The following is a 113392-nucleotide window of genomic DNA, read 5'->3' on the forward strand; positions in this document are numbered from 1 at the left end:
GCGAATTCTACAGCGTTACACGCTGCTGTCAACACCTCTTTTTCTCCGCTTTCGACCGAGAAGATCGAATCGTTAATAGCGCCAAACAGCACGACTCTATCAACGCCTTCTGGGCTTCGATGAACTGAAGCAATTCGCCGTCTAATCCTGCATAACTCTTTGTTTACCAAGGAGTTTTAAGTTTCGACTGCGCCGGAAGTGGGGCGAATTATAGACTTCCAGAATCTGCCGTCAACACTTAATTTGGTTTTCCTATCAACTTACCGAAATTGATTAAAAAACCACCAAAAACGCCCTCTATATATAGGAGCACCGCTAGATAACTCCCGCTTCTTTTAAAGCCTTCACACTCGCCGAGCCCAACCCCAACACATCCTGCAGCACCTGAGCCGTGTGCTGCCCCAACAAAGGAGGCGCAGTACGGTACTCCACAGGCGTCTTGGATAACCGCATCGGACTGGCCACCAGCGGCACCATCCCTGCCAACGCATGCGGCAACTGTATCGCCAGCCCCCGCGCCTTCACCTGAGGATCGGCAAACACCTGGGCCACGTCATTGATCGGCCCACAAGGCACACCAACCCGCCCCAGCTGTGACACCCACTCAGCCGTTGTCTTGAAGACTGTAGCCTGGCGTATCAATGGAATCAGCTCAGCGCGGTTGGCTACCCGCACCTTATTAGTAGAGAACCGCGGGTCATACGCCCACTGCGGCTGTCCAGCCACTTCGGCGAACTTACGAAATTGCCCGTCATTACCCACCGTCAGGATGAAATCGCCATCGGCCGTAGGGAAATCCTGATAAGGCACGATATTCGGATGAGCATTACCCAGTCGCTTTGGCGCCACCCCCGTCGTCAGGTAGTTCATCGCCTGGTTCGCCAGGCAGGCCACCTGCACATCAAGCAACGCCATATCGATATGCTGCCCACCACCGTCATGATCCCGATGCGCCAGTGCAGCAAGGATCGCCACCGTCGAGTAGAGCCCAGTGAGAATGTCAGTCAACGCCACCCCCACCTTCACCGGCCCGGCCCCCTCATCACCTTCCGGCCGGCCGGTAAGACTCATCAGCCCACCCAACCCCTGGATCATGAAGTCATACCCCGCGCGAGCGGCATACGGGCCCGTCTGACCGAAGCCAGTGATCGAGCAGTAGATCAACTCCGGATTCACCTTCTTGAGCGACTCGTAGTCCAACCCATACGCCGCCAGGCCGCCCACCTTGAAGTTCTCGATCAAGATGTCGGACTTGGCCGCCAGATCTCGCACCAGTTGCTGTCCCTCCGGGCGCGTAAAGTCGATAGTCACCGACTCTTTGTTGCGATTAGCAGACAAGTAGTACGCCGCCTCACTCGTGTTCTCGCCATCAGCGTCCTTAAGGAAGGGGGGGCCCCAGGCGCGTGTGTCGTCACCGCTACCAGGTCGCTCGACCTTGATCACCTCAGCCCCAAGGTCCGCAAGGATCTGCCCGGACCAGGGGCCTGCCAACACTCGCGATAAATCCAATACCCGCAGATGCGAAAGCGCGCCCATGCCGTTCTCCTATTAATAGAACGCCTGAAGACCGGTTTGCGCGCGCCCCAGAATCAAGGCGTGCACGTCATGAGTCCCCTCATAAGTGTTAACCACCTCCAGGTTCACCAAATGACGTGCCACCCCGAACTCATCGGAGATACCGTTGCCACCCAACATGTCCCGCGCCATACGCGCAATGTCCAAGGACTTGCCGCAGGAGTTGCGCTTCATGATCGATGTGATCTCAACCGCCGCCGTTCCCTCGTCTTTCATACGCCCCAGACGCAGGCAGCCCTGCAGCGCCAGCGTGATCTCGGTCTGCATATCGGCCAGCTTCTTCTGGATCAATTGAGTTGCTGCCAATGGACGGCCGAACTGATGGCGATCCAGGGTGTACTGGCGTGCGGTGTGCCAACAGAACTCGGCAGCACCCAAAGCCCCCCAGGAGATGCCATAGCGCGCCGAGTTAAGGCAGGTGAAAGGGCCCTTCAAGCCGCGCACATCCGGAAAAATGTTCTCTTCCGGCACAAACACGTTATCCATCACGATCTCCCCGGTGATGGAGGCGCGCAGGCCGACCTTGCCGTGAATCGCCGGCGCACTCAGGCCTTTCCAGCCTTTCTCCAGGACAAACCCACGAATATCGCCAGCGTCGTCCTTGGCCCACACCACAAACACGTCAGCAATCGGGCTATTGGTTATCCACATTTTTGCGCCCGTCAGACTGTAGCCGCCATCCACTTTGCGTGCACGAGTGATCATCGCGCCGGGATCGGAACCGTGGTCAGGCTCGGTCAAACCAAAACAGCCAATCCATTCACCCGAGGCCAATTTCGGCAAGTACTTCTGCTTTTGCGCTTCGGTACCGAACTCATTGATAGGCACCATCACCAGTGACGACTGCACACTCATCATCGAGCGATAACCGGAGTCAACGCGCTCAACCTCACGTGCAATCAAGCCGTAGCTCACGTAGCTCAAACCACTGCCGCCGTACTGCTCAGGAATCATTGCCCCCAGCAAACCGGTCTCACCCATTTCGCGAAAAATCGCCGGGTCGGTCTTTTCATGACGAAAGGCTTCGAGCACACGCGGCGCCAGCTTGTCCTGGGCGAATTGCTCGGCGCTGTCGCGCACCATGCGCTCCTCTTCGGTGAGCTGTTGATCCAGCAGCAGCGGATCGATCCAGTTGAAGCTTGCCTTGCCAGCCATGAATAAGTCCTCGCAAAGAAAAATCAGAAGTCGTGGATGGAGCCTAGGCCCGCCAGGCGGGGAGAGCAAACGAGGTTTTTGCATAGGCTTGTGCTAATTTCTCACTTCGTAACACAAGAAAATGGCACATCAGCACTTTTTATGTGAGGACAAGGTACATGCGCAGAAAAATCCCCAGCACCACCGCTCTTGTCAGTTTTGAAGCGGCAGCCCGCCACGAGAGCTTTACCAAAGCGGCGCATGAGCTTTCCATCACCCAAGGCGCCATTTGCCGACAGATCGCCAGCCTGGAGGAATTTTTAAGTGTCGAGCTGTTTCGGCGCTCACGGCGCGGCGTAAAGCTGACGGAGGCGGGGCTTTCGTACAGCCGCCGCGTCGCCACCCAGCTGGACGCCGTGGAGCGCGACACCCTGTCCGTCATGGGGCAGCAGGGCGCAAATACCATTGAGCTGGCCGTAGTTCCCACTTTTGGTACGCAATGGTTGATCCCTCGCCTCAAGGACTTTCAACTACAGCATCCGGAGGTGACGGTAAACCTGACTAACCGCACACGCCCTTTTCTGTTTGCGGATACGGAATTCGACGCGGCAATTTACTTCGGCGACGCAGATTGGTCCGGGACCGAATCCCACAGGCTTATGGGAGAAAATCCTGTCCCCGTGTGCAGCCCGCGACTATTGGGCGAACTTGAGCGATTCACCCCCCAGAAGATTGCAGAACTGCCATTGCTGCAGCAGACCACCCGCCCTTACGCCTGGCGCCAATGGTTCAACGCCCAACAACTGAACGTGCCCCGCGACATGACAGGCCCACGTTACGAGCTATTCTCGATGTTGTCTCAAGCCGCCATGCACGACATGGGTATTGCGCTGATCCCGCCGTTCCTTATCCAGCGAGAACTGGACGAACATCGACTGGTGATCGCAAGCCCAGAGGCGCTGCCCAGCTCAAAGGCTTATTACCTGATGATTCCTGACAGAAAAGTCGAATCAGCCTCACTGCACGCGTTCAGAGACTGGTTGATCGACCAATCGCAGCGCTACAGCCCCAGCATTTAAAGGACAAACCCCACATACTGACTTTGTAGTCAGCTAAATTTAAAGCCTACAGATGTACGTATATGTCGCATTTAAACAGACTGTACCTGTCAATCTGAAAAAAGGCCTAAGGCCATGATTTTCATGGCTTGTAGCGACTCCTATCGGTCAATTCCCGACTATTCACACCAACGATGGAAAAACACATACGAATCAGCTGTAGCCTTTTAAACATCTGTATTTAAAGAGGTTATTTCAAACTATTGCGACAATCAGTCACAGGGTGACTTGTAGTTAATTTTTCGTCACCCGTCATAATCCCTTGAAGGCCGTAAAGTTCGCCTGCAAAATGCCGCGCCCCGCTGTCATTTCAGCGGGATCGTGCTGATCGGCCGCCCCAGCTGCGCCACTCACGGTGCACTGGCCTTTTTACAAAAAGATCAAAAGCAAAAAGATCATGCAGGAGATTTGACGTGCACATTGGTGTTCCTCTCGAAACCCAGACCGGTGAAACGCGGGTGGCTGCCACCCCGGAAACCATCAAGAAGCTGATCGGCCAGGGCCATAAGGTCACTGTTCAAAGCGGCGCAGGCATCAATGCCAGCATCGTCGACAGTGCCTATGAGGCGGCAGGCGCGACCATTGGCAGCGCCGGCGATGCGTTAGGCGCCGAGCTGATTCTCAAGGTGGTCGCCCCGAGCGACAGCGAGCTGGCGCTGATCAAAAGCGGCACCGTGTTGGTGGGCATGCTCAATCCGTTCAGCAATGAAACCATTGCCAAGCTGGCCGAGCAGGGCATCACCGCCTTTGCGCTGGAAGCTGCGCCACGCACCTCGCGGGCCCAGAGCCTCGACGTGCTGTCTTCCCAGGCCAACATTGCCGGCTATAAAGCCGTGCTGCTCGCCGCCCACCATTATCCGCGCTTCATGCCGATGCTGATGACCGCCGCCGGCACGGTGAAGGCCGCACGTGTGCTGATCCTCGGCGCCGGCGTCGCGGGCTTGCAGGCAATCGCCACGGCGAAACGCTTGGGTGCAGTGATCGAAGCATCTGATGTGCGTCCAGCCGTAAAAGAGCAAATTGAATCCCTTGGCGCCAAGTTCGTCGACGTGCCCTACGAAACCGACGAAGAACGTGAATGCGCCGTCGGCGTCGGCGGTTACGCGCGTCCGATGCCCACCAGCTGGATGCAGCGCCAGGCCCTGGCCGTGCACGAACGTGCGAAGCAGGCCGACATTGTCATCACCACCGCCCTGATCCCCGGCCGCAAGGCACCGACCTTGCTCAGCGCCGATACCGTCGCGCAGATGAAGCCCGGCTCGGTGGTCATCGACCTCGCGGCCGCTCAGGGTGGCAACTGCCCGCTGACCGTCGCCGACCAGGTGGTGGTGGAGAACGGCGTGATCATCTGCGGCCCGACCAACCTTGCCGGTGCAGTCGCCGCCGATGCCTCGGCCTTGTATGCGCGCAACCTGCTGGACTTCCTGAAGCTGGTCTTCAACAAGGAAGGGCAGTTTGAAATCAACCTCGAAGACGACATCGTCGCCGCGTGCCTCATGTGCCGCGACGGCCAAGTCATCCGCAAAAACGCCTAAGCAGGGATTCAGACGATGGAAGAGCTTATCTCCCCCGGTATCTACAACCTGATCATCTTTGTGCTGGCGATTTATGTCGGTTACCACGTGGTCTGGAACGTCACGCCCGCACTGCACACACCGTTGATGGCAGTGACCAACGCCATTTCGGCGATTGTGATTGTCGGCGCAATGCTCGCCGCAGCACTGACTGTTACTCCACTGGGTAAGACCATGGGTACCCTGGCCGTGGCCCTGGCGGCGGTCAACGTGTTCGGCGGCTTCCTGGTAACGCGCCGAATGCTTGAGATGTTCAAGAAGAAAGCCCCGAAAGCAAAAGAAGAGGCGCCGAAGTAATGAGCATGAATCTCGTGACGACGCTCTACCTGATCGCGTCGATCTGCTTTATCCAGGCCCTTAAAGGCCTGTCACACCCAACCACGTCGCGGCGCGGCAACCTGTTCGGCATGCTCGGCATGGCGCTGGCGGTACTCACTACGGTGGGCCTCATCTATAAGCTCGGCGCTGAACTGGCCACTGCCGGCATCGGCTATGTGATCGTTGGCCTGCTGGTTGGCGGCACCGCCGGTTCGGTCATGGCCAAGCGCGTAGAAATGACCAAGATGCCGGAGCTTGTGGCATTCATGCACAGCATGATCGGCCTGGCCGCGGTGTTTATCGCCATTGCCGCCGTGGTCGAGCCGCAGTCCCTCGGCATCGTCAAACACCTGGGCGACGCGATCCCGGCGGGCAACCGCCTGGAGCTGTTCCTCGGCGCAGCCATTGGTGCGATTACCTTCTCCGGTTCGGTGATCGCGTTCGGCAAGCTGTCAGGCAAGTACAAGTTCCGCCTGTTCCAAGGCGCACCGGTACAGTTCGGCGGCCAGCACAAGCTGAATCTGGTGCTCGGCCTGCTGACGCTGGGCCTGGGCCTGGCCTTCATGTTCACCGGCAACCTCAGCGCCTTCGCGCTGATGCTGGCCCTGGCGTTCGTGCTGGGCGTGCTGATCATCATCCCGATTGGCGGCGCCGATATGCCGGTCGTCGTTTCGATGCTCAACAGCTACTCCGGCTGGGCAGCGGCAGGGATCGGCTTCTCGCTGAACAACTCGATGCTGATCATCGCCGGCTCCCTGGTGGGCTCCAGCGGCGCGATCCTGTCGTACATCATGTGCAAGGCGATGAACCGTTCCTTCTTTAATGTACTGCTCGGCGGTTTCGGCAATGCGCCGGATGCCGGTGCTGCAGCGGGTTCTAAAGAAGCACGCCCAGTGAAGTCCGGTTCGGCCGACGACGCCACCTTCCTGCTGACCAACGCCGACACCGTGATCATCGTTCCAGGCTATGGCTTGGCAGTGGCACGGGCACAGCATGCGCTGAAGGAACTGACCGAAAAGCTGACCCACCGTGGCGTGACCGTGAAATACGCGATCCACCCAGTGGCCGGCCGTATGCCTGGGCATATGAACGTCCTACTCGCCGAGGCGGAAGTGCCTTACGACCAGGTGTTCGAGATGGAGGACATCAACTCCGAATTCGGCCAGGCCGACGTGGTACTGGTGCTGGGCGCGAACGACGTGGTCAACCCGGCCGCGAAGAACGACCCCAACTCGCCGATTGCCGGCATGCCGATCCTGGAAGCGTTCAAGGCCAAGACCATCATCGTCAACAAGCGCTCAATGGCCAGTGGTTATGCCGGGCTGGATAACGAACTGTTCTACCTGGACAAGACCATGATGGTCTTTGGTGACGCGAAGAAGGTCATTGAAGACATGGTCAAGGCCGTCGAGTAACACTGCTTCAGCGCAATACTCCAAACCCCGGCCTCCTGTAGGCTGGGGTTTTTTATTACCCCATGAAACCCGACCAAAGGCTCTAAATCGCTGCCCCGCATTCGACCATGGTAGCGGGCCGAAATTTTTTGAAATCACTACACTGCCCACCTTGCTTCCGTAGCCTGAGATAACAATTCATGTACCGTGATCGTATCCGCTTGCCTTCGTTGTTGAACAAGGTCATGAGCGCGGCAGACGCCGCCGCACTGATCGAGGACGGCATGACCGTCGGCATGAGCGGCTTCACCCGAGCCGGTGAAGCCAAGGCCGTCCCCCACGCCCTGGCCGAGCGCGCCAAGACGTCCCCGCTGAAAATCACCCTGATGACCGGTGCCAGCCTGGGTAACGACCTGGACAAGCAACTGACCGAAGCCGGCGTGCTGTCCCGACGCATGCCGTTCCAGGTCGATAGCACCTTGCGCAAGGCAATCAACGCCGGCGAAGTGATGTTTATCGATCAGCACCTGTCGGAAACCGTCGAGCAACTGCGCAACAACCAGCTCAAGCTGCCAGACATCGCGGTGATTGAAGCGGTCGCGATCACTGAACAAGGGCACATCGTGCCCACCACGTCCGTGGGCAACTCGGCCAGTTTCGCGATTTTCGCCAAGCAAGTGATCGTCGAGATCAACCTGGCGCACAACCCGAACCTGGAAGGGCTGCACGACATCTATATCCCGACGTACCGGCCAACCCGGACGCCGATCCCGCTGGTAAAGGTCGACGACCGTATCGGCAGCACTGCGATTCCGATCCCGCCGGAGAAGATCGTCGCCATCGTGATCACCAATCAGGCCGACTCAGCCTCCACCGTGACGCCACCCGACAGCGACACCCAGGGCATCGCCAACCACCTGATCAACTTCCTCAAGCAGGAAGTGGACGCCGGGCGCATGACCAACAAGCTCGGCCCGCTGCAGGCCGGGATCGGCAACATTGCCAACGCAGTGATGTGCGGCCTGATCGATTCGCCGTTCGAAGACCTGACCATGTATTCGGAAGTGTTGCAGGACTCGACGTTCGACCTGATCGACGCCGGCAAGCTGAGCTTCGCCTCGGGCAGCTCGATCACCTTGTCGGAGCGGCGCAATGCCGACGTGTTCGGCAACCTGGAGCACTACAAAGACAAGCTGGTGCTGCGCCCGCAGGAAATCTCCAATCACCCTGAAGTGGTGCGTCGCCTGGGCATTATCGGCATCAACACCGCGCTGGAATTCGACATCTACGGCAACGTCAACTCCACCCACATCTGCGGCACGCGGATGATGAACGGTATTGGCGGTTCCGGCGACTTCGCGCGCAACGCGCACCTGGCGATCTTCGTCACCAAGTCGATTGCCAAGGGCGGCGCGATTTCCAGCGTGGTGCCGATGGTCAGCCATGTGGACCACACTGAGCATGACGTCGACATCCTGGTCACCGAAGTAGGCCTCGCCGACTTGCGTGGCCTGGCGCCGCGGGAGCGAGCCCGGGTGATCATCGACAACTGTGTGCACCCGGCGTACCGCGATGCGCTGAACAATTACTTCAATGCTGCCTGCGCCATCGGCGGACACACCCCACACATCCTGCGCGAAGCACTGAGTTGGCACATTAACCTGGAAGAAACCGGGCATATGCTCAAGGCTTGATTGGTACAGATTCGAGCTGATGCAAACACAGTTTCGTCAGCTCGATTGCACAACCCTCGCTTCTTGAAAAAACTGTACTGCTGTACCGGTCATTTCCTACCGAAAATTCCCACACCAGCGTTGTAAAATGCCTATTTCGCACCATTTAAGTGCAGACAGGTACAGTTGCCCCATTTCCGTACAGTACAGCACCTTTAAACAGTTAACTGGCCCCTCACAATACAGGTGAACTGTATCTAGAGAGTCTTGCGCCGGAAGAGGATCATTGGCATCAGTTAAACCACTACCTAATCCCGCCACAAGCGGAAGGATGTCATCATGGAACGTACACTCAGTTCCGAACTGTTCTTCGAAGAAAAAGCTGTAAACACCCAGGCTTCCCTGCCTTTGCGCGTTCTCGCCAACCTGATGCTGTGGCAGCGCCGCATCTCCAGCCGCCATCAACTGGCTCGTCTGGATTCGCGTCTGCTGGCTGACGCCGGTATCAGCGAAGCTCAACGCTACGAAGAGCTGAGCAAGCCGTTCTGGCGCTAATTGGCGCCCGCTGGCCCTGACCCACCGGGTCCACTGCCAGCACTGATTTGTCAAAACAAAGCCCGCCCCGGGAAACCGGAGGCGGGCTTTGTTGTTTCCGAACCTGCCTTTTTCCAGGCCAAACAGAAGCCGTTAGTCCGGACAGGTACAGTTTAAAAAATATAACAGTTAAGCAGTACAATTAAGCATTGGTGTATCTGTAACGGTCAAAGCAACTCGCCCACCATGGTGTTCCAGGACCTCATGAAAGGCGCTCACCATGGACACCCAACCCTCTCTCTCTAAACGGCTGTTACGCCGGACCTTTTCCACGCTGGCCAAATGGGTACGCCACGCCTACGAACGACGCCAACTGGCGCAGCTTGATCTTCGAGAACTCTCCGATGTCGGCATCAGCCCGGGAGACCGAATGGCCGAGCTGTCAAAGCCGTTCTGGCGAGACTAGGCAGTCAATAAGCTTTCCGAACGGATAAACAGCGGCTTAATATCCAGCCACAACGTGGCGAACCGTTAGAACAGGCGTCTGATCCCCAATGGCTGCCCTGCGCCACCTTATTCGTTCACCTACAGGAGTCACCCCATGTCCCTTATTCGCCTGCTGAGTGCTGCAGCCCTGTTGGCCCTGGCCACCAACGCCAGCGCGACCAGCTTCATCGTGACCACCGACTCCATCGTCGGCGCATTGAAGGCTACTTCCGACGCCACCTCCGATGCCACTTCGTCCCTGCGGGATAACAAAGTCGTGCGCGCCGCCCGTGACGACGCAGCCAGCTTCGTCGCCAGCGAAGGTGCCATTCGTGGTGTGAAGCTGGAAAGCGCCTTGGCCCAGATCCGCCAACAAGCACCGCAACTGAACACCGCGACTGACGCACAACTGGCCCAAGCCATCCTGGCTATTTGAGGGAGCTGACAAAGGGAGCGCCCGTCGCTCCCTGATGCCGCCGCACTGGCTCTCTCCCGGGCATTACGCTAGCCTTGGCGCTCGCTTTCAGTTGTCGAGTCCCATGGCTTTTTCATACCGTCTGCTAATAGTCCCTGTGTTGTTGTGTGCCAGTTGGTCGCCATTGGCTTCGGCCTTTGACCTGACCATCCAAGGTACCGTCGCGAGTGCGTATGCCACCAGCAAGGTGACTTCCGCGCCTTTCGACCGGAAAGTGGTCGTGGCTGCCCAGGATGATGCCGCTGCATTTATCGCCACTGACGGCCAATGGCGGGGCGCACGGCTGGAGTCCGCGCTGGATTATCTGCGCCGCACCCAACCAAAACTTAACGCCAGCGACCTTGAACTGGCGCAAGCAATTCTCGTCCAATAATCATCTTTGTATTTCGGAGTCATTCCATGCGTAGCCCGCTGATCGCCGCCACCCTTGGCCTGCTGTTGTTGGCCGACGTTGCCCAGGCACAAACCCTGGTGGCCACCAGTAACATCATTGTTCGCGCCTCTGGCCGCACCATTGATTTCACCTCGGACACCACCACCTCCATCCGCGACTCCAAAGTCGTGCGCGAAGCCCACGATGACGCGGCCAGTTTCGTCGCCACCAACGGCGAGATTCGTGGCGCACAGTTGGAAGCGGCCTTCGACACCCTGCGCACCCGCCTGCCGGAAGCGCGCGACGCCAGTGACCAGACCCTCGCCGAAGCTATCCTCGCTCTGTGAGGCGCCTTGTCGCCTGGCTCCTGGCCGGGACTGTGCTGCTGTGTGCCAGCGCAGCCCAGGCCAGCCTGCAACTGCGGCTCAAGCCAGAAGGCTTGAGCCCGGCCGAACAGCAGGCCAGCCAGGCATTGCTTGATGAGGCGATGCACGCATTGCCGCCACGCTTTATCGAGCAGCTGGACCGTCGCATCGATGTCGGCTGGACCGACAAGATGCCCCAAAACGCTTACGGCCAGGCCTCCCTGGTGTCCGAACTGGACCTCAACCGCAACCTCCTGACCAGCCTGACCGACGGCAGCGCCGCCACCCAGAAAACCAATCGTCCCCACGGCACCGTGCGCCGGGAAATGCTCGCCACCGTGCTGCATGAATTGACCCACATCTATGACCGCGCACGCCTGTGGTCCAAAGACGAACGCGCGCTGATACAGCGTTGCAGCCGCCAGAACAACATCACCGGCCTGATCGGCCTGCCTGATCAGTGCCGTGGCCAGAATGACCGACGCTTCACCCTCAGCGATGACCCGCGCCTGCTGGACCTGGCGGGCTGGCCGCAATATGTCGGCCGTCGCGGTGAACGCGAACAACATAACCGTCAGGTCGCGCGCAGCCCGGACATCTACGAAACCACCAGCCCGCTGGAGTTCGTAGCGGTTAATATGGAGTACTTCCTCCTCGACCCAAGCTATGCCTGCCGACGCCCCGCGCTGTTCCGCTATTACAAGGAACACTTCGGCTGGGCACCACCGGAACAAGACACCTGCGCCAAGACCTACGCGTTCCTCAACGCCGGCAATGATTTCGCCAAGACACCGTTGGGCCACGTCGACCCGGAGCGGGTCTACGAAATCGACTACCTGCTGGCCGAAGCCAACCAGAACCTGGTCAGCCGCTGGGGCCACAGCATGTTGCGCCTGGTGATCTGCGCGCCGGGCCGCCCCCGTGGGCCGGACTGCCGGCTCGATTTGGACCAGCACCTGGTGCTGTCCTATCGGGCGTTCGTCGGTGACGTGCAGTTGTCCAGTTGGGATGGCCTGGTGGGCAAGTACCCGTCACGGCTGTTCGTGTTGCCATTGGCTCAGGTGATCGACGAATACACCAAGACCGAACTGCGCGGCCTGGCGTCCGTGCCCCTGAAACTGTCACGCCAAGAGATCAACGACACCGTCGAGCACGCTGCTGAAATGCACTGGAGCTATGACGGCAACTATTATTTCCTTTCCAACAACTGCGCGGTCGAAAGCCTGAAGCTTCTGCGCAGCGGCAGCGCCAACCCGCAGCTGACCGGCCTGGACAACATCACGCCTAATGGCCTGCTGGAAGTGCTGCAAGCCCGTGGCCTGGCGGATACCAGCGTACTCAACGACAAACGCGAGGCCATGCGTCTGGGGTATCACTTCGACTCCTTCCGCGAACGCTACCAGGCCATGTTCGACGTTCTGCGCAAACACCTGCCGATCAAGCAGACCCAGGTTGAAGACTGGCTGTCCCTCAGCGCCGAAGAGCGCCGCCAGTGGTTCGACCAGGCAGACCTGCGCACCAGCGCCGCACTGCTGCTGCTGGAACAGGCGAGCTTTCGCAAACAGCTGATGCTGGCCCAAGACGAAGTCAAGCAACGCTACCTCGGCGCCCGTGAACTGAAGAACGGCGGCATGGAAAAAGCCAACGCCACACTGCAGCAGATCCTCGCCAACAGTGGCTTCCTCAGCCGCCCGGCGGAACTGCTCGGCAGCGGTGGCTATGGCCTGCCGCAACCGTCGGAAGCAAAGCGCCTGGAGTCGGAAAGCGCCGAGCGCCAGAAGCAGTTGCAATCACTCACCGGTGAGCTGGATAAAGAGGTGAGGGCGCTGCTGGACCCGTCCCGCGCCGCCGAGATTGCCGCGTGTGAAGCCAACCTCAAGCAGGTGGGTGAACACCTGCGCAAACTGCACAAAGCAGCGGGCGGCCTCGAGCTGCCCTGAAGTACCTGAGATAAACACATTCCAATGTGGGAGGGGGCTTGCCCCGGATTACGGTGTCTCCGCAGCAAATAAGCTGACTGACACGCCGCTATCGGGAGCAAGCCCCACCACATTTGAAATGTGTACGTCTGAAGACCGTGCATCTTCCCACCACCAACTGTTTTGCCAACGAAAGCTGGCTGAAAGCTTACGCGTCTAGGATCGCCCCCAACTGCCGGCAACAGACCGGCTGTACACAACAACAATGGTGATCCCCGATGTCCGTCCGTACCCGCCTGTTCGCCCCAACTCCACACGTAAGCCTCGTGCCCTTCGTTCTGCGCTGACCCCACCCCGGTTCGCCATTCCCTAGCCGCGCTACGCCTGGAGTATTCCTATGCTGACTTTCCTTGGCTTTGCCATGGTCATCACGTTCATGTTCCTGATCATGACCAAGCGCCTGTCCGCGCTGATCGCCCTGATCATCGTGCCTATCCTGTTCGCGCTGTTCGGCGGTTTCGCACCGAAGATCGGCCCGATGATGCTCGAAGGCATCACCAAGCTCGCGCCGACCGGCGTGATGCTGATGTTCGCCATCCTCTACTTTGCCCTGATGATCGACTCCGGCCTGTTCGACCCGGCCGTGCGCAAGATCCTCAAGATGGTCAAGGGCGACCCGCTGAAGGTATCGGTCGGCACCGCCGTGCTGGCCCTGGTGGTGTCCCTCGACGGTGATGGCGCCACCACTTACATGATCTGCGTGGCCGCCATGCTGCCGCTGTACCAGCGCATCGGCATGAGCCCGCGGATCATGGCCGGCCTGATCATCCTCGCCGGTGGCGTGATGAACATGACGCCTTGGGGTGGCCCGACCGCCCGTGCCGCCAGTGCGCTGCACGTGGACCCCTCGGATATTTTCGTACCGATGATCCCGGCAATGGCCGCCGGTGTAGTCGCGATCCTGGTGATTGCCTACATGTACGGCAAGCGCGAACGTGCGCGCCTGGGTGAACTGCACCTGCAAGTCGACGAGATCGACCACAGCGAGATCAGCGTGTCGCAATACCCGGATGCCCGCCGTCCGAAGCTGATCTGGTTCAACGGCGCCCTGACCCTGGCTCTGATGTGCACCCTGATCGCCGGCCTGTTGCCGCTGCCGGTGCTGTTCATGGTGGCGTTCAGTATCGCGATGATCGTCAACTACCCGTGCCTGCAACAGCAGAAAGACCGCGTCGCCGCCCACGCCGGCAGCGTATTGGCCGTGGTGGGACTGATCTTCGCCGCTGGGATCTTCACCGGCATCCTGTCGGGCACCGGCATGGTCGATGCCATGTCCAAGAGCCTGCTGGCCGTGATTCCGGAAGCCATGGGCCCTTACCTGGCGGTGATCACCGCGCTGGTGAGCATGCCGTTCACTTTCTTCATGTCCAACGATGCGTTCTACTACGGCGTACTGCCGGTACTGGCTGAAGCCGCCAGCCACTACGGCATCACCGCCGTGGAAATGGCCCGCGCTTCCATCGTTGGCCAGCCCGTGCACTTGCTCAGCCCCCTGGTACCGTCGACCTACCTGCTGGTGGCCTTGGCCGGTATCGAATTTGGCGATCACCAGCGCTTCACCCTGAAGTGGGCAGTACTGGTATGCCTGTGCATAATGTTCGCCGCATTGCTGATGGGGATTTTTCCGCTGTTCAGCACTCTATAATCGTACAACCCACTGCGCCGGCCCCACTGCTGGCGCGGTTTAACACTTGCTCAAAGGAATACACATGGAATGGCTGACCAATCCGGAAATCTGGATTGCCTTCTTCACCCTGACGGCCCTCGAGATCGTCCTGGGCATCGATAACATCATCATGATTTCGATCCTGGTCAGCCGCATGCCCAAGCATATGCAGGCACGCACCCGGATCTTCGGCCTGGCCCTGGCCATGGTCACGCGTATTCTGCTGCTGTTGTCGATCACCTGGGTCATGCGCTTGACCGACGACCTGTTCGTGGTCTTCGGCGAGGGTATTTCGGGTCGCGACCTGATCCTGTTCTTCGGTGGCCTGTTCCTGCTGTGGAAAAGCTCCCAGGAGATGTACCACGCCCTGGAAGGTGAAGACGAAACCCACGACGAACCCAAGGGCGCCGGTGGCAAGTTCATCTACACCATCATCCAGATCGCGATCATCGACATCGTGTTCTCCCTGGACTCGGTGATCACCGCCGTGGGCATGGTCTCCCATGTACCCGTCATGGTTGCCGCGATCATCGTTGCGGTATTGGTGATGATGCTGGCTGCCGGCACCATCAGCGACTTCATCGACAAGCACCCGTCGCTGAAGATGCTGGCGCTGTCATTCCTGCTGGTGGTGGGTACCGTGCTGATCGCCGAATCCTTCGACGTGCACGTGCCAAAAGGCTACGTCTACTTCGCCATGGCGTTCTCGCTGGCGGTGGAAGCGGTCAATATCAAGATGCGTACCGCGATCGCGAAAAAGAAGAAACAGCAGGATCCTGTGAAACTGCGCAAGGACATTCCGGGTCAATAAACCCGAGCCAGACAAAAAAGGGGCTTTTATAAGCCCCTTTTTTTCATCCATAAAAAGCTGATTTCATGACAGTTTTGTTTCAATCCCAACTTTAGCTATGCGATGCTGGCGCCGAGCCCATTCGCCAACTACAGCTTAACTACAAGACGTAGAACGGCACGCGGCAATTCTCATTTGCGCCAAATGGCGCACACCCACACGGGGGGCCGAGCATGCTGACCTTGCTCAATCTGCTTTCCGCCGTGACCCTGCTTATCTGGGGCACGCACATCGTCCGTACCGGCATCTTGCGAGTCTACGGCTCCAACCTGCGTCAAGTCATCGGGCAGAACATGTCCAAGCGCTGGCTGGCATTTGTCGCCGGTATCCTGGTGACCGCCATGGTGCAGAGCAGCAACGCCACGGCGATGCTGGTGACGTCCTTTGTCGGCCAAGGCCTGATGGGGTTGGTGCCCGCCCTGGCGACCATGCTCGGGGCCGACGTCGGTACCGCACTGATGGCACGGGTGCTGACGTTCGACCTGTCCTGGCTGTCGCCGTTGCTGATCTTTCTCGGGGTGATTTTCTTCCTGTCGCGCAAACAGACGCGGGCAGGGCAGTTGGGTCGGGTCGGAATAGGCCTCGGGCTGATCATCCTCGCGCTGCAATTGATCGTCGAAGCCGCCGGGCCGATTACCCACGCCCAGGGTGTGAAGGTGCTGTTCGCCTCACTGACCGGCGATATTTTGCTCGATGCACTGATCGGCGCGTTGTTCGCGATGATTTCCTACTCCAGCCTCGCCGCCGTCCTACTGACCGCCACCCTGGCCGGCGCCGGGGTGATCGGCTTGCACGTGGCCATCGGCCTGGTGATCGGGGCGAACATCGGCAGCGGCGTGCTGGCCTTCCTCAGCACCAGCATGCAGAACGCTGCCGGTCGCCAGGTCGCGTTGGGCAGCTTGCTGTACAAACTGATCGGCCTGCTGCTGATTATCCCGGTGCTCGACCCGCTGGTGCTGTGGATGGACGGCCTGGACTACAGCGCACAAGGCATGGTCATCACCTTCCACCTGCTCTACAACGTCAGCCGCTGCCTGATCCTGCTGCCCACCATCGGTCCGATGGCCAAGCTGTGCGCCGGGTTGCTGCCGGAGCGGGACGAGGTCAACGGCAAGGCCAAACCGCGCCACCTGGACCCCACAGCCCTGGCCACGCCGAGCCTGGCGCTGGCCAATGCCGCGCGCGAAACCCTGCGCCTGGGCGACCTGATCGACAACATGCTCACCGCCATGCAGGAAGTACTGCGCGGCAAACAGACTGCCATTACCCAGGAAATACGCAGCCTCAGCGATGACGTTGAGGCACTCTACAGCGCGATCAAGCTCTACCTGGCGCAGATGCCCCGCGAAGACCTCAGCGAGCAAGACAGTCGGCGCTGGGCGGAAATCATCGAGCTGTCGATCAACCTGAAACTGGCCGGTGACCTGATCGAACGCATGCTGCGTAAAGTCCAGCAGCAGAAAACCTCGCAGCGTCGCCAATTCTCCGAAGTGGGCCTGGAAGAACTCACCGGCCTGCACAGCCAGTTGATCGCCAACCTGCGCCTGGGGCTGTCGGTATTCCTCAGTGCCGACCCGGAAAGCGCCCGCCAACTGCTGCGTGAAAAGCGCCGCTTCCGCGCCCAGGAGCGCCGCCTGGCCCACGCTCACGTCAGCCGCCTGCAACGCAAGATCGTGCAGAGCCTGGAGACCAGCTCCCTGCACTTGGAGCTGATTGCCGACATGAAGCGCTTGAACTCGTTGTTTTGCAGCAGTGCTTATGTAGTCTTGGAAACGTCCGACACCGGCGCACTCTCCGCCGAAGATATTGCCGACATCACACATTCGCCCTGAACGTACGATGGCCCGTGAAGTCAGTTAAAGCTGACCTCACTCGCCAGGAAGCTTGTTATGCGTCGCCTGTTGTTCGCTTGCCTGCTCATGGGTTCTGCCCACGTCTTCGCCTTTGACCGCCTGCAGGTCGAGGGTTACACCTTGCCCAACGGCCTGCAATTGTTGCTTAAACCGGGCACCGAGCGTGGCCATGTGGCGATTCGCCTGGTGGTCGGCGTGGGCCTGGACGATTTCAGCTGCGAAGACAAGGAACTGCCGCACCTGCTCGAACACTTGCTGTTCAGCGGCATCGACGGTGGCGGCGAAGGCGAGCTGGAAGACCGCATGCAAGCCCTGGGCGGTGAGTGGAACGCCTACACCAGCAACGCCGACACCACTTTTGTGATCGAGGCGCCAGCACAAAACCAGCGCAAGGTGCTGGACCTGCTGCTGGCGATCATCACCCGAACCGAGTTGACCGACGCCAATATCAACGCGGCCAAGCAGGTGGTCGAGCGCGAAGACGGCGGTCATTACTCCCACCTGCAACGCCTGCTTGACCGCCAGGACCTGGGCCACACCGCCAGCAATCAGTTGGCGGTTGAGCTGGGGCTCAAATGCGCCGAACGCGCCCAGGTCGATCACCTGACCCGCGATCAACTGCAGACGCTGCGCAAAAATTGGTACGCCCCCAACAACATGACCTTGATCATCGTCGGTGACCTCGACAAACTGCTGCCCGCCTATCTGGAACGCACCTACGGCCGACTGGACCCGGTCGAACCCAGCGAGCACCCGGCGCTGCCGCAAATCCAGCACGCCGCCGCCAGCCACCGCGACCTGATCCACGGCTGGGTGGGTGACAGTGCCAAACTGCACTGGCTGTTCCCCGAGCCGGTGCTGGACGACCAGCATGATGAAACCTACGACCTGCTCAAGGATTACCTGGACTGGGCGCTGTACCGCCAACTGCGCCTCAAGCATGGGTTGTCCTACGGCCCCTGGAGCGAGCGCGAAGTGCTCGGTGGCGTTAGCTTCCTCAGCCTGAATGCCGACCTCGAGCGGGACAACCTCCCCGAGGCCGAGCAGGTGCTACAGGATCTCAAGACTCAACTGCTCAAGGATGGCCTTGACCCGACGGTATTCGCGCGCCTCAAACAGGCCGCCATCGCCCGCCAGGCCTGGGCCGTGCAGGGCAACAGCGCGCTGGCCGACTATTATTGGAGCGCCTCGGGCGATTATGACAACGGCCACTTCAGCGACCCGGTCAAACGCATCAAGGCCGTGAACCTGGAGCAGACCAGCCAGGCCATGCGCGAGTTGCTCAAGCAACCAGGTTACTGGCGCATCGAAAAGCCGCTGCTGAGTTACGACATGCTCAACTGGATCGGCGCCGGCGTCCTCGTGCTGATTGCCATTGTGTTGATCGGCGTGCGCCGTTATCGCAAACGGATCACGTAATGAGGCACCGAACCCTGGCCTAAGACGTTATTCTGTCTGGGATTTTTTCCTACAAAGACTGCGAACCGCCGAATGCAAAACCTGACCCGCTTAATCACCCGCATCCTCGAACTGATGAAGCGCTACCCAGGGGTGATTGCACTCGGCGGTTTTGTCTCGGGTGTGTGCAGCTTCATCCTGGTGGATCGCCAGCAGGGCATGGCCAGTTGGATCGCGGTGATCATGCTGGTGAGCTGGCTGTGGCTGATGTTGGAAAACAGCTTTACCCAGCTGTTCACCAAGGTCTTCAAGCGCGAAATCCCCGAACCCCTGCTGCGCTACGCGACCCAGATGATCCATCAGGAGAGTCTGTTCTTCGTATTGCCGTTCTTTTTCGTCACCACGGCCTGGAACAGCGGCCAATCCGTGTTCACCGGCCTGCTCGGCGCGGCCGCTTTGGTGTCGATCGTCGACCCGCTGTACTACAAGTGGCTGGCGCCCAAGCGCTCGTTGTTCCTCGCGCTGCACACCCTGACCTTGTTCGCCGCACTGCTTACTGCGCTGCCGATCATTTTGCACCTGACCACCGCCGAAAGTTACAAACTCGCCCTCGGCGTGGCCATGGCCTTGTCGATTCCAAGCCTGGCGGTCAGCCTGCCGCTGCGCAGCCTCAAAGGCTGGGCGATGTTGCTCGGAGTGACGGCCGCCATTGGCTGTGCGGGTTGGTTCCTGCGCAGTTGGGTGCCGCCGGCCACGTTGTGGATGACCGAAGTGGCGATCAGTACCCAATTGCAGGACCGCACGCCCGGCGACGACCTCAAGGAAGTCAACGCCAGCCAACTGCGCGGCACCGGGCTCTACGCCTACACCGCGATCAACGCGCCGCGCGGCCTGGATGAGCGCATCTACCACGTGTGGAAATTCAACGGCAAAGAGGTCGACCGCATCGCCCTGGACATCCACGGCGGACGCAAGGAGGGCTACCGCGCCTGGACCCACAAGCAGAACTTCCCGCCCGAAGCGGTAGGGCGCTGGCAAGTCCAGGTGTTGACGGAGGACGGTCAGGTGATCGGCGTGCTGCGTTTTAAAGTGACGGACACAGCACAAACCGACAACCCAAAGTAGGCAGGATCGTGCTATTACGTAGGAATTGTGGATAGCCAGACAAGCTCGGAGCTTATGACCAGTAGTACCACGGCCGGCGCAGCCCACCTCGATACGTCCACCGCTCCCCCCTTACTGCGGATTACAGGGGACTGGACGCTTGCCCACTACGCAAACCTGAAGAAGCTGTCGGACAAGCTCGACGGCCAATACGACGCCGGCGCGCGCATCGACCTCAATGGCCTTGGCGCCCTGGATACCGCGGGTGCCTCGCTGCTGGTGGAGCTGCTGGGGCCCACCCGTATCGAGCAATCCGCCGAACAGACCGACTGCAACCTGTCCGCCGCCGACCGCGCGCTGCTCAAGACCGTCTACCGCTCCCTCAACGATTTTTGCGTGCCGGACAAAGCGCCGGAAGAAGCCACCGGCATTCAGGTGCTGGCGCGTATCGGCGGCGCCGTGGACAAGGTCTGGCAAGACAGCAAGCAACTGCTGGGCTTTATCGGCCTGATCCTCGAAACCTTCGCCCGGGGTATTTTCCGGCCCAAGCGCTGGCGCCTGACGCCGATGGTCGCCCATCTTGAGCAGGTCGGCCTCGACGCCGCGCCCATCGTCGCGTTGCTGACCTTTCTGGTGGGCGCCGTGGTGGCGTTCCTCGGCGCTACAGTGCTCAAGAGCTTCGGCGCGACTATTTTTACCGTGGACCTGGTGGCGTTCTCTTTCCTGCGGGAGTTCGGCGTATTGCTCACCGCCATCCTGATTGCCGGTCGCACCGCCAGCGCCTTTACCGCGCAAATCGGCTCAATGAAGGCCAATGAAGAAATCGACGCCATCCGCACCTTGGGCCTGGACCCGATGGAGTTGCTGGTGTTGCCGCGCGTGCTGGCGTTGCTGGTTGCACTGCCGATGCTGACATTTATGGCAATGCTGGCGGGGATCGTCGGCGGCGGCGTGGTGTGCGCCGTGGCTCTGGACATCTCGCCAGCGATGTTCCTCTCGCTGCTGCAATCGGACATTGGCGTACAGCACTTCCTGGTCGGCATGGTAAAAGCCCCGTTCTTCGCCTTTCTGATCGCCGCCATCGGCTGCCTGGAAGGCTTCAAGGTCAGCGGCAGCGCCGAATCGGTCGGCGCCCACACCACCTCCAGCGTGGTGCAATCGATCTTTGTGGTGATCGTGCTGGATGCGGTTGCCGCGTTGTTCTTCATGGAGATGGGCTGGTGAGTCGTCTACACCGTGCGCCCACCGAGGCGGTGATTGAAGTGCGTGGCCTGTGCAATCGCTTTGGCAGCCAGAGCGTGCACGAGGATCTCGACCTGGATTTGTACAAGGGCGAGATCCTTGCGGTGGTCGGCGGCTCAGGCAGCGGCAAGTCGGTGCTGTTGCGCAGCATCGTCGGCCTGCGCCGGCCCAGTGAAGGCGAAGTGCGGGTGTTCGGTAAGAACCTGCCGAGCTTGCCGGAACATGAACGCTCGCTGGTGGAACGGCGCTTTGGCGTACTGTTCCAGAAGGGCGCGCTGTTTTCCTCGCTGACGGTGACCGAGAACGTGGCGCTGCCGCTGATCGAACATGCCGGGCTCAGCCGCCGTGATGCCGAGCACTTGGCTGCGGTCAAGCTGGCCTTGGCCGGGCTGCCGCTGTCGGCGGCCGATAAATACCCCGCGTCGCTGTCCGGCGGCATGATCAAGCGCGCTGCCCTGGCGCGGGCGTTGGCGCTGGACCCGGACATCCTGTTTCTCGACGAGCCCACCGCCGGCCTCGACCCGATCGGCGCGGCGCAATTCGATCAACTGATCCTCACCCTGCGCGATGCGTTGGGCCTGAGCGTGTTCCTGGTCACCCATGACCTGGACACGCTCTACACCATCACCGACCGCGTGGCGGTGCTGGCGCAGAAGAAGGTGCTGGTGGCCGATGCCATCGATATCGTCTCGGAAACGAACGACGCCTGGATTCACGAATACTTCCACGGCCCCCGAGGCCGCGCGGCATTGGATGCCGCTCAACCGCTCAACGAGGTATGACATGGAAACCCGAGCCCATCATGTGATGATCGGTCTGTTCAGCGTGATCGTGGTGGTCGGCGCGATGCTGTTTGGCCTGTGGCTGGCCAAATCCAGCGTCGACAGCGCCTTTCAGGATTACGAAGTGATCTTCAACGAAGCGGTCAGCGGCCTGTCCCAGGGCAGCTCAGTGCAATACAGCGGGATCAAGGTGGGCGACGTCATCAGCCTGCGCCTGGACCCCAAGGACCCGCGCCGCGTACTCGCGCGCATTCGCCTGGCCGGCCAGACACCGATCAAGGAAGACACCCAGGCCAAACTCGCACTGACCGGCATCACCGGCACCTCGATCATCCAACTCAGCGGCGGCACGCCGCAAAGCCCGGAGCTCAAGGGCAAGGACGGCAACCTGCCGGAAATCATCGCCTCGCCATCGCCGATCGCGCGGTTGCTGAATAACAGCAACGACCTGATGACCAGCATCAACCTGCTGCTGCACAACGCCAACGACATGTTCTCTGCGCAGAATGTCGAGCGCCTCAGCAACACCTTGGACCATCTGGAACAAACCACCGGCGCGATTGCCGATCAGCGTGGAGATATCAAGGTAGTGATGCAGCAATTGATGCAGGTGAGCAAACAGGCCGGGGCCGCCCTGGAGCAGACTACCGCGCTGATGCGCAACGCCAACGGCCTGCTCAGCGATCAAGGCAAACAGGTGTTCGGCAGCGCCGAACAGGCCATGAAATCCCTTGAACAAAGCACCGCCACCATCAACACCTTGCTGACCAACAACAAGGACTCGGTGAACAGTGGCATGCAGGGCCTCAACGAACTGGCGCCGGCCGTACGTGAACTACGCGAAACCCTCGGTTCACTGCGCGCCATTTCCCGCCGCCTGGAAGCCAACCCCAGCGGTTACCTGCTGGGCAGCGACAAGAACAAGGAGTTCACGCCATGAAGCGTGCTTACCAAATGATCGCCCCTGTGGCCTTGGCGCTGATCAGCGCGTGCTCGATCCTGCCCAAGGCTGATCCGTCGGACGTCTACCGACTGCCTGCGGCTCAGGGCACGGCCCAAGGCACGCCGGTCAGCTGGTCGCTGCGCCTGGCCAAGCCGCAGACCAGTGAGTTTCTCGACAGCTCGCGCATCGCTGTGGTGCCCAATGGCGATTTAATCAGCAGCTATGCGAACTCACGCTGGAGCGACCCGGCGCCCGTGCTCTTGCGTAATCGCTTGATGGACGGGTTCCAGCGCGATGGGCGAGTGACGCTGTTGAGCACCGACGACACCAACCTGCAGGCCGACTATGAGCTGGGCGGGCAGTTGCAGGCGTTTCAGAGTGAGTACCGGGGGAGTGCGGTGGAGGTAGTGATCCGCCTCGACGCACGCCTGGTGCGTGGGAGTGATCAGCGGATTATTGCCAGCCGGCGGTTTGAAGTGCACCAGGCGGTGACCGACACCAAAGTGCCGGCCGTGGTGGCCGGGTTTGGGTTGGCGGGAGATCAGTTGAACAGGCAGGTGATGGAGTGGGTTGTTCAGCAGGGCAACGGGGCGGTGAAACGCTGAGGGCCTCGTCGGGGGCAAGCCCCTCCCACAGGTTGATCTGCGAACACATTCAAATGTGGGAGGGGGCTTGCTCCCGATAGCTATTTAAGCCTCAGCCAAAGAACCAGTAGCACACCGCAATCGCCGCCACCACACCGGCAAACTCAGCCAGCAACGCGCACCCTACGGCATGCCGCGCCCGCTGGATGCCCACCGAACCGAAGTACACCGCCAACACATAAAAGGTGGTTTCCGTACTGCCCTGAATCGTCGCCGCCACCAACGCCGGGAAGCTGTCCACCCCCTGGGTCTGCATGGTCTCGATCAACATCGCCCGCGCCGCGCTGCCGGAGAATGGCTTGACCATCGCGGTCGGCAAGGCGTCGACAAAGCGTGTGTCCATACCCGTCCAGGCCACCACATGGCGAATACCTTCGAGGCCCAGATCCAGCGCGCCGGAGGCCCGTAACACGCCCACCGCACACAGCATCGCCACCAGGTAGGGCAACAGGTTCTTGGCGACATCGAAGCCTTCCTTGGCCCCTTCGACAAACGCCTCGTACACCTTCACCTTGCGCAACGCGCCGATCAGCAGGAACAGCATGATCAGGCCGAACAACGTCAGGTTGCCGAGGATCGACGACAGCCCGGCCAATGCGGTGGCCGAGAGGGTCGCCAGCAGGGCCATGAACCCACCCAGTACCAACGCGCCTGGAATCAGATAGGCCAGCACCACCGGGTCCCACAGCCGCAGTCGCTGCATCACCGCTACCGACAGCAGGCCGACCAATGTGGATGCACTGGTGGCCAGCAGGATCGGCAGGAATACCAGTGTCGGATCTGGCGCACCTTGCTGGGCGCGATACATGAAGATCGTCACCGGCAACAGGGTCAGGGAGGATGCATTGAGCACCAGGAACAGGATCTGCGCGTTAGTCGCCGTGTTAGGGATGGGATTGAGCTCTTGCAGCGCCTTCATGGCCTTCAGGCCGATAGGTGTTGCTGCGTTATCCAGGCCCAAGCCGTTGGCGGCAAAGTTGAGGGTGATCAGGCCAATGGCCGGGTGACCGGCCGGCACTTCCGGCATCAAGCGCAGGAACAGCGGGCCAAGGGCCTTGGCCAGCCATTCGACAATCCCGGCTTTTTCGGCGATACGCAAAAAGCCCAGCCATAACGTCAGGGTGCCGAACAACAGCACCATCACTTCCACCGACAATTTGGCCATGGCGAAAATGCTTTCGACCATCGCCGCAAAAATCCCGGCGTTACCGCCGACCAGCCATTGCGCCAGTGCTGACACCATTGCCACGACAAAGAAGCCAAGCCACAGGCCATTGAGCATCAGTTGAATCCCCCGAAAGATGGGGCGAATGATAGCGGGGCTGACAGAAACGACAAACCCCGGATTTCCCGGGGTTTGTTTTGTTCAGCGGGTTATCAGCCGCGGCTGACCTCACCGACCGGCAGCGCCTGCTTGGTGCGCCAGTGCGGCAGGGAGTTCCAGTAGCGCTCGCCCTTGGCGTCGTCGTACATGCCTTCCCAACGGGAGATGACCAGCACGGCCAGGGCGTTACCGATCACGTTCAGTGCGGTACGGGCCATGTCCATGACGCGGTCGACACCGGCGATGAACGCCAGGCCTTCCAGCGGAATGCCAACGCTGCCCAAGGTGGCCAGCAGCACCACGAAGGACACGCCCGGCACACCGGCGATGCCTTTGGAGGTGACCATCAGGGTCAATACCAGCATCAGTTGCTGGCCGATGGACAGGTCGATGCCGTAAAGCTGGGCGATAAAGATCGCCGCGATGCTCTGGTACAGGGTCGAACCGTCAAGGTTGAACGAGTAGCCGGTCGGTACCACGAAGCTGCAGATGGCCTTCGGCGCGCCGTAGGCTTCCATCTTCTCGATCACGCGCGGCAGCACGGTTTCGGAACTGGCAGTGGAGTAGGCCAGCACCAACTCGTCCTTGAAGATGCGCATCAGCTTGATCACCGAGAAGCCAAACAGGCGCGCGATCAGCCCCAGGATCACAAAGGCGAAGAACAGGATGGCGACGTAAACCAGGATCACCAGCTTGGCCAGTGGCAGCAACGAAGCGAAGCCGAAGTTGGCGACGGTCACCGCGATCAGCGCGAATACACCAATGGGGGCGTACTTCATGATCATGTGGGTGACTTTGAACATGCTCTCGGACACGCCCTGGAACATGGTCACCAACGGCTCGCGCAGTTCAGGCTTGAGGCTCGACAAGCCCAGGCCGAACAGCACCGAGAAGAAGATGATCGGCAGCATCTCGCCACGGGCGACTGCGGCGAAGATGTTCGATGGGATCAGGTTGAGGATGGTCTGGATGAACGCATGCTCATGCTGCACCTCGGCGGCGGTCGCCTGGTACTTGGAAATATCGACGGTACCCAAGGTACTCATGTCGATGCCTGCACCTGGGTGGAACAGGTTGGCCAGCAGCAGCCCGACCACGATGGCGATGGTGGTGACCACTTCAAAGTAAAGGATGGTTTTGACGCCGATGCGCCCGAGTTTTTTCGCGTCACCGACACCGGCAATGCCGACGATCAGTGAGGAAATCACAATCGGGATCACGATCATCTTGATCAGGCGGATAAAGATATCGCCCGCAGGCTGCAGCACATTGCTGATCCACCAGGCCTTTTCAGCACTGAAATGGTTGAGCACTGCACCGATTGCAATCCCCAGCACCAAACCGATGAGGATCTGCCAGGCGAGGCTTAGCTTTGCCTTCTTCATGTCATTACCCTTACTTCAAGTGAACTTAAGGCAAATGCGCCAGCTGCAACGCTCGAGAGCGAAAAAGTGTGTGCATCTGCCTCCATGAAAGGTCACCGCAGCGTGGCCGAAATGGCTTACTGGCAGGCGAAAAAAGGCGCAACTATTCCCATGCAAGGGGACGACGTCTAATGCCGTAAACGCCTACCCTATGCCGAATCGGCATGACTTTTTTTCATAATAACTGTCCGAACGGTCAGTTCAAATGTGACATTTTGTCCAGTGAATATGCCGTGAACCGGCCAGTTCAGGCTCGCGCAGAGATTCTGCACGTCATGACGAGGTTGGCAGAAATGCCCGAGAAGTCTGCCGTCGAACGTCGGAAACGTCCTATAGCGCGAGCAAAACTTTCTCGATAGATGGTCGCCCCGACACATCAAGTAATGGTTGGTAAAAACAGAACCAAGATTTGCGGCTATGGGCGGCATATGAGGCGGGAATGAGGGTCACAAGCCCGCCGCAAGTTCAGCAAGCCGTGGGCTTGTGAACCTGCGTCGCAGCTTTTCGCCTGACCCGGCCCTTGCGCAGGCACTCCCTGTGCCCGTAGGTCACGCCGATCCCAATTGATCAGAACAACCCGGCCCCCTGGTCATGCATCGCCCTTGGCGGGCGATGCAAACAGAAAGAAGCGGGGGGCTTCTTTCTATGGACGCTGATTGCGCAGACGACAGACGCGTCAGACGCAACCTAGTACCAATTCGGATCTTTCTTCAGTTGCTCCATCAGCAGCTTCTGCATGCCTTCGTCCGGCTTACCGATAAAACGGTAATCGGCGTGCCGCGTCGGGGACTTATCAGCCGGCAAACCCGCCGGGACTTCCACCAACATGGCGTAGGCATCTTCCTTGTCGAGGCTGAAGGCGACGATCAGCCGCTTATTAAGGCATGTGTCCGCGGTTTCGCAGAGCGGCCCCACAAGATACTTGTCACCATCTTCTTCCACGGCATTCATTTGCTCGGCCGTGCCGGACAAGTTCAACACCCATTCCGGCAGGCGCTCTTCTTTCTTCACTACGTCTTGCCAGGTCTCGCGGTACTGCGGATCCGCACTGAGCAATTCGTTGGCCCGGGATTGGCCATCATTGGCGGCCATCGCCAAGCCACTGCCGCCCAAGAGCAAGGCGGCAGCAATAGCTTTGAGGGACAAAGTGGTCATATTCAGCCTCGGCCGCGACGACCAAAGAAGAACGAAGCAATGAACATCACCAGGAAGACGACAAAGAGAATCTTGGCGATACCCGTGGCGGTGCCCGCGATACCACCGAAGCCCAGGACTGCAGCCACAATGGCGATGATCAGAAATGTGATTGCCCAACTCAACATGGTGATTCTCCTTACGCTTCTTTAAGAGGTAACAGCGGTAGTGCCGGACGGTCGCTCGACATCAAGCGACCGACTTTGTTGCCTAAAACACCCAACGCTCTTGGGTCGGCAGCTCGCCCAGGGTGGAATCCTGATCGGCCACACGCAGTTGCGGGGCGGTTACATCAGCGGTACGGCTGCCAATGGAACTGAAATGGGTCTGGGCCGTTACCGGACGGTCGAACGACGGGACTTGCTGCGGACTCTGCTGCCATTGCTGCAACTGCTGGCCTGCGATCAGCGTGACCATCAGGGCCAGGCTGGCAAACAGCCCTTGTTGCAAGCGCAGCGGCGATACACGCAGTTGGCTGAGGCTTTGGCGAGTCATGCTGCTGTTCTCCCGCATTCTGATTATTCGTTGGGATAGCTATTGCAGAGCGCATGCCAGCTTTTTTACAAAATAAAATTCAATAAAATCAATAGGTTAAATATACGTGCTAGGGCTATCGCCCAGCATCCTGCACGATGCCCCCCCGTACGCCGTGCGAAATGCACGATGGTCAATGGTCGGGTGAAAGGATAGAAAGCGGATGGGATGTTGCCGAACTGGCAAGACAGCATGAAAACGCCATCAGGCGGGGCTTTGTAGGAAGCAATGCAGATACCCGCACGACGCTGCCTTTTATCGATCAGAATAAACCATGCAACTTGCCCGATTATTCCGGGACTAAACACCATCATTCATAGTTTAAGGAGCGCGGGACAGATGGAATCAGCCAAGGAACTTCAAGGCCGCATTCTTTTAGTGGATGACGAGTCCGCGATCCTCCGCACCTTCCGTTATTGCCTGGAAGATGAAGGCTACACCGTCGCCACCGCCAACAGCGCCGCCCAGGCCGATGCCCTGATGCAACGCCAGGTGTTCGATCTGTGCTTCCTGGACCTGCGCCTGGGTGAAGACAATGGCCTGGATGTGCTGGCCCAGATGCGGGTCCAGGCGCCGTGGATGCGTGTGGTGATCGTCACCGCCCATTCCGCCGTCGATACCGCCGTGGATGCGATCCAGGCCGGTGCTGCCGACTACCTGGTCAAGCCTTGCAGCCCCGATCAGTTGCGCCTGGCTACAGCCAAGCAGTTGGAAGTGCGCCAGCTTTCCGCACGCCTGGAAGCATTGGAAGGCGCCGTACGCCAGCAGAAAGACGGCCTCGACTCCCACAGCCCGTCGATGATGGTGGTGCTGGAAACCGCACGCCAGGTAGCCGGGACGGATGCCAACATCCTGATCCTCGGCGAATCCGGTACCGGTAAAGGCGAGCTGGCCCGGGCCATTCACGGCTGGAGCAAGCGCTCGAAAAAATCCTGCGTGACCATCAACTGTCCGTCGCTGACGGCAGAGCTGATGGAGAGCGAACTGTTCGGCCATAGCCGTGGCGCTTTTACCGGTGCCAGTGAGAGCACGTTGGGCCGGGTCAACCAGGCGGACGGCGGTACGCTGTTTCTCGACGAGATCGGCGACTTTCCCCTCACGCTGCAACCCAAGTTGCTGCGATTTATCCAGGATAAGGAATATGAGCGCGTGGGCGACCCGGTCACCCGGCGCGCCGATGTGCGCATCCTTGCCGCCACCAACCTGAACCTGGAAGACATGGTGCGCGACGGTCGTTTCCGCGAAGACTTGTTGTATCGCCTCAATGTCATCACCTTGCACCTGCCACCGCTGCGCGAGCGCAGTGAAGACATCCTCACCCTCGCAGACCGCTTCCTGGCGCGCTTCGTCAAGGAGTATGCCCGCCCGGCGCGAGGCTTCAGTGATCAGGCACGCGAAGCCCTGCTCAACTATCGCTGGCCCGGCAATATCCGTGAGCTGCGCAACGTGGTGGAGCGCGCCAGCATTATCTGCCCGCAGGAGAAGGTCGAAATCATCCACCTCGGCATGGCTGAGCAACCCACCAATAACGCCCCACGGATTGGCGCGGCGCTGAGCCTGGACGAGCTGGAGAAAGCGCATATCGGCGCCGTGCTCGCCACCAGCGACACCCTGGACCAGGCGGCCCGTACCCTCGGCATCGACGCGTCGACCCTGTACCGCAAACGCAAACAGTACAACCTGTGAGCTGCACCCTATGAAGCTCGCGATGACACTGCGCACTCGGTTGTTCCTGAGTATCTCAGCGCTGATCACCGTCGCCCTGTTGGGTCTGATCCTGGGTCTGGTCAGCGTCATGCAAATGGCCAAGACCCAGGAGTCCCTGATTCGCAGCAACTTCGTCACGCTGGACCTGGGGCTCAAACTGCGCCAAAGCCTTGGCGACCAATTGATCATGATGCTGGAACATCGTCCCGATCCGCAGGCATTGCAACGCGCCAAGCAGCGGTACTTCGACCTGCTGGACCAAGGCATCGCCCATGAGCAACGCGACGGTCATAGCCACGGTTTCAGCCAGGCGCGAACCCAATACCAGAACCTGCTGGACGCATTCGAGCAATCCCAGCAAGCGTCGCCACCGCCGGGCAGCAAGGAAAAACTCACCGAAGCCTTCAATGCGCTGCGCAATGGGCTGATTGATCAACATAAGCAGGCCCTGCAAAACATCAGCAACAGCGAGCACAAATCCCGCGCGCGCGCCTTGCTGATCGCCGGCTTGCTGGGGTTGGTGGGCCTTGCAGTGCTGATCATCGGATTTGTCACGGCCCATGGCATCGCCCGGCGATTTGGCGCGCCGATCGAAGCGCTGGCAAAAGCGGCGGACAAGATCGGTCAGGGCGATTTTGAAGTGACGCTACCGATCTCTTCGGCAGCGGAAATGAACCTGTTGACCCGTCGCTTCGGCCTTATGGCCGAGGCGGTGCGCCAGCATCAGGCGACGAATGTTGACGAACTGCTGGCGGGCCAGCAGCGCCTGCAAGCAGTGCTCGACAGCATCGACGACGGCCTGCTGATGATTGACCGCCAAGGCCGTCTGGAGCATCTCAACCCCGTTGCGCAACGCCAATTGGGCTGGGACGAGGAGCGGCTCGGCCAAGGCCTTGGCGAAGCGCTGGTGCGCCCGGAGCTGGATGAACAACTGCAACTGGTGTTGCGCGGCGGCAATCTGGAGCGCGCGCCGGAAGATCTGGAAGTCGAAGTCGAGGGCGAACTGCGTCTGCTGACCTACAGCCTCACCCCTGTCAGCCATACCCAGGGACACATTCTTGGGGCGGTGATGGTGCTGCACGACGTCACCGAACAGCGCGCCTTCGAACGGGTACGCAGCGAATTCGTCTTGCGCGCCTCCCATGAACTGCGCACGCCGGTGACCGGCATGCATATGGCGTTCGGCCTGTTCCGTGAACGCGCGAAGTTCCCGCCGGAATCCCGTGAAGCGGACCTGCTGGATACGGTCAATGAAGAAATGCAGCGCCTGATGCAGTTGATCAACGACCTGCTCAACTTTTCGCGCTACCAGAACGGCCTGCAGAAACTCACCTTGGGACCGTGCGACGTGACCGATCTGCTCGAACACGCGCGGGCGCGTTTTGTGGAGCCCGCCAATGCGCAACACATCGAGCTGCTGGTCGAAGTCCAATCAGATCTGCCACGGCTGTATGCCGACCAGGCGCAGCTGGAAAGGGTACTCGACAACCTGCTGGGCAATGCCCTGCGCCATACCGCCGACGCTGGGCAGATTCGCCTGCAGGCGAGACGACATGGCGAACGGGTGATTATCAGCGTCGAAGACAACGGCGAAGGTATCGCTTATGGCCAACAAGGGCGCATCTTCGAACCCTTTGTCCAGGTTGGCCGCAAGAAGGGTGGCGCCGGCCTGGGGCTGGCGCTGTGCAAGGAGATCGTGCAATTGCACGGCGGCCGCATGGGTGTGTATTCGCGACCGGGGCAGGGCACCCAGTTCTATATGGCGCTGCCCTTGTAGAAGGGAGCTTAACGCCGGTTCAGGGCACGCAGGATGGCAGCACTTTCGGCGTCCGGCATGCCATCGAACAGCGATGGCCGGAACCGCATCTGGAACGCCGCGATCACATGGCGCGTGGCGACATCCAACTCCCCCGTCTGGGGTGTCGGGTAACCGAGGAGCGCCAATTCTTCCTGGAACCAGGTGATGCTCGGCAATTCAGCGGCGTACTGCACCTGGAAGCGGGCGACGGCCTGGGCATCCGGCCACACACTCAGGCCTTCATCGGCCAGGCGCTTCCAGGGGAACAGCGGCCCCGGATCGAGCTTGCGCAGGGGCGCGATATCGCTATGGCCAATGATGTTCCTGGGGTCGATGCCATTGCGCTTGCTGATGTCCTTGAGCAACACCACCAGCGATTTCACTTGGGCCTCGGAATACGGGTACCACAAACGGCCTGTGGGTGTGTCCTTGTAGCCGGGGTTTACGATCTCGATACCGATGGAACTGGAATTGAGCCAGGTACGCCCCATCCACTCGCTTTCCCCGGCATGCCAGGCACGCTGGCTTTCATCCACCAGCTTGTAGATGGTGGCGCCGGCGTCGTCGCCGATCAGGTAATGAGCACTGACCTGGCCGTGGGTCAACAGGGCAAGGGAACGTTCAAGATTGGTGGAGGTGTAGTGGACGACCACGAACTGCACGCGGTTGTCGTGGTTCGCCGAGGGATGGCTGGTGTCCAGGCGCGGACCACTGGCGCAGCCGGCGAGCAGAAGAAATACACAGGCAAAGTACAAGGATTTCATGGCGGAAGACGGTACGCTGAAGACGATAATGCAACAGTGTAACGTACCGTTTGTGGCCCGGCGGTCAAATTACACAATGGAACATCTTTTACGCCGCCTGCACCTGATTACGCCCAGCCGCCTTGGCCCGATACAACGCCTCGTCGGCCCGCTTGAGTGCCAGCTCGCTGCGCTCACTCGGCTGCAACTGCGCCACGCCCATGGACACGGTAATCGTCACCGGTTCGCCCTTGAAGTGAAACGGGCAGGCCGCAATCGCGGCACGCAGTACTTCACCCACCGCCAGGGCATCCGACAGGGATGAGTCGGGCATCAGCAACACAAACTCCTCACCGCCAAACCGCGCGATAAAGTCGTTGGGCCGCAGGCGCTTGCGCAGGACGTTGGCGATGATTTTCAGCACCTTGTCGCCCGCCAGATGGCCATAGCCATCGTTGATGCGCTTGAAGTGATCCAGGTCCAGCATCGCGAGCGACAGGCTATTGCCACGCTGGTGCCAGATATTGACCTCGTGGTCCAGGCGCTCGCTCCAGGCCGCGCGGTTAGGCAAGCCGGTGAGCGGATCGATCAGGGCCTTCTGGCGCTGCACCTCGAGGTGCTCACGGTATCCTTGGGCTTCCTGCTCCATATTGGCGACCCGCTCGGCCAGCCCTTTCAGGCGCGCCGCCACTTCCTGCTCGCGCTGGTCACGTTGTTGCTGGTGCTCGTCCATGGTACCGAGCAAACCCTCAAGGTGGCTTTCCAGCACCTGCTTGAGGCTGTCCAGGTCGGCCGCGTCCTGGACGCTGCTTTGCAGGCCGTCGACCTGTTCACGAATCTGCGTGTCCAGCTCCCTGGCAGCGGAGCGGCTGTCAGCATGACCGTCGCTGGCCACTTGCAGATGGCCCTGGAAGGCTTCGAGGCGTTCGTTGAGCTGTTTGAGGTAAGCCTCAAACTCGTGCTGGCCGCTGTCGGTGATCGCCAGCATCAGCACCGCCAGGTCATCGAGGATCGGCAGCAATTCGTACCAGTTCAAACCGTGGGCCAGGCGCTCGCGCATGGCTTCGGCCTGGGGACGATGGCGCTCGGGTAGGGCCAGCTCCTCCAACAGGCCGATCAGGGTATCTTCGATATGCTTGGCCACGGAGCTGTAGGACGGCTCCGGTGAATCCGGCAAGGAGTAGAGGCCATCCGATTGAAGTTCATCGGGGTCCAGTTCTTCGGCGTCAAGAACCGGAGGGAGCGAGAGGCTGCCGATCACCGTCTCCTCCGGCGCCTCGACAGCAACCTGCGGCGTTTCGATAAAGGCAGCGAGAGCGCTTTCGGAGGCGGGCTCTTCCACCTGAGGCTCAGGCTCCCTTAGCTCGTCAGGCGCTGGAGATACGTCGACAGGCGCAGCCACTGTGACCCTTTGAGCAGGCGCCTCGTACACAAACTTTTCACTGGCGATATCGACAGCCTTGGCGGGCGCTGTGGCTTCAGGCTGCGCGGCAACCGGCGCCTGAGGCGCCTGAGGCGGCGACGCAAAGGCCCGCAACGCTTGCGTCAACGCGTCGGACTGTTCGGGCTCCTGAGGCTCGGCGGCGGGCTTGGGCGCAACAGGCGCAGCAGGTACCGGGGGCGGGCTGGGGACAGGCTCGCTGGGCGCGGCCTCGTTCGAAACGTCCTTGGCACCAAACAGACGTTGCAGCAAACCCGGCCCAGGACGCACGGTTTCACCGTCCGGCTCCAGGTTATTCAGTGCCTGCCCTTGCAGGCTGCTCAACTCGCTGAGCAACAAGGGAATCTCACGTGCCTGGCTGACGCGGCCATCCAACTGCTTGGCGAAGGTTTTCAGCGGTCGGGCTACTTCACGGGGCAGCGGCAGCTTTTGCAACTGCGTAACCAGGGACGTCAGTGCGGTGCTCATCTGGTCGATCCGGGTTTCGCGGCGCTGCTCCGAATCCAGTACCGCCTTTTCCAGGCGCGGCAGCAAGGCGGCGAGGGCGGCGTCCATGTCGTCGGTACGCACAACGTCGCGCATTTCCTTCATGCATTGGTCAACTGCGCGGTCGGTGCCTTCCGCCGCCAGCGTGCTGCGCACCAGCCCACGACGCAGCAGGTCGAGGCGGGCGGCCCAGCGGCGTTCGAGCTTTTCTTGTTGCTCAATGCTTAAGAGGTATTTTTCTTTCCAGCGCTGTGCGTCGTCGCTCATGCAAGGGGTCCGCGAGGGCCGGGGCTCAACGCGGGCAATGCATCAGCCGTGAGCGAACCCGGCAGACGAATCTCTACCGCGACCGGCAGGTGATCGGAGATGGGCTGCGCCAGCACCTGCACACTCTCAAGTGTGAGAGTCGGACTGAGCAGAATATGGTCAAGACAGCGTTGCGGGCGCCAGCTGGGGAACGTGGCTTCGACTTGCGGCGCCAGTAACCCGAGGTCACGCAACGGGGAATTCAGCAGGAGGTCGTTCGCATGGGTGTTCATGTCACCCATCAACACTTGATGCTTGTAGTTGCCAATCAGGTCACGCACGTAGGCCAGCTGCAGGTTGCGCGTACGTCCCCCGAGCGCCAGGTGCATCATCACCACCACCAAGGCCTCAGGCCCTTCGCCAAAACGCACGAGAATCGCCCCGCGCCCCTTGGGGCCCGGTAACGGATGATCTTCGATGGCCGTTGGCTTCAAGCGGCTGAGCACACCATTACTGTGCTGCGCCAGGCGCCCGAGGTTGCGATTGAGCTGCTGATACCAGTAGGGGAACGCCCCGAGGTGCGCCAGGTGTTCTACCTGGTTGATATAGCCGGAACGCATGCTGCCGCCGTCGGCTTCCTGCAGGGCGACCAGGTCGAAATCATTCAACAGGTCGCCGATCTTCTGCAGGTTACCGGCCCGGCCGTTGTGGGGCAGCAAGTGCTGCCAGCCACGGGTGAGGTAGTGCCGGTACTTCTCGGTACTGATGCCCACTTGGATATTGAAGCTGAGCAGGCGCAGGCGGCTATCAGCCGGCAGGCCCGTGGAATCCAGGTGATGTTCGTTGACCTGCGGTTCATGCAGGCCAACCACACGTTGAGTACCCCAGCGGCGCATGAGGAGCCCCTTACTTGGCTGCGCGTTCTTTGGCGATCAACTGGTCGGCAACATTGAGGGTCGCTTCAGGACCACCGGTGGTGCCCAGGTCGAAACGGTACTTGCCGTTGACGATCATGGTCGGTACGCCTTGCACGCCGTACTTCTGCGCCAGTTCCTTGGCCTGTTTGATCTGGCCCTGGATGGCGAAGGAGTTGAAGGTGGCCAGGAACTTGTCCTTGTCGACACCTTGGGTGGCAACGAAGTCAGCCATTTCGTCAGGCTTGGTCAGGCGCTTGCCTTGTTTCTGGATTGCGTCGAATACTGCATTGTGAACTTTGTGCTCCACACCCATGGCTTCCAGAGTCAGGAACAGTTGGCCGTGGGCATCCCATGGGCCGCCGAACATGGCGGGGATGCGCTTGAAATTCACGTCCTTAGGCAGCTTCTCGACCCAAGGGTTGATGACCGGCTCAAAAGCGTAGCAATGCGGGCAGCCGTACCAGAACAACTCCACCACTTCGATCTTGCCCGGTACCGAAACCGGCACTGGGTTGGCCAATTCAACGTAGGTTTTACCGGCTTCAAGCGGCACATCGGCAGCTTGCGCGGTCATGCCGAAGAGGCTGGCAGTGACGAGAGCGGCGCTGAGGATCAGATTACGCATGCTTTACTCCTGGACAAATAAAGTCGCCTCACGCGACCTTTGTTGTGACAGGTCTACGCGGACATGAGTTCGTTAGTGTAACGGCAGCGGCCACAAAAAAGGGCGGCCTAAGCCACCCTTTTTATGCTTGCATCGATGGATTAATCGAGCGTTAACGTTGCGTGCACCTTAGTGCAGGCCCTGGATGTAGCTGGAGACGGCGGCGATGTCTTCATCACTCAGCTTGCGAGCGATGGTGCGCATGATTGCCGCGTCGCCATCATTGGCTCGCCCTGCCTCTTCCTTACGGAAATCGGTCAGCTGCTTGGCAATGTAGGTAGCGTGCTGGCCGCTCAGGTGCGGGAAGCCGGCGGCGGCTATGCCCGCGCCATTGGGCGAGTGGCAACCCGTGCAGGCAGGCAGGCCTTTATCCAAGTCTCCGCCGCGGAACAGTTTTTCGCCACGAGCCACCAGTTTCGGATCAGCAGCTCCCACACTGCCCTTCTGGCTGGCAAAATACGCCGCGATATCCGCCAAGTCCTGATCACTGAGGTTGGTCAGCAAGCCGGTCATTTCCAGGACCGTGCGCTTGCCGTCCTTGATGTCGTGCATCTGCTTGGTCAGGTAACGTTCACCCTGGCCGGCCAATTTGGGGAAGTTCGGCGCCGGACTGTTACCATCCGGCCCATGGCAGGCACCACATACGGCGGCTTTCGCTTGGCCGGCAGTGGCAACACCTTTAGGGGGGCCCTCTGCAGCAAAGGCAACACCGGTGATGCCCAAGGTCAACAGCAGACTCACGATCAGTTTGTTCATCAGCTAATCCAACTACGGCTAAGGGTTTAAGAGTTATCTACCGGGTTTACTCACCATCAACTCAATGATGGCCTGGTAATCCTCGGTACTGCAGTCCATGCACAAACCACGCGGCGGCATTGCCTTGAAACCCTGGGTCACGTGTTGCACCAGCGTGTCCATGCCCTGCGCCAGTCTTGGCGCCCAGGCTGCCTGGTCACCCCGCCTCGGGGCATTCGGCAGTTGGCCAGCATGGCAAGCCACGCAAACTCGGTTGTACACCACTTCCGGATCCTGTGTAGCCTGAGCGCCAGAAAGCGGAATCAGGGCACCGAAAGCGAGCAACCATCGGGTCATACATCGACCTTTTCAGGGTTTGAGAGCGTTTTGCGTTCTAATGCGCAATAAAGGTCTATCGCTCCCGTGAACTTCATCCTTCGCTGGGACAAAGCACACACAAAATCTGCGGCATTATATACTGGCGCTACTGAAACGGAAACGACACCGCTTGCCGCACCCTTTTTCGGCACCGCCCACATCGGAAATCTCATGCAACTCAAGAACCCCATCCTCGGCCTGTGCCAACAGTCCACCTTCATGCTCAGCGCCGCCAAAGTTGACCAATGCCCCGATGACGAAGGCTTTGAAGTCGCCTTTGCCGGTCGCTCCAACGCCGGTAAATCCAGCGCACTGAACACACTGACCCACGCCAGCCTGGCGCGCACCTCGAAAACACCAGGCCGCACGCAGTTACTCAACTTCTTCAAGCTAGACGATGATCGGCGTCTGGTCGACCTGCCGGGCTACGGTTATGCAAAAGTACCTATCCCGCTGAAGCTGCACTGGCAGCGTCACCTGGAGGCTTACCTGGGCGGCCGGGAGAGTTTGAAGGGGTTGATCCTGATGATGGACATCCGTCATCCAATGACCGACTTCGACCTGCTGATGCTCGACTGGGCCGTCGCCAGCGGCATGCCGATGCATATCCTGCTGACCAAGGCCGACAAGCTCACCTACGGCGCCGCCAAGAACACCCTGCTCAAAGTGCAGTCCGAAATTCGTAAGGGCTGGGGCGACACAATCACTATCCAGCTGTTCTCGGCCCCCAAGCGCATGGGCCTGGAAGATGCCTATACCGTACTGGCCAGCTGGATGGAACTGGCAGACAAAGGTGCGGAACTCGCCGAATAACTTTTCTGCGGGCAAAAAAAACCCCGGACTTCGTATGGGGAGGGGAAGTTCGGGGTTCAAGTACCGGACCGCTAGGGCGGGGTCCGGATATCTGCCAACACTTAACACAACATAGGAGCATTGAAGGGCTTCACCACCCATTCAGTAACTCTGAGTAGCAATTCACGGGTTAAGTTCCGGCAGGTTCAAAAAACTATTGGTAATAACTGAAACGGATTTCCGGTCTAAAGCACTCCGCCATCACGCCCGGTGATGGCGGCGCCGCGAAATCAGTGCGCTTCGTCCCAGTTATCGCCTACACCAACGTCCACCACCAACGGCACATCCAACTGCGCGGCCGCACTCATGTGCTCGCGAATCTTCTCGCTGACCTCTGCCACCAGATCCTCACGCACTTCCAGCACCAGTTCATCGTGTACCTGCAGGATCACCTTGGCATCCAGGCCCGACGCGGTCAGCCAGTTATCCACCAGCACCATGGCTTTCTTGATGATATCCGCCGCCGTGCCCTGCATCGGCGCATTGATCGCCGTGCGTTCTGCGGCCGCGCGCTCCTGAGGTTTGTTGGAATTGATGTCCGGCAAATACAGCCGACGCCCGAAGAACGTTTCCACGTAGCCTTGATCGGCAGCCTGGGCGCGGGTGCGCTCCATGTACTCGCGAACCCCTGGGTAGCGGGCGAAGTACACATCGATGTAAGCCTTTGCGGTCTTGGTATCGACACCGATGTCCTTGCCGAGCTTCTGTGCCCCCATACCGTAGATCAGGCCAAAGTTGATCGCCTTGGCACTGCGACGCTGATTGGACGTGACCTCAGCCAATTCAACCTTGAACACCTCGGCCGCCGTGGCGGTGTGCACGTCCAGGTCGTTGCGGAACGCATTCATCAGCCCCTCGTCCTTGGACAGGTGCGCCATGATTCGCAGTTCGATCTGCGAATAGTCCGCCGCCAGCAGTTTGTAGCCCTTCGGCGCCACGAATGCCTGGCGGATGCGCCGCCCTTCGGCGGTGCGCACCGGGATGTTCTGCAGGTTCGGGTCGCTGGAAGACAGTCGCCCGGTCGCCGCCACCGCCTGATGGTAAGAGGTGTGAACACGCCCGGTACGCGGGTTGATCTGCTCCGGCAAGCGGTCGGTGTAAGTGCTTTTCAGCTTGCTCATGCTGCGGTACTGCATCAGTACCTTGGGCAGCGGATAGTCATCTTCGGCCAGCTTGGCCAGCACTTCCTCTGCCGTGGACGCCTGTCCCTTGCCCGTCTTTTTCAGCACCGGCAGGCCGAGTTTCTCGTAGAGAATCGCCCCGAGCTGCTTGGGCGAACCCAGGTTGAATGCTTCGCCGGCGATCTCGAACGCCTGGCGCTCCAGCTCAACCATCTTATTGCCCAGCTCGATGCTCTGGACACCGAGCAGCTGCGCATCCACCAGGGCGCCCTGGCGTTCGATACGTGCCAGCACCGGTACCAAGGGAATTTCGATGTCCGTCAGCACACTCGCCAGGCTTGGTATGGCCGTGAGTTGTGCGTGCAATGCCTGATGCAGGCGCAGCGTCACGTCGGCATCCTCGGCGGCATAAGGGCCAGCCTGTTCGAGCGGGATCTGGTCGAACGTCAGCTGCTTGGCGCCTCTGCCGGCGATGTCCTGGAAACTGACGGTGTCGTAGTCCAGGTACTTCTTGGCCAGGCTGTCCATGTCATGGCGGGTCGCAGTGGAATTCAACACATAGGATTCAAGCATGGTGTCGAAAGCGATGCCGCGCACGCTGATGCCATTCGCCGGGTCGCCGCCGATGGCACAGTTGACCAGGATATTCATGTCGAACTTGGCGTGCTGGCCGACCTTGAGCTTGCTCGGGTCTTCCAGCAATGGCTTCAAGGCCAGCAACACGGTGTCGCGATCCAACTGCGGCGGCGCACCGATGTAGGAGTGGGTCAGCGGGATGTAGGCAGCTTCATGGGGCTTCACGGCAAAGGACACCCCGACCAACTGCGCCTGCTGGGCGTCGATCCCGGTGGTTTCGGTGTCGAAAGCGAACAACGTCGCGTCGTTGAGCTTCTTCATCCAGACATCGAATGTGCCTTGGTCGAGAATGGTGGTGTAGATCGTCTCTGCGGGTGCTGCGGGGGCAACCTCAACAATGTCCTCGGCAACAGGCGCGGCCTTGAGCTCCACGCGCTTGGCATCACGCTGAATCTCATCAAACCAGCTCTTGAACTCCAGCAGGGTATACAGCTCCAGGAGTTTCTCGCGGTCCGGTTCGATCAAGTGCAAGTCATCCAGGCCCACATCCAGCGGCACATCGATCTTGATCGTCGCCAACTGATACGAGAGGAACGCCATCTCCCGGTGCTCTTCGAGCTTGGCGGGTAACGTTTTGGCACCCCTGATCGGCAAGGTCGGCACGATATCCAACTGCTCATAAAGCTCTTTCAGACCGCCATTCACACCTACCAGCAAGCCGGAAGCCGTCTTAGGACCAATGCCCGGGACGCCAGGGATGTTGTCGGACGAATCCCCCATCAACGCCAGATAGTCGATGATCTGCTCCGGAGCGACACCAAATTTCTCCTTTACGCCCTCAATGTCCATTGAGCTACCGGTCATGGTGTTGACCAAGGTAATGTGCCCGTCGACCAACTGCGCCATGTCCTTGTCGCCGGTGGAGATCACCACCGGACGGTCAGCGGCCGCACTGCTGCGGGCCAGGGTGCCGATCACGTCATCGGCCTCGACGCCTTCGACGCACAGCAACGGGAAACCGAGGGCTATCACGCTCTGGTGCAGTGGCTCGATCTGCAGACGCATGTCATCGGGCATGCTCGGGCGATTGGCCTTGTATTCGGCGTACATGTCATCGCGAAAGGTTCCACCCTTTGCGTCGAACACGACTGCGAACGGGCTGTCCGGATACTGTTTGCGCAAGCTTTTGAGCATGTTCAACACGCCCTTGACCGCACCGGTCGGCAGGCCTTTGGAGGTGGTCAGCGGTGGCAGCGCGTGGAAGGCGCGGTACAGATATGAAGAACCGTCCACCAGGACGAGGGGTGCTTGGCTCATGAGCAGGATCAACCTTTTCGGCGGGTCAGGCGCTAGAATAGCCGGACCAATGAAAACAAAGGGACAAGGTTATCATGCGTACATTCAATCGCCTGCTGTTGACCGGCCTGATTGCACTCGCTCCGATGGTTGCCATCGCAGCAGACAGTGCCCCTTCGGGTGATCCGGAAGTTACCATTCGCACGGAGGGCGACAGAACCATTCAGGAGTACCGCCAAAACGGTTTCCTGTACGCAATCAAGATAACGAAGAAAGGCTTTCCGCCGTATTTCCTCGTGCGCGCGGACGGAACCGACGCGAACTTCATCCGCTCTGACCAGCCGGATATGCTGATTCCGTCATGGAAGATCTTCGAATGGAAATGATTTCTTAACTTCAATTGGCGCCGCGCACCGCGGCGCCCGTACTGGCAGTTTTAACCATGTCTGTGTTCACCCCCCTGGCTCGGCCCGAGCTGGAAACCTTTCTTGCCCCCTACGGGCTCGGCCGCCTGCTTGACTTCCAGGGGATTGCCGCTGGTAGCGAAAACACCAATTTCTTTATCAGCCTGGAACAGGGCGAATTCGTCCTGACCCTGGTTGAGCGCGGCCCCGTCGCGGAAATGCCGTTCTTCATCGAACTGCTCGACGTGCTCCACGACGCCGACCTGCCGGTGCCCTATGCCCTGCGCACCACCGATGGCGTGGCATTGCGCGAACTGAAAGGCAAACCGGCCCTGCTGCAACCACGCCTGGCCGGCAAACACATCAAGGACGCCAACGCACAGCATTGCGCCCAGGTAGGCGACCTTCTCGGTCATCTGCACCTGGCGACGCAAGGCGAGAAAGTGCTGGAGCGCAAGACCGATCGCGGCCTGGACTGGATGCTCAACGAGGGTGCGCAGCTGATTTCGCACTTGAACGATGCACAGCAAAGCCTGCTGCACGCTGCATTGACCGAAATCGAGGCCCACAAGGCCGACATCCTCGCTCTGCCACGCGCGAACGTTCACGCCGACCTGTTCCGCGACAATGCGATGTTCGAAGGCACGCACCTGACCGGCCTGATCGACTTCTACAACGCCTGCTCGGGTCCGATGCTCTACGACGTGGCAATCGCCCTGAATGACTGGTGTTCGGACGCCGATGGCGTCATCGATGGCCCGCGCGCCCGTGCGCTGCTGGGTGCCTACGCCGGGCTGCGTCCGTTTACCGCCAAGGAGGCCGAGTTGTGGCCGATCATGTTGCGGGTGGCGTGCGTGCGGTTCTGGTTGTCGCGCCTGATCGCTGCCGAGTCGTTTGCCGGGCAGGATGTGCTGATTCACGATCCCGCCGAGTTCGAGCATCGGTTGACGCAGCGTCAGCAGGTCACCGTCCACCTGCCATTCGCGCTCTAAGGACCAACCCGGTCAAAATGTGGGAGGGGGCTTGCTCCCGATGGCGGTGGACCAGTCAACTTATCATCGACTGAAACGCCGTCATCGGGAGCAAGCCCCCTCCTACATTTGATCTGCGCTGCGGCTTATAACGACTCCAGGCACCCTGCCAAGTCGTTCCCCAATTTCTCCAGCACCTGTTCGTAACCCTGGGCTGTGGCCGGGGTGTAGCCGCCCAGCGCATCCAATTCCGCCAACTTCACCGGAAGGCCAGCCACCAGGGTTTCAGCCAGGCGCGGACGCAAAGGCGGCTCGCTGAACACGCAGGTCTTGCCCACTTCCTCCAAACGCGTACGCATCGCCGCCACATGCTGGGCGCCAGGCTGCACTTCGGCAGCAACACTGAACACACCGGTGTGCTTGAGCCCGTAAGCGTCTTCGAAGTAATCAAAGGCTTCGTGGAACACGAAGTAAGGTTTGTCACCGATGCTCGCCATGCGCTTTTTAAGGCGCGCATCAAGGGCATCCAGGCGCTCGTCGAATGCCTTCACGTTGCTCTGGTAACGCGCGGCATTGCTCGGGTCGGCAGCGCTGAGGTCAGACGCCATGCGCGCGGCGATCACACGAGCATTGACCGTCGACAACCATAAGTGCGCATCCACGCTGCCTGGGCGATGATCATGGTCATGTTCGTCGGCATCGTCGGCGTGGGAATGGCTATCTTCGGCGAAGCGGCGGAGCTTCATGCCTGGCAGGTCTTGGACAGCAACGGTCGCGGCTGTACGACCTTTGAGCACGCGAGGAAGGAAGCTCTCCATATCCGGCCCGATCCAATACAGCAGATCGACTGACTGCACGCGCCGTACGTCGGATGGGCGCAACGCATAGTTATGCGGCGACGCACCCGGCGGCAACAACACCTCCGGAACGGCCACACCGTCTTGCACAGCAGCGGCAATCAACTGCAACGGCTTGATGCTGGTCAGCACCTTGACCTCAGCCTGAGCGGCGCCAGTCATGAACAAACTGGTGACAAATACGACAAAAACGGGAAAAAGTCGGGACACGATGACCACTCAATGGCGTAGGAACGGGTAACATAATAACGTCTCTATCAAATATCTGTCGCCGCTCATGCCTAAAACACCGCTTGCCAGCCGTCCACACGACCACTCTCACTGCGTGCATACCGCGCTGTCGGAGGCCGACACCCTCTGCGCACAGAAGGGCTTGCGCCTGACTGCTCTGCGCCGCCGGGTGCTGGAACTGGTCTGGCAGAGCCACAAACCCCTGGGCGCCTACGACATCCTGGGTGTGCTCAGCGAGCAGGACGGCCGCCGCGCCGCGCCGCCTACGGTGTATCGCGCGCTGGATTTCCTGCTGGAAAATGGCCTGGTGCACCGCATTGCCTCGCTCAACGCGTTTGTCGGCTGCAACCACCCGGAACACGCGCATCAGGGCCAGTTCCTGATCTGCCGCGAGTGCCACGCCGCCATCGAACTTGAACAAAAAAGCATCAGCGACGCCATCATCAAGAGCTCCGCCGACGTGGGCTTCCGGGTCGAAGGGCAAACGGTCGAAGTGGTCGGCCTGTGCTCGGGCTGCCAGGGGGCTTGATGAGCAACGCGTTAATCCGCCTGGAGCAGGTCGGCGTCACGTTCGCCGGGCAAAACGTGCTGGATAACATCGCATTGAGCGTCGAGCCGGGGCAGATCGTCACCCTGATCGGCCCCAATGGCGCCGGCAAGACCACCCTGGTGCGCGCCGTACTTGGCCTGCTCAAACCCGACACCGGCAGCGTGTGGCGCAAGCCCAGGCTGCGCGTGGGCTATATGCCGCAAAAGCTGCACGTTGATCCGACTCTGCCCTTATCCGTACTGCGTTTTTTGCGCCTGGTGCCCGGTGTGGACCGCGCCCGCGCACAGGCCGCCCTCAAGGAAGTCGGGGCCGAACAGGTCATCGACAGCCCGGTGCAAAGCATCTCCGGCGGCGAAATGCAGCGCGTGCTGCTGGCCCGCGCCCTGTTGCGCGAACCCGAGTTGCTGGTGCTGGATGAACCCGTGCAGGGCGTCGACGTCGCCGGCCAGGCTGAGTTGTACAGCCTGATCACCCGTCTGCGCGACCGCCATGGCTGCGGCGTGCTGATGGTCTCCCATGATTTGCACTTGGTGATGAGCACCACCGACCAGGTGGTATGCCTCAATCGCCACGTGTGCTGCTCCGGCCACCCGGAACAAGTCAGCAGCGACCCGGCGTTCGTCGAGCTGTTCGGCAAGAACGCCCAGAGCCTGGCGATCTATCACCATCATCACGACCATGCCCATGACCTGCATGGCGCTGTCGTTGACGATCCCGCGACGCCCCACACCCACGTTCATGGAGATAGCTGCAAGCATGGCTGATTTTCTGCTTTACGCCCTGCTGGCAGGCTTGGCTCTGGCGTTGGTGGCGGGCCCACTGGGCTCGTTCGTGGTCTGGCGACGCATGGCGTACTTTGGCGACACGTTGTCCCACGCCGCGCTGCTGGGGGTGGCCCTGGGCTTCCTGCTGGATGTCAGCCCGACCATCGCGGTAACCGTGGGCTGCCTGCTCCTGGCGGTATTGCTGGTGACCCTGCAGCAACGCCAACCGCTGGCCTCCGACACCCTGCTCGGCATCCTGGCGCCGAGCACGCTGTCCCTGGGCCTGGTGGTGCTGAGCTTTATGCATGAAGTGCGCATCGACTTGATGGCCTACCTGTTTGGCGACCTGTTGGCGATCAGTCCCACCGACCTCGCATGGATCCTCGGCGGCAGCGCTGCCGTACTGGCGCTGCTGGTGACCCTGTGGCGCCCATTGCTGGCAATCACCGCGCATGAAGAACTGGCAACCGTAGAAGGCTTGCCGGTGCCCGCCCTGCGCATGGCGCTCATGTTGTTGATCGCGGTGGTGATCGCTGTCGCGATGAAGATTGTCGGCGTATTGTTGATCACGTCGCTGTTGATCATCCCCGCCGCCGCCGCCCAGCGCCATGCCCGCTCACCGGAGCAGATGGCGATCGGTGCCAGCCTGTTGGGCATGCTGGCAGTGTGCGGCGGCCTGGCGTTGTCGTGGTTCAAGGACACACCGGCAGGGCCGTCCATTGTGGTGACGGCCGCCGCCCTGTTTCTGCTGAGTTTTGTCCTGCCCCGTCGAGGGGTGTAGACTTGCTCGCTTTTTGCGCAAATAGAGAGTCGCAGGAATGAAGCTGTTCACCTCCCGTTATCTGCTCCTTGCCGCGTTTTCCCTGCTGCTGGGCGCCTGTCAAAGCACACCGCCCGCCGCCCCAGAGGCTACGGATCCGCGTGCTGCGGCCATCGCGCAGCTGGAGCAAAACCTGGCCAGCAGTGAGCTGGCCACCGCCGAAGACCAACTGGCCGCGCTGCAGGCCCAGTCGCCCAATGACCCGACGCTGGAACCCTACCAACGTCAATTGGCCGAGGCTTACCTGCAGCGCAGCCAGATCGTGCTGCAAAAAGGCGACGTAAACGCCGCCGCCACCGCCCTGAGCCGTGCCCGCGCGCTGATGCCCAAGGCGCCGGCGCTGACCGGCGGCGTAAACAGCGCCATCACCCACGCCCGCAAGGCCGAGTTGGATAAGGCCGAAGAGGCCCTCAAGGCCGCCGAAGCCAAGCCTGCAGCCAAGGTCATCGACCCGGCGGCGCCAAGCACCACCGTGGCGCTGAACCTCACCGACATCGAAGAGCTGCGCCATCAACTGGATGCAATCGCCACCGATGTGGTGAATTACCAGTGTGATGTGACGATCCAGGCGCCGCGTACCCAGGATTACCCATGGCTGGCCACGTTGCTGACCAAACGGGTGAAGCGCATTGATTCGGGGTATGAGCTGAAGATTCACCGGCAGATTTTGAAACATATTCCGGCGCAGGTGGTTTTGATTCCGCGCAAGGCGGAATAACGCATCGGGGGCAAGCCCCTCCCACAATTGAATGTATTCACAATTCAAATGTGGGAGGGGCTTGCCCCCGATAGCGGTCTAACAAGCAACCAATAACTTAAGCTGGAATCGCCTTAGCCTTCGGCTCACGATCCCAAACCCGATGTTGTGCAATCGCGGCAAAAAACGCCTTGAACGCTTTCGCATCCGCGCCAACGATCAGCCCCGCATCCGCCTCTAGCTTCAGCAGATCCAGCAGTGGCTTCACGTCACTGGCAACTGCAATCGCCTTCAGGTGTTTGTAGGCTTCCAGAACGTAATGCAACGCCACACCATCGCCGCTCAGTGCTTTCACCGACTCTTTTCCACCCGGGATAAACACGGCATCAAACGCAATGGACGGCATGCCTTCCATCGACGCATCTACCGGCAGGCTCTTGCCATCGGCCGTCTTCACCGGCGCCGAGGTCGGCCCAAGCAACTTCGCATGGGCACCTTCTGCCTCCAGTGCTTTTTTCAGCGCATCAATCGCCGCGCCATCCACACCGTCAGCCGCAAGAATCGCGACTTTGCGCGTCTTGATATCACCCGACAGCAAGTTCACCTGGCTCAACGCCGGCGACTCTTTCAGCGAAGTCTCACGCGGCGCAACCGTGCCTTTGGTCGGTGCAGGCAAACCGAGGTTCTGCGCAACGCGCTTGGCCAGTTCCAGATCGATATTGGCCAGAATCTCGTTGACCTGACGTGCGCGAATGAACTCACGCTCCACCTTGCCCAACTCGAAGCTGTAGGCCGCGATGATGTGCTCTTTCTCGTGATGGCTCATGCTGTGGAAAAACAGCGCGGCTTGCGAGAAGTGATCGCCAAACGACTCACTGCGCTCACGCACCTTATTGGCGTCGACGCGCTCGTAATAGGTCTCGAAACCGCCATCCTGGGCAGCCGGTGGCGTTTCTTTCGGCCAACCACCATCAATAGAATTCGGCTCGTACGCCGCACGGCCCTTGTCGATCACGGTGCGATGCTGGGCGTCGCGCTGACCGTTGTGGAAAGGCACCACAGGTCGGTTGATCGGCAGCTCATGGAAGTTCGGCCCACCGAGACGGCTGATCTGCGTATCCGTGTAGGAAAACAGACGGCCTTGCAGCAAAGGGTCGTTGGTGAAGTCGATGCCCGGCACGATATGACCCGGGCAAAACGCGACCTGCTCGACTTCGGCAAAGAAGTTATCCGGGTTGCGGTTAAGCACCATCTTGCCCAGCGGCGTGATCGGCACCAGTTCCTCGGGGATGATCTTGGTCGGGTCGAGCAGGTCGAAGTCGAACTTATGCTCGTCTTCCTCCGCAACGATCTGCACACCCAGCTCCCACTCAGGGTAGTCGCCGCTTTCAATCGCTTCCCACAGGTCACGACGGTGGTAATCGGTATCTTTACCGGCAAGCTTTTGCGCTTCGTCCCACACCAGGGAGCAGGTGCCGACCTTCGGGTGCCAATGAAACTTCACAAAGCTCGACTTACCTTCGGTATTGATGAAGCGGAAGGTGTGAATGCCAAAACCCTGCATGGCACGCAGGCTTTTTGGAATGGCACGGTCAGACATCGCCCAAATCACCATGTGCGCCGATTCCGGCTGCAACGAAACAAAATCCCAGAACGTATCGTGGGCCGAGCCGCCTGTAGGAATTTCGTTGTGCGGCTCAGGTTTTACCGCGTGCACGAAGTCGGGAAACTTGATCGCATCCTGAATGAAAAACACCGGCATGTTGTTGCCGACCAAGTCGAAGTTGCCTTCATCGGTGAAGAACTTCACCGCGAAACCGCGCACGTCACGCACCGTATCGCCGGAACCACGCGGGCCCTGCACCGTGGAGAAACGCACGAACACCGGGGTTTTATGGCCGGGGTCGCGCAGGAAACCCGCCTTGCTCAGCGCAGAATGGTTTTCATAGGTCTGGAAATAGCCATGAGCGCCAGTGCCCCGGGCATGCACGATGCGCTCGGGGATGCGCTCATGGTCAAAGTGCGTGATTTTTTCACGCATGATGAAGTCTTCCAGCAGCGAAGGGCCGCGGGCACCGACTTTCAAGGTGTTCTGGTTGTCGGAAATCTTCACGCCTTGGTTGGTACGCAGGGCCTGGCCGGTCGCATCGGAACGGAATTCCTCCAGAGCCTGCAGCTTGGCGTTGGTGTTGCCACGGTCCAGGGTATCGGTGCCCGCGAGCTCACTCTTCGACGGGGTGGCTGGCTTCTTGGTACTCATCAGTCAAAACTCCTTATTCAAAGTGGCCAGAGCGGTCCCCGGCTCGTTTGAGCAAAACCCCAGGCACGGCACCTGGGAAATCGAGTTGCTTAAGTAGTGACTGACACGGTTTTGCACCGTTCCTTTTTTGTGACCTTTGATCGCGTTATTGCCAAATCACTGGTTGAATGCGAAATAAATGCTAAGAAACGCTATTCGGACAGGCTAAAATGCGCGCCCGGCTAACCGCTGATCCCTTTTCAATGCGCCCCACAAGGTTCGCTACGTGATCGAGTTTCAAAACGTCCATAAAACCTACCGCGTCGCCGGTAAGGATATTCCCGCGCTGCACCCCACCAGCCTGCGCGTCGAGAACGGCCAGGTGTTTGGCTTGATCGGCCACTCGGGTGCAGGTAAAAGCACACTGCTGCGCCTGATCAACCGCCTGGAAGAGCCCAGCGGCGGCCAGATCACGGTGGACGGCGAAGAAGTCACCGCCCTGGATGCCAACGGCCTGCGCCGTTTCCGTCAACAGGTCGGGATGATCTTCCAGCACTTCAACCTCCTGGCGTCGAAGACCGTTGCCGACAATGTGGCGCTGCCACTGACCCTGGCCGGCGAATTGTCGCGCAAGGAGATCGACCAACGTGTCGCCGAGCTACTCGCCCGCGTCGGCCTGTCGGACCACGCCAAGAAGTACCCGGCGCAGTTGTCTGGCGGCCAGAAGCAACGCGTCGGTATTGCCCGCGCCCTGGCGACCAAGCCGAAAATCCTGCTGTGCGACGAAGCCACCAGCGCCCTCGACCCGCAAACCACCGCCTCGGTCCTGCAACTGCTGGCCGAGATCAATCGCGAGTTGAAACTGACCATCGTGCTGATCACTCATGAAATGGATGTGATCCGCCGCGTGTGTGACCAGGTAGCCGTGATGGATGCCGGCGTGATCGTCGAGCAAGGCTCGGTGGCCGACGTGTTCCTGCACCCCAAGCACCCGACCACCAAGCGCTTCGTACAGGAAGCCGAGCAGGTCGACGAAGGCGAACAGCGCGATGACTTCGCCCACGTACCGGGCCGCATCGTGCGGCTCACGTTCCAAGGCGAAGCGACCTACGCGCCATTGCTGGGTACCGTCGCCCGCGAAACGGGGGTGGACTACAGCATCCTCGCCGGCCGCATCGACCGCATCAAAGACATCCCCTACGGGCAACTGACCCTGGCGGTCACCGGTGGTGACATGGAAGCGGCCTTTGCCCGCTTCACCGCCGCAGACGTCCACATGGAGGTGCTGCGCTGATGGAAGTGTTCCTGAGTTTCTTCGCCAATATCGACTGGTCCGAAATCTGGCTCGCCACCGGCGACACCATGATCATGCTGTTCGGTTCGCTGTTCTTCACCGTAGTACTTGGCCTGCCCTTGGGCGTGCTGCTGTTCCTGACCAGCCCACGCCAGCTGTTCGAGCAAAAAGGCCTGTACGCACTGCTGTCGCTGGTCGTGAACATCCTGCGCTCGCTGCCGTTCATCATCCTGTTGATCGTGATGATCCCGTTCACCGTACTGATCACCGGCACCTCCCTGGGCGTTGCGGGCGCGATCCCGCCACTGGTGGTGGGTGCCACGCCATTCTTCGCGCGCCTGGTGGAAACCGCCCTGCGTGAAGTGGACCGCGGCATCATCGAAGCCACCCAGTCCATGGGCGCCAGCACCCGCCAGATCATCATCAACGCGCTGCTGCCCGAGGCACGCCCCGGCATCTTCGCAGCGATAACGGTGACGGCGATTACACTGGTGTCCTACACGGCCATGGCCGGCGTGGTCGGTGCCGGCGGCCTGGGTGACCTGGCGATCCGTTTCGGTTACCAGCGTTTCCAGACCGATGTGATGGTGGTCACCGTGGTGATGCTGTTGATCCTGGTGCAAATTCTGCAAACCGTCGGCGACAAGCTGGTGGTGCATTTTTCTCGAAAATAACGGCCATTGCCGGTCACAAGCCGGCACATGCCCGAACAAGGAGCTTGTTGGATGAAAAAACTACTGGTTGCTTTCGCCGCCGTTGCCGCGTTTTCCGCCCACGCCGCCGAGACCCTGAAAGTCGCAGCCTCGCCAGTGCCCCACGCGGAAATCCTGGAATTCGTGAAGCCTGCCCTCGCCAAAGAAGGCGTGGACCTGCAAGTCAAAGTGTTCACTGACTACGTACAGCCCAACGTCCAAGTCGCGGAAAAGCGCCTGGACGCGAACTTCTTCCAGCACCAGCCATACCTGGATGAATTCAACAAAGCCAAAGGCACTCAGCTGGTAAGCGTCGGCGCTGTGCACCTGGAGCCCCTGGGGGCTTACTCCAGCAAGTACAAGAAGCTGGAAGACCTGCCAAACGGTGCCAACGTGGTGATCCCGAACGACGCCACCAACGGCGGCCGTGCCCTGTTGCTGCTGGCCAACAACGGCCTGATCACCCTGAAGGACCCGACCAACATCCTGTCGACCATCAAGGACATCACCGCAAACCCGAAAAACCTGAAATTCCGCGAACTCGAAGCCGCCACCCTGCCGCGCGTGCTGACCCAGGTCGACCTGGCGCTGATCAACACCAACTATGCGCTGGAAGCCAAGCTGGACCCGTCCAAGGACGCCCTGGTGATCGAAGGCAATGACTCGCCTTACGTGAACATCCTGGTGAGCCGCGAAGACAACAAGGATTCGGACGCGATGAAGAAGCTGATTGCAGCCCTGCACACCCCTGAGGTGAAGCAATTCATCCAAGAGAAGTACAAAGGCGCGATCCTGCCGGCGTTCTGATCCGACTCGGTCTCCAACACGCTGGAGATCAAAAAATGTGGGAGGGGGCTTGCCCCCGATTGCGGAGTATCAGTCGCTGCATGAGCTGTCTGATCTGCCGCCATCGGGGGCAAGCCCCCTCCCACATGTGTTTTGCGTTGCCTGTTACTTGCGCTGCAACAACCCTGGCAGTTGCGCCACCAGCTTCTGGTTGTTCAACGGCGCACGGATAAACCCGCGCTGGGTACCATCCGGGCCGATCAGCGCGAGGTTGCCGCTGTGGTCGACGGTGTAGTTGGGCTTGCTGGTGTCTGCCGGGATGAATGGGATGCTCACGGCATTCGAGACCTTCTGCACATCCTCCACGTTCGCGCCGGTGATGCCTTGGAATTGCGGGTCGAAGTAGCCCAGGTACTGCTTGAGCTGAGTCGGGGTGTCGCGATTCGGGTCGACGCTGACCAGAATCACCTGCAACTTATCCACAGCCTCTTTAGGCAACTCGCTCTTGATCTGGCGCAGTTGGGCGAGGGTGGTCGGGCAGATGTCGGGGCAGAAGGTGTAGCCGAAGAACAGCAGGCTCCACTTGCCTTTCAACTCGTTGACCAGCACCGGCTGGCCGTCCTGGTTGGTCATGGTCACTGGCGGCAGCTGACGGCTTTGCGGCAGCAGGATGATGCCGGCGTCGATCAACGCGGTAGGGTCGCCCTGGCCCTTGCCCGACAGCACTTTGTTAACGGTCAGGCCCATGATCAACGCGACGATGGCCACCAGGATAAAGACGGTTTTTTGAGTTCGAGTCATAGGTTCAACAGTAAGTAGTGGTCTACGAGCAGGGCGATAAACAGCAGGAACAGGTACCAGATAGAGTACTTGAAGGTGTTGATCGCCGCGTGCGGCTGAGCGCCACGGTACAGCACCCAGGCCCATTGCAGAAAGCGTCCGCCCAACAACAGTGCGCATGCCAGGTACAGCGGGCCGCTCATGTGGATCACGTAGGGCATCAGGCTCACCGCCAGCAGCGCAAAGGTATAGAGCAGGATATGCACCTTGGTGTAATGCTCGCCGTGGGTAACCGGCAGCATCGGGATATCGGCCTTGGCGTATTCCTCCTTGCGGTGAATGGCCAGCGCCCAGAAGTGCGGCGGGGTCCAGGCGAAGATGATCAGCACCAGCAACAAGGGCTCGGCGCTGACGTGGCCGGTGACGGCGACCCAGCCCAACAGCGGTGGCGCGGCACCGGCCAGGCCTCCGATGACAATATTTTGTGGCGTCGCACGCTTGAGAAAACCGGTGTAGACCACCGCGTAACCGAGCAGCGAAGCCAGCGTCAGCCATGCCGCCAGGGGGTTGGTGAACGCCAGCAACAAGGCCAATCCTGCAACGGCTAGAAACAAAGCAAAGGCCAGCGCCGCCACCGGCGACACACGCCCCTCCGCCAACGGCCGCTTATGGGTGCGAGCCATCACCGCATCAATCCGCCGGTCCACCACATGGTTCACCGCCGCCGCGCCGCCCGCACACAGGGCAATGCCCAGATTGCCGAACACCAGCACCGTCCACGGCACGCCTGCGCGTGTGGCGAGGAACATACCCACCAGGGAAGTGATGAGCATCAGCACCACCACTTTCGGCTTGGTCAGCTCCAGGTAATCGCGCCAGACCGCCTGGCCTTGACGCGCGCCGATCAAGGTCGCCATGGCATCTCTCCTTTAAGGGTGATGAGGCCCGATACGTGTTTGCGCGGGCTGAAGCGCCAACCGAAGAGCAACTGATCACGCACCCGGACCAGGCTGGTGCGGGCGTGGTAATTAACCAGCACCAACGTCAGCAGCAGCGCAGCACCGCCGGCGTTATGAGCGACCGCCACCGGCAGCGGCAAGCCGAAATACACATTGCTCAGGCCCAGGCTGATTTGCGCGAACAGGGCGATCAACAGCAGGCCTGCAAGCCGCGTCATGCCTACGGCGCGCAACTGCCAGGCCAGGCCGAGCAGCACCAGGGTGACCAGCACCGCGCCCATGCGGTGAGTCAGGTGAATGGCGGTACGCGCTTCGCTGTCGAGTTGGCCGCCAAGGTAATTGGGCCCGATGTGCTGGGTCAGGTGAAAGCCGTTGGCGAAGTCAGCCGCCGGCCACCACGCGCCATGGCAGGTGGGCAAGTCGACGCAGGCCACGGCGGCGTAGTTAGAACTCACCCAACCGCCCAACGCGATTTGCCCGATCACCAGCACCAGTCCCGCCGTCGCCCAATATTGCAGGCGCTTGGGCACGATCAACGCGGGCAACACCCCAGACAAGCGCAGGGTCAGCAAGAACAACAGGCTCAAGGTCGCAAAACCACCCAGCAGGTGGCCCGTCACCACCTGGGGCCAGAGCTTCAACGTCACTGTCCACATGCCAAATGCCGCCTGGGCGAACACCACCGCCAGCAGAAACAATGGCAACTTCACCGGCTGGCCCGGATCACGCCGATGGCTCCACGAACGCGCCGCCAACAGCACAATGAGCAAGCCCAGGGTGCCGGCGAAATAGCGATGAGTCATCTCGGCCCAGCCCTTGTCAGCCTCCACCGGCGTATCGGGAAAATGCAATTGGGCATGGGCCAGCTGGGCCTCGCTTTGCGGCACGCTGATAAACCCATAGCAGCCCGGCCAGTCCGGGCAACCAAGACCGGCATGGGTCAGGCGGGTGTAGGCGCCGAGCAGCACGACGATCAGCGCCAGCAGGGTGGCAAACAACGCGAGGCGAAATCCAGGTTTGGCCATGACGATGCCCTTATCCGATGTTCGACAGTTTCAACAGGTGGCGCAGGTCATTGAGCAAGTCCTTGCCCTTGATCTTGGCGTCGTAGCGCAGCACCAGGTTGCCGTGGGGGTCGACGATCCACAGTTGCGCATCGCCCGGCGCTGCGGCGTTTTTGGTGAAGGTCGACAGGTCCAGCGAGTAGCGTTGCAGTTGCGGGTACTCGGCCTTGAGCTTGGCCTCGTAGTCCGCTGCAACCGGCTGCGTGCTGGCCAGGGCATGGCTGGCGCGGGAGGCATCGCGCCCGAGGCCGATCTGCAATTGGCGCGCGAGGTACACCAGTTGCTGGCAATCCGCCGCGCACGCCGCAGGCGCGGTGACCAGCAACTGCCAGCGCTGTTCATCGGCCTGCACGCCGATATCGGCGCGGGTCTGGCCGTTGCCGATCATTTCTCCGTGGTAGCTGCGACTGTCGGGCACCCAGAACTGCAGCTTGTACATAAAGGTGGCCAGCGCCATCGGGCCGACCACCATCAGCAGGATCAGCATCAGCTGCCAGCGGCCTTTGCGCCGATCAGCTACCTCAGACATGTTGAGTGGATTCGTGGCCGTTCCCATGGGGCTTCTCCTTTGTGGTGTGCCATCCGAGGTAGAGGTAAAGAGCCAGTAGCGCTAGGGACATGGCGAACCACTGCACCGCGTAGGCCAGGTGTTTTTCCGGGCCCATCGCAACGATGGGCCAGGTGGTTTCGTACGTACCGGGGCCGGCTTCGGTACGCAGTTCGTAGGCAAAACCGTTGCGACCCAGCTCAGCCCATAGCGCAGCGGGGTGCAGCGCGGTCAACAGGCGCGGCCATTGCGCGGTCGTGGGGTCCGCATGCAGCTGGAAGGTTTCGCCGGGCGCGACATACACCCAGGCGTCAAGATTCAAAGGCTGGTCCGGAGTGGTGAAGACGGGCGGGGTGCGCCGATCCGGCCACGGCAACCAGCCCCGATTGAGCAATAGCCACAGGCCGCTGGCCTGGTCATGAAAGGGTTGCAGTAACTCGACGCCCGCCTTGCCGTCACGCATGCGGTTATCCAGCAATACGCTGTGCTCGGCATCGAATTGCCCGCGCAGATGTACGCGGCGGAAGGCCGGGTCCGCCATGTCGCTGAGCTGCACACTACTGATCGGCTCAGCGGCGCGGCGTTCGGCATAGCTGTCCACCAGCAGCTGCTTCTCATGGCCGCGCGACAGTTGCCAGACGCCCAAGCCCACCATCAAAGGCAGCAGAATCATCACCACCAACGTCGGTGCGATACCTGGACGAAAGCGTTTCATGGCGCTGGCTATACTTGTTTTCATTGCCCGCCCATCCCCTCAATGCCCACCAAAGCCAGGAACCAGACCATGCTCAAAGCAGCCATTGCCCTGATGCTGATCGCGACCGTCGTGAGCCTGTTCAGTGGCTTGTTCTTTCTGGTCAAGGACGAGGGCAACTCCAACCGCCTCGTCACTGCCTTGACCGTGCGTGTCGTACTGGCCGTGATCACCGTGGCCTTGATTGCCTGGGGCTTTTTCAGCGGCCAGCTGGTATCTCACGCGCCCTGGTAAGTCGCCTCACAGCACGTATACGAAGAAAAACAGCCCGATCCACACCACATCCACGAAGTGCCAATACCAACTGGCCGCCTCGAAGCCGAACTGGTGCTCGGCGTTGAAATGCCCGCGCAGGATGCGCATCAGCATCACAAACAAAATGATGGTGCCGATGGTCACGTGGGCGCCGTGAAAGCCCGTAAGCATGAAGAAGGTTGCGCCATACACACCTGAGCCAAGGGTCAGGCCCAGCTCTTTGTAGGCGTGGATGTATTCCTCGGCCTGGAACCCGAGGAATGCAAGGCCCAGCAAGACGGTGATCGCCAGCCAGATCTTCAGCGCGCCGCGATGCCCCTTGCGCAAGGCGTGGTGGGCAATGGTGATGGTCACGCTGGAACTCACCAGCAGGATGGTGTTGACCAACGGCAAGCCCCACGGGCTGATAGTGCCCTCCGGCGCGGGATAAAGTTTCGGGTCCGGGTTGTTGAGCAACGGCCAGGCAAACTCGAAGTTCGGCCACAGCATGTGCGCAATGCCTTTGGGGCCTTCGCCGCCCAACGCGGGACCGGACAGGTGGCGCACGTAGAACAGCGCACCGAAGAACGCGATAAAGAACATCACCTCGGAAAAAATGAACCAGGTCATGCCCCAGCGAAACGAGCGGTCCATCTGCGCGCTGTATAAACCGGCACGGCTTTCCTTGATCACCGCACCGAACCAGCCGAACAGCATGTAGGCCAGCAACAGCCCACCGACGAAAAAGATCCACGGCCCGTGGGATTCCGGGCGTGCCGCCTTCAGGTCGTTGAACCACACGGCCAGGCCATACACGGTGACCAGCATGCCAATCGTGGCAATTATCGGCCATTTGCTTTGCGCTGGTACGTAGTACGTATCATGAGTCGACATGTATTCGCTCTCCTGATTGAGCGGGCAAACAGTAGCTAGCCCCCGGTACGGACAGCCACCGGCGGTTGGCGCGCAGTGATATCAAACAGCGTGTACGCCAGGGTCAAATGCTTCACATCCTTGGGCATGTCGCGGTCGACAATAAAACGCACCGGCATCTCAATGCGCTGGCCTGGCTGCAGCACTTGCTGGGTGAAGCAAAAGCATTCGGTCTTGTGGAAATACATCGCCGCCTCTGCGGGGGAAATGCTCGGCACCGCTTGGGCGGTCATCGGTTTGTCGGTGGGGTTGTAGGCCACGAACAGCATCTCGGTGACTGCGCCGGGGTTGACCACCACCTCGTCAGCCTTGGAATGAAACTCCCAGACCATGTCGATGGCATTGGTGGAGAGGAACTGCACCCGTACCTGCCGCATGAGGTCGACGACCTGCTCGCCCTCGTACTGCCCGGCCGTCTTGCCGTTGATGCCGAACGCCTTGCACATCACGTCGTAGATCGGCACCAGGGCAAAGCCGAAGGCGAACATCGCCACCACCAGGATCAGCAGGCGGGTGACCAGGCGCTTGAGGGGCACGGAGTCAGCCATGACATCCCCCTGAAGCGAATGCAATCAGCGTGTTCACTTGACCTCCGGTGGCGTGGTGAAGGTGTGGTACGGCGCGGGCGAAGGCACGCTCCACTCCAGCCCCTCGGCGCCGTCCCACGGCTTTGCCGGCGCCGGCGGGCCGCCACGGATGCACTTGATCACGATAAACAGGAAGAAAATCTGCGTGGCGCCAAACATGAAGGCACCAATGGAGGAGACCATGTTGAAGTCGGCGAACTGCAGGTTGTAGTCCGGCACCCGGCGCGGCATGCCGGCCAGCCCCACGAAGTGCATCGGGAAGAACGCCATGTTCATGCCCACGAAAGACAACCAGAAATGCAGCTTGCCCAGGGTTTCGTCGTACATGTGGCCGGTCCATTTCGGCAGCCAGTAGTAGGCCGAGGCGAAGATGCCGAAGATCGCACCAGGCACCAGTACGTAATGGAAGTGCGCCACCACAAAGTAGGTGTCGTGGTACTGGAAGTCCGCAGGGGCAATCGCCAGCATCAATCCGGAGAAACCGCCGATGGTGAACAGGATCACGAAGGCCACGGCAAACAGCATCGGCGTCTCGAAGGTCAGCGAGCCTTGCCACATGGTGCTGACCCAGTTGAACACCTTCACGCCGGTCGGCACCGCAATTAGCAACGTGGCGTACATGAAGAACAACTCGCCGACCAACGGAATGCCCACCACAAACATGTGGTGCGCCCACACGATAAACGACAGGAACGCGATGCTCGCCGTGGCGTACACCATCGACGTATAGCCGAACAACGGCTTGCGCGAGAAGGTCGGGATAATCGAACTGACGGCGCCAAACGCCGGCAGGATCATGATGTACACCTCGGGGTGGCCGAAGAACCAGAACACATGCTGGAACAGCACCGGATCACCGCCACCGGCCGCACTGAAGAAGCTGGTGCCGAAGTGGATATCCATCAGCATCATGGTCACGCAGCCGGCCAGCACCGGCATCACCGCGATCAGCAGGAAGGCGGTAATCAGCCAGGTCCAGACGAACAGCGGCATCTTCATCAAGGTCATGCCGGGCGCACGCAGGTTGAGGATGGTGGCGACCACGTTGATCGCGCCCATGATCGAGCTGATGCCCATCAAGTGGATGGCGAAGATGAAGAACGTCACGCTTTCCGGCGCGTAGGTGGTGGAGAGCGGGGCGTAGAACGTCCAGCCGAAATTCGGACCGCCACCGGGCGAGAACAGGGTCGAGACCAGCAGCAGGAACGCCGCCGGCAACAGCCAGAAGCTGAAGTTATTCATGCGCGGCAAGGCCATGTCCGGTGCGCCGATCATCAGCGGGATCATCCAGTTGGCCAGGCCGACAAACGCCGGCATCACCGCACCGAACACCATGATCAGGCCGTGCATGGTGGTCATTTGGTTGAAAAACGCCGGCTCGACGATCTGCAGGCCAGGCTGGAACAGTTCGGCACGGATCACCATGGCGAACGAGCCGCCGAGCAGGAACATGATGAACGCGAACCACAGGTACATCGTGCCGATGTCTTTATGGTTGGTGGTCAGCACCCAGCGCATCAAACCCTTGGCGGGGCCGTGGGCATGGTCACCGGCGTGGCCATGGTCATCGATCACAGTGCTCATGGCCGTTCTCCTGCAAGCGAGTGGGCGGGGCGGGTCGAGGTAAAAGCGATGAAGTCGGTCATTTGCTTTCCGCCTGCTTGATGGCCAGCACGTCTTTAGGCGTGACCATGTCGCCTTTGTTGTTGCCCCACGCGTTGCGCTCGTAGGTCACCACTGCGGCGATATCGACTTCCGAGAGCTGTTTGCCGAAGGCCGCCATCGCGGTACCGGGCTTGCCGTGATAGACGATGCTCAAGTGGTCTGCAGCGGGCCCGGTGACGATCTTCGAGCCCTTGAGCGCCGGGAACATCGGTGGCAGGCCCTGGCCTTCGGCCTGGTGACAGGCGACGCAGGTGGTGTGGTAGACCTTGTCGCCGCGCGCAACCAGCTCTTGCAGCGTCCACTCCTTGGAGGTCAACTCCTTGAGCTTGGCGGCCTCTGCCTTGCGCTCGCCGAGCCAGGTGTCGTAGTCGGCCTTGGACTTGACCTCGACCACGATGGGCATGAAACCGTGGTCCTTGCCACACAGTTCGGCGCACTGGCCACGGTAGATGCCGGGCTTCTCGACGCGGGTCCAGGCCTCGTTGACGAACCCTGGAATGGCGTCACGCTTGACCGCAAAAGCCGGCACCCACCAGGAGTGGATCACGTCGGCGGCGGTCACCAGGAAGCGCACCTTGGCGCCCACCGGCAACACCAGCGGCTGGTCGACTTCCAGCAGGTAATGTTCGCCCTTGGTGGCCTGGTTATGGATCTGCTCGGCAGGCGTGGCCAGGTTGCTGAAGAACTCCACATCCTGGCCCAGGTATTTGTAATGCCACTTCCACTGATAGCCGGTGACCTGGATATCGATATCCGACTCGGTGCTGTCGTAGATATTGATCAAGGTCTTGGTCGCCGGAATGGCCATCGCGACCAGAATCAGCAAGGGCACCACGGTCCAGAGGATTTCCACGGTGGTGCTCTCGTGGAATTTGGCCGCAACCTGGCCCGTGGAGCGGCGGTGGACGATCATCGACCAGAACATCGCGCCAAACACGACAATGCCGATTACCACACAGATCCAGAAAATGGTCATGTGCAGGTCGAACACAGCGTGACTGACTTCAGTTGCCCCTGGCGCCATATTCGTTGTCCAGGCGGCGTGCGCCTGGCCGAATACTGACCACAACAGGAGGCCCATCCAAACATGTGGATGTCGCGTCATTGCGGGTTCCCCTTATCGTTCTTGTTATCCCGCCGGTTTGCACCTGCGTCGAAGGGAGCGGCTTCCATACTGCTTACAACCGCTTAGCCTTACCTGCTTATGCAGTCTGGCGTCATCAGCTAATCGCGTACAAACCCGAGTATAGACACGCACTGCAACCCCGCAATGTGTAGGGGCAAATGAGCAAAAATGAGTGGCCAGGCCCAATAAAACCGGGTGCGGAATCGTTTATCCGACGAACGATGGCAATTCGATATAACGCGTATGCATAACCATGAAATAATTATGACAAATGCGTCTTAGGCGCTCGTATAAACGAGCTACCTTATGCTGTCCCTATTCCTACGCCTGCTTCACTGGAGCCTTCATGAACACCGCCGCATTGCGCGAGCAGATTTCCCGTGCCTATCAACACGAAGCCAGCACTGGCCAGCTAGCCAAGCAGCTGGAAGAGCAATTGCCGCACCTGCATTCGGCCATTTCTTTGGCTGATGGTGATAGCACCCAAGTCATGACCCGCTTTGTGACCGCCTACATCGAACTCGTCCCGGACTTGTTGGAGGCCGCCAATGACGTGGCCCGCGAAGCGGGGATCGAAAGCCAGATAAAGCCTGTGCTGAAAATCGCCGAGCATTTCTTCCTGCAACCGCCCGCGATCCTGGCTGGCCACGAAGGGCTCGACGGCCTGCTGGACGAGGCTTACCTGGCCCATCGCCTGGTGGAAGAGGTCAACGATTTGTATATCAAACACTTTGGCCAGCCGTTGATTCCGGCAGATACCACCGTGGCCAACGTGATTGCCCATCAGTTGATCGGCGAAGCATTCGCCAACCAGCTGGATGAAGCCGTACACCACGCGGTAGACGAGATGCTCAACGAAGACAGCTTTGCGCTGGAGTCGGTCGAGGCGTATCGCGAACAGCTGAAAAGCCCGCACACGGAAGCCGCGTGGAAGCGCTGGCCGTGCCTTTCCCGCAAGCTGGGAGTGGAGTTGGCGCTGGATCAGCCGGCTTAAATCTTAAATTAGACACAGAACAAATGTGGGAGGGAGCCAGCCCCTCCCACATTTTGATCCGGTTCTGTCAGCCGATTGAGGGCGCCGAGCCGATCCCTGTCGTCATCCTGACCCGGCCTTCGAGTCTGCGCTTCAACCCACGCGCCTCGATCACCAGCTTCGAGCCCTTGGCCGCATTCGCCCGGCCCCATTCCTCCAGCAACTCAAGGCAGGAATGGTCGATATAACTCAGGTTACTCAGCGGTACGTGCACAGTCGCGCCCGGAGGCACCGTCGCCAGCACCTGGGTCAACGCCGGCACTTTCAGGAAGGTCGCCGCACCGGTCAAACGCAGCTCCATTTCCCCCTCTTGGGGCAGGTCGATCAGACTGACTTTCAGGCGCGAGGCCTTGAGCGCCAACTTGACCAATGTGAGCCCGAAGCCCACCAGCACGCCGGTCAGCAGGTCGGTGAAAATGATCGCCAACGCCGTGGCCGCGTAGGTAAACATCGGCATACGCCCATAACGACCTAGGGCCTTGAAGGCCTTGATATCCACCAGCTTGATCCCGGTGTACACCAACACACCCGCCAGGCTCGCCACGGGAATGCTTTGCAGCACGCTCGACAACAACAGTACGAACCCCAACAGCCATACGCCATGGAACATCGCTGACAACCGCGTGGTGGCCCCGGCCTGCACGTTGGCCGAGCTGCGCACGATCACACCGGTCATCGGCAGGGCACCCACCAGGCCGCACAGCATGTTGCCCACACCTTGGGCGGACAATTCCTTATCGAAATCAGAACGCTGACCACTGTGCATGCGGTCTACCGCTGCAGCAGAGAGCAGGGTTTCGGCACTGGCGATAAACGCCACTGCAAACGCGGCGATCAGCAACTGAGGGTCAGCCAGGTTCAACAGGTCGCTGGGACGCAGCCAATCGATGGCGTCGGCGAGGTTCTCCGGCACTTCCACACGCTTGACCTGCAACGCCAGCACCAGGCTGGTCACCGTTGCCAGGCCCACGCCCAACAGAGCTCCGGGCACGAAACGCAGGGTTTGCGGACGGAATTTATCCCACAGGTACATCACCAGCATCGTCGACAAACCGAGCAATCCGGCCTGCCAACCCAGGCCGCCGCCCAAGGTTGGAATCGCCTCCACCAGCGCGGCGGGGAAGCCCGCCAGGTTATCCAGCCCTGAGGGCTTGGGCGCACCGTCGAGCATCACATGGATCTGCGATAGCACAATCAATACGCCGATCCCCGCCAGCATCCCGTACACCACCGCTGGCGCCGTGACGCGGAACCAGCAACCCAGGCGCAGACGGCCGGCCACCAGTTGCAGGAAGCCGGCCAGCAGCAGGATCGGTCCGAGCATCATCATCCCGTGCTGGCGCACCAGCTCGAACACCAATACCGCCAGACCCGCTGCCGGGCCGCTGACCTGCAGCGGCGAACCCGCCAACCAGCCCACTACCAGGCCACCGATAATCCCGGTGATCAGGCCCTTGGCCGGCGGCATGCCGGACGCGATGGCGATCCCCATGCACAGGGGCAGGGCGACCAGAAACACAACCACGGAGGCGAGCAGCTCCCGTGGCAATACAGCTTTCAATTGAGCAGCACGCATGATGGCTCTCCCGAGGCATTCGCCGGGCGCGGCAAAGCCTGGCTGCATCCATGGCAGCCACCGCTTTACCCGGCAGGGAAGTGTTTTAGAAGCGCGCTTTAGGCGTCGCGGAAGGAATCGGCCCTTCGCCGCTCAACGGTCGGAATGCCGACTGATCAGCATCGTAGGCTCGAATTTCACTGGTTTCGATGTTGTAGATCCAGCCGTGGATAAACAGCTGACCATTAGCCATGCGCGACGCAACCGAGGGATGGGTACGCAAATGCTGCAGTTGGGCGATGACGTTTTCTTCGGTGAGCACTTTCATGCTCTCGCCTTCGTTGGCACAGTCGCAGTTGTCCTCGACCATGGACTTGGCGACTTCGGCGTGTCGCAGCCAGGCCCTTACCGTCGGCATCTTCTCCAGGCTGGCGGGGTTGAGGACCGCACGCATGGCGCCACAATCGGAGTGCCCGCACACGATGATGTGCTGCACGCCCAAGGCCAGTACGGCGTACTCGATGGCAGTGGAAACGCCGCCGTTCATCTGCCCATAAGGCGGCACGACGTTACCGACGTTGCGGGTCACGAACAGGTCGCCGGGAGAGCTTTGAGTAATCAGCTCAGGCACGATGCGCGAGTCGGCGCAGGTAATGAACATCGCCCGTGGGCTCTGGGCCGTGGCGAGTTTCTTGAAGAGTTCTTCCTGCTGGGGGAAGACGTCGTGATGGAAATGCAAAAAGCCGTCAACGATGTGTTTTAGCGCTGCATCAGCAGACTCTGCCACCTGAGGGGCTGAAGCCGACGCAGCCAACGGCTGTTTATCCTTGTCACTCATGATTCATCCTCTTGATTAATGCAGGGGAGTTTTCAGGTCAGTTCGACGCCAGGCCAGTGGAATAGTTGTAAAAGCCAAAAACCAGGCTGCCGACTCATCAGTCACTCGCTGAACAAGGTAACCACCGAAACTTAACTCAAACTGAATGAACCGCTCTAGATCGCGGGTTTCAGTGATATCAAAACGCGACTATTCCTACAGACATGGTGCATTCTTCCTTTTCAGTCTACAACAATGCCATCTGTCTGCCCGGTGGACAGAACGCTGTGCAATCCAGATTGAAGCCTTCTCGCCGATTCAGCCCCAGACGTTTGATTGCCTTGCTGAAACGCTGGGCCAGCAGGTCGGCAAATGGCCCCTCACCCCGCATGCGTACGCCGAACCGACTGTCGTACACCTCACCACCGCGCACCTGGCGCACCAGGCTCATCACATGGGCCGCCCGCTGCGGGTAATGCGCCGCCAGCCACTCCTCGAACAGGGGCGCCACCTCCAGCGGCAGTCGCAACATCATGTAGGCCGCACTCTGCGCACCGGCGGCATGGGCTTCGGTGAGCAGGCTTTCCAGCTCGCTGTCGTTGATCATCGGGATCATCGGTGAGCACAACACACCCACCGGGATGCCCGCCTCGCGCATCACCCGGATGGCCCGCAACCGTGCCTTGGGCGCCGCTGTGCGCGGTTCCAGGATGCGCTTGAGTTCATCATCCAGGCTGGTGAGGCTGATCATCACCGCCACAAGGCGTTGCCTGGCCAGCTCCGCCAGCAGGTCCAGGTCGCGCAGGATCAGAGAGCTCTTGGTAATGATGGTCACCGGATGCCGATAGCGCAGCAGCACTTCGAGGGTTTGCCGGGTGATCTTGTACTCACGCTCGATAGGCTGGTACGGGTCGGTGTTGGAGCCCAGATTGATCGGCGCACACACATAGCCCGGCTTCGACAGTTGCTGCTCCAGCACGTCGGCCGCGTTGCTCTTGGCGATCAGCCTGGTTTCGAAATCCAGCCCCGGCGACATATCCCAATAGGCGTGGCTGGGCCGTGCATAGCAGTAGATACAGCCATGCTCGCAGCCACGGTAGGGGTTGATGGAGCGGTCGAACGGCAGGTCCGGAGAGTTGTTGCGGGTGATGATGGTCTTGGCCGTCTCGATGCGTACTTCGGTGCCCTGGGTCGGCGGCACTTCCTGGTACCAGCCGTCGTCCTCGGCCACGCTGACGGTGGGCGCAAAGCGGTTATGCAGGTTGGTGGCCGTGCCCCGACCACGGGGCGGCAGCGGAGTAGACATGAAGGCGCCTCGATACTGGTTTTATATACAGTATCGAGGCGCGAGGTTCCTGACCAGTGCCGTTGGGCGGTCAGTGCTTTTGTGTGACCTGCCCCAGGTCATCGCCCGAGGTGGTGCGCATGTCGTTCTTGCGCAGGTCGGCCACGTCACTGGCGTTCACCGGGGCGCCCTGGTTACCCCAACTGCCACGGATGAAACTGACCACATCCGCCACTTCCTGGTCCGACAGGCGCCAGGCGAACGCCGGCATGGTAAAGGTCGACGGCGCCGTGTGAGTGGCCGGCAACGTGCCGCCGTTCAACACGATGTTGATCAACGACGTGGCATCCGCCGTCTGCAACACCGGGTTGCCCGCCAACGCCGGGAATACCCGCGTATAGCCATGGCCATCGGTACGATGGCAGGCCGCGCAGTTGTCGATATACACCGACGCGCCGGGCTTGCTGTCATCGCCCTTCCACAGCGCCTCGGCCACCTGCTTGTCATACTGGTGCGGCTGGTCTTTTGGGTCCACCGCCGGCAGGCTCTTGAGGTAGCGGGCTATAGCGGTCAGGTCGTCTTGCGACATGTACTGCATGCTATGCACGATCACATCGCTCATACCGCCAAATACCGCGCTGCGGTCACTGCGACCGGTCTTGAGGAATTGCACCAGTTGCTCCTCGCTCCAACTGCCGAGACCGTCCTTGTGGTCGCCGCGCAGGCTCTTGGCGATCCAGCCTTCCAGTGGCGCACTGCCGGACAGGAAGTCCTTGCCGTCAGTCGCGCTCAGGGCTTTTTCCTGCATGGTCAGAGCGCGTGGTGTATGGCATGCGCCACAGTGGCCAAGGCCTTCCACCAGGTAAGCGCCGCGGCTGATCACTGGGTCCGCGCTCGCCACGGCCGGTTTATCCGCCACCTCAGGTGCAAACATCCAGCGCCACGCCGCCAACGGCCAACGCATGCTCAGCGGCCACGGAATGTCGCTGGCCTTGTTCTCCTGGGCGACCGGTTCCACGCCCTTCATGAAGTACGCATACAACGCCTGCATGTCGCTTTCGCTGACGCGCGCATAAGACGGGTAGGGCATCGCCGGGTAAAGCGTACTACCACTCTTGGCGACGCCGTGACGCACGGCCTGGTCGAAGTCCTCGAAACTGTAGTCGCCCAGACCGGTCTTGTCCGGGGTGATGTTGGTGGAATAGATCACACCGATGGGGGTTTCCATCGGTAGGCCACCGGCGAACGGTTTGCCGCCCTTGGCGGTGTGGCAGGCCACGCAGTCGCCGGCGCGCGCCAGGTATTCGCCCTGCTTGATCAGGTCGGTTTCGGCGGCACTGATCGAGCAGCTGCTGAGCAGGGCAAACGTCGCGATAACAAATGTTTTCATGGTCATCGCTCCTTATGCCTGAACCAGCGGGCCGGGATTTTTCAGGTACTGCTCGCGGATCGCGCGAGCCGACCAATAGGTCAATGCCGCCACCAGGCCGGTAGGGTTGTAGCCCAAGCCCTGTGGGAAAGCGGACGCGCCAGGGACAAACACGTTGTGTACGTCCCAGCTCTGCAGGTAACGGTTCAGCGCACTGGTTTTCGGGTCGGTACCCATGATCGCGCCCCCGTTGAGGTGGGTGGTCTGGTAGGACGCGGTGTTGAAGTGCTCACCGACTTTTTTACCAAGTACAGCGATGGCCTTGGGGTTCATCGCTTCGGCGACCTTGCCCATTTTCTCGACCATGAAGCGGTTCATCTTGATGTCGTTTTCCTGCCAGTCGAACGTCATGCGCAGCAGCGGCAGGCCGTAGGCATCGCGGTAGACCGGGTCCAGATCCAGGTAGTTACCCCGGTAGGATTGATGGGCACCGTGGGCATCCATCGACACCTGGTGGGTGTAGTAATCGGCGGTGGCGCGCTTCCAGGCACTGCCCCAGGCCGGTGTACCGGGCGGGTTGGACGTACCGGCAATCGGCCGGCTGCCCGCCTGGTTGACCCACATCGGCGAGCCCCCGACAAACCCATGAGGGCCGTGGTCGAAGTTGTCGGCGTTGAAGTCATCGATCGCCACGCCATTGCCGCCGGCACCGATAAAGTTGTTGGTGTGGGTGTCCTTGTCGAAGAACGCCTTGATGGTGGCCATGTTCTGGTAGGCAAAGTTCCTGCCCACCACACCCTCATTGGTAATCGGGTCGTAAGGTTTGCCAATGCCCGACAGCAGCATCAGCCGCACGTTGTGGAACTGGAACGCGCCGAGGATCACCAGGTCTGCCGGTTGTTCGCACTCTCGGCCTTGGGCGTCGATGTAGGTCACGCCGGTGGCCTTGCTCTTGGTGCTGTCCAGATTGACCTTGAGCACGTGGGAGTTAGGCCGCAGCTCGAAATTCGGCACCTGGCGCAGCGCCGGCAGGATGTTCACGTTCGGCGAGGCCTTGGAGTACATGTAGCACACGTAACCGCTGCAAAAACCGCAGAAGTTGCATGGGCCCATCTGCGCGCCATAGGGGTTGGTGTAAGGCCCCGAAGTATTGGCTGACGGCAGGTTGTAGGGCTTATACCCGACGCTGGCGGCCGCTTTCTGAAACAGCTGTGCGGAGACTGTGTTCTTCTGCGCCTCTAGCGGAAACGGGTTGGAACGATCCGGCGCATAAGGGTTGCCGCCACGGCCTTCGCCCACCAACTGACCTTTCACGGTCCAGGCCTGGCCTGAGGTGCCGAAGACTTTTTCTGCATAGTCGAAAAACGGCTCCAGCTCTTCGTAGCTCACGCCGAAGTCCTGGATGGTCATGTCCTTGGGAATAAAGTGCTTGCCGTAACGTTCTTCGTAATGGCTGCGCATGCGCAGTTCAATCGGATCGACACGGAAATGCACACCCGACCAGTGCAGGCCCGCACCGCCCACGCCGTTACCCGGCAAAAACGCGCCGAGCTGACGGTTAGGCAGGGCAACGTCATTCACGCTATGACGAATCGTCACCGTCTCCTTGGAGATGTCCTGGAAGAGTTTTTTACGCACGCTGTAGGTCAGTTCGTCGATGACCTGGGGATAGTTGCCGTCCGGGTAAGTGTCCTGCATCGGCCCGCGCTCCAGCGCCAGCACGTTGAGGCCTGCTTCCGTCAGCTCCTTGGCCATGATCGCGCCGGTCCAGCCGAAGCCGACAATCACCGCATCCACTTTCTTCATGATGGTCGCCACGTTTATGCCCTCTCGCCGCGGATGGAAACTGCCGGGAAGGGGTACTGCTCGTTGCGTTCCACCCAATCCATGAAGTCGGCGCGGGCGCCGGGGAAGCCGATCATGGTCCAGCCGACCATGCCTTTGTTGCCACCGTGGATCGGGTCGCAGAAGAACCCTTCCTTGGTGTTTTGCAGCAGCAAGTTGAAGAACATCTTCGGCGGCACCGCGTCGAAATGTGCCGTGACTTCACTGCCGCCCGCCTCCAGGCGCCGCAACATATCATCTCGGGTAGCGCTGTCTTGCGCAGCAAAAGCTTTACCGTTGAAGGCTTTCGACCAAGCATCCGTCGCGGCAATGCCCAGGCGATAAATTTCCTTGGGCACCAACTTGCTCTGCCAGCCCATCTCCGGCGGGGCGTCGGCGTTGAACGGACCTTGCATGTACCACAGCGCGCCGCTGGCGTAAGGCGTGTTCATCTGACGGTCGATGTACTCCGGCACGCCGGCTTCCAGGGCACCGGGGCCTTGGGCATCTGCGGGGATCAAACGCTCGACGGCGGCGTTGATGAACGCCCATTCCTCAGCGGTGAAATAGCTCGGCTCGTAGGCCTTGTCGTTCTTCGCAGGTTTGGCCGGCGCCGCGTGGGCAGGCTCAGGCGTGGCCATCAGTATCGAGCCACCAAGGCCGGTACTCGCAACCGTGACCACCGGGATCAAGGTCAAGGATTTGCGCAAAAAATCACGCCGGGGGTTGTCTTGATCTTGATCAGACATGGGTGCACCTCATCATGTGGTCACGGGTTTATTCGGCCACTTCTGGGGAGCGGCTCGTCGGTATTTGGGCAATCAATAGTTACAAATGATAGCAGGCTAAGGATGTAGATTATGGGTTCAGCGACCTAAGTCGAATAATTGCAGGCAAAAAAATGTGGGAGGGGGCTTGCTCCCGATAGCGGCGGGTCAGCCAATCCAGAGGCTGACTGACCTTGCGCTATCGGGGGCAAGCCCCCTCCCACATTGGCCCGCGTAGGGCCGTTAGTCTTTTTTCAATTTCGGATTCGGGAAGAATTGCACTGCCTGAACCTTGGGATCGGCTGGCGCTTTAAGCGCAGACGTATTCACCCGCGTGCCCAACTCCTTGGGCACCGACAGCCCTTGGTCATTGAGCGTATCGGTATACCCGCAGGCCACGCATTCGCGATGCGGCACGCTGTCCTCGGTCCACATCTTCAACTTGTCCGGTTCGCTGCACGCCGGGCACACCGCCCCGGCGATAAATTGCTTTTTGGTAATCACAGGCCCTTCGCTCATGCTGCTGCGTCCTCACTCAGGCCGCTGTGGCGCAAGAGTGCGTCAATCGACGGTGCACGTCCGCGGAAGTCGACGAACAGCACCATCGGCGCCTGGGAACCGCCACGCGCCAGGATTGCCTCACGGAAGGCACGACCGGTCTCGGCGTTGAGCACGCCGTCTTCTTCGAATTTGGAGAAGGCATCCGCCGACAGCACTTCGGCCCATTTGTAGCTGTAGTAACCCGCGGCATAACCGCCGGCAAAGATGTGCGCAAAGCTGTTGGGGAAACGGTTGTAGGCAGGAGGACGCATCACCGACACCTCATCGCGCACGCCTTCGAGCACCTGGGCCACGCTGCGGCCATCGCCATGGGTGGCATGCAACTCGAAGTCGAACAGCGAGAACTCCAGCTGGCGCACCATCATCAGGCCGGACTGGAAGTTCTTCGCCGCGAGCATTTTTTCCAGCAGGTCCTGGGGCAGTGGCTCGCCGCTTTCATAGTGGCCGGAGATCAGCGCCAGGCCTTCCGGCTCCCAGCACCAGTTCTCCATGAACTGGCTCGGCAATTCCACCGCATCCCACGCCACACCATTGATACCGGACACGCCGGCATGCTCGACGCGGGTCAGCAGGTGATGCAGGCCATGGCCGAATTCGTGGAACAGGGTGGTCACTTCATCGTGGGTCAGCAGGGCAGGCTTGCCGCTGTCGGCCGGGGTGAAGTTGCACACCAGGTTCGCCACCGGGCTTTGCAGCACGCCGTCGATGGTGCGGCGGCGGTCGCGCGCGCCGTCCATCCAGGCACCGCCACGCTTGTTGGCGCGGGCGTACAGGTCGAAGAAGAAGCGCCCGACGTGCTGGCCGTTTTCCTTGATTTCAAACAGGCGAACATCCGGGTGCCAGGTGTCGAAGCCTTTTTGCTCGGCAATCTCGATGCCGTACAAACGCTGCACAATGGCGAACAGGCCGCCCAGCACCTTGTCGATCGGGAAGTAGGCGCGCAGGGCTTCCTGGGACACGCTGTAGCGCTGCTCACGCAGCTTTTCGCCGTAGAAACCGCTGTCCCAGCTTTGCAGGTCGGCGCAGCCTTGTTCGGCGGCGTAGGCCTTGAGCTGTTGCAGGTCCTGGGCAGCGAACGGCTTGCTGCGCTTGGCCAGGTCACGCAGGAAGCTCAGCACCTGGTCGCTGGACTCGGCCATCTTGGTGGCCAGGCTCAGCTCGGAGAACGAGGCGTAACCCAGGAGCTTGGCCAGTTCCTGACGCAAGTCGAGGATCTGTTCCATCACCGGGCCGTTATCGTTCTGACCGGCATTCGGGCCTTGGTCTGACGCACGGGTGCAGTAGGCCGCGTAGATTTCTTCGCGCAGGGCGCGGTCCTGGGCGTAGGTCATGACCGCGTAGTAGCTTGGAAACTCCAGGGTGATCAGCCAGCCGTCGAGGCCTTTGGCCTGCGCGGCAGCGGCCATCTGCGCCTTGGCCGAATCGGTCAGGCCGGCGAGGGTGGCTTCCTCGGTGACGTGCTTGGTCCACGCCTGGGTGGCGTCCAGCAGTTGGTTGGAGAATTTGCTGCCCAGCTCGGAAAGCTTGCTCTGCACTTCGGCGTAACGTTTTTGCTGCTCAGGCGGCAAGTCGATACCCGAGAGGCGGAAGTCGCGCAGGGAGTGTTCAAGGATGGTTTTTTGCGCCACGTCGAAACCGGCGGCTTCCGGGCTGTTGGCCAGGGCTTCGAAGGCTTGGAACAGCGCGCGGTTCTGGCCCATCTCGGTGGAATAGGCGCTCAATGCCGGCAGGCACGCCTCGTAGGCTTCGCGCAGCTCGGCGCTGTTGCACACAGCATTGAGATGGCTGACCGGGCTCCAGGCGGCGCCCAGGCGATCATTCAGTTCGTCCATGGCCAGCACCAGACCGGCCCATGTCGGATTTTTACCCTGGCTTTGCAGGATGCCTTCGATGGCAACACGGTTGTCGGCGAGGATCTGTTCGATGGCCGGCTGCACGTGCTCGGCACGGATCGCCGAGAACGGCGGCAGGTCGTAGGACTGCAGAAGAGGGTTGTTCGCGCTCACGGTTGGCACCTTGGCTGAAGAAACATGTAAGAACAAAGATGGGGCCATCTTAATTACAATCAACGTCCACCGCAGCTATCAGCACATAAGAGAGAGGCTATCGTGACCCTTCGCACCTATCAGAACCACACGCCAACCCTGGGCGCCGGGGCTTTTGTCGATATTTCGGCGGTGGTGATCGGCGATGTCGAAATCGGCACCGACAGCTCGGTCTGGCCGCTGACCGTGATTCGCGGCGACATGCACCGCATCCGTATCGGCGCGCGCACCAGCGTGCAGGACGGCTGCGTGCTGCACATCACTCACGCAGGCCCCTTCAATCCGGACGGTTTTCCCTTGCTGATCGGCGATGACGTGACCATCGCACACAAAGTCATGCTGCACGGCTGCACGGTGGGCAACCGGATTTTGATCGGCATGGGCAGCATCGTGATGGACGGCGCCGTGGTGGAGGACGACGTCATCATCGGCGCCGGCAGCCTGGTGCCACCGGGCAAGAAGCTCGACAGCGGTTTTTTGTATGTCGGCAGCCCGGTTAAACAAATCCGCCCGCTGACTGACAAGGAACGCGCCTTTTTCACCTACAGCGCCGCGAACTACGTGAAGCTCAAAGACCTGCACCTGGCTGAAGGATTCGACCAATGACCCTCCATTACCAAACCATGCTGTTCGACCTGGATGGCACCCTCACCGACCCGCGCGAGGGCATCACCCGCTCGATCCAGTACGCCCTTGGCAAATTGGGCATCGACGAACCCGACCTGACCCAACTCGAACACTTCATCGGCCCGCCATTGCTGCAAGCCTTCATGCAGTTCTACGACTTCGATGAGGCCAAGGCCTGGGAGGCAGTGAATTTCTACCGCGAGCGCTTCAAAGTCACCGGGCTGTATGAAAACCGCGTATTCGACGGCGTGATGCCGCTACTTGAAGACCTGGGCAAACAGGGCCGCCAGTTGTACGTCGCCACATCCAAGCCCTGGGTGTTTGCCCGCGAGATCGCGCGGCATTTCGATTTTGCCAGGCACTTCAAAGTGATCTACGGCAGCGAACTGGACGGGACACGCACCAACAAGGTCGAGTTGATTGCGCATTTGATCAGCGAAGAAGGCCTGGACCCGGCCACCACCTTGATGATTGGTGATCGTAAGCACGACCTGATCGGGGCGCGTAGCAATGGGCTGGATTCGGCAGCTGTCGGTTATGGGTTTGGTAGTTTCGAAGAGTTGAATGCTGAGGCGCCGACCTGGCACTTTGAGACGCTGGCGCAGATGCATCAGGCGTTTTTGCAGCGGCCCTGAGACCGCCATCGGGGGCAAGCCCCGATGAGGCCCTACAGATCAACCTCCTTCCAACTGCCTCAACGCAGCCTTGCGCTGCACCACCGGCAACTCGCCCATCTTCTCCACCGCCGCGTAGAACTTCGGCCAATCCCCACCTTCCTGCCTGAACAACGCCGCAAACGCCGGCACCCACCGGTCATACAGCCCGAACGGCAACAACCGCGCATTGTTCATCGGCAGGTTCATCCAGGCGTCATAACGCTTGTCTCCACCCCATTGGCTATCGCGCATCTGCCGGTACGCACGACGCAAATCCTCGAATTCGGCCGCCTTGGCCTGGCGCATCGCCTCGGCAGCCAGCGGTTGCGCGTAGAGTTTTTCCAGGCGCTGACGTGTATCGAGGATCAGTTGGGTAAATTGGTCCCGCTGCTGCCGCGCCGCGTTGCCAAGCGGCGCCAGGCCCTGGGCCGCGCGCCACTGGCGGGTGCCTTCCTGCTCGACGAAGCTGGCAAACGACTCGTTGAATTCGGTGTCGTCCTTCACGTAGAACCGCTGGTGCGCCAGCTCATGGAAGATCAGCGTGGCCAGGCGTTCGTCACCCCAGTTCATCATCGAATTCATGATCGGGTCGTTGAACCAACCCAGGGTTGAATAGGCCTCCACGCCACCGATCGATACGTCCATGCCTTGTTGGCGCAACAACGCCGCTTCACCGCGCGCCGCGCCTTGGCGGTAATAGCCGCGATAGGCCACGCAACCGGCAATGGGGAAGCAATGGGTTTGAGGCGCCAGGGAAAATTCCTGCGTAGCGAAGACATTCCAGACTACATAAGGTCGGCCAATATCGGCATACAGCCGGTAACTTTGGTTGTCAGGCAGATGCAGGTGTTCGCTGGCGAAGGTTCGAGCTTTCTGTGATTGAACCAGATGATCACGCAGCAACTGCGGCGTCGATGGATCGGCGATGACCTCGGCAACCGGCTCCCGAGCCCGCAACAGCTGCCACTGGCCGTCCGCCAATTGGCTGTAGTAACTGACGCTGGAGCAACCACTGAGCAGCACAACCACCAACCCTGAAAGAAAACGCCTGACCATGCACCGATCGCTCCTGGGTGATTTGTTCGCCAGACTATCGCGCCTGAAGGGGATTTTTCCACGGCGTGGCGTGTTTATACTCAAAGCTCTCCTTGCGTTGAGTAACTGCCATGCGCCAGCTTCTGCTTCCCGTCGTCGCCCTGTTCCTCAGCGCCTGCGCTTCGACCCCCCTGCCGCCGGTCGACCCGCATCAGGCCTGGGTCGATTTTGCTACGCCGACGCCTGGAGCCAAGCTGGTGATGGCGCAGCGCCTGGATGGTAAGAACCTGCCGGACGGACGCTACTTCCAGGTGCCACCGGGCAGTCACGAGCTGATGGTGCGCTTTGATTTCGAGGTGCCCACCGGCGGCAGCCTCAATGGCTTTGGGCAAACCGCCGACCGCACCTGTTTCATCACCCTGCAGTACGACCATTTCGAGGCTGGCCAACGCTATCGCCTGGAAGGGCGCTCATTGGCCTTCACGCCGAATATCCGGCTGTATAACGCCGCTCGCCAATTGCTGGCGGAAGAACGCAGCGTCAACTGTCTCTGATCAGTCGTTGTTCTTCTGATAGATGATGGCTTTGGTACCGTTCTCACAGCTGCCGACGACCATGGCGACGTCGTGCTTGTCAGCTTCTTCCTTGCTGACAATTTCCAAGGTGTAGGACGGAACGGCGTTCGCCTGGATCTTGACCTCAATCTCTTTCCTGAGCTCTTCGCAGTCTTTTGGTGCGGCCACAGCCGATGTGGCCAACACACCGCAGATGATCGCCAAGGCAAAACGTTTCATGTGTGAAGCTCCCTGAATGCATGCGCACGGGTGTGCGCCTAAGGCTGCATAGGCTATAGGACCACATTCGGGAAACACGAGTTCTGATTTAACGCAGAACAAAATGTGGGAGGGGGCTTGCTCCCGATAGCGGTGCATCAGTCAACATCGCTGTTACTGATAGACCGCTATCGGGGGCGAGCCCCCTCCCACAGTGGACCTGCTGTGTCAGCTAACCAGCGTGGCATCCAGGCTGATCTTCGCATTCAGTACCTTGGACACCGGGCACCCTTCCTTGGCCTTCTTGCTCAATTCATCGAACTGCGCCTGGCTGGCGCCTGGGATCTTGGCCTTGAGCACCAAGTGCACGGCGGTGATCGCGAAGCCGCCATCGACCTGGTCCAGGGTCACTTCGGCCTGGGTGTCGATGCTGTCAGCCTTGAGCCCGGCGTCGCCCAGAATCATGGAAAAGGCCATGGAGAAACAGCCAGCGTGGGCCGCGCCGATCAATTCTTCGGGGTTGGTGCCCTTGCCGCCTTCGAAACGGGCCTTGAAGCCGTAGGGTGCTTCGCGCAGCACGCCGGTTTCGGTGGAAATGGAGCCCAGGCCAGTCTTCAGATCACCTTCCCAATGCGCGGATGCCTTTTTAACGATACTCATAGCTTTCTCCTCGAACGGTGGTTTTGCGTCGGTAAGGTTCTGAGGATAGACGCCAAGGCAAAGTTCATTTGTAAGAGAGACCTAGCGATTAAGTAGGAAATTTCACCCTCGCTATTGAATCTCGGGTATATGCCCTCATTGCATAGGACATGCACATGAAGCGGCAGGTTTTGGTTCGTCTAAGAAGCCTGCGCCCCCCCTTTGGAGAAGCAGGCTTATGAAATCGCTGTCCGACGTAAAGTTCTCGACCCTCGACCTCGTGCCGGTGCGCGCCAACGGCAGCCCGGCGCAGTCGCTGCGCAATTCCCTGGATTTGGCCCAGCATGTGGAAAAGTTCGGCTACCACCGTTTCTGGGTGGCGGAACACCACAATATGGATGGCATCGCCAGCTCGGCCACCTCGGTATTGCTGGGTTACTTGGCCGGCGGTACCTCGACGATTCGCGTCGGCTCCGGCGGCGTGATGCTGCCCAACCATGCACCGCTGGTGATCGCCGAGCAGTTCGGCACCCTGGAAAGCCTCTACCCCGGGCGTATCGACCTGGGCCTGGGCCGCGCGCCCGGCTCCGACCAGATGACCGCTCGCGCTCTGCGCCGCGAGCGCTCCGGCAGCGCGGATGACTTCCCGGAAGACGTGGCCGAGCTGATGGCCTACCTCGGGCCACGCACACCGGACCAACGGGTGATTGCGGTGCCCGGCACCGGCACCAACGTACCGGTGTGGCTGCTGGGCTCCAGCCTGTTCAGCGCGCAACTGGCGGGCGAACGCGGTTTGCCCTACGCCTTCGCCTCCCATTTCGCACCGCGTTTGATGCACGAGGCGATTCGCGTGTACCGCAATCACTTCAAGCCTTCGGCTGTGCTGGACAAGCCTTACGTGATGCTCGGCATTCCGCTGGTGGCGGCCGACACCGATGAGCACGCCGACTTCCTGGCCACCTCGGTGTACCAACGCATCCTCGCCTTGATGCGCGGGCAGAGCCTGGTGCAGCGCCCACCGGTGAAAACCATGGACGGCCTGTGGCTGCCCCATGAAAAAGACGCGGTCGGCAGCTTCCTTGGCCTGGCGATGGTGGGTAGCCCAGCGAAGATCCGCGCCAAGCTGGAAGTGTTGATCGAACAGACCGGCGCGGACGAATTGATCTTCACCTGCGACCTGTACGAGCACGCCGACCGGATTCATTCCTACGAGCTGCTGGCGCAGTTGATGAAGGGCTAAACCCCCGACGAAAAAAAACCGACGCACCCGCGTCGGTTTTTTATGTCTGCCACACGGGATTAACCGCGCTTGTAGACGATTTCCTTTGTACCACCTTCACAGGTACCGACCACTTTAGCGTCGGTCGAGGTGCCTTTATCCACGACTTCCAGCGAATAACCCGAAGCGCCCTTGGCGTCGATTTTCGCTGCAATTTCGCTTTTCAGCTCTTCACAAGGCTTGCCCGCCGCCAGGGCCGTGCCCGCAATGCTCAACAAACCTACCGCTAACAGGAGCTTCTTCATCCGTCACTTTCCTTGCGCTGATTGAAACGAGCGTGCCGACGCTGCTGGCATCGGCACCCATTGTTTGTAGCGCAAGTTATGGCAATCGGCCAGCCGGCAAGTTCAACCGACGCGATCAACTACTGGCAATTCGGAACCCCACCTTGAGCGTAACCTGATAGTGCGCGACCTTGCCGTCCTTGATATGACCACGGGTTTCCGTCACCTCAAACCATTCCAAGTGCTTGATGCTCTTGTTGGCTTCGGCCAGGGCATTGTTGATTGCGTCTTCGATGCTGGTGGTGGACGAACCTACCAATTCCACTTTCTTGTAGGTGTGATGATCAGACATGGTGTTTCTCCTGAGGGTCGTCAATAAAGCCTAGCAGTCATTGTTCATACTGCTTCTGGCGACCGTTCCTACCTGAAAGTTCAGATTTACTGCACTTTCTGAAACGGCCGCAGTCGGTATCTACACACGCCACTCAATCACTTCAGGAGATTCCAAATGGCCAACACTTCTTTACGCAAAGCGTCGCTGGAAAGCATGGAAGCCGAGATTTCGAGCCTGCTCAAGTCCCTTGAGAGCCTCAAGGACGATGCGTCCGATGAGTCGCGCAAAACGCTGAAGGCCCTGAAAAGCAATGCCGAGAATGCCCTCAAGCACTCTCGTCACCTGATCAGCGACGCCTACGAAGAAAGCAAAGTCAAAATCCGTGAAACCGGTGTTGCCACCCGGGACTACGCACAAGAGCACCCATGGACTACCGCCGGCGTCGCCGTTGGCGCGTTGGGCCTGCTGGCGGCTTACCTGCTGTGCAAACGCGGTGACTGATTGACCGGCTATACCGGCTGGCGCGCCAGCTCAGCCTTGAGCCAGTGCGCCAACTGACTCGCGCGCCCGTCTGCGGCGCGCTTGGGTAGCCACAACGCCAGGTGCGCCGGGGTTTCACTGAAACCCCACGGCGCCACCAGGCGACCCGCGCGCAGGTCCTCTGCCACCAGCGGCTGCGGCGCAATCGCCACGCCCAACCCCGCCACCGCCGCCTCCAGCAAATAATACAAATGCTCAAAACCTTGGCCGTGTTTCAACGCGCCGGGCTCGATGCCGTGCTGTTGCGCCCAACTGGGCCAGGCTTGCGGGCGTGAAGTGGTGTGCAATAAGGCTTCGCCACACAAGGCTTGCGGCGGCGCCTGGCGCAGGCGTTCGTACCCGGCAAAACGCGGGCTCATCACCGGCCCGATACACTCGCTCGCCAGCTCATACACTTGCATATCCGCCGGCCACGGTGGTTCGGCGAAGACCAGCAGGGCATCGAGACCGGGGCGTCGGGGGTCGAGGTCGCCGTCACCCGCCGACAGGTGCAGGCGCAGGTCCGGCAGGTCGGCATTCAAGCGACCCAGGCGCGGGATCAACCAGCGCGCCAGCAGGCTGCCCGAACAACCGAGCACGAACGGCGCATCAGCGCTGGCCTGGGTGAGTTCGGCGCAGACGTCGCGCAAGCGCTCGAACGCCTCGGCGCTGGCATCTCGCAACCGCACACCTGCATCTGTGAGTTTAATGCCGCGCCCATCCTTGATGAACAAGCTGACACCCAAATGCTCTTCCAGCACCTTCAATTGGCGGCTGACCGCGCCGTGGGTCACATGCAGTTGCTCGGCAGCCTGGCTGACACTGTTCAGCCGCGCGGTGGCTTCAAAGGCGCGCAGGGCATTGAGGGGTGGGAGGTCTCGGCTCATCTGTGAGTTTTCCTGACAGGTTGCAGCGATCTTATCGGTTTTCAGCACCGGATGTGAGGGGTAGAGTGACCGTCATTGCTTCTCACACAAATTCCTACCTGGAGCGTCCCATGACTCAGTCCCAGACCGATCTGCGCAACGGCCCTGACGCCAACGGCCTGTTTGGCGCGTTCGGCGGCCGCTACGTCGCCGAAACCCTGATGCCGTTGATCCTCGAACTGGCCCTCGAATACGAAGCGGCCAAGATCGATCCGGCGTTCAACGAAGAATTGGCCTACTTCCAGCGTGACTACGTCGGCCGCCCAAGCCCGCTGTATTTCGCCGAGCGCCTGACCGAGTTCTGCGGCGGCGCCAAGATCTACCTCAAGCGCGAAGAGCTGAACCACACCGGCGCGCACAAGATCAACAACTGCATCGGCCAGATCCTGCTGGCACGGCGCATGGGCAAGAAACGCATCATCGCCGAGACCGGCGCCGGCATGCACGGTGTGGCGACCGCTACCGTGGCCGCGCGTTTCGGCCTGCAATGCGTGATCTACATGGGCACCACCGACATCGAGCGCCAACAGGCCAACGTGTTCCGCATGAAGCTGCTGGGCGCTGAAGTGATCCCGGTGGTCGCCGGCACCGGCACCCTCAAGGACGCGATGAACGAAGCCCTGCGCGACTGGGTGACCAACGTCGACGACACCTTTTATCTGATCGGCACCGTGGCCGGCCCACACCCATACCCAGCGATGGTGCGTGACTTCCAGGCCGTGATCGGCAAGGAAACCCGCACCCAGCTGCAAGCTCAGGAAGGCCGCCTGCCGGACAGCCTGGTGGCATGCATCGGCGGTGGTTCCAACGCCATGGGTCTGTTCCATCCGTTCCTGGACGACACCAGCGTCGAGATCATCGGCGTTGAAGCCGCCGGCCACGGCATCGAGACCGGCAAGCACGCCGCCAGCCTCAACGGCGGCGTACCGGGTGTGCTGCACGGCAACCGTACCTTCCTGCTGCAGGACGACGACGGCCAGATCATCGACGCCCACTCGATTTCCGCCGGCCTCGACTACCCAGGCATCGGCCCGGAACACGCCTGGTTGCACGATATCGGCCGCGTCCAGTACACCTCGGTGACTGACCACGAAGCCCTGGATGCCTTCCACAAGTGCTGCCGCCTGGAAGGGATCATTCCTGCCCTGGAAAGCGCCCACGCCCTGGCCGAAGTGTTCAAGCGCGCGCCGACCCTGCCGAAGGATCACCTGATGGTGGTCAACCTGTCCGGCCGTGGCGACAAAGACATGCAGACCGTGATGCACCACATGGAACAGTCTCAGCAGGAGAAACACTAAATGAGCCGCCTGCAAACCCGCTTTGCGCAACTCAAAGAACAGAACCGCGCCGCCCTGGTGACCTTCGTCACTGCCGGCGACCCGGGCTATGACACTTCGCTGGCGATCCTCAAGGGCTTGCCTGCTGCTGGCGCCGATGTGATCGAGTTGGGTATGCCCTTCACCGACCCAATGGCCGACGGCCCGGCCATTCAACTGGCCAACATCCGTGCGCTGGAAGCCAAGCAGAACCTGCTGAAAACCCTGCAGATGGTGCGTGAGTTCCGCAAGGACAACAACGATACCCCGCTGGTGTTGATGGGCTACTTCAACCCGATCCACAAATACGGTGTGCCTGAGTTCATCGCTGACGCCAAAGAGGCCGGCGTCGACGGCCTGATCGTGGTCGACATGCCGCCCGAGCATAACGGCGAGCTGTGCGACCCGGCCCAGGCCGCCGGTATCGACTTTATCCGCCTGACCACGCCGACCACCGATGACGTGCGCCTGCCGACCGTGCTCAACGGCAGTTCCGGGTTTGTGTACTACGTATCCGTGGCCGGTGTGACCGGTGCCGGCGCCGCTACCCTGGAACACGTCGAAGAAGCCGTGACCCGCCTGCGTCGGCATACCGACCTGCCGATCAGCATCGGTTTTGGTATCCGCACACCGGAACAAGCGGCGGCCATCGCGCGCCTGGCCGATGGCGTGGTGGTCGGCTCGGCCCTGATCGATCACATCGCCAATGCCAGTAACGATCAACAAGCGATCGATGGCGTATTGAGCCTGTGCGCGGCGCTGTCGGAAGGTGTGCGCAACGCCCGTAAGTAAGCGCCATGTAGCGAGAGGTAAAGTTCCTGATACAGAGGAATCAACGCGCGCAATCACGGCCTAAACAGCAAGACCAAGGGATTTCGAACCGCGTTCGAGATCCCTTTTTTGTATGTGTGCCCTGAGGAATACCCGATGAAAATGCCTAAATCCGTGATTGCAGGTCTTGGTGTGCTGGTACTTGGCGCCAGCGCCCTGGTGCAAGCCGCGCCGCCTGACCCGCGGGGTGACGATCGTGGCGGCCCGCAAGGCCAGCACGAGCAACGTGGCGACGACCATCGCGGCCCGCAGGACGACCGTCGCGGCGGCCCGCCCCAGGACTTCGGCCCGGTACGCCAGATCATTCGCGACAACCACGGCCAGTTCTCCCGTGGCGCACCGCCGCCGCCGAATGTGCGTCTGGTGCGCGGCCGCCCCCTGCCGCATGGCTACTACGGCGAGCGCTTGGACAACCGTGCCCTGGCGCGCCTGCCGGTCTATCCAGGTTATGAATGGCGCCGTTCGGGGCCGGACGTGGTACTGATCGCTGTAGGCACGGGCATCGTCTACGAAATCCTTGACGGCGTACTCAACTAAAACCACGCAATAACGTTGTAGCAACGTAGCTTCCTGTGGCAAGCCCGCTCGCCACGGGAAGTCTGCTCGCCATTAGAGGTCAGTCTCCAGAAAGCAATCTTCCCGCTACCGGCTTAAAGCTCGATGCGTTCAACTTTACCTACGAGCAATATGTAAGAAAGCGCCCCAAGCAATGCCAGTACCGCGATATAGGTAATCGCCGGCGCAAACGAATCGCCGCTGGCCAGGAAGCCGATAACGATTGGCGTGGTAATCGCCGCCAGGTTGCCGATGAAGTTGAACACACCGCCGGTCAGTCCCAGCAGACGTGCAGGGGCAAGGGTCGAAACCAGGGACCACGTGATTGAGGCCAGGCCGTTGCCGAAGAACGCCAAGGCCAGGAAGGCGATGACCAACGGCGTCGATTCGACGAAGTTGGCGCCAATGATCGCCGTAGAGATCAGCAGGCCGCTGATGATCGGCAACTTGCGGGCGAACCCCACCGAGGCACCGCGACGGATCAGCCAGTCGGAAAACAACCCCGAGCACAACACGCCGACGAAGGCCGCGAGGAAGGGCAGTGATGCGAGCATGCCGGACTTGATGAAGTCCATGCCGCGGTATTTCACCAGGTAGGTCGGGAACCAGGTCAGGAAGAACCACAACGTGGAGTTCAGGCAGAACTGCCCCAGGTAGATGCCCCACAATTTGCGCTTGCTCAGGACAATGCCCAGGTCGACCCAGCTGAATGGCGCCTTGGTCTTACCCGCTTGTGCACTGAGGTCCACCAGCCCGCCACCTTCGCGGATCAACTCGATTTCGGCTGCGTTGACGCCTTTGAAGTCCCGGGGCTCGCGATACACGGCATACCAGATCGCCGCCCACAGAATGCCCACTCCGCCAGTGACGACAAACACCATGTGCCAGCCGTAATGATGCTGCAACCAGGCCAGGACCGGCGTCAGGAACGCCAACCCGACAAACTGCCCGGAGGTGTAAAAGCCAATGGCCGTGGCGCGCTCACGCTCGGGAAACCAACTGGTGACCACGCGGCTGTTGATAGGGTAGGCCGGTGCTTCCAGGGCGCCTACCGCCATGCGCAGCACAAACAGCGCAATGAAGCTGGCGGCAAAGCCGAGCATCACGGTGGCGATGGACCAGAGCAACAGGGCGGCGGTGTAGAGGATGCGCGGCGGCACCCGGTCCACCAGCCAGCCGCCGGGAATCTGCATGGCGGCGTAAGTCCAGCCGAACGCCGAGAAAATCAGCCCGACATGTACCGGATCGATGCCCAGCTCGCTGGTCAGCGCCGGGGCGGCAATCGACAGGTTGCTGCGGTCGAGGTAGTTGATCACGACGGTGATAAACAGCAACACCATGATGAAGTAGCGCTTTCGGGTAGGCGTGACTAAAGAAGCCTGCCCGCTCAAGGATTCAGGTTGCATGGTAGGTGCCTATTCTTATGTTTGTTGAGGAAGGGACTTCTGAAGAAACCGGATCAAAATGTGGGAGGGGGCAAGCCCCCTCCCACATGTTTGACCGTGTTCTTTCAGGCAGAAATCACCACTCGGCGAAACTGCCGTCGGCGTGGCGCCAGATCGGGTTGCGCCAGCGGTGACCGATGGCTGCACGTTCGATCACGTATTCCTCGTTGATCTCGATCCCCAGGCCCGGCCCGTTGGGGATCTTCACAAAGCCCTGGTCATAGTCGAACACGCCCGGGTCGCGCACGTAGTCGAGCAGGTCGTTGCTCTCGTTGTAGTGAATGCCCAGGCTTTGCTCCTGGATAAACGCGTTGTAGCAAACCGCATCCAGTTGCAGGCACGCCGCCAACGCAATCGGGCCCAGCGGGCAGTGCAGCGCCAGGGCCACGTCGTAGGCTTCGGCCATGTTGGCGATCTTGCGGGTTTCGGTGATACCGCCCGCGTGGGAAGCATCCGGCTGGATGATGTCGACGTAGCCTTCGCTGAGCACGCGCTTGAAGTCCCAGCGCGAGAACAGGCGCTCGCCCAGGGCAATCGGAGTGCTGGTCAGCGGCGCCAGTTCCTTGAGGGCTTCGTAGTTTTCGCTGAGCACCGGCTCTTCGATAAACATCAGCTTGTAGGGGTCCAGTTCTTTCATCAGCACCTTGGCCATGGGCTTGTGCACACGACCATGGAAGTCGACGCCGATGCCTACGTTGGGACCGACCGCATCACGCACAGCCGCGACGTTGGCCAGGGCCAGGTCGACTTTTTCGAAGCTGTCGACGAACTGCAACTCTTCAGTGCCGTTCATTTTCACCGCAGTAAAACCACGGGCCACGGCCTCTTTGGCGGCGCGGGCGGTGTCGGCGGGGCGATCGCCGCCGATCCACGAGTACACGCGGATCTTGTCACGCACCTGGCCACCCAACAGGTCGCTGACGGAAACGCCCAGGGCCTTGCCCTTGATGTCCCACAGCGCCTGGTCGATGCCGGCGAGGGCGCTCATGTGCACGGCGCCGCCTCGATAGAAGCCACCGCGGTAGAGCACGGTCCAGATGTCTTCGATATTGCGTGGGTCTTTGCCGATCAGGTAGTCGGACAGTTCCTCGACAGCAGCGGCCACGGTGTGAGCGCGGCCTTCGACCACGGGCTCACCCCAACCGGTCACGCCCTGGTCGGTCTCGACCTTGAGGAAACACCAGCGCGGCGGGACGATAAAGGTCGTCAGTTTGGTGATTTTCATCTGTTATCTCTCTTATAGATGCAGCGCCTGCGGGCGCGGAACTTGATCTCAGTTCAGGGCTTTCCAGGCGGCGACATAAGCCTGGGCGCGGCTCGCTACCTGATCCACTGTCATACCCGGTTTGAACAACCCGGAACCCAGCCCGAACCCCTTGGCGCCGGCGTCGATAAACACCTGCATGTTGTCCGGGGTAATGCCGCCCACCGGCAGCAGCAACGTGCCTGCAGGCAATACCGCCAGCCAGGCCTTGATCACAGAAGGGCCCATTTGCTCGGCCGGGAACAGCTTCAACACGTCGGCACCTTCGTCCAACGCCGCGAACGCTTCGGTGGGCGTGGCCACACCCGGCGACAGGTACAGGCCGGCGGCTTTCGCGGCGCGCAAGACCTTGGCATCGCTATGGGGCATGACGATCACTTGGCCACCGGCAGCTTTCACTTGTTCGACCTGCCCAGGCGTCAATACCGTGCCGGCGCCGATCAGGCAATCGGCGGGCAGGCTGTCGCGCAGGGTGCGAATGCTGGTGTAAGGGTCCGGCGAATTGAGCGGGACTTCGATCACGCGAAACCCGGCGTCGTACAGCACTTGGCCGACCGCCTGGGCTTCGTCCGGGCGTATGCCGCGAAGAATGGCGATCAAACCGTTTTGTGCGAGTGCTTGCTTGAGCATGTCAGGCCTCCATTGCAGGTTGAGTGAGTCCGGCGGCCACTGCCAGTTGCCACAGCCCGCGCTCGGTCGCTTCCTGCGCCAGGCTGACGTGGGCGAAACCGCAGAGGGCGAGGGCGCGTTGGTAGCGCACGCAGAGCAGGCCGGCGCCCACCAGGATGATGGGTATGTGCCGTGCACTGGCTGGCAAGCCGGCCAGTTCATGGCCGATCAGCAGGCCGGACAGGTAGTCGGGCTGCTGCTCAGGGGTGAGTTCGCCGGTCAGTCCCAGAGTGCGCGCACTGAACAAGGTCGACAGCACGCCACGCTGGCCATCGTTCGACAGCGCCACTTGAACACCGCGGTCAAAGGCCTCGGCCTGGAACTGCTCGGATACCTTTTGCGTACGACCAAGCAGGCTGTGCTTGCTCAGCACCGCGAACAGTTCACCGGTCATGAAGGTGTCGAAATGAGTGATGCAGCCTTCCACCACCTCGACCCATTTGGAGTGGCTGCCGGGCAGGCCGATCAGCATTTCACCGCTGGCCGAGAGGCTTTGCAGCACGCCCAGCACCTGGGTTTCTTCACCGCGCATCACATTGGGCAAGCCGACCTGCTCGATCACTCCGGGCACGATATGCACATCGACACCGCGCAGGCTGCGCACCTTGTGCAACGCCTGGCCCAGGCTGGCGACGTCGACCGGCGTACTGCGATACGCCGCCTCGCTCCAACCCTGGGCGCTGCCGACCATGCCGCAGGCGATCACCGCCAGGTTTGGCTCGGCGTCGAGCCAGTCGCCGCACGCTGCATCAAACGCCAACTCGAAGCCATCGCTGCAGCGAACGCCGCCGATGTCCCGGGGCTCGCTGGGCAAATGCATGATGCCCGACGCCAGCGAGCGCTGTTCCAGCACTACGCCCGCGGGACCGAGTTTGTAAGCACGAAGGGAGCTGGTCCCCCAATCGAGCGCGATCAATTGCGCCTGCATCGCTTCACCTGAAATGAGTGGGTGCTGAAAAAAGCAGATGGGCGAATATAAACCTACGGCTAGCAATATCTCAATATATAAATAACTGTCCCACATATTGAGATGAAACGAGATAAATCCTACAGGCTCCTCGCTTTTTACTGCGGGAGGAAACTGGTTCTATCTGATAAGGAGGGGGTTAAAAAGCCGACAAGTCCAGCTCGCGCATCGCACCCATCCAGATCGCGTAATCGGTGTGATCCTTCAGGTCATCGCCGGTTTCAGGGTGCAGGAACACCACCAGCCCATTGCGATGCAGCGCCAGCCACGGCAGCACCACCCCAATGTATTCGGGGTCGAACGCCAACTGGCAGCTCCAGTCCGGGTGCGGGCCTACGGGCCGCTCATGCACGCGGCCCATGCGCAGCGGGAACAGTTTCGCGCCGTCCTCGCACAAGGCACGCGCCTGATCGAGGGTGCTGGCATCGAAGTAGATATGGGCATGGTAGCCCTTGATACGTTGCATGACGGACTCCGGATCCAATGTGCGGCAAATCCTAGACCGCAATCGACGGCAGGGCCAGTCCGGTCAGGGACTGCGCGCTGCTGGCCTGTTCTGCCTGCAACCAGTCGACGAAACGTTCGACCAACTGCCCACGCCGCTTGCGCTGGGGCTGCACCACGTAATAGCCAAAGCGCGAAACCACCGTGTTGCCGATCGGTCGGCACAACCAATTCTGTTCCAGCAGGTTATCCACCAAATGGTGCCAGCCGATCGCCACCCCTTGGCCGGCAATCGCTGCCTGGATCAATAAGGTGTAGTTGTCGAATCGCAGCTGGCCGGGCGTGGGCGCGGCGGTGATGCCCAGTTCGCGGAATACGCCGCTCCAGTCGAACCACTGGTTGTTGTTTTCCTGGCGCAGGTGCAGCAAAGGAACGTCGTGCAAGTTCTGCAGGGTCAGCGGCGTGGCCTGGTCCTTGAGCCACTGCGGGCTGCACACCGGAAACACTTCCTCGTTGAACAGCCAAAGGCTGTCGCCCTGCTTGAAACGACCATCGCCAAACAGCACCGCCACATCGATATCGCTGCGCAAGGTGGCGTGGTTGCGCTCGCTGGTCACCAGGCTCACGTCCACCTGCGGGTTGGCGGCGTGGAAGCGATGCAGGCGCGGCATCAGCCAGTAGGCAGCGAACGCAAAGTCTGTGGCCACTTGCAGCACTTCGTGCTGGTCCTGCTGGGTAATCACACTGAGGCCCTGGTTGATGCTCTGCAAACCGCCTTGCACATGCTCGAACAGCAGGGCGCCGGCGTCGGTCAGCTCGATGCCCCGATAGATGCGGTCAAACAGGCGGATCGCCAGTTGTTCTTCCAAGCGCTTGATCTGCTGGCTGATGGCCGGCTGAGTGGTGCCCAGCTCCATCGCTGCTGCGGTAAAGCTGCGATGGCGCGCGGCCGCCTCGAACGCGCGTAGCAGGTCGAGGGACAAGTCTCCAAGGGCTTCATACATAAGCTGTGCTTATCCTAGACATTGCTCGTCATGGGCTTTACCCCATTTTTCATGGGCCGCATGCTCATTCGCATAAACACCGCCTATGGAATGCCGAAGACCTATGAAGCGCAAGAACATTCTTTTCATCATGGCCGATCAAATGGCCGCGCCGATGCTTCCGTTCTACGGACCTTCCCCTATCAAGCTGCCGAATTTGAGTCGCCTCGCCGAACAGGGCGTGGTGTTCGACGCGGCCTATTGCAACAGCCCGCTGTGTGCACCGTCACGCTTCACCCTGGTCAGCGGCCAATTGCCGAGCAAGATCGGCGCCTACGACAACGCGGCGGATTTCCCTGCAGATGTGCCGACCTATGCCCACTACCTGAGGCGCCTCGGTTATCGCACCGCGCTGTCGGGCAAGATGCACTTCTGCGGCCCCGACCAACTGCACGGCTATGAAGAACGCCTGACCAGCGACATCTATCCCGCCGACTATGGCTGGGCGGTGAACTGGGATGAGCCGGACGTACGCCCCACCTGGTACCACAACATGTCCTCGGTGCTGCAAGCCGGCCCGTGCGTGCGTACCAACCAGCTGGATTTCGACGAAGAGGTTGTGTTCAAGGCCCAGCAATACCTGTTCGACCACATCCGCGAAGACGGCGACCAGCCGTTCTGCCTGACCGTGTCGATGACCCATCCCCACGACCCGTACACCATTCCCAAGCCGTTCTGGGACCTGTACGACGATAACGACATCCCTTTGCCTGCAACGCCGAACCAGGAAGATCTCGACCCGCATTCCCAACGTCTGCTCAAGGTCTATGACCTGTGGGACAAGCCGCTGCCTGTGGATAAAATCCGCGACGCCCGCCGCGCCTACTTCGGCGCGTGCAGCTACATCGACAGCAATGTCGGCAAGCTGCTGCAAACCCTAGAAGACACCGGCCTGGCCGACGACACCATCATCATCTTCTCCGGCGACCACGGCGACATGCTCGGCGAGCGCGGCCTCTGGTACAAAATGCACTGGTTTGAAATGGCCGCCCGCGTGCCGCTGCTGGTCAGTGCCCCGGGGCAATTTGCGCCGGGCCGGGTGACCAAGGCCGTGTCTACCGCCGACCTGCTGCCGACCCTGGTGGAACTGGCCGGCGGCGAACTGGACCCGCGCCTGCCGCTGGACGGCCGCTCGCTGGTCCCGCACTTGCAAGGGCAGGGCGGGCACGACGAAGTCTTTGGCGAATACATGGCCGAAGGCACCATCAGCCCACTGATGATGATTCGCCGCGGCGCCTGCAAATTCATCTACAGCGAAGACGACCCTTGTCTACTGTTCGATGTGCACAACGACCCGCACGAGCGGGAAGACCTCAGCCAGTCACCGGAACACCGGCCACTGTTCGAGGCGTTTTTGAATGAAGCGCGGGCAAAATGGGACATCCCGGCGATCCACCAGCAGGTGCTCGCCAGCCAACGCCGTCGTCGCCTGGTGTTCGAGGCGCTGACCGAAGGCAAGCTGAAGAGCTGGGATCACCAGCCACTGGTAGACGCCAGTCAGCAATACATGCGCAACCATATCGACCTCGACGACCTGGAGCGCAAGGCACGTTATCCACAACCCTGCCAAAACCAATAACACTGAGGGAAGGCCATGCAAAAGTTAACTGCGGTAGTGGGCATGTTAGTGCTGAGTAGCGCCAATGCGTATGCGGACACCAGCTGTGACACGGTAAAGATGGCCGACCCAGGCTGGAGCGATATCGCCGCCACCAATGCCATCACCGGGTTTCTGCTCAACGGCATGGGCTACAAGGCCAAGGTCGACACCCTGGCGGTGCCGATTACCTTCGGCGGGCTCAAGGACGGCCAGGTGGATGTGTTCCTGGGTAACTGGATGCCGGCGCAGCAAGGTTTCTACGACAAGTTCGTGGCCAACGGCGATGTGGTGCAACTGGCGAAGAACCTCGACGGCACCGAGTTCACCCTCGCCGTGCCGGATTATGTCTGGGATGCCGGGGTGCATGACTTTGCCGACCTGAACAAATTTGCCGACAAGTTCGACAAGAAGATCTACGGCATAGGCTCGGGCGCGCCGGCGAATATCTCGCTGCAGGAGATCATCAAGAAGAATGACTTCGACCTCGGCCAGTGGAAGCTGATCGAATCCAGTGAACAGGCGATGCTGGCGGAAGTATCACGGGCGGTGAAGAAGCAGAAATTCGTCACCTTCCTCGGCTGGACACCGCACCCGATGAACGTGCAGTTGAAAATGCACTACCTCAAAGGCGGCGAGAAATACTTTGGTGACACCGGCAGCGTGTATACCTTGACCCGTAAAGGTTATGCACAGGCCTGCCCCAACGTAGGCAAGCTGCTGACCAACCTGAGTTTCACCCAGGAGATGGAGAACAGCATCATGGCTGAGGTGGTCAACAAAAAAGTCAGCAATGCCGAGGCGGCGAAGGCGTGGATCAAGGCGAACCCGGCGGTGCTGGATAAATGGCTGGATGGCGTGAAAACCGTGGATGGCAAGGACGCGTTGCCGGCAGTAAAAGCCAAACTCTAGGGCCTTGCGCTATTCCAATGTGGGAGGGGCTTGCTCCCGATAGCGGAGTGCCAGTCAGAGAAATTTAGACGGGTCCACCTATATCGGGAGCAAGCCCCCTCCCACAAGGACCCGTGTGTACTGATACCCTGAGTCAAACCTTTTCAGCCGAGTTATAAATGCCCCGGCCCAACCGCCATACACTCTTCCCCTTCCTCAGTTGGCTTGCGCGCCAGACGCGCGCCAGCGTCGGCCGGGACGCGCTGGTCGGCCTCAGCGGCGCCGTGCTCGCGCTGCCCCAATCGATTGCCTACGCGCTGATCGCCGGTCTCCCACCAGAGTACGGTCTGTACGCCGCGATCATCCCGGTGCTGATCGCGTGCCTGTGGGGTTCATCCTGGCACCTGATCTGTGGCCCCACGGCGGCGATTTCCATCGTGCTGTACGCCAGCGTCAGCCCATTGGCCGTGCCGGGGTCTCAGGACTACATCACCCTGATCCTGTTGCTGACATTCCTGGCCGGGGTGTTCCAGTGGCTGCTGGGCATGCTGCGCTTTGGTGCGTTGGTGAACTTCGTCTCGCATTCGGTGGTGCTGGGTTTCACCTTGGGCGCCGCCGTGGTGATTGCCCTGGGGCAGCTGCCTAATCTGCTGGGCCTGGATTTACCGAGCCAGGCCACCGCGATCAATAGCCTGCTGGCGCTGATCGACCACGCTGGCGAGTGGGACCACGCATCCCTTGCCCTTGGGCTCGGTACTTTGCTGGTGGGCGCACTGCTCAAATACCTTGTGCCTCGCTGGCCAACGCTGCTGATCGCCCTGGGCTTGGGCAGCCTGGCAGCCTGGCTGTGGCCGGGGGCGTTCGGGCATGTGGCGCTGGTCAGCTCGTTTATCGGCAAGCTGCCGCCGTTCAGCCCGTTGCCGCTGGATCTGGACATGATCCTGCGCCTGCTGCCCAGCGCCGTTGCGGTGGGCATGCTCGGGCTGGTGACCAGCCTGTCGATTGCGCGTTCGCTGTCGGCACGCTCGCAACAATTGCTTGATGCCAACCAGGAAGTTCGTGCGCAGGGTTTATCCAACATCGTTGGCGGATTTTTCTCCGGGTATCTGTCGGCAGGGTCCTTCACCCGCTCCGGCCTCAGCTATGAGGCAGGCGCCTGTTCGCCGCTGGCAGGGGTATTTTCCGCATTATGGGTGGCCTTGTTTGCGCTGTTTGGCGCCGCACTGATCGCGCATATTCCCATCCCGAGCATGGCCGCCAGCATCTTGCTGATTTCCTGGGGCCTGGTGGATCGGCGGGGTATTCGTGCGTTGTTCCGCGTGAGCCGTGCAGAATTCGTGGTGATGAGCCTGACCTGTGTCGCCACCTTGCTGCTTGAGTTGCAAACGGCGATTTATGCGGGCGTGTTGGCGTCGTTGTTTTTCTACCTCAAGCGCACCTCACAGCCACGGGTTCAACAATGGCGTGATGGAGAAGAGGATGTGCTGCGGGTGGGCGGGTCGATCTTCTTTGGCGCCAGCCATTACCTGCAAGTGCGCCTGCAAAGCTTGCAGGGTGAGCGGGTGGTGATCGAGGCGCAGCAGATCAACTTTATCGACTATTCCGGGGTGGAGATGCTGCACCAGGAGGCGCGTCGCCTTAGGGGGCTGGGCCGTAGCCTGACATTGCGCCGCGCCAGGCCGCAAGTCGTCGAGGAGTTGAGAAAACTTGAGGGGGCCGACAACTGCCCCATTCATTTCGAAGACTGAATACCCCCCCATTTTGTTTAGTGTCAGGCCAACTGCCGGCGCAGTTCAGCCAACACCGGCGCCGAATCCGGGCGCACACCGCGCCACAGGAAGAACGCTTCAGCCGCTTGCTCCACCAGCATGCCCAGGCCATCCATCGCCACGGCTGCGCCTTGCTCGTTGGCCCAACGGCAGAACGCAGTCGGTTCCTTGGCGTACATCATGTCGTAGCAAAACGTGTTGCCCGGTTCGATCAGGCTGCCGGCAATCGGCGGTACATCACCTGATAGGCTGGCGGACGTGGCATTGATGATCACGTCCACCGGCTCACGCAGCCAGTCGAAACCACTGGCAGACACCGGGCCCAGGTCGTCGAACAGCTCGGCGAGCAATTCGGCTTTTTCCACGGTGCGGTTGGCGATGATCAACGAAGCGGGCCGTTCAGCCAGCAACGGCTCCAACGCGCCCCTTACCGCGCCACCCGCGCCCAGCAACAGGATGCGTTTGCCTTGCAGATTCAAGCCGGCGTTTACCGTCAGGTCACGTACCAGGCCGGCGCCGTCGGTGTTGTCGCCGAGCAACGTGCCGTCAGCCAGTTTGCTCAAGGTGTTCACCGCCCCGGCACGCTGGGCGCGTTCGGTGAGGCTGTTGGCCAGGCGGTAGGCGTCTTCCTTGAACGGCACGGTAACGTTGGCACCTCGGCCCTGTTGGAAAAACTCACGGGCACAGCCAGTGAAATCCTCCAGGGGCGCGAGCAAGGTGCTGTAGTCCAGTTGCTCGCCGGTCTGCTCAGCGAACATACGGTGAATCAGCGGCGACTTGCTGTGGCCGATGGGGTTGCCGAACACCACATAATGATCCATCAGACATCCGCCTTGGGCGCGGCGACGCCCAGCCAGTCGCGGTCTTGCAGGAAGTAGTCGGTGAGGCGCGCTTCTTCGCTGCCGGCCTCGGCTTTCCAGTCGTAGCTCCAGCGCACTTGGGGCGGCAGCGACATCAGGATCGACTCGGTACGGCCGCCAGATTGCAGGCCGAACAAAGTGCCACGGTCATAGACCAGGTTGAATTCCACGTAACGGCCGCGACGGAATTCCTGGAACTGGCGTTGCTGTTCGGTATAAGCGCTGGCTTTGCGGCGCTGCACAATCGGCAGGTAGGCGTCGATGTAGGCATCGCCGATGGCGCGGATAAACGCGAAGCAGGTGTCGAAGTCCCACTCGTTCAAGTCATCGAAGAACAGGCCGCCGATGCCACGGGGCTCGTTGCGGTGCTTGATGTGGAAGTAGGTATCGCACCAGGCCTTGTAGCGCGAGTAAACGTCCGGGCCAAAGGGCGCGCAGGCCTGCTCGGCCACGCGGTGCCAGTGAATGCAGTCTTCTTCGTTGCCGTAGTAGGGCGTGAGGTCGAAGCCGCCGCCGAACCACCACACCGGCTCTTCGCCTTCTTTTTCGGCGATGAAAAAACGCACGTTGGCGTGGGACGTCGGCACGTGCGGGTTGTGCGGATGAATCACCAGCGACACGCCCAGGGCTTCAAAGCCGCGACCGGCCAGTTCAGGGCGATGCGCACTGGCTGACGGAGGAAGGCCGCTGCCGAATACGTGGGAAAAGTTAACGCCGCCCTTTTCGATGACCGAACCGTTTTCGATCACACGGGTGCGACCGCCACCGCCGGCAGGCCGGGTCCAGGCGTCTTCGATAAAGCGAGTGTCCGTCTCGAAGGTTTCCAGGGCGCTGCAAATGCGGTCTTGCAGGTCGAGCAGGTAGGCCTTTACAGCCTCGGTGCGGGTAGTCATGGCATCACCTTGAATCGGGCAAAGCTACGCGAGGCCGTGGGGCGTCGGCGGCAAATGGGCGCACAGGATACCACCGCACTCCATGTCGCCACAGTTGACGAAGATCAAGCTTAGGAGTCCGATAGGGAGCTACGCGAGATCGACCCAAGGAGATGTGCAGATGGCCAAACGTATCCAGTTCAGCGCCCATGGCGGCCCCGACGTACTTGAATATGTGGACTACACACCGGCAGAGCCGGGCCCGCAGCAGGTTCGAGTGCGTAACGAGGCGATTGGCCTGAACTTCATCGATACCTATTTCCGCAGCGGCCTTTACGCGCCGCCGGCCCTGCCATCGGGGTTGGGCGCAGAAGGCGCCGGCGTGGTTGATGCGGTGGGCAGCCAAGTCACGCAATTTAAAGTCGGTGACCGCGTGGCCTACGGCAGTGGCCCGCTCGGGGCCTACAGCGAATTGCACGTGCTGCCCGCCGCCAACCTGGTGCACCTGCCGGACGACATCAGCTTCGAACAAGCCGCCGGTGCCATGCTCAAGGGCCTCACCGTGCAATACCTGCTGCGCCAGACCTATGAGCTGAAAGCTGGCGAGACCATCCTGTTCCACGCCGCTGCTGGTGGCGTGGGCTCCCTGGCCTGCCAATGGGCCAAGGCACTGGGCGTGAAGCTGATCGGCACCGTCAGCTCGCCAGAGAAAGCCGCCCTGGCCAAATCCCTCGGCGCGTGGGAAACCATCGACTACAGCAAGGAAAACGTCGCACAACGCGTGCTGGAATTGACCGACGGCAAAAAGGTGCCCGTGGTGTACGACGGTGTCGGCAAGGACACCTGGCTGACCTCATTGGACAGCGTGGCACCACGTGGTCTGGTGGTGAGCTTCGGCAATGCTTCGGGCGCGGTGGATGGGGTGAACCTGGGGATACTCGCGGCCAAAGGCTCGCTGTACGTAACACGGCCGACCCTGGCGACCTACGCCAACAACCCGGCGAACTTGCAGATGATGGCGGATGATCTGTTTTCGATGATCAAGAGCGGCAAGGTGCGCATTGATATCAACCAGCGGTATTCGCTGGCAGACGCGGCGAAGGCACAGACGGAGTTGTCGGGGCGGCGTACCACTGGGTCGACAATTCTGTTGCCTTGAGGGAATCTTCGGGGGCAAGCGCCTCCCACATTTGACCGTGTTGTCATGACGGACGCGGTTCAATGTGGGAGGTCGCTTGCCCGCGATGGATGCGACGCGGTCTCAGGAAGGCCGCACCACCTCACCCGTTGCCAAATCACGAATCAGGCTCGGGTTCTTGCGCCCACCCAAGGCACCACCCAAAACCAAATCCACCTGCCCGCGGAAATACTGCTCCACACGAATCCGCGTGCGTGCCGCCGGGCGGCCCTGGGGGTTGGCTGAGGTAGAAATCAACGGTCCCACCAGCGCGCACAAATCCCGCACCAGTGGATGATCGCTCACCCGCAGCGCCACCGTGTCGTGCACACCGGTGACCCATTCCGGCAACAAATCCTGATGCGGTACCAGCCAGGTATTCGGCCCAGGCCAGGTGCTGGCCATACGTTCGATCCAGGTATCCGGGAAGTCTTCGAACAGAAAGTCGAACTGGCGAATATTGTCTGCCACCAGGATCAGGCCCTTGTCCACTGAACGGTTCTTGATCGCCAGCAGCCGATCCACCGCCTCTTCGTTCCAAGGATCACAGCCCAAGCCCCAGACCGCTTCGGTTGGATAGGCAATCACCGCGCCTGCGCGAATTTCTCGTGCGGCTTCCAGCACACGCCACCTGTTGACCATTGTTTACTCTCCGGACTAAAGCTCTGGGCAGTTTACCGATCTTCTTTACAAAACCTAGTTCCAAAAAACCGGCCGCTACAAAAGCTGGTGACGCGCAAGCCAGCGCCCGCTTTCGCAGATCACCTGGCCTTCAAGCTCCAACTCCGTGAGGGTCGCCAGCACCTGGGCCAACGAGCGCCCGCTGGCAATCGCCAGGGCTTCGCTGGTATGGGGTGCCGCGTGCAGCAGCGCCACCAAAGGATGTATGACGGGCATCGGCGCCGGGCGCGACAATGCCTGCCAGCCACGCAAACCTTCGAGGATGTGTTCAATGGTCTCCACCAGCATCGCGCCATCACGGATCAACTGGTGACAGCCCTTGGCTCCGGGATGATGGATGGAGCCCGGGATCGCATACACCTCTCGCCCTTGCTCGGCCGCAAGCTTGGCAGTGATCAGCGAGCCGCTGGCCATGCTGGCTTCCACCACCAGCACGCCCAGGGATAGGCCGCTGATGATGCGGTTGCGCCGAGGAAAGTTACCGGCCTGGGGCGCGGCGTCCAGCGGAAACTCAGAAACCACGGCGCTGCCCTGGGCAATCATCGCCGCCGCAAGCCGCCGATGGCGCTGTGGATAAAGATTTTCCAGGCCCGTGCCGAGTACACCGATTGTATGCCCCCCCACATCCAACGCTGCTTGATGGGCCGCACCGTCGATACCCAGCGCAAGGCCACTGGTGATGACAAAACCGGCGCTCGCCAGGCTGCGGGAAAATGCAGCGGCCGTGTCCATGCCGGGGCGGGACGCACGGCGGCTGCCGACCATCGCCAGTTGCGGTTTTTCCAGGATCCCGGGGTCGCCGGCGACGAATAAAAGTGGCGGGGCGTCGTCTATCTGGGCGAGCAGTGCCGGGTACTCAGGTTGGTCCCACATCAGCAAATGCTGGCCCTGACGCTCCAACCATGCCAATGCCTCACTGGCACCGTCGCGAATTTCATGGCTACGTCGGGCATCGGCGCTGATGGGCGGCAATCCCAGAGAACGCCAGGCACTGGCAGGGGCACTGATGGCCTTTGAGGCACTACCGAACGCTTCGATTAACAACCTAAAACGCTTCGGGCCTACTTCCGGCAGCCTGTGCAAGCGTAGGCGGGCTTCCAGTTCTGAAGGGGAAATTTCACTGCTGTTTATCGGAAACATCTGATCATCCTTGACCGGAACAAGCTGTGGATAACTCTGTTGGTAACTTATTTAGCAGGCTATTTATTGCGCTTGAGGGGCAGTCTCGAAACGGTCCGTTATCGCCAGTGCGCGCGAGGCACTGAGGACCAGGCCGTAGCTGAGCTTTTCGTAGGTGCGAAACACCAGCAGGGTGCCGGCACGCTCATCGGGAAGCTTCACCGGAGCGCCAGTGAGGGTGTCGCGTACGGTGCCGCCGGTTTTGATAACGCTCAGCAACTGGCCTTCGACCAGCCCCTCGCGACGACCTTTATTCAGGGTCACGGCGTCCAGTACGCCGATATGGGTGACGCCTTTGGGAACGTCGATGATGTGTCCTTCTATAAAAGGCACGGGCTTCGACCGTTCTACGCGGTCCAGTGCGACAGGCGGTTGAGCACGGAGCAAACGGTCACCGGGGCGTACTTCCTGGGTCACGCGCTGCAGGGCCAGGGTGCTCAGGTCGCCAGCCGTCACAAACCGTGCGGTGCCGATGTCGTCGGCGTTGATCCCCAACAGCTCCCGGGTTTGCGGATCGGTGTAGACCTTGCCTCGGCGAAAGATCCCGTAGCTTGGCTGGGCCGGGTCCAACACGCCCCTGGCGTATACACGCTCACCCTGGGCGCCCAATACCCGACCTGCATCCGCCGCGACGACGTAGGGCGCGTTGTCCAAGTCCATGGGAGTATCGAGAATGCGATTGTGTAACAAGAAACGTTGAATGGCCTGTTGCGTCGCTTGATCCAGCCGCGGGCCGGGTTGTGGAAGCAGGGCCATGGCGAACGGGGCCCATAGCAGCAAGACGAGTAGCGATTTCCTCATGGGGTGAATCTCCTTTATTATGTGCGTTCGCGTGAAATGCCACAGCCTTCGCGGCTTTCGGGCGTTTCACACCGGCCGTATGGGTCCATTCCCACCGCCGATTTGCCTCTACCTCACATGTGCAGCAATTACGCTTATGGCTATTTTGAACATCCTCGAATTCCCCGACTCGCGCCTGCGCACAATCGCCAAGCCGGTGGCCGTAGTGGACGACAAGGTTCGTCAGCTGGTCGATGACATGTTTGAAACAATGTATGAAGCCCCGGGTATTGGCCTCGCCGCGACCCAGGTCAACGTGCATCAGCGCGTCGTGGTCATGGACCTGTCGGAAGATCGCAGCGAACCACGGGTGTACATCAACCCCGAGTTCGAACCGCTGACCGACGAGATGGGCGAATACCAGGAAGGTTGCCTGTCGGTGCCGGAGTTCTACGAGAACGTCGAACGGCCATTGCGCGTGAAGATCAAGGCCCTGGACCGCGACGGCAAGCCGTTCGAACTGATCGCCGAAGGCCTGCTGGCCGTGTGCATCCAGCACGAATGCGACCACCTCAACGGCAAGCTGTTTGTCGATTACCTGTCCACGCTCAAACGCGACCGGATCAAGAAGAAGCTGGAAAAAAAGCATCGCCAGCAAGCTTGATGCCCTCCTTCCAAAGGCTTGCTGCGGCAAGCCTTTTTCTTTTGTGACTGCTTTTAACCGAGACTTCCCATGACCGAGCCATTGCGCATTGTTTTTGCCGGCACGCCTGAATTTGCCGCCGAACACCTCAAGGCCCTGCTTGCCAGCCCTTATGACATCGTCGCGGTGTACACCCAGCCGGACCGCCCGGCCGGTCGCGGGCAAAAACTAATGCCGAGCCCGGTCAAGCAGTTGGCGCTGGAACACAACATCCCCGTGCTGCAACCGCCGACCCTGCGCAACGCCGAGGCCCAGGCTGAACTGGCGGCGCTGCAACCGGACCTGCTGGTGGTGGTGGCCTACGGTTTGATCCTGCCCCAGGTCGTGCTGGATATTCCCCGCCTGGGTTGTATCAACAGCCACGCCTCACTGCTGCCACGCTGGCGCGGTGCAGCGCCGATCCAACGTGCCGTGGAGGCAGGCGACAGCGAAAGCGGCGTGACCGTGATGCGCATGGAGGCGGGTTTGGACACCGGCCCGATGCTGCTCAAAGTCACCACCCCGATCACGGGCGCAGACACGGGTGGCAGCCTGCACGACCGCCTCGCCGAGATGGGCCCGCCCGCCGTGATTCAGGCCATTGCCGGTCTCGCTGCCGGAACCCTGCACGGTGAGGTGCAGGACGACAACCTGGCCACCTACGCCCACAAGCTGAACAAGGACGAAGCCCGCATCGACTGGAGCCGCCCGGCGGTGGAGCTGGAACGCCTGGTGCGTGCCTTCAACCCGTGGCCGATCTGCCACAGCGCCCTCAATGGCGAAGCCTTGAAAGTGTTGGCCGCGACCTTGGCCGACGGCAAAGGCGCACCCGGTGAAATCATCGGCGCCAGCAAGGACGGCCTGCTGGTCGCTTGCGGCGAACAGGCGCTGTGCCTGACCCGTCTGCAATTGCCCGGTGGCAAAGCGCTTAATTTCAGCGATTTGTACAACAGTCGACGTGAGAAATTTTCCCTGGGCACGATCCTCGGGGTGGCAGCCCAATGAACCCACGTCTGGCCGCCGCCAAGGCTCTGGCCGCCGTACTCAACGGCAAGGCTTCGCTGAACAGTTCGCTGCCCATGCAGTTGGACAAGGTCGAAGACCGCGATCGCGGTTTCACCCAAGACCTGGCCTTCGGCACCGCCCGCTGGCAACCACGGTTGTCGGCACTGGCAGCCAAGCTGCTGCAAAAGCCGTTTAAGGCGGCCGATGCTGATGTCGAGGCGCTGCTGCTGGTCGGTCTCTATCAACTGCTCTACACCCGCGTGCCGGCCCACGCCGCCATCGGTGAAACCGTCGGTTGCGCCGACAAGCTGAAAAAGCCCTGGGCCAAGGCCCTGCTCAACGCGGTACTGCGCCGCGCCCAGCGCGAAAGCGAAGCACTGCTGGCCGAGTTGGAACATGACCCGGTGGTGCGCACCGCTCACCCGCGCTGGCTGCAAAAATCCCTGAAGGCCTTCTGGCCCGAGCAATGGGAAGCCATTTGCGCGGCCAACAATGCGCACCCGCCGATGATCCTGCGGGTCAATCGTCGCCATCACAGCCGTGATGCGTATCTGCAATTGCTGACGAACGCAGGTATCAACGCCACGCCATGCGTGTACAGCACCGACGGCATCGTGCTGGAAGCGGCCACCGACGTGCGCAGCCTGCCGGGCTTCGCCGAAGGCTGGATCAGTGTGCAGGACGAAGCCGCGCAACTGGCCGCCGACCTGCTAGACCTGGCTCCCGGTCAGCGTGTACTGGACGCCTGCTGTGCTCCGGGCGGTAAGACGTGTCATATCCTCGAAGTTGAAAAGGACCTGGCCGGTGTAGTGGCTGTCGATCTGGAAGCCAAGCGCCTGGTACGCGTACGGGAGAACCTCGCACGCCTGGGCCTCAGCGCCGAGCTGATCGCCGCCGACGGCCGCGACACCGACAGCTGGTGGGACGGCAAACCGTTCCAACGCATCCTGCTCGACGCGCCGTGTTCCGCCACCGGTGTGATCCGCCGTCACCCGGACATCAAGCTCACCCGCCAACCCGACGACATCGCCGCCCTGGCGGTGCTGCAAGGTGAACTGCTCGACGCACTGTGGCCGACCCTCGAAGTCGGCGGCATCCTGCTTTACGCCACCTGCTCCACCATGCCGACCGAAAACACCGAAGTCATCCAAGCCTTCCTCGCCCGCACCAGCGGCGCGCGGGAACTGGACCTCGCCACGGCCGCCGGTATCAAGCAGCCCCATGGCCGCCAGTTACTTGCGCAGGAAAGCGGGCATGATGGTTTCTACTACGCCAAACTGATCAAGATCGCCGCCGCGCGCGGCTGAACGGGTTTAAGGGAGTGACCGGATGAAAATCATCATCCTTGGAGCAGGGCAGGTTGGCGGCACACTGGCCGAACATTTGGCCGGTGAAGCCAATGACATCACCGTGGTCGACACCGATGCCGAGCGCCTGCGCAACCTGGGCGACCGCCTGGACATCCGCACTGTGCAAGGGCGTGCATCGTTTCCTACCGTGCTGCGTCAGGCGGGCGCCGACGATGCCGACATGCTGGTTGCCGTTACCAACAGCGATGAGACCAATATGGTCGCGTGCCAGGTGGCCCATACCCTGTTCCACACCCCGACCAAAATCGCCCGGGTGCGTGAAGCCGCCTACCTGACCCGCGCCGGGCTGTTTGATAACGACGCTATTCCGGTTGACGTGTTGATCAGCCCGGAACAAGTGGTGACCCATTACATCAAGCGCCTGATCGAAATTCCGGGCGCCTTGCAGGTGATCGACTTCGCTGGCGGCAAGGCGCAGTTGGTGGCTGTGAAGGCCTATTACGGTGGGCCGCTGGTGGGTCAGCAGTTGCGTCAACTGCGTGAACACATGCCGAATGTGGAAACCCGCGTAGCCGCGATTTTTCGGCGTGACCGGCCGATCCTGCCCCAGGGCGATACGGTGATCGAGGCCGATGACGAAGTATTCTTCATCGCTGCCAAAGCGAATATTCGTGCCGTTATGAGTGAAATGCGTCGGCTCGATGAGAACTACAAACGCATCGTCATCGCCGGCGGCGGACAGATTGGCGAGCGCCTGGCCGAAGCGATCGAGAGTCGTTACCAGGTGAAGATCATCGAGATGAGCCCGGCACGCTGCCGGCATTTGTCCGACACCCTGGACAGCACTGTCGTACTGCAAGGCAGCGCCTCGGACCGCGACCTGCTGATGGAAGAAAACATCGCCGACGCCGACATCTTCCTGGCCCTGACCAACGATGACGAGGCCAACATCATGTCGTCGCTGCTGGCCAAGCGGCTGGGGGCGAAGAAGGTGATGACCATCATCAACAACCCGGCCTATGTCGACCTGATCCAGGGCGGCGATATCGACATCGCCATCAGCCCGCAGCTGGCCACCATCGGTACCTTGCTCGCCCACGTGCGCCGGGGCGATATCGTCAGCGTGCACTCCCTGCGCCGGGGGGCGGCGGAGGCCATCGAGGCGATTGCCCACGGTGATTCGAAATCGAGCAAAGTGATCGGCAAGGCCATCCGCGATATAGGCCTGCCGCCGGGCACCACCATTGGCGCAATTATTCGTGATGAGGAAGTGATCATCGCCCACGACGACACGGTGATCGCCACGGGTGACCACGTGATCCTGTTCCTGGTGGATAAAAAACATATCCGCGATGTGGAGAAGTTGTTCCACGTGGGATTGAGCTTTTTCTGATCAACCGGAGTGACCGACATGCTCGAATCCCTGGAAAAAATGCTCGCCAAGGGGGTGGATAACTCGCTGCTGCGCTTTGGGCTGGGCAAGGGTTATCTGGACTTGAAGGACAATACCAAGGCGGCGGAGCATCTAGGCAAGTGCGTCGAGTTCGATCCGAAGTATTCGGCGGCGTGGAAGTTGTTGGGCAAGGCGCAGTTGGGTCAGGGTGATAGCGCCGCAGCGCGACAGGCGTGGGAGAAGGGCATCGAAGCGGCCCAGGCCCATGGCGACAAGCAGGCCGAGAAAGAGATGACGGTGTTCCTGAAGAAACTCGACCGCCAAAGCTAAGCAGATCGAAAATGTGGGAGGGGGCTTGCTCCCGATAGCGGCGGTTCAGTCAAATATGCATTGGCTGACACACTGCTATCGGGGCAAGCCCCCTCCCACATTTGGTTTGGTATTGGCTCTGGGTCAATACCACCGCTCTTCACCCGGCGGGCGTTTCTTGAAGCGCTTCATGCTCCACATGTACTGGCTCGGGTAAGCGCCGACGTAGCGCTCCACCACCTTGCTCATCGCCGCGCAGGAGGTGGCGGTGTCGGTGCTGTACATGTCTTCCGGCGCCGCTTCCAGGATCACTTTGTAGCCCGAACCGTCCGGCAGCCGCAGTGCGTGCAGGAACACCCCCACGGCCTTGTGGCCGGCGAGCATGTTCGGCACGAACTTGCTGGTGAGCGCCTGGGTGGCGAAGAACGGCACGAAGATCCCCGCGGATTCGGCCGGCTCCGGGTCGGCCGGAATACCCACCTGGCCGCCTTTGCGCACTTCCTTGATCACACTGAGGATGCCTTCCTTGGTGGACGCCGCCACGCGGTTACCCAGTTGTACGCGCTGCTTGCGCAGCAACTCATCCACCGCCTTGAGCTTGGGCGGGCGGTAAAAAATGATCGGTTTGCACTGGCTGCAATAGAAGTGGTTCAACACCTCCCAATTGCCCAGGTGGCTGGTGATGCCGACTACACCTTTGCCCGAGGCCAGAGCTTCGTGCAGCACCTCAAGGCCTTCGACTTCGCGCACCAGGTCGATGGAACGCTGGGCCGGCCAGATCCAGGCGCAGGCGCTTTCGGTCAGGGACTTGCCGATGTCCTTCAGGCTCTGGCCGACCAGGCGCTCGCGCGCGGCGGGGTCCATGTCGGGGAAGCATTTTGAGAGGTTGATCCGCACCGTTTCACGGGAGCGGTTGGGGGTTTTCCACATGACCCAGCCGATGGCCGAACCCACGGCTTGCACCGCGTGCCATGGCAGCAGGGCAAACAACCGAAGAGCGCCTACCAGCAAGGCGCCTTTAAACTTTTCCACAGGTCACTCCTGATCGTGTGTGGTGCGCAAAGCCGCCATTCTAACCGGCGTTGGCCAAGTCAGCGTAACGGTCGCAGTCCTGAGTGTGGTCCATGACCATGCCCGAGGCCTGCATGAACGCGTAACAGATGGTAGGGCCGACAAAGGTGAAGCCGGCTTTCTTGAGTGCTTTGCTCATGGCTTCAGCCTCCGGCGTAATCGCCGGGACTTCGCTGCGATCCTTGAAGTGATTGACCTTGGGCACGCCGCCGACAAACGACCAGAGCAACCCCACCGGATCTTCAAGCGCCAGCCAGGCCGCAGCGTTGCGCCGGGTGGCGTTGAGCTTGAGGCGGTTACGCACAATGCCTGGGTCGAGCATCAGTGCTTCGATCTCGGCATCGGTCAGCTGTGCCAAACGCCGGGCATCAAAACCAAACAAGACCTTTCGATAATGCTCGCGTTTGCGTAAAACGGTGATCCAGGACAGGCCCGCCTGGAACCCTTCGAGCAAAAGCAACTCGAACAAACCCTGCGCATCGCGCAGCGGCGTTCCCCACTCCTGATCGTGATAAGCCATGTACAGCGGATCTTCAGAACACCAAAAGCAGCGTGGCATAAGGCTCCAGGGGATGGTGGCGCGGCCGAATCGGGTATACTCCCGCTCTTTAAATCGCAGCCCAAGTAACAGGTGAATTTCGTGAGCCAGCCTACGCCAGCCGTGCGTACCTTCCAAGACTTGATCCTCGCCCTCCAGCAATACTGGGCCGAGCAAGGTTGTGTGGTACTTCAGCCCTACGATATGGAAGTAGGCGCCGGCACTTTCCACACCGCTACATTCCTGCGGGCCATCGGCCCGGAAACCTGGAACGCCGCTTACGTGCAGCCCAGTCGTCGACCGACTGACGGCCGCTACGGCGAAAACCCGAACCGTCTGCAGCACTACTATCAATTCCAGGTAGTCCTGAAGCCGAACCCGGACAACTTCCAGGAACTGTACCTGGGCTCGCTCAAGCACGTGGGCCTCGACCCACTGGTGCACGACATCCGTTTCGTCGAAGACAACTGGGAATCCCCAACCCTGGGCGCCTGGGGCCTGGGCTGGGAAGTCTGGCTCAACGGCATGGAAGTGACGCAATTCACTTACTTCCAGCAGGCCGGCGGCATCGAGTGCTACCCGGTGACCGGCGAGATCACCTACGGTCTTGAACGCCTGGCCATGTACCTGCAGGGCGTGGATTCGGTCTACGACCTGGTGTGGGCTGACGGCCCGTTCGGCAAAGTGACTTATGGCGATGTGTTCCACCAGAACGAAGTGGAGCAATCGACCTACAACTTCGAACACGCCAACGTCGACAAACTGTTCGAACTGTTCGACTTCTATGAAAGCGAAGCCAAGCGCCTGATCGAACTCGACCAGCCGCTGCCGTTGCCAAGCTATGAAATGGTGTTGAAGGCGTCCCATACCTTCAACCTGCTGGACGCCCGCCGTGCCATCTCGGTAACCGCGCGTCAGCAATACATCCTGCGTGTACGCACCCTGGCACGTTCCGTCGCCCAAGCCTACCTGCTGGCTCGCGCCAAGCTGGGCTTCCCGATGGCCACCCCGGACCTGCGTGATGAAGTGTTGGCTAAGCTGGAGGCTGCACAATGAGTGCTCAAGATTTCCTGGTTGAACTGGGCACCGAAGAGCTGCCACCCAAGGCACTCAATACCCTGGCCGATGCGTTCCTGGCCGGTATCGAAAAAGGCCTGCAGAGCGCTGGCCTGAAGTTTGAAGCGAAAAAAGTCTACGCCGCGCCGCGCCGCCTGGCCGTGTTGCTGACCGCGCTGGAAACCCAGCAGCCGGACCGCAGCATCAACCTCGACGGCCCACCACGCCAGGCGGCTTTCGACGCCGAAGGCAACCCGACCCAAGCCGCACTGGGCTTCGCTAAGAAGTGTGGCGTCGAGCTGAGCGAGATCGACCAGAGCGGCCCTAAACTGCGCTTCAGCCAAGTCATTACCGGCAAGCCGACCGCCAGCCTGCTACCAACCATCGTCGAAGACTCATTGAACGACCTGCCTATCCCCAAGCGCATGCGCTGGGGTGCTCGCAAGGAAGAGTTCGTGCGCCCAACCCAGTGGCTGGTGATGCTGCTCGGTGACCAGGTTATCGACTGCACCATACTGGCCCAAAAGGCTGGCCGTGATTCCCGTGGTCATCGCTTCCATCACCCGCAAAGCGTGCGCATCACCTCGCCGGCCAACTACCTCGACGACTTGCGCGCCGCCTATGTGCTGGCCGACGCCAATGAGCGTCGCGAGCTGATCAGCAAGCGCACCGAAGAACTGGCCCGACTGCAGGAAGGCACCGCCATCGTGCCGCCCAGCCTGCTCGATGAAGTGACCGCGTTGGTTGAATGGCCGGTACCGCTGGTGTGCTCGTTCGAGGAACGTTTCCTCGATGTACCGCAGGAAGCGCTGATCACCACCATGCAGGACAACCAGAAGTATTTCTGCCTGCTGGACGTTGACGGCAAGTTACTGCCGCGTTTCATCACCGTGGCCAACATCGAGAGCAAGGACCCGCAGCAGATCATCGCCGGTAACGAAAAAGTCGTGCGCCCGCGCCTGACTGACGCCGAGTTCTTCTTCAAGCAAGACAAGAAGCAGAAGCTGGAAGACTTCAACCTGCGCCTGCAGAACGTGGTGTTCCAGGAAAAACTCGGCAGCGTCTACGACAAGGCTGTGCGCGTTTCCAAGCTGGCGGCCTACATTGCCCCGCGTATTGGCGGTGATGCCGCCTGGGCTGCGCGTGCAGGCTTGCTGTCCAAGTGCGACCTGGCCACCGAGATGGTCGGCGAGTTCCCAGAGATGCAGGGCGTCGCCGGTTACTACTACGCCCTCAACGATGGCGAGGCGGACGATGTCGCGCTGGCGCTGAACGAGCAGTACATGCCGCGTGGCGCCGGCGCCGAGCTGCCGACCACCCTGACCGGTGCGGCCGTGGCCATTGCCGACAAGCTGGATACCCTGGTCGGTATCTTCGGTATCGGCATGTTGCCCACCGGTAGCAAAGACCCGTATGCCCTGCGTCGTGCGGCCCTGGGCGTGCTGCGTATCCTGATCGACAAGAAGCTGGACCTCGACCTGACCCAGGCCGTGGTGTTCGCGGTCGGCCAGTTCGGTGGCAAGGTCAAGCAAGCCGGCCTGGCCGAGCAAGTGTTGGAGTTCGTGTTCGACCGCCTGCGTGCGCGTTATGAAGACGAAGGCGTGGACGTTTCCGTCTACCTGTCGGTACGTGCCCTGCAACCGGGTTCGGCGCTGGACTTCGATCAGCGCGTACAAGCCGTACAGGCCTTCCGCAAGCTGCCGGAAGCCGATGCCCTGGCCGCCGTGAACAAGCGAGTGTCGAACCTGCTGAGCAAGGCCGAAGGCCTGGGCAACGCCGATGTCGACCCTGGCCTGTTTGCCGACGCCAAGGAGTTCTCGCTGAACTCGGCCATTGCCAAGGCAGAGAATGCAGTGAAGCCGCTGATCGCCGAACGCAATTACGCCGAAGCCTTGGCACGCCTGGCTACCTTGCGTGAGCCGGTGGATGCGTTCTTCGAAGCGGTGATGATCAATGCCGAAGATGCCGGCGTGCGGAAAAACCGCTACGCCATGCTGGCGCGTCTGCGTGGCTTGTTCGTCAACATCGCTGACATTTCGACGCTGAGCTGATCATGTTGAAACTGCTGATTCTCGATCGGGACGGGGTGATCAACTACGACTCCGACGCTTACATCAAGTCGGTGGCGGAATGGATTCCACTGCCCGGTTCGATCGAGGCCATCGCGCAGTTGAGCAAAGCCGGCTGGACGGTGGCCATCGCCACCAACCAGTCCGGTATCGCCCGTGGCTATTACGACATCGCCACCCTGGACGCCATGCACGCGCGCTTGCGCACGCTGGTGGCGGAGCAGGGCGGTGAGGTGGGGCTGGTGGTTTACTGCCCTCACGGGCCGGATGAGGGCTGCGATTGCCGCAAACCCAAACCCGGCATGTTGAAAACCATTGCAGAACATTACAAGGTGCCTTTAGCTGGGATATGGTTCGTCGGGGACAGCCTCGGTGACCTGGAGGCGGCCAAAGCCGTCGACTCTCAGCCAGTTTTGGTAAAGACCGGGAAAGGCGAAAAGACCCAGGCGAAAAACCTGCCGGTAGGCACCTTGATTTTTGACGATCTGGCGGCGGTTGCCGCAGAACTTATCAACAACTAGCCGCCCTCGACTTCCTGGCCAAGGACTGTTCGGGAGTGCGCTTTTAACAGGCGGGCCATGTCCCGCAACGGTAAATGCCGCCATGTCGATTTTGCAGGCCATCAGAACCTTTTTCTTTTACCTGCTGTTGGGCACCAGTTCGTTTCTCTGGTGCACCCTGAGCTTTTTTATTGCGCCGTTCCTGCCGTTCAAGGCGCGCTATCGCTTTATCAACGTCTATTGGTGCCGCTGCGCGTTGTGGCTGACCAAGGTGTTCCTGAACATTCGTTTCGAGATCAAGGGCGCTGAAAACGTACCGGACCAGCCGTGCGTGATTCTGTCGAATCACCAGAGCACTTGGGAGACCTTCTTCCTCTCGGCTTACTTCTCGCCCTTGAGCCAGGTGCTCAAGCGTGAGCTGCTGTACGTGCCGTTCTTCGGCTGGGCCATGGCCATGTTGCGCCCGATCGCTATCGACCGTGACAACCCCAAGGCGGCGCTCAAGCATGTCGCCAAGAAGGGCGATGAGCTGCTCAAGGACGGCGTGTGGGTGCTGATCTTTCCGGAAGGTACACGAGTCCCCTTTGGGACCGTAGGCAAGTTCTCCCGTGGAGGTACGGCATTGGCGGTCAACGCCAACCTGCCGGTGCTGCCGATTGCGCATAACGCCGGCAGGTTCTGGCCGAAGACAGGTTGGGCAAAACGCGCAGGCACTATCACTGTGGTGATAGGCGAGCCAATGTACGCAGAAGGGGAAGGCCCACGCGCGATTGCCGCGCTGAATGACCGTGCCCAGGCATGGAATGAAGCGCAGCAGCGGGCCATGGGCTCTCTGCCGCCGGAGCCGATTGTGGTGGAGACGCCGGTGGTATGAGTATCTGTGGATAACCTGTGCACGGTTTGTTGGCGAATTGGCTTTTTTTGATCCTAATAAGTTGATTTACTTAGATATTTCCAAAACAGATAAAATCTAAAAAAACGTGCATAAGTTTTTTCCGCATTAAAAACCGGTCCTTGAGACCGGTTTTTTATGCACAGCAGAAAAGTACGTTTTAGCAGTCGTCCAGCAAGGGCAGCTGCAGGCTGAAAGTGGTGCCTTTGCCCACGGTGCTTTCACACCCGATACGGCCCCCATGACGCTCAACGACCGCCTTGACCATGCTCAGTCCCAACCCCAACCCTTCGCTGCCTTGGGCCGAGTCAAAGCGCTTGTACTGGCTGAACAGCTCAGGCAAATCCTCGGCGGCTATCCCGGGGCCCTGGTCGCTGATGCGGCATTCCAACCAGCCTTGCGCGCTGCTGTGTCGCAGCCGAACGGTGGTACCGGACCGGGAGTATTTGATCGCGTTCTCCAGCACATTGAACAATGCGCGGGTGAGCAATGATTGATCGGCTGACACCATCCCTTCGTCAGCCTCGTCCAGATCGTGGACCAAGTGAATACCTTTGAGGTGGGCGATCACTGCCACTTGATCAAAGGCATCCATTACCAACATGGCGAACAGCGTAGGCTCGAACTGGTAGCCATCGGCCTCAGCCCTAGCCAGTTGCACAAATGATTCGGTCAGGCCCAAGGCGCGGCGTACCTGCTGCTCGATCTGGGCAAAAATCGGCGACTCACTGTTGTGCACATCCAACAGTGCGAGGATCGCCGAGTGGGGTGCGCGCAAGTCGTGGGAGAGGAAGCGCAGCATGGTTTCCCGATGCTGCTGGGCCTCGCGTTCCTTGCTCAGGTCGGTGAGGCTCAGCAGCCAGCCCAGCGCCACATCCCCTTCCGCCGGCAGCAGGGGGGCAAGCTCCATGCGCAGGCTGCGTTGGTGGATATCACGAAACTCAACGAGTTCCAGCGTTGAGAGGGTGGGGCGTACGCCATTGTGCAGCGGCGGATAACCGAGGTCAGCCAGCTGCTCCAGAAGGTTATGGTTGATCAAGTCATTGCCGAACACTTCCCGCGCAATGCGGTTGGCCAACAGGATATTAGCCTGGGTGTCTGTGATCAGTGTCGCCACCGGCAAGCATTCCAACCCATCGGCCATAAAACGTCGGGTGTCCCGCGTACGACTTACGGCTTGCTCCAGGGCAAAGATACGGCCCTGCAACACGTCACCTTTGTTGGCGGGTGCGCGACGGCGTTCGGGCAAGACTTTGGGTTCGTTATCCAGGCGCGCCAATTCCCAGCCGAAGTAGGCCAGGATCACACTCAAACGACGCCAGTTCCAGATCAGGTAGCTGAGCAGCAAACCGATCAAGCAGGCCGCAGGCGACCACCAGTAGCCCAGGCGCAACAAGGCCGCTGAACCCACCAAGGCCATGAACATGCACCCCAGGGTCATCCACAGCGCATAGCGCGGGCGGTAGAGCAGCAGGCCCAGCAGCATCGCCACCAGGGACGTTGCGATCAGTGCGGCCAGCCATCCGGGCAAGTCCACAATACTTCGATCTTGCAGCAAGCCATTGAGCACATTGGCCTGGATCTCCACACCCGCGGTGGTGCCGGCCATAGGAGAGAGCGGTGTGACAAAACGATCGCCCATGCCCGACGCTGTCGCCCCCACCAGAATCAGACGGCCCCGCAACCGCTCGGGAGGGACCTCACCGCGTAATACGCTGACATAAGACACGCTCGGGAAATGGGTGTCGGCAGCAATAAACGGGATACGGACGGCATGCTCCCGGTGCCAATCCTGGGTGATCGACGTCAGGGCCTGCCCGGGCATCTCGGCCGATTGCCCGCTCATCGCGAAGGCCAGCCACGCTAACTGAAGCGCTGTGGCGCCGGCTGGCCCCTCACGCATATACAGCCTGCGCACCACGCCATCGCTATCCGCCTCCACATTGATATGCCCGACACCCTTGGCACATTTGAGCAGTGACAGCATTTGTGTCCCGGGCTGGCTGTAGCTGGTGGAATCGTCACGGGCCAAGGGCAACAATACGTTGCCGGCGTTGCACACCGAGTCGGCCAAGCGCTTGTCATTAACCGGGTCACCGGGCTCGCTGAAGATCACATCAAACAAGATACCGGCCGGCTGCGCTGCGCTAAGACGATCGATCAGGTCGGCGTGCAAACTACGCGGCCAAGGCCACTGGCCGAGTTTCTTCAGGCTAGGGTCATCGATGGTCACCAGCAGGATGCGCGGGTCCACCGGCAGTGGCGCCAGGCGGCGAAGGCTGTCGTATAGCGGGTTGTTCAAGGCCAGACCTGGACTCATCGAGAGGTAGGCAGTGATTGGCAACAGCAGCAAACCAATCCATAACCACTCCCGTACCAGACCGTGGAACAGGCGCTGGGCATGGGTGGGTTGGCGCTTTTCGGCCTTTCCCCAGAGCATCATGGATCAACGCGCCGGTGTTGTTGGCAGGCGGTAGATGATGGCATAGGCCCCCGATTCCTCCTCAGGCGTTGCACGTCGTAAGCCGACATACGTACGTGATAGAACGACGCTTTGAGCCCAGTGAAGCTCATTTTCGGCGCGGTGGAAAAAATTTCCTGCTTGATGTTCATAACGGCGGGGATTCCAAAGGGCATCCACTATCAGGGCACAGGAGTTTACGACAGCGCATGCGTCGGCTGATCCTTTTCCTTAACGCCTGGAGTCGGTATCTTTCCCACATAGGTATGGAAGACTTTCAATGGCGTATTCGCTTATTGATCCCAGCCTACCGAGAGATCCAAGGGGTCGACGAACCTGAGCACAATTCTTCAGATTCAATGACCGGCATCTGCGCAGTACGTGCCCCTCAATATACGACTGCCGTACTCTTCAAAAAGAAAGGACCCTCCCATGCGTGTCGCAATACTGGATGACGAACCCGCAGAATTGCGACGGGTGGAACAGACACTGCGACAAATCCCCAGCACCGCCGAACAATCCTGGACCCTGCATTGCTTCGAGCGCGGCGAAGACCTGCTGCGTCAATTGCGCCGGGAGACCTTCGACCTGTTGATACTCGACTGGCAACTGCCCGACATCACCGGTATTGCTTTGCTACGCTGGACCCGTGAGCACATGGAGTCACCACCCGCTGTCATCATGCTCACCAGCCGTGATGCCGAAAGCGATATCGTTACCGCATTGAACAGTGGCGCCGACGATTACGTCAGCAAGCCCTTTCGCCCTAACGAACTGAAGGCGCGAGTTACAGCCGTTCTGCGTCGGCATGGCCTGCAGAAATCGGCGACCCCCGAAGTGCAGAGTTTCAATGACCTGACCTTCGACGACGCAGAGTTGACCGTCACGCGCGCAGGCAAACCGATCAACCTCACCGAGCGCGAATACCGTCTGGCGAGCTGCTTGTTCGCCAACCTGGCTCGGCCGCTATCGCGCGAGTACCTTTATGAGCGGTTCTGGACCCATGAAGAAATGGTGTCCTCTCGGCCGCTGGATACGCATATCTATCGGCTACGCAATAAGCTTGGGCTTACCGCTGATAGGGGTTGGCAGTTGTTGACGATCTATGGGTATGGGTATCGGTTGGAGAGCGTGGCTGCGGCTTCTTCTGGATAAAACCATGATGTTCCACGTGGAGCATTTTGCAGACCATTCGCAATAAAAAAGGCCAACGCATAGCGTTGGCCTTTTTTATTTTTGGGGGCGCCCCTGGATCAGAAGTCCAGGTTAGACACCGCCAAGGCATTGCTCTCGATGAAGTCACGACGAGGTTCGACCGCATCACCCATCAGGGTGTTGAAGATCTGGTCTGCGCCAATGGCGTCTTCGATGGTCACACGCAGCATACGGCGCTGGGCTGGGTCCATGGTGGTTTCCCACAGTTGGTCCGGGTTCATTTCGCCCAGACCTTTGTATCGCTGGATAGTGTGGCGCTTGGTGCTTTCCGCCATCAACCAGTCCAGGGCTTCCTTGAACTCCTTCACCGCTTTCTTACGCTCGCCACGCTGAATATAAGCACCGTCGTCCAGCAGGGTGCTCAGTTGCGCGCCGAGGGTCACAACGGTCTTGTAGTCGTTGCTGCCGAAGAAGTCGCGGTTGAAGGTGACGTAGTTCGACAGGCCGTGGGAGATCAATTCGACCTCTGGCAGCCAGACATTACGCTCACGGTCTTCACGCAGGCTGGCTTTGTACACCAGGCCGGATTTTTCGACAGTGCGCAGGCGTACTTCGTACTGGGCCAGCCATTCTTGCATGTGGGCGTGGTCGCCCAACTGCTCCAGGCTTACGGACGGCAGGTAGATGAAGTGCTCGGTCAGTTCCTGTGGGTACAGGCGCGACAGGCGCTTGAGCGTCTTCATCACCATACGGAAGTCGTTAACCAGACGCTCCAGCGCCTCGCCGGAGATGCCCGGGGCTTCGTCGTTCAAGTGCAGGCTGGCATCTTCCAGGGCCGACTGCGTCATGTACTCTTCCATGGCGTCGTCGTCTTTGATGTACTGCTCTTGCTTGCCTTTCTTCACTTTGTACAACGGCGGCTGGGCGATGTAGATGTAGCCACGCTCGATCAGCTCCGGCAACTGACGGAAGAAGAAGGTCAGCAGCAGGGTACGGATGTGCGAACCGTCGACGTCAGCATCGGTCATGATGATGATGTTGTGATAGCGCAGCTTGTCGATGTTGTACTCGTCACGGCCAATACCGCAGCCCAGTGCCGTGATCAAGGTGCCGACTTCCTGGGAGGAAATCATCTTGTCGAAGCGAGCCTTCTCAACGTTGAGGATCTTACCCTTCAACGGCAGGATAGCCTGGGTGCGACGATTACGACCCTGCTTTGCGGAACCGCCAGCAGAGTCACCTTCCACCAGGTACAGTTCGGAGAGGGCAGGGTCCTTCTCCTGGCAGTCAGCCAGTTTGCCTGGCAAGCCGGCAATATCCAGCGCGCCTTTACGACGAGTCATCTCACGAGCTTTACGCGCCGCTTCACGGGCACGCGCGGCGTCGATCATCTTGCCGACAACCAGTTTGGCTTCGTTCGGGTTTTCCAGCAGGAAGTCCGAGAAGTACTTGCCCATCTCCTGTTCAACCGCAGTTTTCACTTCGGAAGACACCAGCTTATCTTTGGTCTGGGAGCTGAATTTAGGGTCCGGCACTTTCACCGAAATAATCGCGGTCAGACCTTCACGCGCATCGTCACCGGTGGTGGCAACTTTATGCTTCTTCGCCAGGCCTTCGGCTTCGATGTAGGTGTTCAAGTTACGCGTCAGCGCGGAACGGAAACCCACCAAGTGAGTACCTCCGTCACGCTGTGGAATGTTGTTGGTGAAGCACAACAGGTTCTCGTTGAAGCTGTCGTTCCATTGCAGGGCGATTTCCACGCCAATGCCGTCTTCACGCTGGATGTTGAAGTGGAATACCTGGTTGACCGCAGTCTTGTTGGTGTTCAGGTATTCAACGAACGCACGCAAGCCGCCTTCGTACTTAAACAGTTCTTCCTTGCCGCTGCGCTCGTCCTTGAGGACGATACCCACACCGGAGTTAAGAAAGGACAGTTCACGAATACGCTTGGCCAGGATGTCCCAGCTGAAGTGGATGTTCTTGAAGGTATCAGCCGATGGCTTGAAATGGATCTGGGTACCGGTGGTTTCACTGTCACCAACGATTTTCATCGGCTCCTGTGGCACACCGTGGACATAGGTCTGCTCCCAGATCTTGCCACTGCGACGAACGGTCAGGATCAGCTCTTCGGACAGAGCATTCACCACCGACACACCCACACCGTGCAAACCACCGGAGACTTTATAGGAGTTGTCGTCGAACTTACCGCCGGCGTGGAGCACGGTCATGATGACCTCTGCCGCCGAAACGCCTTCTTCTTTGTGCACATCTACCGGGATGCCACGACCGTTGTCGCGCACAGTAATGGATTCGTCCGGATGGATGATGATGCTGATGTCGTCGCAGTGACCGGCCAGAGCTTCGTCGATGGAGTTGTCGACCACCTCGAACACCATGTGGTGCAGACCGCTACCGTCATCAGTGTCGCCAATGTACATACCGGGACGTTTGCGTACGGCATCCAAACCTTTCA

The 113392-nt window shown here is 60.4% G+C and carries 110 protein-coding genes (1 of these 110 cut by a window edge); 56 read left to right on the forward strand and 54 right to left on the reverse strand.

Annotated features, from left to right (window positions below):
* Positions 1-315 precede the first annotated feature (315 nt).
* Together FBY10_RS26235 and FBY10_RS26240 are read right to left on the reverse strand one after the other, a co-directional pair.
* Positions 316-1536, reverse strand: coding sequence for a CaiB/BaiF CoA-transferase family protein (locus FBY10_RS26235; protein ID WP_145338330.1), 1221 nt, complete (start codon positions 1534-1536; stop codon positions 316-318).
* A 12-nt stretch (positions 1537-1548) separates the two neighbouring features.
* On the reverse strand, positions 1549-2730 hold the full coding sequence (locus FBY10_RS26240) for an acyl-CoA dehydrogenase (protein ID WP_131699547.1): 1182 nt from the start codon (positions 2728-2730) through the stop codon (positions 1549-1551).
* 158 nt (positions 2731-2888) lie between these two features.
* Between FBY10_RS26240 and FBY10_RS26245 the strand changes: the two genes are divergently transcribed.
* From FBY10_RS26245 to lptE, 20 genes are all read left to right on the forward strand, one after another.
* The gene (locus tag FBY10_RS26245) at positions 2889-3788 is read left to right on the forward strand and encodes a LysR family transcriptional regulator (RefSeq protein WP_178116799.1); all 900 of its coding nucleotides are present in this window, start codon (positions 2889-2891) and stop codon (positions 3786-3788) included.
* Between the two features lie 452 nt (positions 3789-4240).
* Entirely contained in the window at positions 4241-5362 is a 1122-nt protein-coding gene (locus FBY10_RS26250; protein WP_131699549.1) for a Re/Si-specific NAD(P)(+) transhydrogenase subunit alpha, read from the forward strand.
* Positions 5363-5377: 15 nt separating this feature from the next.
* Positions 5378-5698: an NAD(P) transhydrogenase subunit alpha gene (locus FBY10_RS26255; RefSeq protein ID WP_003220416.1), complete on the forward strand. Its 321-nt coding sequence runs from the start codon at positions 5378-5380 to the stop codon at positions 5696-5698.
* The gene (locus FBY10_RS26260) at positions 5698-7134 is read left to right on the forward strand and encodes an NAD(P)(+) transhydrogenase (Re/Si-specific) subunit beta (RefSeq protein ID WP_145338332.1); all 1437 of its coding nucleotides are present in this window, start codon (positions 5698-5700) and stop codon (positions 7132-7134) included. Before FBY10_RS26255 ends, FBY10_RS26260 begins: the two co-directional genes overlap by 1 nt.
* Before the next feature lie 179 nt (positions 7135-7313).
* Entirely contained in the window at positions 7314-8807 is a 1494-nt protein-coding gene (locus tag FBY10_RS26265; protein WP_145338333.1) for an acetyl-CoA hydrolase/transferase family protein, read from the forward strand.
* Between the two features lie 318 nt (positions 8808-9125).
* Positions 9126-9341: a DUF1127 domain-containing protein gene (locus tag FBY10_RS26270; RefSeq protein ID WP_003187413.1), complete on the forward strand. Its 216-nt coding sequence runs from the start codon at positions 9126-9128 to the stop codon at positions 9339-9341.
* Positions 9342-9600: 259 nt separating this feature from the next.
* Positions 9601-9786, forward strand: a complete 186-nt coding sequence (locus FBY10_RS26275; protein WP_131699552.1) for a DUF1127 domain-containing protein — start codon at positions 9601-9603, stop codon at positions 9784-9786.
* A gap of 135 nt (positions 9787-9921) precedes the next feature.
* Entirely contained in the window at positions 9922-10242 is a 321-nt protein-coding gene (locus tag FBY10_RS26280; protein ID WP_131699553.1) for a DUF2388 domain-containing protein, read from the forward strand.
* Positions 10243-10345: 103 nt separating this feature from the next.
* Entirely contained in the window at positions 10346-10654 is a 309-nt protein-coding gene (locus FBY10_RS26285) for a DUF2388 domain-containing protein (RefSeq protein ID WP_131699554.1), read from the forward strand.
* Between the two features lie 26 nt (positions 10655-10680).
* Positions 10681-11001, forward strand: a complete 321-nt coding sequence (locus tag FBY10_RS26290) for a DUF2388 domain-containing protein (protein ID WP_131699555.1) — start codon at positions 10681-10683, stop codon at positions 10999-11001.
* On the forward strand, positions 10998-12959 hold the full coding sequence (locus FBY10_RS26295; protein WP_145338334.1) for a DUF4105 domain-containing protein: 1962 nt from the start codon (positions 10998-11000) through the stop codon (positions 12957-12959). Before FBY10_RS26290 ends, FBY10_RS26295 begins: the two co-directional genes overlap by 4 nt.
* Before the next feature lie 376 nt (positions 12960-13335).
* Positions 13336-14643, forward strand: a complete 1308-nt coding sequence (locus tag FBY10_RS26300) for a CitMHS family transporter (protein WP_053127258.1) — start codon at positions 13336-13338, stop codon at positions 14641-14643.
* A 64-nt stretch (positions 14644-14707) separates the two neighbouring features.
* Positions 14708-15475, forward strand: coding sequence for a TerC family protein (locus FBY10_RS26305; protein ID WP_131699558.1), 768 nt, complete (start codon positions 14708-14710; stop codon positions 15473-15475).
* A gap of 212 nt (positions 15476-15687) precedes the next feature.
* Positions 15688-17346, forward strand: a complete 1659-nt coding sequence (locus FBY10_RS26310) for a Na/Pi cotransporter family protein (protein WP_145338335.1) — start codon at positions 15688-15690, stop codon at positions 17344-17346.
* 57 nt (positions 17347-17403) lie between these two features.
* Entirely contained in the window at positions 17404-18786 is a 1383-nt protein-coding gene (locus FBY10_RS26315; RefSeq protein ID WP_145338336.1) for a pitrilysin family protein, read from the forward strand.
* Between the two features lie 72 nt (positions 18787-18858).
* Positions 18859-19890: a DUF5924 family protein gene (locus tag FBY10_RS26320; protein WP_131699561.1), complete on the forward strand. Its 1032-nt coding sequence runs from the start codon at positions 18859-18861 to the stop codon at positions 19888-19890.
* A gap of 54 nt (positions 19891-19944) precedes the next feature.
* A complete protein-coding gene (locus FBY10_RS26325) occupies positions 19945-21093 on the forward strand; it encodes an ABC transporter permease (protein WP_145338337.1) in 1149 nt (382 codons plus the stop codon).
* Positions 21090-21893, forward strand: a complete 804-nt coding sequence (locus tag FBY10_RS26330) for an ABC transporter ATP-binding protein (protein WP_145338338.1) — start codon at positions 21090-21092, stop codon at positions 21891-21893. The genes FBY10_RS26325 and FBY10_RS26330 overlap by 4 nt, the downstream gene beginning before the upstream one ends.
* A 1-nt stretch (position 21894) precedes the next feature.
* Complete coding sequence (locus tag FBY10_RS26335; protein ID WP_027608016.1) at positions 21895-22833, forward strand: MlaD family protein; 939 nt, start codon at positions 21895-21897, stop codon at positions 22831-22833.
* Complete coding sequence (gene lptE / locus FBY10_RS26340) at positions 22830-23441, forward strand: LPS assembly lipoprotein LptE (RefSeq protein WP_145338339.1); 612 nt, start codon at positions 22830-22832, stop codon at positions 23439-23441. Before FBY10_RS26335 ends, lptE begins: the two co-directional genes overlap by 4 nt.
* A gap of 91 nt (positions 23442-23532) precedes the next feature.
* Here lptE and FBY10_RS26345 read toward each other — a convergent pair whose 3' ends face one another.
* The 5 genes from FBY10_RS26345 to FBY10_RS26365 form a co-directional block, all read right to left on the reverse strand.
* Positions 23533-24762 carry a nucleoside recognition domain-containing protein gene (locus FBY10_RS26345; protein ID WP_090401251.1) on the reverse strand — a complete coding sequence of 410 codons (1230 nt, stop codon included), beginning with the start codon at positions 24760-24762 and terminating at the stop codon, positions 23533-23535.
* A 95-nt stretch (positions 24763-24857) separates the two neighbouring features.
* Complete coding sequence (gene gltP / locus FBY10_RS26350; RefSeq protein ID WP_145338340.1) at positions 24858-26189, reverse strand: glutamate/aspartate:proton symporter GltP; 1332 nt, start codon at positions 26187-26189, stop codon at positions 24858-24860.
* A gap of 726 nt (positions 26190-26915) precedes the next feature.
* The gene (locus FBY10_RS26355) at positions 26916-27383 is read right to left on the reverse strand and encodes an inhibitor of vertebrate lysozyme family protein (RefSeq protein WP_131699566.1); all 468 of its coding nucleotides are present in this window, start codon (positions 27381-27383) and stop codon (positions 26916-26918) included.
* Between the two features lie 2 nt (positions 27384-27385).
* The gene (locus tag FBY10_RS26360; protein ID WP_003170804.1) at positions 27386-27550 is read right to left on the reverse strand and encodes a DUF1328 domain-containing protein; all 165 of its coding nucleotides are present in this window, start codon (positions 27548-27550) and stop codon (positions 27386-27388) included.
* Between the two features lie 82 nt (positions 27551-27632).
* On the reverse strand, positions 27633-27917 hold the full coding sequence (locus FBY10_RS26365; protein WP_131699567.1) for a hypothetical protein: 285 nt from the start codon (positions 27915-27917) through the stop codon (positions 27633-27635).
* A 378-nt stretch (positions 27918-28295) separates the two neighbouring features.
* On the opposite strand from FBY10_RS26365, the gene algB reads away from it, so the two are divergent.
* Together algB and FBY10_RS26375 are read left to right on the forward strand one after the other, a co-directional pair.
* Positions 28296-29642 (forward strand): sigma-54-dependent response regulator transcription factor AlgB, encoded by a 1347-nt coding sequence (gene algB / locus FBY10_RS26370; protein WP_053127283.1) that lies wholly within the window; start codon positions 28296-28298, stop codon positions 29640-29642.
* A gap of 10 nt (positions 29643-29652) precedes the next feature.
* A complete protein-coding gene (locus FBY10_RS26375; RefSeq protein ID WP_145338341.1) occupies positions 29653-31440 on the forward strand; it encodes a KinB sensor domain-containing domain in 1788 nt (595 codons plus the stop codon).
* Between the two features lie 8 nt (positions 31441-31448).
* Here the strand turns inward: FBY10_RS26375 and FBY10_RS26380 are convergent, their stop codons facing one another.
* The 6 genes from FBY10_RS26380 to FBY10_RS26405 form a co-directional block, all read right to left on the reverse strand.
* Complete coding sequence (locus FBY10_RS26380) at positions 31449-32225, reverse strand: N-acetylmuramoyl-L-alanine amidase (RefSeq protein ID WP_145338342.1); 777 nt, start codon at positions 32223-32225, stop codon at positions 31449-31451.
* Between the two features lie 88 nt (positions 32226-32313).
* Complete coding sequence (locus tag FBY10_RS26385; RefSeq protein WP_131699570.1) at positions 32314-34398, reverse strand: GGDEF domain-containing protein; 2085 nt, start codon at positions 34396-34398, stop codon at positions 32314-32316.
* Entirely contained in the window at positions 34395-35273 is an 879-nt protein-coding gene (locus FBY10_RS26390) for an endonuclease/exonuclease/phosphatase family protein (RefSeq protein WP_131699571.1), read from the reverse strand. Before FBY10_RS26390 ends, FBY10_RS26385 begins: the two co-directional genes overlap by 4 nt.
* A 10-nt stretch (positions 35274-35283) precedes the next feature.
* Positions 35284-35919 carry a thiol:disulfide interchange protein DsbA gene (dsbA, locus tag FBY10_RS26395; protein WP_065937861.1) on the reverse strand — a complete coding sequence of 212 codons (636 nt, stop codon included), beginning with the start codon at positions 35917-35919 and terminating at the stop codon, positions 35284-35286.
* Between the two features lie 168 nt (positions 35920-36087).
* On the reverse strand, positions 36088-36714 hold the full coding sequence (locus tag FBY10_RS26400) for a cytochrome c4 (RefSeq protein WP_145338343.1): 627 nt from the start codon (positions 36712-36714) through the stop codon (positions 36088-36090).
* A gap of 33 nt (positions 36715-36747) precedes the next feature.
* Entirely contained in the window at positions 36748-37050 is a 303-nt protein-coding gene (locus tag FBY10_RS26405) for a cytochrome c5 family protein (protein WP_131699573.1), read from the reverse strand.
* 192 nt (positions 37051-37242) lie between these two features.
* Between FBY10_RS26405 and yihA the strand changes: the two genes are divergently transcribed.
* Entirely contained in the window at positions 37243-37884 is a 642-nt protein-coding gene (gene yihA, locus FBY10_RS26410; RefSeq protein WP_145338344.1) for a ribosome biogenesis GTP-binding protein YihA/YsxC, read from the forward strand.
* 269 nt (positions 37885-38153) lie between these two features.
* Here yihA and polA read toward each other — a convergent pair whose 3' ends face one another.
* Positions 38154-40937: a DNA polymerase I gene (gene polA / locus FBY10_RS26415; RefSeq protein ID WP_145338345.1), complete on the reverse strand. Its 2784-nt coding sequence runs from the start codon at positions 40935-40937 to the stop codon at positions 38154-38156.
* Positions 40938-41011: 74 nt separating this feature from the next.
* Here polA and FBY10_RS26420 point away from each other — a divergent pair, with 74 nt between their 5' ends.
* Together FBY10_RS26420 and FBY10_RS26425 are read left to right on the forward strand one after the other, a co-directional pair.
* On the forward strand, positions 41012-41302 hold the full coding sequence (locus tag FBY10_RS26420; RefSeq protein WP_131699575.1) for a DUF2782 domain-containing protein: 291 nt from the start codon (positions 41012-41014) through the stop codon (positions 41300-41302).
* Positions 41303-41358: 56 nt separating this feature from the next.
* Positions 41359-42312 (forward strand): homoserine kinase, encoded by a 954-nt coding sequence (locus FBY10_RS26425; protein WP_145338346.1) that lies wholly within the window; start codon positions 41359-41361, stop codon positions 42310-42312.
* Positions 42313-42437: 125 nt separating this feature from the next.
* Here FBY10_RS26425 and FBY10_RS26430 read toward each other — a convergent pair whose 3' ends face one another.
* Entirely contained in the window at positions 42438-43367 is a 930-nt protein-coding gene (locus FBY10_RS26430) for a zinc ABC transporter substrate-binding protein (RefSeq protein WP_131699577.1), read from the reverse strand.
* A 58-nt stretch (positions 43368-43425) separates the two neighbouring features.
* Between FBY10_RS26430 and zur the strand changes: the two genes are divergently transcribed.
* Genes zur through FBY10_RS26450 form a run of 4 tightly spaced genes read left to right on the forward strand, consistent with a single transcriptional unit; the run spans position 43426 to position 46231 of the window.
* Positions 43426-43908: a zinc uptake transcriptional repressor Zur gene (gene zur, locus FBY10_RS26435; RefSeq protein WP_026136513.1), complete on the forward strand. Its 483-nt coding sequence runs from the start codon at positions 43426-43428 to the stop codon at positions 43906-43908.
* Entirely contained in the window at positions 43908-44693 is a 786-nt protein-coding gene (znuC, locus tag FBY10_RS26440) for a zinc ABC transporter ATP-binding protein ZnuC (RefSeq protein ID WP_065926855.1), read from the forward strand. Before zur ends, znuC begins: the two co-directional genes overlap by 1 nt.
* Positions 44686-45474 carry a zinc ABC transporter permease subunit ZnuB gene (znuB, locus tag FBY10_RS26445; protein WP_145338347.1) on the forward strand — a complete coding sequence of 263 codons (789 nt, stop codon included), beginning with the start codon at positions 44686-44688 and terminating at the stop codon, positions 45472-45474. Before znuC ends, znuB begins: the two co-directional genes overlap by 8 nt.
* Positions 45475-45511: 37 nt before the next feature.
* Complete coding sequence (locus FBY10_RS26450) at positions 45512-46231, forward strand: PA5502 family lipoprotein (RefSeq protein ID WP_131699579.1); 720 nt, start codon at positions 45512-45514, stop codon at positions 46229-46231.
* A gap of 97 nt (positions 46232-46328) precedes the next feature.
* Here FBY10_RS26450 and katE read toward each other — a convergent pair whose 3' ends face one another.
* Entirely contained in the window at positions 46329-48470 is a 2142-nt protein-coding gene (katE, locus tag FBY10_RS26455; protein WP_131699580.1) for a catalase HPII, read from the reverse strand.
* Positions 48471-48735: 265 nt separating this feature from the next.
* On the opposite strand from katE, the gene FBY10_RS26460 reads away from it, so the two are divergent.
* The 3 genes from FBY10_RS26460 to FBY10_RS26470 are packed head-to-tail and all read left to right on the forward strand — an operon-like array spanning position 48736 to position 51242.
* On the forward strand, positions 48736-49743 hold the full coding sequence (locus FBY10_RS26460; protein ID WP_131699581.1) for a methionine ABC transporter ATP-binding protein: 1008 nt from the start codon (positions 48736-48738) through the stop codon (positions 49741-49743).
* Positions 49743-50417 (forward strand): methionine ABC transporter permease, encoded by a 675-nt coding sequence (locus FBY10_RS26465; RefSeq protein WP_090401268.1) that lies wholly within the window; start codon positions 49743-49745, stop codon positions 50415-50417. The genes FBY10_RS26460 and FBY10_RS26465 overlap by 1 nt, the downstream gene beginning before the upstream one ends.
* 51 nt (positions 50418-50468) lie before the next feature.
* The gene (locus FBY10_RS26470; RefSeq protein WP_145338348.1) at positions 50469-51242 is read left to right on the forward strand and encodes a MetQ/NlpA family ABC transporter substrate-binding protein; all 774 of its coding nucleotides are present in this window, start codon (positions 50469-50471) and stop codon (positions 51240-51242) included.
* A gap of 144 nt (positions 51243-51386) precedes the next feature.
* Here FBY10_RS26470 and FBY10_RS26475 read toward each other — a convergent pair whose 3' ends face one another.
* Genes FBY10_RS26475 through FBY10_RS26495 form a run of 5 tightly spaced genes read right to left on the reverse strand, consistent with a single transcriptional unit; the run spans position 51387 to position 55310 of the window.
* The gene (locus FBY10_RS26475; RefSeq protein WP_145338349.1) at positions 51387-52022 is read right to left on the reverse strand and encodes an SCO family protein; all 636 of its coding nucleotides are present in this window, start codon (positions 52020-52022) and stop codon (positions 51387-51389) included.
* Positions 52019-52918, reverse strand: coding sequence for a heme o synthase (cyoE, locus tag FBY10_RS26480; RefSeq protein WP_131699585.1), 900 nt, complete (start codon positions 52916-52918; stop codon positions 52019-52021). The genes FBY10_RS26475 and cyoE overlap by 4 nt, the downstream gene beginning before the upstream one ends.
* Positions 52906-53985: a heme A synthase gene (locus tag FBY10_RS26485; RefSeq protein ID WP_145338350.1), complete on the reverse strand. Its 1080-nt coding sequence runs from the start codon at positions 53983-53985 to the stop codon at positions 52906-52908. The genes cyoE and FBY10_RS26485 overlap by 13 nt, the downstream gene beginning before the upstream one ends.
* 10 nt (positions 53986-53995) lie before the next feature.
* Positions 53996-54580, reverse strand: coding sequence for a hypothetical protein (locus tag FBY10_RS26490; RefSeq protein WP_145338351.1), 585 nt, complete (start codon positions 54578-54580; stop codon positions 53996-53998).
* The gene (locus tag FBY10_RS26495; protein ID WP_145338352.1) at positions 54546-55310 is read right to left on the reverse strand and encodes an SURF1 family protein; all 765 of its coding nucleotides are present in this window, start codon (positions 55308-55310) and stop codon (positions 54546-54548) included. The genes FBY10_RS26490 and FBY10_RS26495 overlap by 35 nt, the downstream gene beginning before the upstream one ends.
* Before the next feature lie 45 nt (positions 55311-55355).
* Between FBY10_RS26495 and FBY10_RS26500 the strand changes: the two genes are divergently transcribed.
* The gene (locus tag FBY10_RS26500; RefSeq protein WP_016978774.1) at positions 55356-55559 is read left to right on the forward strand and encodes a twin transmembrane helix small protein; all 204 of its coding nucleotides are present in this window, start codon (positions 55356-55358) and stop codon (positions 55557-55559) included.
* A 6-nt stretch (positions 55560-55565) separates the two neighbouring features.
* On the opposite strand, the gene FBY10_RS26505 is transcribed toward FBY10_RS26500, so the two are convergent.
* Genes FBY10_RS26505 through coxB form a run of 4 tightly spaced genes read right to left on the reverse strand, consistent with a single transcriptional unit; the run spans position 55566 to position 59849 of the window.
* A complete protein-coding gene (locus tag FBY10_RS26505) occupies positions 55566-56453 on the reverse strand; it encodes a cytochrome c oxidase subunit 3 (protein ID WP_131699589.1) in 888 nt (295 codons plus the stop codon).
* 35 nt (positions 56454-56488) lie between these two features.
* Positions 56489-57040 carry a cytochrome c oxidase assembly protein gene (locus tag FBY10_RS26510; protein WP_145338353.1) on the reverse strand — a complete coding sequence of 184 codons (552 nt, stop codon included), beginning with the start codon at positions 57038-57040 and terminating at the stop codon, positions 56489-56491.
* 33 nt (positions 57041-57073) lie between these two features.
* Positions 57074-58663 carry a cytochrome c oxidase subunit I gene (gene ctaD, locus FBY10_RS26515; RefSeq protein ID WP_131699590.1) on the reverse strand — a complete coding sequence of 530 codons (1590 nt, stop codon included), beginning with the start codon at positions 58661-58663 and terminating at the stop codon, positions 57074-57076.
* 58 nt (positions 58664-58721) lie between these two features.
* Positions 58722-59849: a cytochrome c oxidase subunit II gene (gene coxB / locus FBY10_RS26520; RefSeq protein ID WP_145338354.1), complete on the reverse strand. Its 1128-nt coding sequence runs from the start codon at positions 59847-59849 to the stop codon at positions 58722-58724.
* Positions 59850-60216: 367 nt separating this feature from the next.
* On the opposite strand from coxB, the gene FBY10_RS26525 reads away from it, so the two are divergent.
* Positions 60217-60864, forward strand: coding sequence for a hypothetical protein (locus tag FBY10_RS26525; protein ID WP_145338355.1), 648 nt, complete (start codon positions 60217-60219; stop codon positions 60862-60864).
* Positions 60865-60931: 67 nt separating this feature from the next.
* Here FBY10_RS26525 and FBY10_RS26530 read toward each other — a convergent pair whose 3' ends face one another.
* The 8 genes from FBY10_RS26530 to prlC all read right to left on the reverse strand — a co-directional run bounded on the left by FBY10_RS26530 (position 60932) and on the right by prlC (position 71087).
* Positions 60932-62479 carry a SulP family inorganic anion transporter gene (locus FBY10_RS26530; RefSeq protein WP_131699593.1) on the reverse strand — a complete coding sequence of 516 codons (1548 nt, stop codon included), beginning with the start codon at positions 62477-62479 and terminating at the stop codon, positions 60932-60934.
* A gap of 85 nt (positions 62480-62564) precedes the next feature.
* On the reverse strand, positions 62565-63296 hold the full coding sequence (locus FBY10_RS26535; protein WP_027608119.1) for a carbonic anhydrase: 732 nt from the start codon (positions 63294-63296) through the stop codon (positions 62565-62567).
* Between the two features lie 226 nt (positions 63297-63522).
* Positions 63523-64581, reverse strand: coding sequence for a PA0069 family radical SAM protein (locus FBY10_RS26540; RefSeq protein WP_145338356.1), 1059 nt, complete (start codon positions 64579-64581; stop codon positions 63523-63525).
* Positions 64582-64651: 70 nt separating this feature from the next.
* Positions 64652-65950: a cytochrome c gene (locus FBY10_RS26545; protein WP_145338357.1), complete on the reverse strand. Its 1299-nt coding sequence runs from the start codon at positions 65948-65950 to the stop codon at positions 64652-64654.
* A gap of 12 nt (positions 65951-65962) precedes the next feature.
* Positions 65963-67747, reverse strand: coding sequence for a GMC family oxidoreductase (locus tag FBY10_RS26550; RefSeq protein WP_145338358.1), 1785 nt, complete (start codon positions 67745-67747; stop codon positions 65963-65965).
* Positions 67748-67749: 2 nt separating this feature from the next.
* A complete protein-coding gene (locus FBY10_RS26555) occupies positions 67750-68502 on the reverse strand; it encodes a gluconate 2-dehydrogenase subunit 3 family protein (RefSeq protein WP_131699597.1) in 753 nt (250 codons plus the stop codon).
* A 261-nt stretch (positions 68503-68763) separates the two neighbouring features.
* A complete protein-coding gene (locus FBY10_RS26560; RefSeq protein ID WP_017528719.1) occupies positions 68764-69039 on the reverse strand; it encodes a YheV family putative zinc ribbon protein in 276 nt (91 codons plus the stop codon).
* Entirely contained in the window at positions 69036-71087 is a 2052-nt protein-coding gene (gene prlC / locus FBY10_RS26565; RefSeq protein ID WP_065926837.1) for an oligopeptidase A, read from the reverse strand. Before prlC ends, FBY10_RS26560 begins: the two co-directional genes overlap by 4 nt.
* Before the next feature lie 102 nt (positions 71088-71189).
* Between prlC and FBY10_RS26570 the strand changes: the two genes are divergently transcribed.
* Together FBY10_RS26570 and FBY10_RS26575 are read left to right on the forward strand one after the other, a co-directional pair.
* Positions 71190-71732: a gamma carbonic anhydrase family protein gene (locus FBY10_RS26570; protein WP_027608127.1), complete on the forward strand. Its 543-nt coding sequence runs from the start codon at positions 71190-71192 to the stop codon at positions 71730-71732.
* On the forward strand, positions 71729-72388 hold the full coding sequence (locus FBY10_RS26575; RefSeq protein WP_145338359.1) for an HAD family hydrolase: 660 nt from the start codon (positions 71729-71731) through the stop codon (positions 72386-72388). The genes FBY10_RS26570 and FBY10_RS26575 overlap by 4 nt, the downstream gene beginning before the upstream one ends.
* Positions 72389-72427: 39 nt before the next feature.
* Here the strand turns inward: FBY10_RS26575 and FBY10_RS26580 are convergent, their stop codons facing one another.
* Positions 72428-73465 (reverse strand): aminopeptidase, encoded by a 1038-nt coding sequence (locus FBY10_RS26580; protein WP_145338360.1) that lies wholly within the window; start codon positions 73463-73465, stop codon positions 72428-72430.
* A gap of 110 nt (positions 73466-73575) precedes the next feature.
* Here FBY10_RS26580 and FBY10_RS26585 point away from each other — a divergent pair, with 110 nt between their 5' ends.
* Positions 73576-73998, forward strand: a complete 423-nt coding sequence (locus FBY10_RS26585; protein ID WP_145338361.1) for a hypothetical protein — start codon at positions 73576-73578, stop codon at positions 73996-73998.
* On the opposite strand, the gene FBY10_RS26590 is transcribed toward FBY10_RS26585, so the two are convergent.
* Together FBY10_RS26590 and FBY10_RS26595 are read right to left on the reverse strand one after the other, a co-directional pair.
* On the reverse strand, positions 73999-74238 hold the full coding sequence (locus tag FBY10_RS26590) for a DUF1161 domain-containing protein (protein WP_017734725.1): 240 nt from the start codon (positions 74236-74238) through the stop codon (positions 73999-74001).
* A 207-nt stretch (positions 74239-74445) separates the two neighbouring features.
* Positions 74446-74877, reverse strand: coding sequence for an OsmC family protein (locus FBY10_RS26595; protein ID WP_027608131.1), 432 nt, complete (start codon positions 74875-74877; stop codon positions 74446-74448).
* Positions 74878-75094: 217 nt separating this feature from the next.
* On the opposite strand from FBY10_RS26595, the gene FBY10_RS26600 reads away from it, so the two are divergent.
* Positions 75095-76096, forward strand: coding sequence for an LLM class flavin-dependent oxidoreductase (locus FBY10_RS26600; protein WP_145338362.1), 1002 nt, complete (start codon positions 75095-75097; stop codon positions 76094-76096).
* A 59-nt stretch (positions 76097-76155) separates the two neighbouring features.
* On the opposite strand, the gene FBY10_RS26605 is transcribed toward FBY10_RS26600, so the two are convergent.
* Both FBY10_RS26605 and FBY10_RS26610 read right to left on the reverse strand, forming a co-directional pair.
* Positions 76156-76380 (reverse strand): DUF1161 domain-containing protein, encoded by a 225-nt coding sequence (locus tag FBY10_RS26605; RefSeq protein ID WP_131699601.1) that lies wholly within the window; start codon positions 76378-76380, stop codon positions 76156-76158.
* Positions 76381-76495: 115 nt separating this feature from the next.
* Positions 76496-76711: a dodecin gene (locus tag FBY10_RS26610; RefSeq protein ID WP_027608132.1), complete on the reverse strand. Its 216-nt coding sequence runs from the start codon at positions 76709-76711 to the stop codon at positions 76496-76498.
* Positions 76712-76867: 156 nt separating this feature from the next.
* Between FBY10_RS26610 and FBY10_RS26615 the strand changes: the two genes are divergently transcribed.
* Positions 76868-77194, forward strand: a complete 327-nt coding sequence (locus tag FBY10_RS26615) for a YqjD family protein (protein WP_003170746.1) — start codon at positions 76868-76870, stop codon at positions 77192-77194.
* An 8-nt stretch (positions 77195-77202) separates the two neighbouring features.
* Here FBY10_RS26615 and FBY10_RS26620 read toward each other — a convergent pair whose 3' ends face one another.
* Positions 77203-78099: a LysR family transcriptional regulator gene (locus FBY10_RS26620; protein WP_131699602.1), complete on the reverse strand. Its 897-nt coding sequence runs from the start codon at positions 78097-78099 to the stop codon at positions 77203-77205.
* Between the two features lie 110 nt (positions 78100-78209).
* Here FBY10_RS26620 and trpB point away from each other — a divergent pair, with 110 nt between their 5' ends.
* The 3 genes from trpB (at position 78210) to FBY10_RS26635 (ending at position 80822) form a co-directional block, all read left to right on the forward strand.
* Positions 78210-79436, forward strand: a complete 1227-nt coding sequence (gene trpB / locus FBY10_RS26625) for a tryptophan synthase subunit beta (RefSeq protein WP_145338363.1) — start codon at positions 78210-78212, stop codon at positions 79434-79436.
* Entirely contained in the window at positions 79437-80246 is an 810-nt protein-coding gene (gene trpA / locus FBY10_RS26630) for a tryptophan synthase subunit alpha (RefSeq protein WP_145338364.1), read from the forward strand.
* A gap of 135 nt (positions 80247-80381) precedes the next feature.
* On the forward strand, positions 80382-80822 hold the full coding sequence (locus FBY10_RS26635) for an anti-virulence regulator CigR family protein (RefSeq protein ID WP_131699605.1): 441 nt from the start codon (positions 80382-80384) through the stop codon (positions 80820-80822).
* Positions 80823-80935: 113 nt separating this feature from the next.
* Here the strand turns inward: FBY10_RS26635 and FBY10_RS26640 are convergent, their stop codons facing one another.
* The 6 genes from FBY10_RS26640 to FBY10_RS26665 form a co-directional block, all read right to left on the reverse strand.
* Positions 80936-82246: an MFS transporter gene (locus FBY10_RS26640; protein WP_131699606.1), complete on the reverse strand. Its 1311-nt coding sequence runs from the start codon at positions 82244-82246 to the stop codon at positions 80936-80938.
* A gap of 115 nt (positions 82247-82361) precedes the next feature.
* A complete protein-coding gene (gene dgoD, locus FBY10_RS26645; RefSeq protein ID WP_003170741.1) occupies positions 82362-83510 on the reverse strand; it encodes a galactonate dehydratase in 1149 nt (382 codons plus the stop codon).
* A gap of 48 nt (positions 83511-83558) precedes the next feature.
* Positions 83559-84179 (reverse strand): 2-dehydro-3-deoxy-6-phosphogalactonate aldolase, encoded by a 621-nt coding sequence (locus FBY10_RS26650; RefSeq protein ID WP_131699607.1) that lies wholly within the window; start codon positions 84177-84179, stop codon positions 83559-83561.
* A gap of 1 nt (position 84180) precedes the next feature.
* A complete protein-coding gene (locus tag FBY10_RS26655; protein WP_131699608.1) occupies positions 84181-85146 on the reverse strand; it encodes a 2-dehydro-3-deoxygalactonokinase in 966 nt (321 codons plus the stop codon).
* Between the two features lie 178 nt (positions 85147-85324).
* Entirely contained in the window at positions 85325-85651 is a 327-nt protein-coding gene (locus tag FBY10_RS26660; protein WP_131699609.1) for a DOPA 4,5-dioxygenase family protein, read from the reverse strand.
* Between the two features lie 31 nt (positions 85652-85682).
* On the reverse strand, positions 85683-86633 hold the full coding sequence (locus FBY10_RS26665) for a LysR family transcriptional regulator (RefSeq protein WP_145338365.1): 951 nt from the start codon (positions 86631-86633) through the stop codon (positions 85683-85685).
* Between the two features lie 103 nt (positions 86634-86736).
* Here FBY10_RS26665 and betC point away from each other — a divergent pair, with 103 nt between their 5' ends.
* The 3 genes from betC to FBY10_RS26680 all read left to right on the forward strand — a co-directional run bounded on the left by betC (position 86737) and on the right by FBY10_RS26680 (position 90908).
* Complete coding sequence (betC, locus tag FBY10_RS26670) at positions 86737-88251, forward strand: choline-sulfatase (protein WP_145338366.1); 1515 nt, start codon at positions 86737-86739, stop codon at positions 88249-88251.
* 15 nt (positions 88252-88266) lie between these two features.
* Positions 88267-89181: a choline ABC transporter substrate-binding protein gene (gene choX / locus FBY10_RS26675; RefSeq protein ID WP_053127397.1), complete on the forward strand. Its 915-nt coding sequence runs from the start codon at positions 88267-88269 to the stop codon at positions 89179-89181.
* A gap of 158 nt (positions 89182-89339) precedes the next feature.
* Entirely contained in the window at positions 89340-90908 is a 1569-nt protein-coding gene (locus FBY10_RS26680) for a SulP family inorganic anion transporter (protein ID WP_145338367.1), read from the forward strand.
* 23 nt (positions 90909-90931) lie between these two features.
* Here the strand turns inward: FBY10_RS26680 and aroE are convergent, their stop codons facing one another.
* Together aroE and hemF are read right to left on the reverse strand one after the other, a co-directional pair.
* Positions 90932-91750, reverse strand: a complete 819-nt coding sequence (gene aroE / locus FBY10_RS26685; protein WP_145338368.1) for a shikimate dehydrogenase — start codon at positions 91748-91750, stop codon at positions 90932-90934.
* Positions 91750-92682 (reverse strand): oxygen-dependent coproporphyrinogen oxidase, encoded by a 933-nt coding sequence (hemF, locus tag FBY10_RS26690; protein WP_145338369.1) that lies wholly within the window; start codon positions 92680-92682, stop codon positions 91750-91752. The genes aroE and hemF overlap by 1 nt, the downstream gene beginning before the upstream one ends.
* A gap of 160 nt (positions 92683-92842) precedes the next feature.
* Here hemF and FBY10_RS26695 point away from each other — a divergent pair, with 160 nt between their 5' ends.
* Positions 92843-93820, forward strand: a complete 978-nt coding sequence (locus FBY10_RS26695) for a quinone oxidoreductase (protein ID WP_131699614.1) — start codon at positions 92843-92845, stop codon at positions 93818-93820.
* 102 nt (positions 93821-93922) lie between these two features.
* Here the strand turns inward: FBY10_RS26695 and FBY10_RS26700 are convergent, their stop codons facing one another.
* The 3 genes from FBY10_RS26700 to FBY10_RS26710 all read right to left on the reverse strand — a co-directional run bounded on the left by FBY10_RS26700 (position 93923) and on the right by FBY10_RS26710 (position 96499).
* Positions 93923-94480 (reverse strand): L-threonylcarbamoyladenylate synthase, encoded by a 558-nt coding sequence (locus tag FBY10_RS26700; RefSeq protein ID WP_027608149.1) that lies wholly within the window; start codon positions 94478-94480, stop codon positions 93923-93925.
* 75 nt (positions 94481-94555) lie between these two features.
* A complete protein-coding gene (gene dprA / locus FBY10_RS26705; RefSeq protein ID WP_131699615.1) occupies positions 94556-95659 on the reverse strand; it encodes a DNA-processing protein DprA in 1104 nt (367 codons plus the stop codon).
* Positions 95660-95722: 63 nt separating this feature from the next.
* Complete coding sequence (locus FBY10_RS26710; RefSeq protein ID WP_145338370.1) at positions 95723-96499, reverse strand: peptidoglycan-binding protein; 777 nt, start codon at positions 96497-96499, stop codon at positions 95723-95725.
* Between the two features lie 136 nt (positions 96500-96635).
* Here FBY10_RS26710 and def point away from each other — a divergent pair, with 136 nt between their 5' ends.
* The 5 genes from def (at position 96636) to FBY10_RS26735 (ending at position 101198) form a co-directional block, all read left to right on the forward strand.
* Positions 96636-97142, forward strand: coding sequence for a peptide deformylase (gene def / locus FBY10_RS26715; RefSeq protein WP_053127413.1), 507 nt, complete (start codon positions 96636-96638; stop codon positions 97140-97142).
* A 69-nt stretch (positions 97143-97211) separates the two neighbouring features.
* Entirely contained in the window at positions 97212-98165 is a 954-nt protein-coding gene (fmt, locus tag FBY10_RS26720; protein WP_131699617.1) for a methionyl-tRNA formyltransferase, read from the forward strand.
* A complete protein-coding gene (gene rsmB / locus FBY10_RS26725) occupies positions 98162-99472 on the forward strand; it encodes a 16S rRNA (cytosine(967)-C(5))-methyltransferase RsmB (RefSeq protein WP_131699618.1) in 1311 nt (436 codons plus the stop codon). The genes fmt and rsmB overlap by 4 nt, the downstream gene beginning before the upstream one ends.
* A 22-nt stretch (positions 99473-99494) precedes the next feature.
* Positions 99495-100868, forward strand: a complete 1374-nt coding sequence (gene trkA / locus FBY10_RS26730; RefSeq protein WP_131699619.1) for a Trk system potassium transporter TrkA — start codon at positions 99495-99497, stop codon at positions 100866-100868.
* A gap of 18 nt (positions 100869-100886) precedes the next feature.
* Positions 100887-101198 (forward strand): lipopolysaccharide assembly protein LapB, encoded by a 312-nt coding sequence (locus FBY10_RS26735; RefSeq protein WP_131699620.1) that lies wholly within the window; start codon positions 100887-100889, stop codon positions 101196-101198.
* 123 nt (positions 101199-101321) lie between these two features.
* Here FBY10_RS26735 and FBY10_RS26740 read toward each other — a convergent pair whose 3' ends face one another.
* Positions 101322-102209, reverse strand: coding sequence for a lysophospholipid acyltransferase (locus FBY10_RS26740; protein WP_145338371.1), 888 nt, complete (start codon positions 102207-102209; stop codon positions 101322-101324).
* A gap of 40 nt (positions 102210-102249) precedes the next feature.
* Complete coding sequence (locus tag FBY10_RS26745; RefSeq protein WP_145338372.1) at positions 102250-102807, reverse strand: DNA-3-methyladenine glycosylase I; 558 nt, start codon at positions 102805-102807, stop codon at positions 102250-102252.
* A gap of 81 nt (positions 102808-102888) precedes the next feature.
* Here FBY10_RS26745 and glyQ point away from each other — a divergent pair, with 81 nt between their 5' ends.
* The 4 genes from glyQ (at position 102889) to FBY10_RS26765 (ending at position 107285) form a co-directional block, all read left to right on the forward strand.
* On the forward strand, positions 102889-103842 hold the full coding sequence (gene glyQ / locus FBY10_RS26750) for a glycine--tRNA ligase subunit alpha (protein WP_003187265.1): 954 nt from the start codon (positions 102889-102891) through the stop codon (positions 103840-103842).
* A complete protein-coding gene (gene glyS, locus FBY10_RS26755; protein ID WP_145338373.1) occupies positions 103839-105893 on the forward strand; it encodes a glycine--tRNA ligase subunit beta in 2055 nt (684 codons plus the stop codon). Before glyQ ends, glyS begins: the two co-directional genes overlap by 4 nt.
* A complete protein-coding gene (gmhB, locus tag FBY10_RS26760) occupies positions 105893-106432 on the forward strand; it encodes a D-glycero-beta-D-manno-heptose 1,7-bisphosphate 7-phosphatase (RefSeq protein ID WP_178116801.1) in 540 nt (179 codons plus the stop codon). Before glyS ends, gmhB begins: the two co-directional genes overlap by 1 nt.
* 82 nt (positions 106433-106514) lie before the next feature.
* Positions 106515-107285 carry a 1-acyl-sn-glycerol-3-phosphate acyltransferase gene (locus tag FBY10_RS26765; protein ID WP_131699624.1) on the forward strand — a complete coding sequence of 257 codons (771 nt, stop codon included), beginning with the start codon at positions 106515-106517 and terminating at the stop codon, positions 107283-107285.
* A 178-nt stretch (positions 107286-107463) separates the two neighbouring features.
* On the opposite strand, the gene FBY10_RS26770 is transcribed toward FBY10_RS26765, so the two are convergent.
* The gene (locus tag FBY10_RS26770) at positions 107464-109746 is read right to left on the reverse strand and encodes a CHASE2 domain-containing protein (protein ID WP_145338374.1); all 2283 of its coding nucleotides are present in this window, start codon (positions 109744-109746) and stop codon (positions 107464-107466) included.
* A gap of 450 nt (positions 109747-110196) precedes the next feature.
* Here FBY10_RS26770 and FBY10_RS26775 point away from each other — a divergent pair, with 450 nt between their 5' ends.
* A complete protein-coding gene (locus FBY10_RS26775; RefSeq protein ID WP_131699626.1) occupies positions 110197-110919 on the forward strand; it encodes a response regulator transcription factor in 723 nt (240 codons plus the stop codon).
* A 98-nt stretch (positions 110920-111017) separates the two neighbouring features.
* Here FBY10_RS26775 and gyrB read toward each other — a convergent pair whose 3' ends face one another.
* A protein-coding gene (gene gyrB, locus FBY10_RS26780) for a DNA topoisomerase (ATP-hydrolyzing) subunit B (protein ID WP_027608163.1) crosses the window boundary here: on the reverse strand, positions 111018-113392 show its 3' portion. The gene runs 43 nt beyond the window's last position; only the last 2375 of its 2418 coding nucleotides appear in the window; its start codon lies beyond the right edge, outside the window; it ends in the stop codon at positions 111018-111020.

This window comes from Pseudomonas sp. SJZ103 (assembly GCF_007828335.1).
Classification (GTDB): Bacteria; Pseudomonadota; Gammaproteobacteria; order Pseudomonadales; family Pseudomonadaceae; genus Aquipseudomonas.

Coding starts and splice junctions, on each gene's coding strand:
- FBY10_RS26235 (WP_145338330.1), bottom strand. CDS start 1,536: ATGGGCGCGCTTTCGCATCTGCGGGTATTGGATTTATCGCGAGTGTTG.
- FBY10_RS26240 (WP_131699547.1), bottom strand. CDS start 2,730: ATGGCTGGCAAGGCAAGCTTCAACTGGATCGATCCGCTGCTGCTGGAT.
- FBY10_RS26245 (WP_178116799.1), top strand. CDS start 2,889: ATGCGCAGAAAAATCCCCAGCACCACCGCTCTTGTCAGTTTTGAAGCG.
- FBY10_RS26255 (WP_003220416.1), top strand. CDS start 5,378: ATGGAAGAGCTTATCTCCCCCGGTATCTACAACCTGATCATCTTTGTG.
- FBY10_RS26260 (WP_145338332.1), top strand. CDS start 5,698: ATGAGCATGAATCTCGTGACGACGCTCTACCTGATCGCGTCGATCTGC.
- FBY10_RS26265 (WP_145338333.1), top strand. CDS start 7,314: ATGTACCGTGATCGTATCCGCTTGCCTTCGTTGTTGAACAAGGTCATG.
- FBY10_RS26270 (WP_003187413.1), top strand. CDS start 9,126: ATGGAACGTACACTCAGTTCCGAACTGTTCTTCGAAGAAAAAGCTGTA.
- FBY10_RS26275 (WP_131699552.1), top strand. CDS start 9,601: ATGGACACCCAACCCTCTCTCTCTAAACGGCTGTTACGCCGGACCTTT.
- FBY10_RS26280 (WP_131699553.1), top strand. CDS start 9,922: ATGTCCCTTATTCGCCTGCTGAGTGCTGCAGCCCTGTTGGCCCTGGCC.
- FBY10_RS26285 (WP_131699554.1), top strand. CDS start 10,346: ATGGCTTTTTCATACCGTCTGCTAATAGTCCCTGTGTTGTTGTGTGCC.
- FBY10_RS26290 (WP_131699555.1), top strand. CDS start 10,681: ATGCGTAGCCCGCTGATCGCCGCCACCCTTGGCCTGCTGTTGTTGGCC.
- FBY10_RS26300 (WP_053127258.1), top strand. CDS start 13,336: ATGCTGACTTTCCTTGGCTTTGCCATGGTCATCACGTTCATGTTCCTG.
- FBY10_RS26305 (WP_131699558.1), top strand. CDS start 14,708: ATGGAATGGCTGACCAATCCGGAAATCTGGATTGCCTTCTTCACCCTG.
- FBY10_RS26310 (WP_145338335.1), top strand. CDS start 15,688: ATGCTGACCTTGCTCAATCTGCTTTCCGCCGTGACCCTGCTTATCTGG.
- FBY10_RS26315 (WP_145338336.1), top strand. CDS start 17,404: ATGCGTCGCCTGTTGTTCGCTTGCCTGCTCATGGGTTCTGCCCACGTC.
- FBY10_RS26320 (WP_131699561.1), top strand. CDS start 18,859: ATGCAAAACCTGACCCGCTTAATCACCCGCATCCTCGAACTGATGAAG.
- FBY10_RS26325 (WP_145338337.1), top strand. CDS start 19,945: ATGACCAGTAGTACCACGGCCGGCGCAGCCCACCTCGATACGTCCACC.
- FBY10_RS26335 (WP_027608016.1), top strand. CDS start 21,895: ATGGAAACCCGAGCCCATCATGTGATGATCGGTCTGTTCAGCGTGATC.
- lptE (WP_145338339.1), top strand. CDS start 22,830: ATGAAGCGTGCTTACCAAATGATCGCCCCTGTGGCCTTGGCGCTGATC.
- FBY10_RS26345 (WP_090401251.1), bottom strand. CDS start 24,762: ATGCTCAATGGCCTGTGGCTTGGCTTCTTTGTCGTGGCAATGGTGTCA.
- gltP (WP_145338340.1), bottom strand. CDS start 26,189: ATGAAGAAGGCAAAGCTAAGCCTCGCCTGGCAGATCCTCATCGGTTTG.
- FBY10_RS26355 (WP_131699566.1), bottom strand. CDS start 27,383: ATGACCACTTTGTCCCTCAAAGCTATTGCTGCCGCCTTGCTCTTGGGC.
- FBY10_RS26360 (WP_003170804.1), bottom strand. CDS start 27,550: ATGTTGAGTTGGGCAATCACATTTCTGATCATCGCCATTGTGGCTGCA.
- FBY10_RS26365 (WP_131699567.1), bottom strand. CDS start 27,917: ATGACTCGCCAAAGCCTCAGCCAACTGCGTGTATCGCCGCTGCGCTTG.
- algB (WP_053127283.1), top strand. CDS start 28,296: ATGGAATCAGCCAAGGAACTTCAAGGCCGCATTCTTTTAGTGGATGAC.
- FBY10_RS26375 (WP_145338341.1), top strand. CDS start 29,653: ATGAAGCTCGCGATGACACTGCGCACTCGGTTGTTCCTGAGTATCTCA.
- FBY10_RS26380 (WP_145338342.1), bottom strand. CDS start 32,225: ATGAAATCCTTGTACTTTGCCTGTGTATTTCTTCTGCTCGCCGGCTGC.
- FBY10_RS26385 (WP_131699570.1), bottom strand. CDS start 34,398: ATGAGCGACGACGCACAGCGCTGGAAAGAAAAATACCTCTTAAGCATT.
- FBY10_RS26390 (WP_131699571.1), bottom strand. CDS start 35,273: ATGCGCCGCTGGGGTACTCAACGTGTGGTTGGCCTGCATGAACCGCAG.
- dsbA (WP_065937861.1), bottom strand. CDS start 35,919: ATGCGTAATCTGATCCTCAGCGCCGCTCTCGTCACTGCCAGCCTCTTC.
- FBY10_RS26400 (WP_145338343.1), bottom strand. CDS start 36,714: ATGAACAAACTGATCGTGAGTCTGCTGTTGACCTTGGGCATCACCGGT.
- FBY10_RS26405 (WP_131699573.1), bottom strand. CDS start 37,050: ATGACCCGATGGTTGCTCGCTTTCGGTGCCCTGATTCCGCTTTCTGGC.
- yihA (WP_145338344.1), top strand. CDS start 37,243: ATGCAACTCAAGAACCCCATCCTCGGCCTGTGCCAACAGTCCACCTTC.
- polA (WP_145338345.1), bottom strand. CDS start 40,937: ATGAGCCAAGCACCCCTCGTCCTGGTGGACGGTTCTTCATATCTGTAC.
- FBY10_RS26420 (WP_131699575.1), top strand. CDS start 41,012: ATGCGTACATTCAATCGCCTGCTGTTGACCGGCCTGATTGCACTCGCT.
- FBY10_RS26425 (WP_145338346.1), top strand. CDS start 41,359: ATGTCTGTGTTCACCCCCCTGGCTCGGCCCGAGCTGGAAACCTTTCTT.
- zur (WP_026136513.1), top strand. CDS start 43,426: ATGCCTAAAACACCGCTTGCCAGCCGTCCACACGACCACTCTCACTGC.
- znuC (WP_065926855.1), top strand. CDS start 43,908: ATGAGCAACGCGTTAATCCGCCTGGAGCAGGTCGGCGTCACGTTCGCC.
- znuB (WP_145338347.1), top strand. CDS start 44,686: ATGGCTGATTTTCTGCTTTACGCCCTGCTGGCAGGCTTGGCTCTGGCG.
- FBY10_RS26450 (WP_131699579.1), top strand. CDS start 45,512: ATGAAGCTGTTCACCTCCCGTTATCTGCTCCTTGCCGCGTTTTCCCTG.
- katE (WP_131699580.1), bottom strand. CDS start 48,470: ATGAGTACCAAGAAGCCAGCCACCCCGTCGAAGAGTGAGCTCGCGGGC.
- FBY10_RS26465 (WP_090401268.1), top strand. CDS start 49,743: ATGGAAGTGTTCCTGAGTTTCTTCGCCAATATCGACTGGTCCGAAATC.
- FBY10_RS26470 (WP_145338348.1), top strand. CDS start 50,469: ATGAAAAAACTACTGGTTGCTTTCGCCGCCGTTGCCGCGTTTTCCGCC.
- FBY10_RS26475 (WP_145338349.1), bottom strand. CDS start 52,022: ATGACTCGAACTCAAAAAACCGTCTTTATCCTGGTGGCCATCGTCGCG.
- cyoE (WP_131699585.1), bottom strand. CDS start 52,918: ATGGCGACCTTGATCGGCGCGCGTCAAGGCCAGGCGGTCTGGCGCGAT.
- FBY10_RS26485 (WP_145338350.1), bottom strand. CDS start 53,985: ATGGCCAAACCTGGATTTCGCCTCGCGTTGTTTGCCACCCTGCTGGCG.
- FBY10_RS26490 (WP_145338351.1), bottom strand. CDS start 54,580: ATGGGAACGGCCACGAATCCACTCAACATGTCTGAGGTAGCTGATCGG.
- FBY10_RS26495 (WP_145338352.1), bottom strand. CDS start 55,310: ATGAAAACAAGTATAGCCAGCGCCATGAAACGCTTTCGTCCAGGTATC.
- FBY10_RS26500 (WP_016978774.1), top strand. CDS start 55,356: ATGCTCAAAGCAGCCATTGCCCTGATGCTGATCGCGACCGTCGTGAGC.
- FBY10_RS26505 (WP_131699589.1), bottom strand. CDS start 56,453: ATGTCGACTCATGATACGTACTACGTACCAGCGCAAAGCAAATGGCCG.
- FBY10_RS26510 (WP_145338353.1), bottom strand. CDS start 57,040: ATGGCTGACTCCGTGCCCCTCAAGCGCCTGGTCACCCGCCTGCTGATC.
- ctaD (WP_131699590.1), bottom strand. CDS start 58,663: ATGAGCACTGTGATCGATGACCATGGCCACGCCGGTGACCATGCCCAC.
- coxB (WP_145338354.1), bottom strand. CDS start 59,849: ATGACGCGACATCCACATGTTTGGATGGGCCTCCTGTTGTGGTCAGTA.
- FBY10_RS26525 (WP_145338355.1), top strand. CDS start 60,217: ATGAACACCGCCGCATTGCGCGAGCAGATTTCCCGTGCCTATCAACAC.
- FBY10_RS26530 (WP_131699593.1), bottom strand. CDS start 62,479: ATGCGTGCTGCTCAATTGAAAGCTGTATTGCCACGGGAGCTGCTCGCC.
- FBY10_RS26535 (WP_027608119.1), bottom strand. CDS start 63,296: ATGAGTGACAAGGATAAACAGCCGTTGGCTGCGTCGGCTTCAGCCCCT.
- FBY10_RS26540 (WP_145338356.1), bottom strand. CDS start 64,581: ATGTCTACTCCGCTGCCGCCCCGTGGTCGGGGCACGGCCACCAACCTG.
- FBY10_RS26545 (WP_145338357.1), bottom strand. CDS start 65,950: ATGAAAACATTTGTTATCGCGACGTTTGCCCTGCTCAGCAGCTGCTCG.
- FBY10_RS26555 (WP_131699597.1), bottom strand. CDS start 68,502: ATGTCTGATCAAGATCAAGACAACCCCCGGCGTGATTTTTTGCGCAAA.
- FBY10_RS26560 (WP_017528719.1), bottom strand. CDS start 69,039: ATGAGCGAAGGGCCTGTGATTACCAAAAAGCAATTTATCGCCGGGGCG.
- FBY10_RS26575 (WP_145338359.1), top strand. CDS start 71,729: ATGACCCTCCATTACCAAACCATGCTGTTCGACCTGGATGGCACCCTC.
- FBY10_RS26580 (WP_145338360.1), bottom strand. CDS start 73,465: ATGGTCAGGCGTTTTCTTTCAGGGTTGGTGGTTGTGCTGCTCAGTGGT.
- FBY10_RS26585 (WP_145338361.1), top strand. CDS start 73,576: ATGCGCCAGCTTCTGCTTCCCGTCGTCGCCCTGTTCCTCAGCGCCTGC.
- FBY10_RS26590 (WP_017734725.1), bottom strand. CDS start 74,238: ATGAAACGTTTTGCCTTGGCGATCATCTGCGGTGTGTTGGCCACATCG.
- FBY10_RS26595 (WP_027608131.1), bottom strand. CDS start 74,877: ATGAGTATCGTTAAAAAGGCATCCGCGCATTGGGAAGGTGATCTGAAG.
- FBY10_RS26600 (WP_145338362.1), top strand. CDS start 75,095: ATGAAATCGCTGTCCGACGTAAAGTTCTCGACCCTCGACCTCGTGCCG.
- FBY10_RS26605 (WP_131699601.1), bottom strand. CDS start 76,380: ATGAAGAAGCTCCTGTTAGCGGTAGGTTTGTTGAGCATTGCGGGCACG.
- FBY10_RS26610 (WP_027608132.1), bottom strand. CDS start 76,711: ATGTCTGATCATCACACCTACAAGAAAGTGGAATTGGTAGGTTCGTCC.
- FBY10_RS26615 (WP_003170746.1), top strand. CDS start 76,868: ATGGCCAACACTTCTTTACGCAAAGCGTCGCTGGAAAGCATGGAAGCC.
- FBY10_RS26620 (WP_131699602.1), bottom strand. CDS start 78,099: ATGAGCCGAGACCTCCCACCCCTCAATGCCCTGCGCGCCTTTGAAGCC.
- trpB (WP_145338363.1), top strand. CDS start 78,210: ATGACTCAGTCCCAGACCGATCTGCGCAACGGCCCTGACGCCAACGGC.
- trpA (WP_145338364.1), top strand. CDS start 79,437: ATGAGCCGCCTGCAAACCCGCTTTGCGCAACTCAAAGAACAGAACCGC.
- FBY10_RS26635 (WP_131699605.1), top strand. CDS start 80,382: ATGAAAATGCCTAAATCCGTGATTGCAGGTCTTGGTGTGCTGGTACTT.
- FBY10_RS26640 (WP_131699606.1), bottom strand. CDS start 82,246: ATGCAACCTGAATCCTTGAGCGGGCAGGCTTCTTTAGTCACGCCTACC.
- dgoD (WP_003170741.1), bottom strand. CDS start 83,510: ATGAAAATCACCAAACTGACGACCTTTATCGTCCCGCCGCGCTGGTGT.
- FBY10_RS26650 (WP_131699607.1), bottom strand. CDS start 84,179: ATGCTCAAGCAAGCACTCGCACAAAACGGTTTGATCGCCATTCTTCGC.
- FBY10_RS26655 (WP_131699608.1), bottom strand. CDS start 85,146: ATGCAGGCGCAATTGATCGCGCTCGATTGGGGGACCAGCTCCCTTCGT.
- FBY10_RS26660 (WP_131699609.1), bottom strand. CDS start 85,651: ATGCAACGTATCAAGGGCTACCATGCCCATATCTACTTCGATGCCAGC.
- FBY10_RS26665 (WP_145338365.1), bottom strand. CDS start 86,633: ATGTATGAAGCCCTTGGAGACTTGTCCCTCGACCTGCTACGCGCGTTC.
- betC (WP_145338366.1), top strand. CDS start 86,737: ATGAAGCGCAAGAACATTCTTTTCATCATGGCCGATCAAATGGCCGCG.
- choX (WP_053127397.1), top strand. CDS start 88,267: ATGCAAAAGTTAACTGCGGTAGTGGGCATGTTAGTGCTGAGTAGCGCC.
- FBY10_RS26680 (WP_145338367.1), top strand. CDS start 89,340: ATGCCCCGGCCCAACCGCCATACACTCTTCCCCTTCCTCAGTTGGCTT.
- aroE (WP_145338368.1), bottom strand. CDS start 91,750: ATGGATCATTATGTGGTGTTCGGCAACCCCATCGGCCACAGCAAGTCG.
- hemF (WP_145338369.1), bottom strand. CDS start 92,682: ATGACTACCCGCACCGAGGCTGTAAAGGCCTACCTGCTCGACCTGCAA.
- FBY10_RS26695 (WP_131699614.1), top strand. CDS start 92,843: ATGGCCAAACGTATCCAGTTCAGCGCCCATGGCGGCCCCGACGTACTT.
- FBY10_RS26700 (WP_027608149.1), bottom strand. CDS start 94,480: ATGGTCAACAGGTGGCGTGTGCTGGAAGCCGCACGAGAAATTCGCGCA.
- dprA (WP_131699615.1), bottom strand. CDS start 95,659: ATGTTTCCGATAAACAGCAGTGAAATTTCCCCTTCAGAACTGGAAGCC.
- FBY10_RS26710 (WP_145338370.1), bottom strand. CDS start 96,499: ATGAGGAAATCGCTACTCGTCTTGCTGCTATGGGCCCCGTTCGCCATG.
- def (WP_053127413.1), top strand. CDS start 96,636: ATGGCTATTTTGAACATCCTCGAATTCCCCGACTCGCGCCTGCGCACA.
- fmt (WP_131699617.1), top strand. CDS start 97,212: ATGACCGAGCCATTGCGCATTGTTTTTGCCGGCACGCCTGAATTTGCC.
- rsmB (WP_131699618.1), top strand. CDS start 98,162: ATGAACCCACGTCTGGCCGCCGCCAAGGCTCTGGCCGCCGTACTCAAC.
- trkA (WP_131699619.1), top strand. CDS start 99,495: ATGAAAATCATCATCCTTGGAGCAGGGCAGGTTGGCGGCACACTGGCC.
- FBY10_RS26735 (WP_131699620.1), top strand. CDS start 100,887: ATGCTCGAATCCCTGGAAAAAATGCTCGCCAAGGGGGTGGATAACTCG.
- FBY10_RS26745 (WP_145338372.1), bottom strand. CDS start 102,807: ATGCCACGCTGCTTTTGGTGTTCTGAAGATCCGCTGTACATGGCTTAT.
- glyS (WP_145338373.1), top strand. CDS start 103,839: ATGAGTGCTCAAGATTTCCTGGTTGAACTGGGCACCGAAGAGCTGCCA.
- FBY10_RS26765 (WP_131699624.1), top strand. CDS start 106,515: ATGTCGATTTTGCAGGCCATCAGAACCTTTTTCTTTTACCTGCTGTTG.
- FBY10_RS26770 (WP_145338374.1), bottom strand. CDS start 109,746: ATGATGCTCTGGGGAAAGGCCGAAAAGCGCCAACCCACCCATGCCCAG.
- FBY10_RS26775 (WP_131699626.1), top strand. CDS start 110,197: ATGCGTGTCGCAATACTGGATGACGAACCCGCAGAATTGCGACGGGTG.